102 protein-coding genes, 1 tRNA gene, 3 rRNA genes and 3 pseudogenes (2 of these 109 cut by a window edge) are annotated in these 113576 nt (G+C 66.3%); 28 read left to right on the forward strand and 81 right to left on the reverse strand.

The annotated features are described in order from the left end of the window. Positions 1-590, reverse strand: partial view of a pyruvate carboxylase gene (locus tag OVA06_RS10635; RefSeq protein ID WP_268158161.1) — the start only. It extends 2809 nt beyond the left edge of the window; only the first 590 of its 3399 coding nucleotides appear in the window; its start codon is at positions 588-590; the stop codon falls past the left edge of the window. A 301-nt stretch (positions 591-891) separates the two neighbouring features. On the opposite strand from OVA06_RS10635, the gene OVA06_RS10640 reads away from it, so the two are divergent. After that, on the forward strand, positions 892-1710 hold the full coding sequence (locus tag OVA06_RS10640; RefSeq protein ID WP_056077613.1) for a ParA family protein: 819 nt from the start codon (positions 892-894) through the stop codon (positions 1708-1710). Between the two features lie 73 nt (positions 1711-1783). Here OVA06_RS10640 and OVA06_RS10645 read toward each other — a convergent pair whose 3' ends face one another. The 5 genes from OVA06_RS10645 to gcvH all read right to left on the reverse strand — a co-directional run bounded on the left by OVA06_RS10645 (position 1784) and on the right by gcvH (position 4870). Beyond that, entirely contained in the window at positions 1784-2377 is a 594-nt protein-coding gene (locus OVA06_RS10645; RefSeq protein WP_045732426.1) for a MerR family transcriptional regulator, read from the reverse strand. A 229-nt stretch (positions 2378-2606) separates the two neighbouring features. Then, positions 2607-3110 (reverse strand): bifunctional nuclease family protein, encoded by a 504-nt coding sequence (locus OVA06_RS10650; protein ID WP_261620821.1) that lies wholly within the window; start codon positions 3108-3110, stop codon positions 2607-2609. Then, positions 3110-3826, reverse strand: coding sequence for a transcriptional regulator FtsR (ftsR, locus tag OVA06_RS10655; protein WP_015936752.1), 717 nt, complete (start codon positions 3824-3826; stop codon positions 3110-3112). Before ftsR ends, OVA06_RS10650 begins: the two co-directional genes overlap by 1 nt. A 23-nt stretch (positions 3827-3849) precedes the next feature. Continuing rightward, complete coding sequence (locus OVA06_RS10660) at positions 3850-4326, reverse strand: FHA domain-containing protein (RefSeq protein ID WP_015936751.1); 477 nt, start codon at positions 4324-4326, stop codon at positions 3850-3852. 157 nt (positions 4327-4483) lie between these two features. Continuing rightward, positions 4484-4870, reverse strand: a complete 387-nt coding sequence (gcvH, locus tag OVA06_RS10665; protein ID WP_015936750.1) for a glycine cleavage system protein GcvH — start codon at positions 4868-4870, stop codon at positions 4484-4486. 163 nt (positions 4871-5033) lie between these two features. On the opposite strand from gcvH, the gene OVA06_RS10670 reads away from it, so the two are divergent. Then, the gene (locus OVA06_RS10670; RefSeq protein ID WP_268158168.1) at positions 5034-5903 is read left to right on the forward strand and encodes an Fpg/Nei family DNA glycosylase; all 870 of its coding nucleotides are present in this window, start codon (positions 5034-5036) and stop codon (positions 5901-5903) included. Between the two features lie 568 nt (positions 5904-6471). Further along, entirely contained in the window at positions 6472-6783 is a 312-nt protein-coding gene (locus OVA06_RS10675) for a hypothetical protein (RefSeq protein ID WP_056077622.1), read from the forward strand. 75 nt (positions 6784-6858) lie between these two features. Here the strand turns inward: OVA06_RS10675 and OVA06_RS10680 are convergent. From OVA06_RS10680 to OVA06_RS10725, 10 genes are all read right to left on the reverse strand, one after another. Beyond that, a tRNA-Pro gene (locus OVA06_RS10680) sits at positions 6859-6935 on the reverse strand. Positions 6936-7093: 158 nt separating this feature from the next. Continuing rightward, positions 7094-8644, reverse strand: a complete 1551-nt coding sequence (gene der / locus OVA06_RS10685; RefSeq protein ID WP_015936747.1) for a ribosome biogenesis GTPase Der — start codon at positions 8642-8644, stop codon at positions 7094-7096. 10 nt (positions 8645-8654) lie between these two features. Beyond that, a complete protein-coding gene (locus OVA06_RS10690; RefSeq protein WP_268160750.1) occupies positions 8655-9335 on the reverse strand; it encodes a lysophospholipid acyltransferase family protein in 681 nt (226 codons plus the stop codon). Between the two features lie 31 nt (positions 9336-9366). Next, positions 9367-10080 (reverse strand): (d)CMP kinase, encoded by a 714-nt coding sequence (cmk, locus tag OVA06_RS10695; protein WP_056077629.1) that lies wholly within the window; start codon positions 10078-10080, stop codon positions 9367-9369. Next, complete coding sequence (locus tag OVA06_RS10700) at positions 10080-11189, reverse strand: prephenate dehydrogenase (protein WP_056077632.1); 1110 nt, start codon at positions 11187-11189, stop codon at positions 10080-10082. Before OVA06_RS10700 ends, cmk begins: the two co-directional genes overlap by 1 nt. Positions 11190-11192: 3 nt before the next feature. Continuing rightward, positions 11193-12404 (reverse strand): pseudouridine synthase, encoded by a 1212-nt coding sequence (locus OVA06_RS10705; RefSeq protein ID WP_268158172.1) that lies wholly within the window; start codon positions 12402-12404, stop codon positions 11193-11195. A gap of 112 nt (positions 12405-12516) precedes the next feature. Next, positions 12517-13182 carry an SMC-Scp complex subunit ScpB gene (gene scpB / locus OVA06_RS10710; protein WP_268158174.1) on the reverse strand — a complete coding sequence of 222 codons (666 nt, stop codon included), beginning with the start codon at positions 13180-13182 and terminating at the stop codon, positions 12517-12519. Next, a complete protein-coding gene (locus OVA06_RS10715; RefSeq protein WP_268158176.1) occupies positions 13179-13991 on the reverse strand; it encodes a segregation and condensation protein A in 813 nt (270 codons plus the stop codon). The genes scpB and OVA06_RS10715 overlap by 4 nt, the downstream gene beginning before the upstream one ends. A gap of 7 nt (positions 13992-13998) precedes the next feature. Beyond that, on the reverse strand, positions 13999-14898 hold the full coding sequence (locus OVA06_RS10720) for a ParA family protein (protein ID WP_056077645.1): 900 nt from the start codon (positions 14896-14898) through the stop codon (positions 13999-14001). 222 nt (positions 14899-15120) lie between these two features. Next, the gene (locus tag OVA06_RS10725; RefSeq protein WP_268158178.1) at positions 15121-16464 is read right to left on the reverse strand and encodes a cation:dicarboxylate symporter family transporter; all 1344 of its coding nucleotides are present in this window, start codon (positions 16462-16464) and stop codon (positions 15121-15123) included. Between the two features lie 179 nt (positions 16465-16643). Between OVA06_RS10725 and OVA06_RS10730 the strand changes: the two genes are divergently transcribed. Next, on the forward strand, positions 16644-18347 hold the full coding sequence (locus tag OVA06_RS10730; protein ID WP_268158180.1) for a sensor histidine kinase: 1704 nt from the start codon (positions 16644-16646) through the stop codon (positions 18345-18347). A 3-nt stretch (positions 18348-18350) separates the two neighbouring features. Next, positions 18351-19064, forward strand: coding sequence for a response regulator (locus OVA06_RS10735; protein ID WP_056077651.1), 714 nt, complete (start codon positions 18351-18353; stop codon positions 19062-19064). An 11-nt stretch (positions 19065-19075) separates the two neighbouring features. On the opposite strand, the gene OVA06_RS10740 is transcribed toward OVA06_RS10735, so the two are convergent. Continuing rightward, on the reverse strand, positions 19076-20986 hold the full coding sequence (locus tag OVA06_RS10740) for an AMP-binding protein (RefSeq protein ID WP_268158183.1): 1911 nt from the start codon (positions 20984-20986) through the stop codon (positions 19076-19078). Between the two features lie 174 nt (positions 20987-21160). On the opposite strand from OVA06_RS10740, the gene OVA06_RS10745 reads away from it, so the two are divergent. Genes OVA06_RS10745 through OVA06_RS10760 form a run of 4 tightly spaced genes read left to right on the forward strand, consistent with a single transcriptional unit; the run spans position 21161 to position 25413 of the window. Beyond that, on the forward strand, positions 21161-21820 hold the full coding sequence (locus OVA06_RS10745) for a GntR family transcriptional regulator (RefSeq protein ID WP_268158185.1): 660 nt from the start codon (positions 21161-21163) through the stop codon (positions 21818-21820). Further along, positions 21813-23333, forward strand: a complete 1521-nt coding sequence (locus tag OVA06_RS10750; protein WP_268158187.1) for an MmgE/PrpD family protein — start codon at positions 21813-21815, stop codon at positions 23331-23333. Before OVA06_RS10745 ends, OVA06_RS10750 begins: the two co-directional genes overlap by 8 nt. Beyond that, a complete protein-coding gene (gene prpB, locus OVA06_RS10755; RefSeq protein ID WP_268158189.1) occupies positions 23333-24238 on the forward strand; it encodes a methylisocitrate lyase in 906 nt (301 codons plus the stop codon). Before OVA06_RS10750 ends, prpB begins: the two co-directional genes overlap by 1 nt. A 35-nt stretch (positions 24239-24273) precedes the next feature. Then, a complete protein-coding gene (locus OVA06_RS10760; RefSeq protein WP_268158191.1) occupies positions 24274-25413 on the forward strand; it encodes a bifunctional 2-methylcitrate synthase/citrate synthase in 1140 nt (379 codons plus the stop codon). A 93-nt stretch (positions 25414-25506) separates the two neighbouring features. On the opposite strand, the gene OVA06_RS10765 is transcribed toward OVA06_RS10760, so the two are convergent. Continuing rightward, on the reverse strand, positions 25507-25989 hold the full coding sequence (locus OVA06_RS10765) for an 8-oxo-dGTP diphosphatase (protein WP_056077670.1): 483 nt from the start codon (positions 25987-25989) through the stop codon (positions 25507-25509). Between the two features lie 91 nt (positions 25990-26080). Between OVA06_RS10765 and OVA06_RS10770 the strand changes: the two genes are divergently transcribed. Next, complete coding sequence (locus tag OVA06_RS10770) at positions 26081-26782, forward strand: hypothetical protein (protein ID WP_268158193.1); 702 nt, start codon at positions 26081-26083, stop codon at positions 26780-26782. A 73-nt stretch (positions 26783-26855) separates the two neighbouring features. Here the strand turns inward: OVA06_RS10770 and xerD are convergent, their stop codons facing one another. The 9 genes from xerD to OVA06_RS10815 all read right to left on the reverse strand — a co-directional run bounded on the left by xerD (position 26856) and on the right by OVA06_RS10815 (position 36409). After that, positions 26856-27956, reverse strand: a complete 1101-nt coding sequence (gene xerD / locus OVA06_RS10775) for a site-specific tyrosine recombinase XerD (protein WP_268158195.1) — start codon at positions 27954-27956, stop codon at positions 26856-26858. Further along, positions 27956-28618, reverse strand: coding sequence for an NUDIX domain-containing protein (locus tag OVA06_RS10780; protein ID WP_056077677.1), 663 nt, complete (start codon positions 28616-28618; stop codon positions 27956-27958). The genes xerD and OVA06_RS10780 overlap by 1 nt, the downstream gene beginning before the upstream one ends. 25 nt (positions 28619-28643) lie before the next feature. After that, the gene (locus tag OVA06_RS10785) at positions 28644-30407 is read right to left on the reverse strand and encodes a CTP synthase (RefSeq protein WP_268158198.1); all 1764 of its coding nucleotides are present in this window, start codon (positions 30405-30407) and stop codon (positions 28644-28646) included. Positions 30408-30532: 125 nt separating this feature from the next. Beyond that, a complete protein-coding gene (gene recN, locus OVA06_RS10790) occupies positions 30533-32272 on the reverse strand; it encodes a DNA repair protein RecN (RefSeq protein ID WP_268158200.1) in 1740 nt (579 codons plus the stop codon). Positions 32273-32276: 4 nt separating this feature from the next. Beyond that, entirely contained in the window at positions 32277-33302 is a 1026-nt protein-coding gene (locus OVA06_RS10795) for an NAD kinase (RefSeq protein WP_268158202.1), read from the reverse strand. Between the two features lie 13 nt (positions 33303-33315). Further along, positions 33316-34131 (reverse strand): TlyA family RNA methyltransferase, encoded by an 816-nt coding sequence (locus tag OVA06_RS10800; RefSeq protein WP_268158205.1) that lies wholly within the window; start codon positions 34129-34131, stop codon positions 33316-33318. After that, on the reverse strand, positions 34131-34442 hold the full coding sequence (locus OVA06_RS10805) for a hypothetical protein (RefSeq protein WP_268158207.1): 312 nt from the start codon (positions 34440-34442) through the stop codon (positions 34131-34133). The genes OVA06_RS10800 and OVA06_RS10805 overlap by 1 nt, the downstream gene beginning before the upstream one ends. A gap of 9 nt (positions 34443-34451) precedes the next feature. Beyond that, positions 34452-35441, reverse strand: a complete 990-nt coding sequence (locus tag OVA06_RS10810; protein ID WP_268158209.1) for an HAD-IIA family hydrolase — start codon at positions 35439-35441, stop codon at positions 34452-34454. A gap of 5 nt (positions 35442-35446) precedes the next feature. Beyond that, entirely contained in the window at positions 35447-36409 is a 963-nt protein-coding gene (locus OVA06_RS10815) for a hypothetical protein (RefSeq protein WP_268158211.1), read from the reverse strand. An 81-nt stretch (positions 36410-36490) separates the two neighbouring features. Here OVA06_RS10815 and OVA06_RS10820 point away from each other — a divergent pair, with 81 nt between their 5' ends. Further along, complete coding sequence (locus tag OVA06_RS10820) at positions 36491-37342, forward strand: hypothetical protein (protein ID WP_268158213.1); 852 nt, start codon at positions 36491-36493, stop codon at positions 37340-37342. A 563-nt stretch (positions 37343-37905) separates the two neighbouring features. On the opposite strand, the gene OVA06_RS10825 is transcribed toward OVA06_RS10820, so the two are convergent. Then, complete coding sequence (locus OVA06_RS10825; RefSeq protein WP_268158215.1) at positions 37906-38172, reverse strand: hypothetical protein; 267 nt, start codon at positions 38170-38172, stop codon at positions 37906-37908. A gap of 95 nt (positions 38173-38267) precedes the next feature. On the opposite strand from OVA06_RS10825, the gene OVA06_RS10830 reads away from it, so the two are divergent. Next, the gene (locus OVA06_RS10830; RefSeq protein ID WP_056077706.1) at positions 38268-38486 is read left to right on the forward strand and encodes a hypothetical protein; all 219 of its coding nucleotides are present in this window, start codon (positions 38268-38270) and stop codon (positions 38484-38486) included. A 102-nt stretch (positions 38487-38588) separates the two neighbouring features. Then, a complete protein-coding gene (locus tag OVA06_RS10835) occupies positions 38589-39326 on the forward strand; it encodes a hypothetical protein (RefSeq protein WP_268158217.1) in 738 nt (245 codons plus the stop codon). Between the two features lie 351 nt (positions 39327-39677). Here the strand turns inward: OVA06_RS10835 and rrf are convergent. The 6 genes from rrf to OVA06_RS10865 all read right to left on the reverse strand — a co-directional run bounded on the left by rrf (position 39678) and on the right by OVA06_RS10865 (position 49938). Then, positions 39678-39794, reverse strand: a 5S ribosomal RNA gene (gene rrf, locus OVA06_RS10840). Between the two features lie 163 nt (positions 39795-39957). Then, positions 39958-43086, reverse strand: a 23S ribosomal RNA gene (locus OVA06_RS10845). A 504-nt stretch (positions 43087-43590) separates the two neighbouring features. Continuing rightward, a 16S ribosomal RNA gene (locus tag OVA06_RS10850) occupies positions 43591-45111 on the reverse strand. The 16S, 23S and 5S rRNA genes sit together here, the layout of an rRNA operon. Positions 45112-45617: 506 nt before the next feature. Then, on the reverse strand, positions 45618-46931 hold the full coding sequence (gene tyrS / locus OVA06_RS10855; protein ID WP_056083193.1) for a tyrosine--tRNA ligase: 1314 nt from the start codon (positions 46929-46931) through the stop codon (positions 45618-45620). 33 nt (positions 46932-46964) lie between these two features. Next, the gene (locus tag OVA06_RS10860; protein ID WP_268158222.1) at positions 46965-49193 is read right to left on the reverse strand and encodes a HelD family protein; all 2229 of its coding nucleotides are present in this window, start codon (positions 49191-49193) and stop codon (positions 46965-46967) included. A 52-nt stretch (positions 49194-49245) separates the two neighbouring features. Next, a complete protein-coding gene (locus OVA06_RS10865) occupies positions 49246-49938 on the reverse strand; it encodes a DNA-3-methyladenine glycosylase (protein WP_268158224.1) in 693 nt (230 codons plus the stop codon). 115 nt (positions 49939-50053) lie between these two features. On the opposite strand from OVA06_RS10865, the gene OVA06_RS10870 reads away from it, so the two are divergent. Both OVA06_RS10870 and OVA06_RS10875 read left to right on the forward strand, forming a co-directional pair. After that, positions 50054-51559 carry an AlkA N-terminal domain-containing protein gene (locus OVA06_RS10870; protein WP_261620777.1) on the forward strand — a complete coding sequence of 502 codons (1506 nt, stop codon included), beginning with the start codon at positions 50054-50056 and terminating at the stop codon, positions 51557-51559. Then, positions 51556-52050, forward strand: coding sequence for a methylated-DNA--[protein]-cysteine S-methyltransferase (locus tag OVA06_RS10875; protein WP_261620778.1), 495 nt, complete (start codon positions 51556-51558; stop codon positions 52048-52050). The genes OVA06_RS10870 and OVA06_RS10875 overlap by 4 nt, the downstream gene beginning before the upstream one ends. Before the next feature lie 31 nt (positions 52051-52081). Here OVA06_RS10875 and OVA06_RS10880 read toward each other — a convergent pair whose 3' ends face one another. The 10 genes from OVA06_RS10880 to argC all read right to left on the reverse strand — a co-directional run bounded on the left by OVA06_RS10880 (position 52082) and on the right by argC (position 62227). Beyond that, the gene (locus OVA06_RS10880) at positions 52082-52843 is read right to left on the reverse strand and encodes a maleylpyruvate isomerase family mycothiol-dependent enzyme (RefSeq protein ID WP_261620779.1); all 762 of its coding nucleotides are present in this window, start codon (positions 52841-52843) and stop codon (positions 52082-52084) included. 10 nt (positions 52844-52853) lie between these two features. Further along, entirely contained in the window at positions 52854-53402 is a 549-nt protein-coding gene (locus OVA06_RS10885) for a pyridoxine/pyridoxamine 5'-phosphate oxidase (RefSeq protein WP_268158228.1), read from the reverse strand. 145 nt (positions 53403-53547) lie between these two features. Further along, positions 53548-54975 (reverse strand): argininosuccinate lyase, encoded by a 1428-nt coding sequence (gene argH / locus OVA06_RS10890; protein WP_268158230.1) that lies wholly within the window; start codon positions 54973-54975, stop codon positions 53548-53550. 5 nt (positions 54976-54980) lie between these two features. Beyond that, the gene (locus tag OVA06_RS10895; protein ID WP_056083213.1) at positions 54981-56186 is read right to left on the reverse strand and encodes an argininosuccinate synthase; all 1206 of its coding nucleotides are present in this window, start codon (positions 56184-56186) and stop codon (positions 54981-54983) included. Positions 56187-56231: 45 nt separating this feature from the next. Beyond that, complete coding sequence (locus tag OVA06_RS10900) at positions 56232-56762, reverse strand: arginine repressor (protein WP_268158233.1); 531 nt, start codon at positions 56760-56762, stop codon at positions 56232-56234. Then, positions 56762-57766 carry an ornithine carbamoyltransferase gene (gene argF, locus OVA06_RS10905; RefSeq protein ID WP_268158237.1) on the reverse strand — a complete coding sequence of 335 codons (1005 nt, stop codon included), beginning with the start codon at positions 57764-57766 and terminating at the stop codon, positions 56762-56764. The genes OVA06_RS10900 and argF overlap by 1 nt, the downstream gene beginning before the upstream one ends. Next, positions 57763-59016, reverse strand: a complete 1254-nt coding sequence (locus tag OVA06_RS10910) for an acetylornithine transaminase (RefSeq protein WP_268158239.1) — start codon at positions 59014-59016, stop codon at positions 57763-57765. The genes argF and OVA06_RS10910 overlap by 4 nt, the downstream gene beginning before the upstream one ends. Then, positions 59013-59972 (reverse strand): acetylglutamate kinase, encoded by a 960-nt coding sequence (gene argB, locus OVA06_RS10915; protein WP_268158241.1) that lies wholly within the window; start codon positions 59970-59972, stop codon positions 59013-59015. The genes OVA06_RS10910 and argB overlap by 4 nt, the downstream gene beginning before the upstream one ends. A 48-nt stretch (positions 59973-60020) precedes the next feature. Continuing rightward, on the reverse strand, positions 60021-61187 hold the full coding sequence (gene argJ, locus OVA06_RS10920; protein ID WP_091719379.1) for a bifunctional glutamate N-acetyltransferase/amino-acid acetyltransferase ArgJ: 1167 nt from the start codon (positions 61185-61187) through the stop codon (positions 60021-60023). Next, positions 61184-62227, reverse strand: a complete 1044-nt coding sequence (gene argC, locus OVA06_RS10925; RefSeq protein WP_268158244.1) for an N-acetyl-gamma-glutamyl-phosphate reductase — start codon at positions 62225-62227, stop codon at positions 61184-61186. Before argC ends, argJ begins: the two co-directional genes overlap by 4 nt. Positions 62228-62376: 149 nt before the next feature. On the opposite strand from argC, the gene OVA06_RS10930 reads away from it, so the two are divergent. From OVA06_RS10930 to OVA06_RS10940, 3 genes are all read left to right on the forward strand, one after another. After that, positions 62377-63342: a quinone oxidoreductase family protein gene (locus OVA06_RS10930; RefSeq protein WP_268158246.1), complete on the forward strand. Its 966-nt coding sequence runs from the start codon at positions 62377-62379 to the stop codon at positions 63340-63342. A gap of 208 nt (positions 63343-63550) precedes the next feature. After that, entirely contained in the window at positions 63551-67501 is a 3951-nt protein-coding gene (locus OVA06_RS10935; RefSeq protein WP_268160752.1) for a Pls/PosA family non-ribosomal peptide synthetase, read from the forward strand. Between the two features lie 15 nt (positions 67502-67516). Beyond that, positions 67517-68878: a M1 family metallopeptidase gene (locus OVA06_RS10940; protein WP_268158248.1), complete on the forward strand. Its 1362-nt coding sequence runs from the start codon at positions 67517-67519 to the stop codon at positions 68876-68878. A 19-nt stretch (positions 68879-68897) separates the two neighbouring features. Here the strand turns inward: OVA06_RS10940 and OVA06_RS10945 are convergent, their stop codons facing one another. Genes OVA06_RS10945 through pheS form a run of 3 tightly spaced genes read right to left on the reverse strand, consistent with a single transcriptional unit; the run spans position 68898 to position 73227 of the window. Further along, positions 68898-69581 (reverse strand): 4'-phosphopantetheinyl transferase family protein, encoded by a 684-nt coding sequence (locus OVA06_RS10945; RefSeq protein ID WP_268158250.1) that lies wholly within the window; start codon positions 69579-69581, stop codon positions 68898-68900. Positions 69582-69619: 38 nt separating this feature from the next. After that, a complete protein-coding gene (pheT, locus tag OVA06_RS10950) occupies positions 69620-72163 on the reverse strand; it encodes a phenylalanine--tRNA ligase subunit beta (RefSeq protein WP_268158252.1) in 2544 nt (847 codons plus the stop codon). Between the two features lie 2 nt (positions 72164-72165). Beyond that, entirely contained in the window at positions 72166-73227 is a 1062-nt protein-coding gene (gene pheS / locus OVA06_RS10955; protein WP_056083242.1) for a phenylalanine--tRNA ligase subunit alpha, read from the reverse strand. A gap of 212 nt (positions 73228-73439) precedes the next feature. Between pheS and OVA06_RS10960 the strand changes: the two genes are divergently transcribed. The 3 genes from OVA06_RS10960 to OVA06_RS10970 are packed head-to-tail and all read left to right on the forward strand — an operon-like array spanning position 73440 to position 75772. Beyond that, positions 73440-73955: a hypothetical protein gene (locus tag OVA06_RS10960; RefSeq protein WP_442793541.1), complete on the forward strand. Its 516-nt coding sequence runs from the start codon at positions 73440-73442 to the stop codon at positions 73953-73955. Further along, the gene (locus OVA06_RS10965; protein ID WP_268158255.1) at positions 73952-74617 is read left to right on the forward strand and encodes an SIMPL domain-containing protein; all 666 of its coding nucleotides are present in this window, start codon (positions 73952-73954) and stop codon (positions 74615-74617) included. Before OVA06_RS10960 ends, OVA06_RS10965 begins: the two co-directional genes overlap by 4 nt. Positions 74618-74665: 48 nt before the next feature. Further along, complete coding sequence (locus tag OVA06_RS10970; protein ID WP_268158257.1) at positions 74666-75772, forward strand: Rv2578c family radical SAM protein; 1107 nt, start codon at positions 74666-74668, stop codon at positions 75770-75772. Between the two features lie 73 nt (positions 75773-75845). On the opposite strand, the pseudogene OVA06_RS10975 reads toward OVA06_RS10970, so the two are convergent. Continuing rightward, positions 75846-76217: pseudogene (locus tag OVA06_RS10975) on the reverse strand (NUDIX domain-containing protein); the annotation flags it as partial. A gap of 168 nt (positions 76218-76385) precedes the next feature. Between OVA06_RS10975 and OVA06_RS10980 the strand changes: the two are divergent. Next, positions 76386-77594 (forward strand): MFS transporter, encoded by a 1209-nt coding sequence (locus OVA06_RS10980; RefSeq protein ID WP_268158260.1) that lies wholly within the window; start codon positions 76386-76388, stop codon positions 77592-77594. A gap of 42 nt (positions 77595-77636) precedes the next feature. Here OVA06_RS10980 and OVA06_RS10985 read toward each other — a convergent pair whose 3' ends face one another. Further along, entirely contained in the window at positions 77637-78566 is a 930-nt protein-coding gene (locus tag OVA06_RS10985; RefSeq protein ID WP_056083253.1) for a cation diffusion facilitator family transporter, read from the reverse strand. Positions 78567-78759: 193 nt separating this feature from the next. On the opposite strand from OVA06_RS10985, the gene OVA06_RS10990 reads away from it, so the two are divergent. Next, complete coding sequence (locus OVA06_RS10990; protein ID WP_015936694.1) at positions 78760-79035, forward strand: GlsB/YeaQ/YmgE family stress response membrane protein; 276 nt, start codon at positions 78760-78762, stop codon at positions 79033-79035. A gap of 102 nt (positions 79036-79137) precedes the next feature. Here OVA06_RS10990 and OVA06_RS10995 read toward each other — a convergent pair whose 3' ends face one another. The 4 genes from OVA06_RS10995 to infC form a co-directional block, all read right to left on the reverse strand. Further along, the gene (locus tag OVA06_RS10995; RefSeq protein WP_268158263.1) at positions 79138-80031 is read right to left on the reverse strand and encodes a TrmH family RNA methyltransferase; all 894 of its coding nucleotides are present in this window, start codon (positions 80029-80031) and stop codon (positions 79138-79140) included. A gap of 53 nt (positions 80032-80084) precedes the next feature. Next, positions 80085-80561, reverse strand: coding sequence for a 50S ribosomal protein L20 (gene rplT, locus OVA06_RS11000; protein ID WP_056083259.1), 477 nt, complete (start codon positions 80559-80561; stop codon positions 80085-80087). 119 nt (positions 80562-80680) lie between these two features. Further along, positions 80681-80875, reverse strand: a complete 195-nt coding sequence (rpmI, locus tag OVA06_RS11005) for a 50S ribosomal protein L35 (RefSeq protein WP_009358635.1) — start codon at positions 80873-80875, stop codon at positions 80681-80683. A gap of 116 nt (positions 80876-80991) precedes the next feature. Beyond that, positions 80992-82128: a translation initiation factor IF-3 gene (gene infC / locus OVA06_RS11010; RefSeq protein WP_268158265.1), complete on the reverse strand. Its 1137-nt coding sequence runs from the start codon at positions 82126-82128 to the stop codon at positions 80992-80994. A 275-nt stretch (positions 82129-82403) separates the two neighbouring features. Between infC and OVA06_RS11015 the strand changes: the two genes are divergently transcribed. Next, positions 82404-82802, forward strand: a complete 399-nt coding sequence (locus OVA06_RS11015) for a DUF1844 domain-containing protein (RefSeq protein ID WP_268158267.1) — start codon at positions 82404-82406, stop codon at positions 82800-82802. A 164-nt stretch (positions 82803-82966) separates the two neighbouring features. On the opposite strand, the pseudogene OVA06_RS11020 reads toward OVA06_RS11015, so the two are convergent. From OVA06_RS11020 to OVA06_RS11055, 8 genes and pseudogenes are all read right to left on the reverse strand, one after another. Further along, a pseudogene (locus OVA06_RS11020) lies at positions 82967-84260 on the reverse strand (MFS transporter). Between the two features lie 55 nt (positions 84261-84315). Beyond that, positions 84316-85197: an SseB family protein gene (locus OVA06_RS11025; RefSeq protein WP_268158269.1), complete on the reverse strand. Its 882-nt coding sequence runs from the start codon at positions 85195-85197 to the stop codon at positions 84316-84318. A 19-nt stretch (positions 85198-85216) separates the two neighbouring features. Next, on the reverse strand, positions 85217-85963 hold the full coding sequence (gene priA / locus OVA06_RS11030) for a bifunctional 1-(5-phosphoribosyl)-5-((5-phosphoribosylamino)methylideneamino)imidazole-4-carboxamide isomerase/phosphoribosylanthranilate isomerase PriA (protein WP_268158272.1): 747 nt from the start codon (positions 85961-85963) through the stop codon (positions 85217-85219). A 90-nt stretch (positions 85964-86053) separates the two neighbouring features. Continuing rightward, positions 86054-86212, reverse strand: coding sequence for a hypothetical protein (locus OVA06_RS11035; protein WP_200937892.1), 159 nt, complete (start codon positions 86210-86212; stop codon positions 86054-86056). Further along, the gene (gene hisH / locus OVA06_RS11040) at positions 86213-86962 is read right to left on the reverse strand and encodes an imidazole glycerol phosphate synthase subunit HisH (protein ID WP_056083274.1); all 750 of its coding nucleotides are present in this window, start codon (positions 86960-86962) and stop codon (positions 86213-86215) included. Beyond that, on the reverse strand, positions 86959-87585 hold the full coding sequence (gene hisB, locus OVA06_RS11045; RefSeq protein WP_015936684.1) for an imidazoleglycerol-phosphate dehydratase HisB: 627 nt from the start codon (positions 87583-87585) through the stop codon (positions 86959-86961). The genes hisH and hisB overlap by 4 nt, the downstream gene beginning before the upstream one ends. A 60-nt stretch (positions 87586-87645) precedes the next feature. Continuing rightward, positions 87646-88765, reverse strand: a pseudogene (locus OVA06_RS11050) (histidinol-phosphate transaminase). 136 nt (positions 88766-88901) lie between these two features. After that, complete coding sequence (locus tag OVA06_RS11055; RefSeq protein WP_235501567.1) at positions 88902-89351, reverse strand: LysM peptidoglycan-binding domain-containing protein; 450 nt, start codon at positions 89349-89351, stop codon at positions 88902-88904. 327 nt (positions 89352-89678) lie between these two features. Between OVA06_RS11055 and lexA the strand changes: the two genes are divergently transcribed. After that, positions 89679-90425, forward strand: a complete 747-nt coding sequence (lexA, locus tag OVA06_RS11060) for a transcriptional repressor LexA (RefSeq protein ID WP_268158278.1) — start codon at positions 89679-89681, stop codon at positions 90423-90425. Between the two features lie 96 nt (positions 90426-90521). Here lexA and OVA06_RS11065 read toward each other — a convergent pair whose 3' ends face one another. Both OVA06_RS11065 and hflX read right to left on the reverse strand, forming a co-directional pair. Continuing rightward, positions 90522-92579: an ATP-dependent DNA helicase gene (locus OVA06_RS11065; RefSeq protein ID WP_268158281.1), complete on the reverse strand. Its 2058-nt coding sequence runs from the start codon at positions 92577-92579 to the stop codon at positions 90522-90524. Next, positions 92572-94143 carry a GTPase HflX gene (gene hflX / locus OVA06_RS11070; RefSeq protein WP_268158283.1) on the reverse strand — a complete coding sequence of 524 codons (1572 nt, stop codon included), beginning with the start codon at positions 94141-94143 and terminating at the stop codon, positions 92572-92574. The genes OVA06_RS11065 and hflX overlap by 8 nt, the downstream gene beginning before the upstream one ends. A 451-nt stretch (positions 94144-94594) precedes the next feature. Here hflX and OVA06_RS11075 point away from each other — a divergent pair, with 451 nt between their 5' ends. Then, positions 94595-95218, forward strand: coding sequence for a class I SAM-dependent methyltransferase (locus tag OVA06_RS11075; protein ID WP_261619645.1), 624 nt, complete (start codon positions 94595-94597; stop codon positions 95216-95218). On the opposite strand, the gene dapF is transcribed toward OVA06_RS11075, so the two are convergent. From dapF to OVA06_RS11105, 6 genes are all read right to left on the reverse strand, one after another. Then, on the reverse strand, positions 95190-96134 hold the full coding sequence (gene dapF / locus OVA06_RS11080) for a diaminopimelate epimerase (RefSeq protein ID WP_056083293.1): 945 nt from the start codon (positions 96132-96134) through the stop codon (positions 95190-95192). The two genes, OVA06_RS11075 and dapF, sit on opposite strands and share 29 nt — an antisense overlap. Positions 96135-96187: 53 nt before the next feature. After that, entirely contained in the window at positions 96188-97087 is a 900-nt protein-coding gene (miaA, locus tag OVA06_RS11085; RefSeq protein ID WP_261619644.1) for a tRNA (adenosine(37)-N6)-dimethylallyltransferase MiaA, read from the reverse strand. Positions 97088-97090: 3 nt separating this feature from the next. Then, the gene (gene miaB, locus OVA06_RS11090) at positions 97091-98644 is read right to left on the reverse strand and encodes a tRNA (N6-isopentenyl adenosine(37)-C2)-methylthiotransferase MiaB (RefSeq protein WP_082497463.1); all 1554 of its coding nucleotides are present in this window, start codon (positions 98642-98644) and stop codon (positions 97091-97093) included. Between the two features lie 104 nt (positions 98645-98748). Continuing rightward, positions 98749-99384 (reverse strand): regulatory protein RecX, encoded by a 636-nt coding sequence (locus OVA06_RS11095; RefSeq protein WP_442793542.1) that lies wholly within the window; start codon positions 99382-99384, stop codon positions 98749-98751. A gap of 3 nt (positions 99385-99387) precedes the next feature. Next, positions 99388-100446, reverse strand: coding sequence for a recombinase RecA (recA, locus tag OVA06_RS11100; RefSeq protein WP_056083303.1), 1059 nt, complete (start codon positions 100444-100446; stop codon positions 99388-99390). Positions 100447-100643: 197 nt separating this feature from the next. Further along, positions 100644-100868 (reverse strand): DUF3046 domain-containing protein, encoded by a 225-nt coding sequence (locus OVA06_RS11105; protein ID WP_015936672.1) that lies wholly within the window; start codon positions 100866-100868, stop codon positions 100644-100646. A gap of 40 nt (positions 100869-100908) precedes the next feature. On the opposite strand from OVA06_RS11105, the gene OVA06_RS11110 reads away from it, so the two are divergent. Beyond that, complete coding sequence (locus OVA06_RS11110) at positions 100909-101433, forward strand: MarR family winged helix-turn-helix transcriptional regulator (RefSeq protein ID WP_056083304.1); 525 nt, start codon at positions 100909-100911, stop codon at positions 101431-101433. Positions 101434-101522: 89 nt separating this feature from the next. Here OVA06_RS11110 and OVA06_RS11115 read toward each other — a convergent pair whose 3' ends face one another. From OVA06_RS11115 to OVA06_RS11145, 7 genes are all read right to left on the reverse strand, one after another. Beyond that, positions 101523-101975: a helix-turn-helix domain-containing protein gene (locus OVA06_RS11115; RefSeq protein ID WP_043793869.1), complete on the reverse strand. Its 453-nt coding sequence runs from the start codon at positions 101973-101975 to the stop codon at positions 101523-101525. 105 nt (positions 101976-102080) lie between these two features. Continuing rightward, positions 102081-102641 (reverse strand): CinA family protein, encoded by a 561-nt coding sequence (locus OVA06_RS11120; RefSeq protein WP_056083306.1) that lies wholly within the window; start codon positions 102639-102641, stop codon positions 102081-102083. Continuing rightward, positions 102638-103282: a CDP-diacylglycerol--glycerol-3-phosphate 3-phosphatidyltransferase gene (pgsA, locus tag OVA06_RS11125; RefSeq protein ID WP_268158290.1), complete on the reverse strand. Its 645-nt coding sequence runs from the start codon at positions 103280-103282 to the stop codon at positions 102638-102640. Before pgsA ends, OVA06_RS11120 begins: the two co-directional genes overlap by 4 nt. A gap of 23 nt (positions 103283-103305) precedes the next feature. Continuing rightward, the gene (locus OVA06_RS11130) at positions 103306-106197 is read right to left on the reverse strand and encodes an FtsK/SpoIIIE family DNA translocase (RefSeq protein WP_268158292.1); all 2892 of its coding nucleotides are present in this window, start codon (positions 106195-106197) and stop codon (positions 103306-103308) included. A 154-nt stretch (positions 106198-106351) separates the two neighbouring features. After that, positions 106352-108043 carry a ribonuclease J gene (locus OVA06_RS11135; protein ID WP_056083314.1) on the reverse strand — a complete coding sequence of 564 codons (1692 nt, stop codon included), beginning with the start codon at positions 108041-108043 and terminating at the stop codon, positions 106352-106354. A gap of 41 nt (positions 108044-108084) precedes the next feature. Then, positions 108085-108993 (reverse strand): 4-hydroxy-tetrahydrodipicolinate synthase, encoded by a 909-nt coding sequence (gene dapA, locus OVA06_RS11140; RefSeq protein ID WP_056083317.1) that lies wholly within the window; start codon positions 108991-108993, stop codon positions 108085-108087. Positions 108994-109072: 79 nt separating this feature from the next. Next, on the reverse strand, positions 109073-109450 hold the full coding sequence (locus OVA06_RS11145; RefSeq protein WP_235501568.1) for a hypothetical protein: 378 nt from the start codon (positions 109448-109450) through the stop codon (positions 109073-109075). 122 nt (positions 109451-109572) lie between these two features. On the opposite strand from OVA06_RS11145, the gene OVA06_RS11150 reads away from it, so the two are divergent. Further along, entirely contained in the window at positions 109573-110808 is a 1236-nt protein-coding gene (locus OVA06_RS11150) for a heparan-alpha-glucosaminide N-acetyltransferase domain-containing protein (protein WP_268158299.1), read from the forward strand. Between the two features lie 3 nt (positions 110809-110811). On the opposite strand, the gene OVA06_RS11155 is transcribed toward OVA06_RS11150, so the two are convergent. The 5 genes from OVA06_RS11155 to moaC form a co-directional block, all read right to left on the reverse strand. Further along, positions 110812-111291, reverse strand: a complete 480-nt coding sequence (locus tag OVA06_RS11155) for a hypothetical protein (protein WP_056083324.1) — start codon at positions 111289-111291, stop codon at positions 110812-110814. A 3-nt stretch (positions 111292-111294) separates the two neighbouring features. Further along, a complete protein-coding gene (gene dapB, locus OVA06_RS11160; protein ID WP_268158301.1) occupies positions 111295-112065 on the reverse strand; it encodes a 4-hydroxy-tetrahydrodipicolinate reductase in 771 nt (256 codons plus the stop codon). A gap of 95 nt (positions 112066-112160) precedes the next feature. Then, complete coding sequence (locus OVA06_RS11165; RefSeq protein WP_056083330.1) at positions 112161-112631, reverse strand: molybdenum cofactor biosynthesis protein MoaE; 471 nt, start codon at positions 112629-112631, stop codon at positions 112161-112163. Further along, positions 112621-113166 (reverse strand): MogA/MoaB family molybdenum cofactor biosynthesis protein, encoded by a 546-nt coding sequence (locus OVA06_RS11170; protein WP_268158303.1) that lies wholly within the window; start codon positions 113164-113166, stop codon positions 112621-112623. The genes OVA06_RS11165 and OVA06_RS11170 overlap by 11 nt, the downstream gene beginning before the upstream one ends. Next, positions 113163-113576, reverse strand: the 3' portion of a protein-coding gene (gene moaC / locus OVA06_RS11175) for a cyclic pyranopterin monophosphate synthase MoaC (RefSeq protein ID WP_261619639.1). It continues 81 nt past the right edge of the window; only the last 414 of its 495 coding nucleotides appear in the window; the start codon falls outside the window, past its right edge — the gene reads right to left on this strand; the stop codon is at positions 113163-113165. Before moaC ends, OVA06_RS11170 begins: the two co-directional genes overlap by 4 nt.

Genomic DNA, 113576 nt, shown 5'->3' on the forward strand with positions numbered 1-113576 from the left:
ATGGTGGGGTCGCCGAAGGCCGCGTCCGCCTCGCGCATCGCTGATTTCAGGGCCTCGGGAAGGTCTTCCCGGGTGTCCACCCGCCGCATGCCACGGCCTCCGCCGCCGGCCACTGCCTTAGCGAAGATGGGGAAGCCAATCTCATCAGCGGCGGCAAGCAGTTCATCCAGGTCCTTGGACGGCTCGCTGGACTTCAGCACCGGTACGCCGGCCGCGCGGGCCGCCTTCAGTGCTGCCACCTTGTTTCCGGCGAGTTCCAGGACTTCGGCCGGCGGACCCACGAACGTGATGCCGGCTTCCTTGGCAGCGCGGGCAAGGTCCGGGTTTTCCGAGAGGAAGCCATACCCGGGGTAGATGGCGTCGGCGCCGGCCTCTTTGGCAACCCGCACCACCTCGGCGACGTCCAGGTATGCCCGGACGGGATGCCCTTCCTCGCCAATCAGGTACGCCTCGTCCGCTTTCTGCCGGTGGATCGAGTTTCGGTCCTCATTGGGAAAGACGGCAACGGTCTTGGCGCCCAGCTCGTAGCCGGCGCGGAAGGCCCTGATCGCGATTTCGCCGCGGTTGGCCACCAGAACTTTGGAAAACATACTTCTCCTGCATCATTGCGGGTGGATCGGTGAGTGGTCACAGTGTCTAGGACCCACAAGGACAAACACAAATCTTTGTGTCAGCCATCACAGATTTCCCCGTCATGTCCTGATCGGTTTGGGCCGGGCCGTCCTGATCAGCCCCGCTTGCACCGCCAGTGCCATGCCGGGCACCCATAAAGCAGGATTCAGCGCGGCATCCACATATGATGAGTAGGGCGGCAGGACCGTCCGGCTTCGGTTCCGCCGGAGCAAACACTACCCTCAACACGGCATCCGGCGTTAGGTTTTGGTCTCTCAAGTGCAAGTAGTCAGCATCAGCAGCCTTAAGGGTGGAGTCGGCAAGACTTCCGTCACCACAGGATTGGCGTCTGCGGCGCTGGCCGCGGGAATCCGGACCCTTGTGGTGGACCTCGATCCCCACGCGGACGCAACCACTGCCCTGGGCGTGCAGCCCGGCGAGCAGCTTGATATCGGACGGATGCTCAAGAGCCCCCGACGTGCCAAACTCGCCGAGAACGTGGTGCGGAGCAATTGGAGCTCCCGCGCCCACTCAAACGGTTCCGGCCCCGCGGTCCTGGATGTCGCCGTCGGCTCCGCCTATACGGGGATCTACGACCGTCCGGACCTTGGCCGCCGTGACCTTCGCCGGCTCACCGCGGTCCTGGCCGGCGCAGGCAACTACCAACTGGTGCTGATCGACTGCCCGCCGTCGCTGAATGGCCTCACCCGGATGGCGTGGTCCGCCAGCGACAAGGTGGCACTCGTGGCCGAACCCGGGCTTTTCTCGGTGGCCGGAACGGAGCGCACCATGCGTGCCATTCAGCTCTTCAAGCAGGAGTTCGCGCCCAACCTGTCACCGGCCGGAATCGTCGCCAACCGGGTGCGGACCGGCTCCTCCGAGCACACCTACCGGCTGGCCGAGATGGAGTCGATGTTTGGCGAGCTGCTGCTGAGTCCGCGGATCCCGGAGCAGGCCAACTGGCAGCAGATCCAGGGTGCTGCGCATCCGGTGCACCACTGGCCCGGCGACTCCGCCAAGTCCGCTGCCGCCCTGTTCGATGAGCTGCTGGCCAACCTGATGGCTGCGGGCAGCGGCCTCCGAAGCCGCGCACGCTAGAGACGAACCCTTAACGAACAGGGGCCGCACTCCTCCGGGAGGAGTGCGGCCCCTGTTCGTTAAGGGTTGCGGGTCAGCTGATCTTGCGTGCGGCCCGCCGCTTGCTGAGCTCGTCGTCAGGGAACGTCTGTTCGGCGGCATGTTCGCTCGGCAGTGATGCCAGGCTGCCCTCCACCTCGCGCCATACACGGCCCACTGCAATGCCGAAGACGCCCTGGCCGCCCTGGACGAGGTCGATAACTTCGTCGGCCGAGGTGCATTCATAAACACTGGCGCCGTCGCTCATCAGGGTGATCTGGGCGAGATCTTCCACGCCGCGTTCGCGCAGGTGCTCTACAGCGGTGCGGATCTGCTGGAGGGAGACCCCGGTATCAAGGAGACGCTTGACCACCTTGAGGACAAGGATGTCGCGGAAGCCGTAGAGGCGCTGCGAGCCGGACCCTGCCGCGCCGCGTACGGCCGGCTCCACCAGGCCGGTCCGGGCCCAGTAATCGAGCTGCCGGTAAGTGATCCCGGCCGCCTTGCAGGCGGTGGGACCGCGGTAGCCGGCGTCCTCGTCCAGGACAGGGAGGTCTTCGGTAAAGAGGAGGCCCTGGGCACCGCTTACGGGCACGGCGGCACCGGCCGTGGGCTGCTTCAGCCCGCCTGCTTCACCTTTAGGACTCACCTGGATCCTCCTTGTCGTACGCTCCCGGGAACATCTGCAGCAGCGTGGGCATGAAGACCATGCATGTAATTCTCGCGGGGCGCACTTTCCAGTGTGACTTGCGCGGCTGCCGTAAGCAATGGGAACTTGATACTTCGACGTTAGGCCCGGCAGGTCGCAAGGTCAAAGATGTTGGCGCTTTCAAGGGGCGTGTCGAAACTTTCAGCCTCAACTTTAACCTTAACGTGACCTAGCCGTCGAAATCTTCCGGCTCCACGTCATCGAGGAATTCGCGGAACCTGCGCAGCTCGCGCTCCTCGTCCACCGTGGGGTTCGGCTCCGTGTCCTCGCCTTCGTCGTGCTCGGTGATGCGGACTCCGGCTTCGTCCATCACCGAGTCCGCGCACCAGATGCGGCACTTCGCGCGCAGTGCAATTGCGAGGGCGTCGGAAGCCCGCGAACTGACCGTGGTGCCGTTCTCGAACTGCAGCTGCCCGTAGAAAATGTTGTCCTCCACGGCAACAATGTTCACGCTGACCACCGAGTGGCCCAACGTCTCCACGACGTCAACCAGGAGGTCGTGCGTCATGGGCCGCGGCGGAACCACGCCCTGCTGGGCCAGGGCGATGGCGCTGGCCTCCGGCGTTCCGATCCAAATGGGGACATGGCGCTCCCCATGCATCTCGCGGAGCAGCACCAGGGGCTGGTTGGATGGCAGTTCGATCCGAACGCCAACAATCTCGACTTCAATCATCAGATGTCCATGCGTGAGATGTGGTCCTGCACCAAGGCACGGTGCAGGGTGAGGCAAAGGTCGCTGATTTCACGGGCTGCCTCAGCTGCACGCGCCTGGGATGCGGAGTCCTTGCGGGACGCCAATGGTGCCACCGCACGTTCCACAAGGCCGAACTCACGTTCTGCCGCCGCCTGGAACGGACGGAGGTGGCGTGGCTCAAGGCCATGGCCCTCAAGCTGCACGCAGGCGCGCGCAACCTGGAGGGCGTGTTCGTCGAACCGGCCGTTGGTGTGGCTGATGAGGCCGAAGTCGAGGAGGGACTTCAGAAGCGGGACGCTGGCACCGGATTCGGTCCGCAGCTGCTCTTCGGTGAGCTTGCGGCCATGGTTCTGGAGTTCGGCAGCGAGTTCGTCGGAAACTATCCGCGGTGAAACCACGACGCCGGGTGGCAGGTTCTCGGGCCGCTCTCCCCTGTCGATCGCATCAAGGTAGTCCTTGATGACCTTCAGGGGGAGGTACTGGTCCCGCTGCAGGGCAAGGACGAACCGGAGGCGTTCGACGTCGCCGTCGGAGTACTGCCGGTAACCGGCCGGAGTGCGCCGGGGATTAATGAGTCCCTTTTCCTCAAGGAACCGGATCTTCGACGCTGTCATGCCCGGGAAGTCGGCACTGAGCTGGGCGAGTACCTCGCCAATGTTCAGGACCTGGGGTCCCCGGCGTTCGGGTTGTGCCATTGCCACAGGCAGCGGTCCCCGGATCAGCCGCGGCCTGCAGCTGTGGCAGGGCTCAGGTAGAAGGTAAGGCGGAACTTGCCAATCTGGACTTCGCTGCCCGATTTGAGCTCCACAGCGTCCACGCGGTCGTGGTTGACGTACGTGCCGTTCAGGCTGTTCCGGTCCACCACTTCAAAGCTGCGTGCCGTGCGCCGGAACTCGACGTGGCGGCGGGACACTGTGACGTCGTCCAGGAAGATGTCAGCGTCAGGGTGGCGGCCCGCCGTCGTGACGTCCGAATCGAGCAGGAAGCGGGCCCCGGCGTTCGGCCCGCTGTGCGCTACGAGCAGCGCCGAACCCGCCGGCAATGCCTCGACGGAGTTGCGCTCCTCAAGGGAGAGTTTGGGTGCGATGGTGGGCTCATCCCGGATGGGGGTGAGATGGATCGAGGTGGTCTCCGACGCCTTAGCCGCACCCGTGCCGTATTCCCCATCGGCAGGGTTCTGTGTGTGGCCAGCCATGGATTCCTCCTCTTCCCGCTGCCGCCCGTCAGGGCTGCAGCCAACGTTTGCCCGCCGGACCGTCCCGGCAGGTCCGGTTCCGGCTCCGCATCCGGCCGTTGACGTGCGAAGACGTCCGAGCCTTCGAGGCGGGCCGGACCGGATTTACCGGTTAGCTTTAGCCTACCTGTTGTTCGTACTCGGATGCACTGAGCAACGAGTCAACAGCGTCTGCTTCGGCGAGTTTGACCTCGATCAGCCAGCCGTCGCCGTACGGATCCGTGTTGATGAGGGCGGAATCGGAGTCCAGCGACTCGTTGCGGGCCACAATTTCGCCCGAAACCGGCGCGTAGATGTCGCTGACGCTCTTGGTGGATTCGACTTCGCCCACCACTTCGTTGGCCGTAACCTTTGTCCCCACTTCGGGCATCTGCGCGTACACAACATCCCCAAGGGCGTCCTGGGCAAAATCGGTGATGCCCACGCGGACCACGCCGTCAGCGTTGGGGGCAGTGACCCACTCGTGCTCGGCGGTGTAGGACAGGTCTTCGGGAATGTTGCTCATTGGGGGCCTTTCGTAGGGCTGGACACCAAGGTCAGGAGGCGCGGAAACGAGCCGCCGCTGAAAGTATAGGCATATCTGCCGGGGCGTTCACGGGGGTGTCTGCGAAGATGGGACGCATGAGCGCGCTTCGTTGTGCCGGACTGTACGGAGAGGGCAGGTAACCATGCCGGAGCTTCCCGAGGTGGCCGGCCTGGCCACCTTCCTGGACGGACAGCTGCGTGGCGCCGTCCTGACCAAACTGCAGGTGGTCTCCTTCGCGGTGCTCAAGACGGCGGATCCTCCCTTCAACGCGATTGAGGGCCGCACCGTGGCCGGAGTCCGCCGCTTTGGCAAGTTCATCAGCATCGACACCGATGGCATGTCCCTGGTGTTCCACCTGGCCCGCGCCGGCTGGCTCCGCTTCACGGACTCCCCCGCAGAGAGCCAGCTGAAAATGGGCAAAGGGCTGATTGCCGTCCGCTGTGCTTTCTCCGGACCGGACGGCCCGCGCGGATTCGACCTCACGGAGGCCGGCACCAAGAAAAGCCTCGCGGTGTACTTGGTGCGGGATCCGCAGGACGTGCCCGGCATCGCCGCGCTGGGTCCGGATCCGTTCACGGAAGCGTTCGACGCCGGCATGCTGGCCGAGATCCTGGGGGCCAGTTCCCAGCAGATCAAGGGCCTCCTGCGCAGCCAGAGCGTCATCGCCGGCATCGGCAACGCCTACAGCGATGAAATCCTGCATGCGGCCCGCATTTCCCCGTTTGCCACCGCCAAATCGCTGGACCGCGAAACAGTCCAGGTACTGTACGAGGCCATCCACCGCATTCTGGGCGAAGCACTGGCTGAAGCCCAGGGCAAGCCCCCGAAGGATTTGAAGGACGTCAAGCGCAGCCATATGCGCGTCCACGCCCGCACGGGGTTGCCTTGCCCGGTTTGCGGGGACACCGTGCGGGAGGTGTCGTTCGCCGACACGGCGCTCCAGTACTGCCCCACCTGCCAGACCAAGGGCAAGATCCTTGCTGACCGCCGCACATCCAAGTTCCTGAAATAGCCGGCCCAAAAGGGAAGCAGGGACGTTCCGTCCAACGGACGGCGGGGCCGCCACCCGTGACGGGCAGTGGTTTTCTGGCTGCGGTTATGCGGAAGGTGGCCGCACCGGTTTGAGGGGTGGCGCCCCAAATTCCCCATTTCCCCCTATTTGCAGGGAATGGCAGGTAATGGAAGCACGTCTCTTCCCACGCGCAAAACACCTTAGTATCGTTGACGTTACGTCGGTCATAGTGCACATAGCAGGCGGACGGAAAATGGATACATGGGGGTCCAGACCCGGGCGCTCACTTTCCCCAACAAAAATGCCTATCTGGGCCAATTTCAAGTGTTCAGTCATCACTAAGGCGCCTGCCAGCCGTGGACCCGGGGGAACCAAAGGTCCACTTCCTTGGTAGCCGCCAGCACCCTCAAGCTCGGTGCCTACTACTCTTGCACCCGCCGGACTTGAGTGACGACCGCAGACAGGCGAGTCGACAACGACGTGGACGGCCACTAAGTGACGGCCCGTGCCAGCCTATTCTGCCTGCTCCTGCGGGGTATCGATTTTTCGATAGCCGAAGGAAACTGCAATGAACAAAGTTACCCGCCTGCTGGGCTCCGCTGTCCTCGCTACGGGACTCACCCTCGGATCGTCTGTGACGGCCGGCGCTGCATTTGCCGACAACAACAGTCACGACAGGGGCTATGGCGCAACCAAATACGATGACCGCAATGACAACCGTGACCGGAGCGACCGCCACCGGGATGACCGTGACAGGGGCTACGGCCGGGTTGTCTATGTGGAGCACGACCATCGCGGAGACTGCCACGGCAAATACCACCGCGCTTGGTTCGAGGACCGGTACGGACACATTTTCGTGATCGTGATCCTCGTGAGGTGACCACGCCTCCTACGCCGCCTGGCGGCTGACAGCAAAAGGGCCGCTTTCCGGAATATTCCGGAAAGCGGCCCTTCGTGGTCGGGCTGACAGGATTTGAACCTGCGACCCCTTGACCCCCAGTCAAGTGCGCTACCAAGCTGCGCTACAGCCCGCTGGTTCCGCCGTTCTCCGCTGCAGGTTATCCCGGATTCCTCCGAAGATTTCCATCAGCAGTCCGGCCGAACCACCTAGAAGAGCTTACACGATCGAAAGGGGTGCGAATGACACTTTCCGGGAATCAGGCCCGGACGTGTCGGAGTCAACACCGGCCCTAGCGCTTCTTGCCGCGCTTTTCGCGGACGCGCATGCTGACTTCGATGGGCGTGCCCTCAAAGCCGAAGGTCTCCCGGAGCCGGCGCGTGATGAACCGGCGGTACCCGGGATCGAGGAACCCGGTGGTGAAGAGCACGAACTTCGGCGGCCGGCTGGACGCCTGGGTACCAAAGAGGATGCGCGGCTGCTTGCCGCCCCTGACGGGGTGCGGGTGCGCAGCCACCAGTTCACCGAGGAAGGCGTTCAGGCGGCCGGTGGGGATACGCCTGTCCCAGTTCTCCAGGGCAAGGTCCAGGGCCGGGACCAGCCGGTCCTTGTGCCAGCCGGTCTTGGCCGAGATATTCACGCGCGGGGCCCATTCAACGTGGGCCAGGTCCTGTTCGATTTCGCGTTCCAGGTAGCGGCGGCGTTCGTCGTCGAGCAGGTCCCACTTGTTGAAGGCCAGCACCAGGGCGCGGCCCGACTCGATGGCGAGCTGAAGGATACGGACGTCCTGCTCGCTGAGGACCTCATCTACTGCGAGGAGCACGACGGCGACCTCCGCCTTCTCAAGGGCAGCCTGCGTCCGCAGCGAGGCGTAGTAGTCAGCGCCCTGCGCCATGTGCTGGCGGCGGCGGATACCTGCAGTGTCCACAAAGCGCCAGGTGCGGTCGCCAAGTTCAATGAACTCGTCCACGGGGTCCCGCGTAGTGCCGGCGGTGTTGTCCACCACCACGCGTTCGGTTCCCGCAAGCTTGTTCAACAGCGAGGACTTGCCAACGTTGGGGCGGCCAATCAGCGCGATGCGGCGGGGACCGCCGGAACGCTCCACGCCTTCAACAGTGGAAAACTCGGGCAGGACATCCATGACGTGGTCAAGGAGGTCAGCCACGCCGCGGCCGTGCAGGGCGGAGACCGGGTACGGCTCGCCGAAACCAAGGCCCCACAGTGCGGCGCTGTCGGCTTCCTGGGCGAAGTCGTCCACCTTGTTGGCCACCATGATGACCGGCTTCTTGCTGCGGCGGAGCATCTTCATGACGCCTTCATCCGTGGCGGTGGCGCCGACGGCGGAATCGACCACGAAGAGGACGGCGTCGGCGAGTTCCACGGCCATCTCGGCCTGCTCGGCAACGCGGGCGTGGATGCCACGGGCGTCGTGCTCCCACCCGCCGGTGTCCACCAGGGTGAAGTTGCGGCCGTTCCAGCTTGCCGAGTACATGACGCGGTCTCGGGTGACACCGGGGGTATCCTCCACCACCGCTTCCCGGCGGCCGAGGATGCGGTTCACCAGCGTGGACTTGCCCACATTTGGCCGGCCGATGATGGCCAGCACGGGATCCAGTTTGACGGGACCGTCCAGGTCCTCGTCGCCGTACTCGCCGCTCAGCAGGGCGGCATCTTCCTCATCCAGCTCGTAATCCTCCAGGCCTGCCCGGAGGGAGGCAGCGCGGAGCTCGGCTTCGTCGTCGCCGATCGCCGCAAGCCGCTCGGCCACCTGGTCGGTGCCGGAAGGCGTGTACTCGTACTCGGCCGAGCCGGAATGCCCGGATGTCTGCGTGGTGTCGCTCATTGCACTGTCCTTAGTGGTCATCTGCCGGCGTCCCGGCTACTGCTGTTAAGTCTTGGGGAGCATCAGCGAACGGCAACGGCTGCCCACTGAGCTGAATGGCGTCGCGGACGTGCCCGGCCAGCGCTGCGCGGATTTCCTGCGCCGCCCTGTCCATTGAAGCACGGCCTGTTTCCCCTGCCCTGCGGGTCAGGGTCAGGGCGGGGCCGAAGGCCACATGGAACCGGCGGCCCGGCCGGGGCACGGAGTCGAGGTGTTCCCCGCCAACACGCGTGCCAAGAATGGCGACCGGCACCACTGGCGCCCCGGAATTGAGGGCAAGCCAGGCAACGCCGCCGCTGATCCCTGCGGCGTCCCCGCTCCCCCGGGTACCTTCGGGCAGGATCCCTACGCAACGCCCGGCGTCGAGCACGTCCTTGCACCGTTGCAGCGCGGCGCGGTCGCCGCGGCGGTCCACCGGCAACTGCCCGGAGGCGGAAAGGACCCGGCCGAGGAATCCCTTGAACATCTCCTGCTTCACCAGGATGTGCATGGGCCGCGGCGCTGCCCCGAACATGACCGGACCGTCCAGGTAGCTGATGTGGTTGCCGGCAAAGATCACCGGCCCGCCGGTGGGGACGTTGTCCCTGCCGGTCACGGTGGTGCGGTAGACGAGATGGTCAAGAATCCAGCCGACAGGCCGGCTCCAGGCCATAGTCCAGCCCGCGGGTGCCCCGGTGGTGCCCTCAGTCACGGTTAAGGACCTTGGTGACAATCACCAGTGCGGCATCCACTGTCTGCTCAAAGTCCAGGTCCGAAGAGTCCAGCGTCACCACGCCGGACGCAGCCTGGGTGAAGTTCACCACCGCTGAGTCCTTGGCGTCGCGGTGTGTGACCTGGGCTGCCAGTTCCTCGGCGTTCTGCGTACCGCCGAGCTGGAGTCCGCGCCGGCGCAGCCGTGCTTCCTCGCTGGCGGTCAGCAGCATGCGCACCTCAGCACCGGGGGCGACGACGGTGGTGATGTCCCGGCCCTCCACCACCATGCGGCGGTGGTGCTTTTCGATCAGGTCGCGCTGGCGGCGGATCAGTTCGGTCCGCGCACCCAAGGTGGTGGCCACGGCGCTGACGGCTGAAGAAATGGCGGGCTCGCGGATGGCGTCAGTGACGTCCTTGCCGTCCACCCTGACGTATTCCTCGTTGGGGCTGGTGCTGACTTCCAGCACCAGGTCCCGCGAGGCCTGTTCCACGGCTGCGGCGTCCTCCAGGTCTATGCCGGTGGTGACGCAGTGCCAGGTGAGGGCACGGTACATCGCCCCGGTATCCAGGTAGGCAATCCGCAGCCTCCGGGCCACTTCCTTGCTGACGCTGGATTTGCCGGAACCGGAAGGGCCGTCGATGGCAACAACGAGCGGCCGGCCAATGCGCAGGGCGCGCACGGACTCGAGGAGTTCTTGTGTCATTACTGAAGTACCCGCCATCCGCGGTCGTTGAGGGCTTCGATCAGGTGGTCATGCTTATTGGGCAGCACGGATATTTCCACCATACCGACGTTCTGTCCGGATGAATGGTCAAGCCGCAGGTCTTCCAGGTTCACGCCGATCTCGCCGATCTCGGTGAGCAGCCGCGCAATCTGGCCGGGCCGGTCGTCCACCAGCACGGTAAGCCAGGAATACGCCTGCGGCGGGCCGCCGTGCTTGCCGGGGATCCGGGCCTGGCCGGCATTGCCCTCGCTCATCAGCTGGGCAAGGTCCAGTCTCGCCCCCGGCGCGGCGGGGTTTTCCAGCGTTCCGATCAGGCGATTCAGGTCTTCCCGGACACCGTAGAGGATATCCACTACCTTGCCGGCGTTACCGCCCAAAATCTGCACCCACAGGGTGGGGTCGCTGGCGGCGATCCTGGTGACGTCCCGCAGCCCGTTCCCTGCGAGGGACAACGCATGCAGCGGTGTCCCCTGCAGCCGGCTCGCCAGCAGGGAGGACATCACCTGGGGCAGGTGCGAAACGAGCGCTACGGCTTCATCGTGCTCGTCAGGGGTGAACTGCGAGACGACGGCGCCCAGGTCCGTCGCCAGCGAACGGGCAATCTGCAGGGCAGCTGCGGACGTTTCCTCCGAGGGGCACACCACCCACGGCATGGACGTGAACAGCTCACCGCGGGCCGCAACCGGTCCGGACTTTTCGCGTCCGGCCATTGGATGCGTTCCCACATAGCGGGCCAGGTCCGTGCCGCTGCTCCGAAGGCTCGACAGGATGCCTGCCTTGACGCTGGCGATGTCCACCACCACGGCGTCCGGGTAATCGGACAGCGCGGTGGTGACCACGTCGGCCGTGACGTCCGGCGGCGCGGCCACCACTACCAGCTGCGGTGCGGCACCGGCCAGCTCCGCGAGGGGCCGGCCAGCGCCGATGTCAACAGCCACCGCCTGGTTGGTGGGCGAAGGGTCGGACAGGAAGACGGGCACGCCGCGGCCCCGCAAGCCCAGGCCGATACTCGTCCCCAGCAATCCGGTGCCGATCACGACGACTGGCCCGTCCAGGTGCCCGCGGCCGTGGCTCTTGAACGCGGACATGCCTCAGAGTCCTACGGACGCCAGCAGGTGGCCGACTTCCTGCTTGCCGAGGTTGCGGATGCTGCCCTGGCGCTGGTCGCCCAAACCGATGGGCCCCACCTTGACGCGGACCAGCCGCTGCACTGGGAAGCCAACGGCATCGAACATGCGGCGGACGATGCGGTTCTTGCCCGAGTGCAGCACCACTTCGATCAGCACGTGCCCGGGAGTGGAGTCCACCAGGCGGAAGGAGTCAACGGCTGCCGGCCCGTCTTCGAGTTCCACACCGGCCTTCAGCTGCGCGCCGATTCCCTGCGGGAACGGGCCGCGCACCTGGACCAGGTAGGTCTTGGGGACTTCGTAGGAAGGGTGGGTGAGGCGGTTGGCCAGCTCGCCGTCGTTCGTCAGGAGCAGCAGCCCCTCGGTGGCGACGTCAAGGCGGCCCACATGGAACAACCGCTCGCCGGTGTTCTTGTTGTTTTTGAGGAAGTCGCTGATGCACGGCCGGCCATCGGGATCTTCCATGGTGGACACGACACCCTTGGGCTTGTTGAACACCATGTAGACGAGGTTTTCGTCCAGCTGGATGCGCAGCCCGTCCACATGGATGACCGCAGTGGTGGGATCAATGCGGACACCCAGCTCGGTCACTACCTGGCCGTCCACCTCAACCCGGCCCTCGGCGATCATCTCTTCGCAGACGCGCCGGGACGCGACTCCAGCGGAGGCCATCACCTTTTGCAGGCGCACGCCGTCGGCGTCGTGCAGCTCCGACTGGGGAACGTCGGTGCGGGGGCGCTTCTTGCGGCCCGGCTTCCGGACCGGCCCGAGGTTCTGCCCGAAGCGTTCGCTGCCGAAGGCGCGGGAGGCCGCTGCGCCGGGAGCACCCGTGCGGGGCTTGGGTTTCAGGGCACCCGGGGTTCCCGGCGCCTTCTTGGCGCCCGGCTTGCGGGCGGCAGGCTTGCGCGACGACGGCTTGTTGGTCCGCTCCGATGCGCCGCCTGGCTGGGAACCGGCCAAGTCCGGGTCGACGAACCGTTCTTCGCGCGGTTTGGGTGCGCGGTGCGGCCGGTCACTGCCGAAGCCCTGGCCCCGCTGGCCGCCGCCGCTGGAACCTCCGCTGAATCCTCCGCCGGCTGTCCCCCTGCGGGGAGTGTTGCCCTGCGGCTTGTTCCGGTCCGCGCCGCCGCGTCCCGAGCTGTTACGTGGTGAACCCTGGCGTCCCGCCTGTGTCATGACCCGTCCTCTGCTGTTTTGGCCGGCAAAGCTGTCCACGGACAACCCTAGCCAGCCGGGCAGAATTTATCTGCCCTGGTGGATATTCATATGCATGCCGGATTTTCCGGACCTACATTCTGTCGGCGTCGTAGAACTCCGCGATGCCTTCCAGCCCCGGGAGGTGCGGGGAAAGCTGCGGAAGCCCGGCCACGGAACTGATTCCCATCCGTTCAAGGAAGTAGGAGGTGGTCCGGTAAAGGATGGCCCCGGACTCGGGATCCGTTCCCGCGTCCTCGATCAGCCCGCGCTGGGCAAGTGTCCGTACGACAGAGTCAACATTGACCCCGCGAATTGCAGACACCCGAGCCCGGGAAACGGGCTGGCGGTAAGCGATGACCGCCAGGGTTTCCAATGCCGCCTGCGTGAGCCTGGCAGTCTGCCCCTCGAGCACGTACTTCCCGACGATGTCGGCGAAGTCCGGACGGGAGTAGATCCGCCAGCCACCGGCGATGTTCCGCAATTCAAAACCCCGGGGGCTGGAGCCAAAGCCAGCTGGACTGGCCCGCTCCTCATCCGGGGCGTTAACAGTATACCCGTTGTAATCGGCCTGAAGATCCGCCAGTAACTCCCGGACCTCACCCAGCGTCAGTTCCAATCCGGCCGCCAGTTCATCTTCGGTGGCCGGCTGGTCAACCACCATAAGCACGGCTTCAAGCGCGGCCTTGGCGCCACCGGGCAGGTCGCGGAGGCCTGATCCGGCATCGTCATGGCCCTCGGGGCTGTCAGCGGTGTTCACGGTTGTTCCTCATATTCTTCGCTCAGGTTTTCCGCCAACCATTCGCGCTCCCCTGCCGTCCAGTGGATGGCCAGGTCCGCGAGCGGTGACAGCTGGTCGAAGGCCACGGCCCTGTCCCGGTACAGCTCCAGGAGGGCCAGGAACCGTGCCACCACCACCAGCGTCGAGTCGGCGTCTGCGGTCAATGCCCTGAATGTCAGTGGTGATTCCTGCTGCAGGCGGATGCCCAGGATCTCCGCCTGTTCCCTGACGCTGACAGTGCCGCCATGCAGGTGCCCCAGCCCAACCTCGGTTGGCTTCGGCGCCTTGGGACGGAGGGCCGCGGCGGCGAGGGCGGCGAACTGCTCCGGGGTGTGCTTCCACACGAGTTCCGGAAGCATCGCGGCGAAATGCTCCTCGAGGGCCACCTGGCGGGGAAAGCGGCGGCCCTCCTGGTGGAGGGTACCGCCCAAAAGTCCCGCCACCTGCTTGAACGCCTTGTACTGCAGCAGGCGGGCAAACAAAAGGTCCCTGGCCTCCAGCAGGGCGATGTCTTCATCGCTCTCCACCTCGCCGGCGGGCAACAGCCGGGCCGCCTTCAGGTCCAGCAGTGTGGCTGCGATGACCAGGAACTCACTGGCCTCATCCAGCGCCCAGTCCTCGCCAAGTTCCTGCAGCTTGCGGATGTACTTGATGAACTCATCGGTGACTGTTGCAATGGCAACTTCGGTGATGTCCAGCTGGTGCTTGGCAATCAGTCCGAGAAGGAGGTCGAACGGGCCGGTGAAGTTGGCCAGCCGCACCTCGAAGCCGGGCTTGGATTCGGCCACGGCGCGGCTAGGGTGCTCCGCCGCGCGAAATGAGCTCCTTGGCAAGGCGGCGGTAGGCGTCCGCTCCCACGTGGGTGCCGGCGTAGCTGGTGATCGGTTCAGCGGCCACCGTGGCGTCGGCGAACTTGATGGACCGCTTGATGACCGTTTCGAAAACCTTGTCCCCAAAAGCTTCCACCAGGCGGGTGATGACTTCCCGGCTGTGCAGGGTTCGTGCGTCATACATGGTGGCAAGCACGCCATCAACCTGAAGGCGCGGGTTGAGCCGGTCCTGGACTTTGTCGATGGTTTCGACCAGAAGCGCCACCGCACGCAGGGCGAAGAATTCGCAGATCAGCGGGATGATGACGCCGTGGGCGGCGGTGAGGGCGTTGACGGTCAGCAGGCCAAGGGACGGCTGGCAGTCGATGAGGACGACGTCGTAATCGTCTTCGACCTTCTTCAGCGCACGGTCCAGGACCTGTTCGCGGGCTACCTCGTTGACCAGCTGCACTTCGGCGGCGGAGAGGTCGATGTTGGCAGGCAGCAGATCGACGTTCTCCACGCCGGTGTGGTGGATGGCGTCGCGGATGTCCACCTTGCGGTCCATCAGGACGTTGTAGACCGTGAGGTCCAGTTCGTGGGGGTTGACGCCCAGGCCAGCCGACAGCGCACCCTGGGGGTCGAAGTCCACCAGCAGGACCCGCCGCCCGTATTCGGCGAGGGCCGCCGCCAGGTTGATCGTGGACGTGGTCTTACCGACTCCGCCTTTTTGGTTGACCATGGCGATCACGCGCGCGGGCCCGTGGGAGGGCAGCGGTGCGGGTTCGGGGAACTCACGCAATGGGCGACCCGTGGGGCCCATCACCGCGTTGTCGAGGTCGAATTCCGTGCCTTCCAGAGTTGCCGCACCCTGTTCGCTGCTCACGTATCTGTCCACACTTTCGATGACGGTGACTTGCTTGCCGCTGGATGCCCAGCGCCGTTCCTTCCCTCCAAGGCTACAGCCGCCGACACGGCATTCCGGGTAACTTGACTTTCTTCGAATGTTGAGCCTTGACCCTCTAGTTGAGGTCGAAGGTTGAGGATTCTGATACGCGAAACGGCCCCCGGAGCGTGCTCCGGGGGCCGTTTGACTGCAAGGCGGGGGTTAGGCGCTGGCGGCAGCCTTGGCGCCTTCTTCCTTCGGCGCAAGCTCGCCGTGCCCGGCGATCATGGTCTGCTCGTCGAAGGGCAGCTCGCCGGAGAGGACCCGGGTGACCTGTCCGCCATCGATTTCCTTGACCCAGGTACCAATCAGGACCGTGGCAACAGCGTTGCCGGTGAAGTTGGTCAGTGCGCGGGCTTCGGACATGAAGCGGTCGATGCCGACGATCATGCCAACGCCGCCCAGGAGTTCGGGCTTGTGGGCCTGCAGGCCTGCTGCGAGCGTTGCCAGGCCGGCGCCGGTGACGCCGGCTGCACCCTTGGACGCGATGATCATGAAGATCAGCAGGGAGATCTGGGCGCCCAGGTCCAGCGGGGTTCCCATGGCGTTGGCCACGAACAGGGAGGCCATAGTCAGGTAGATGGCCGTGCCGTCGAGGTTGAAGGAGTAGCCGGTGGGAACGGTAACTCCGACAACCGGCTTGGACACACCGAGGTGCTCCATCTTGGCAATCAGGCGGGGAAGCGCTGCTTCGGACGAGGACGTTGAGAAGATCAGCAGGTATTCGCGGCCCAGGTACTTCATCAGCTTGAAGATGTTGACGCCGGAGACCACCTGGAGGATACCGCCGAGGATGACGACGATGAACAGTGCGCAGGTGATGTAGAACGCGATCATCAGCGTGAACATGCTGACGATGGCCTGGAAGCCGGTGGCGCCGACCACTGCTGCGATGGCACCAAAGGCGCCGACGGGAGCCAGCCACATGATCATGATCAGGATCCGGAAGACGAGTGCCTGTCCGTGTCCGATGGCCTTGAGGATGGGAGCTCCCGAGGGGCCCATCTTCTGCAGTGCGAAGCCGACCAGGATGGCTGCGAGCAGGGTGGGCAGCACGGGGATGTCGCCCGGAATGATGCCGAGCAGGAAGTCCACGGTGCTGTCAGTGGCGGCCTTCTTATTGGGATCGTACGGCGTGAGCTTGAGTCCCTCGCCGGGGTGAATCAGGTTGCCCACCACGAGGCCGATGGCCAGGGCGAAGGTGGACATCACGATGAAGTAGCCCAGCGCCAGGCCGCCCACCTTGCCCACCGTTGCGGCTTTGGCGATGGAGCCGATGCCCAGGACGATGGTGCAGAAGATCACCGGGGCGATCATCATCTTGATCAGCTTGATGAACCCGTCACCGAGGGGCTTGAGGGATTTGCCGACTTCCGGGAAGAGCAGGCCCACCAAGGCGCCCAGGATGACGGCGGCAATAACGGCGATGTAGAGGTAATGCGACTTGTCGAGGCCTTTGCGCCGCGGCGCCGCGGTGTCCAGGGACTCTCCCCGTTGAGAAGCCATGATGTGTCTCCTTTGGATAATCTGATAGACGCTGCGGCACAGTCACTGGGCTCACACGTCCTGCGGTGTGATATCCATCATTGGCCACACAGTGATCCAGCTCACCGTTGCGTTCATATTGGTCGCGGCGCAGGTGCCGGGTGGCCCAGCCAGGCGCCCGGAGACGGAGGGAAGTACTGATGATCCACCGCTGGAGTATCGCCCGCCGGCTCTTCGTGGCGAACCTGTTGATTGTGGTGTCCTTCATTGCCGTGGTGGGAACGGCGGCCTACGTCGACGCCCGGGACCGGACGTACAGCGAAGCCGGCCTGCGGATGACCGGCATCGCCACTTCGATTGCGTCCAACCCGCTGGTGCTGCAAGCCGCCGGGACCCGGGACCCGTCGTCGGTCCTGCAGCCCTATGCCCTCGACGTCATGGAGGAGGCCCACGTCGATTTCATCACCATCATGGCCCCGGACCGGACCCGCTGGACCCACCCGAGGAACGAGGAACTGGGCAAGCCGTACATCGGGTCCATCGATGCGGCGCTGCGGGGCGAGACGTTCACCGAGGTCACTTCCGGCACCTTGGGCCCCTCCGTGCGCACCATCGTTCCGGTGAAGGACGACGCCGGCAGGGTCCACGCCCTTGTGGCCGCCGGGGTGACGGTGGGCACCGTCGACGTCGCCTTCGCGGCGCGCCTTCCGGCCCTGGCCGCCATCGGCCTCGCGTTGCTGGTGGGTGGCTCGCTGGCCTCGTGGCTTCTGGGCAGGTACCTCCGGCGGGTCACCCGCGGCTGGGGTCCAGAGCAGCTCTCCCAACTGTTCGCCTACTACGAATCCGTACTGCATTCTGTCCGCGAGGGCCTGATCCTGATCGACACCCGGGGGCGGGTGGTGATGTACAACGACCAGGCCGCAGAGCTGCTCGGCCTTGACCAGACCGGCAGTAGCGACCCCACCCGGCCGCCGAAGCTGTCAGACCTTCCACTCGACGAGGGACTCCGGGGTCTTTTCGAGTCCGGGCGCCCGGCCAAGGACGAGATTGTCCTGACCGGATCACGCGTCCTGGTGGTGAACCAGGGCCCGGCCAAGGGGCCGGAGCCCTTTGGACCCCGGGGCAGGACACCCGTTTACGGTACGGTGGCCACCCTCCGCGACCGGACGGAGATCGAGGCGCTGGGCAATGAGCTGGAAACCATGCGCACCCTGTCCGACGCCCTGCGGGCACAAACCCATGAGCATGCCAACAGGCTGCACACGATGGTGTCGCTGCTGGAGCTGGGACGGACCCAGGAAGCACTGGATTTCGCCACGAAGGACCTGGAGTTGAGCCAGCAACTGACCGATGACATGGTCAGCTCGGTGGACGAACCCGTCCTTGGGGCGTTGGTGATGGGGAAGGCGGCTGAAGCGCACGAACGCGGAGTGCACCTTGAAGTCACCGCGCTCGGTTCGGGCACGTCAGCGGGAATCGCAGTTCAGGACCTGGTCACGGTCCTCGGCAACCTGTTGGACAACGCCATCGACGCCGCCGCCGACGCTCCCCCGCCGCGCCGGGTGGAGCTGACGGTAGAGTCGGACGAGGAGGGGCTGGACATCGCTGTCCACGACTCAGGAGCCGGCATCGACCCGGAGTCTGCAGAGAACATGTTCCGTCACGGCTTCAGCACCAAGCCCGCCGGCCCCGGCGGCCGCGGCATAGGCTTGGCTTTGGTCCGCCAGGCTGTGCAGCGCCTGGGCGGCTCACTGGTCATCAACGGGCGCCGGGGTGCCAAATTCGAGGTGTTCCTGCCGGCGGTGGCGGCGCCGGAGGCGGCGGCGCCGGAGAATTCGCCCGGCTCCCGGAACGGGGACACCGGAACTGCTGCCGGGACAGACCATGCCGGAAAGGGAGCATAAAGCGTGACTAATATTCGCGTCCTCGTCGTTGAGGACGAAGCCATCGCCTCGGCCGCCCACGCGGCCTACGTTGGACGGCTGCCGGGTTTTGAGCTGGCAGGCACCGCGCCCGACGGTCAATCGGCGCTGCGGCTGCTGGGCGATTTCGCTGCCTCCGGCAATCCCGTGGAACTCGTCCTGCTGGACATGAACCTCCCGGACCTGCACGGGCTGGACATTGCACGGCGCATGCGGGCCGCCGGCCTGCTCGCTGACATCATCGCCATCACCGCCGTCCGGGAGCTCGCCGTCGTGCGCAGCGCCGTAGCCATTGGCGTGGTGCAGTACCTCATCAAGCCGTTCACCTTCGCCACGTTCTCGGACAAACTTGAGAGTTACCGCCAGTTCCGGCAGCAACTGGCGGACGGCACGGGCGTGGCGGGAAAGTCCGGAGCCTCCCAGAGCGAAGTGGACCAGGCCTTCGCGAGCCTGCGGGCGCCGTCCGAACTTCCCCTCCCCAAGGGGCTGTCCACCTCCACGCTGGACTCCGTCAAGGACTTCCTCAAGGCGCAGCAGAACGCCGTCTCCGCCACCGAGGTCATGGATGCACTGGGGATGTCCCGCGTCACGGCGCGCCGCTATCTTGAGTACCTGGCGGATGCCGGAACGGTACAGCGGACGGCCAGGTACGGGACGCCTGGGCGTCCGGAGAACGAGTACCGCTGGAGCGGACGCTAAGAAGGTCCAGGTCAGGACTGCAGTGGTCCTGGGCCAGGGGTTTCCGGCCGCAGTGTTCCGATGAGGTGCTCGATCACCCCAACGTCCTCGATGGTGGACGGCACGGTATATTCCACGCCGTCGGCAATCTGCCGCATCGTCTTGCGGAGGATCTTCCCTGACCGCGTCTTGGGCAGCGCGTCCACCACCGTGACGTGCTTGAAGTCCGCAACAGCACCGATGTCGCGCCGGACCATGGCCACCAGTTCGGCGGCCAAGACGTCGTCCTGCACGTCGACGCCGGATTTGAGGACCACATACCCGCTGGGGCGCTGGCCCTTGAGCGGATCAGCAAGGCCGATGACGGCGCATTCAGCCACAGCCGGGTGCTGGCCGATCACTTGCTCCATCGCTCCGGTGGAGAGGCGGTGGCCGGCAACGTTGATGATGTCATCCGTCCGCCCCATGACGAAGACGTACCCGTCACCGTCACGGAAGCCGGAGTCTCCAGTGGCGTAACACCCCTCGAAGGCCTGCAGGTACGACGAGACAAAGCGTTCGTCGTTTCCCCAAAGGGTGGTAAGCGTCCCGGGCGGCAGCGGCAGCCCCAGCACGATGTTCCCTTCAACGTCCGACTCCACTTCTTCGCCCAGTCCATCAACGATGGCCAGCCGGAAGCCGGGCATGGGGACGCTGGGAGAACCTGCTTTGATGGGCAGTTCCTCCAGCCGGCGGGGGTTGGCGCAGATGGCCCACCCTGTCTCCGTTTGCCACCAGTGGTCCACCACCGGAACCCCCAGGGACCGGGAAGCCCAATGAAAGGTATCAGTGTCCAGCCGCTCCCCCGCAGTGAACAGGGTCCGCAGGCTGGATATGTCGTAGTCCCGCAGCAGTGCTGCCTCCGGGTCTGCCTTCCTGATGGCGCGCAACGCCGTAGGGGCGGTGAAGAGGACGTTGACCCGATGGTCGCGGATCACCCGCCAGAAGGCTCCGGCATCAGGGGTTCCCACAGGCTTTCCCTCGTACAGCACGCTGGTGGCCCCTGCCAGCAGCGGTCCGTAGACAATGTAGGAGTGCCCCACCACCCAGCCAACGTCGGACGCGGTCCACATGATGTCGCCCGGGCCGGCGCCGTAGATGTTCCGGAGCGTCCAGTCCAGCGCGACGGCGTGCCCGCCGTTATCGCGCACCACGCCCTTGGGCGTCCCGGTAGTACCCGAGGTGTACAGGATGTAGAGGGGATCGGTGGCTGCCACGTCAACGGGCGCAGCCGGCGAGGCACCGGCTGCCTCAGCGTCCCAGTCCAGCCATCCGTAGTCAGCGGCTGACGCGGCGAAGCCCTCCCTGGCTTTGGTGATCACGGGAAGGCCGGGCACGCCGGCCAGGGCGAGCGCCTCAGCCACGGCGGGCAGGTACTCGATCCTGCGCGTCGGTTCCAGTCCGCCGGAAGCCGTTACCACCAGCACCGGTTGGGCGTCACGGATCCGGGCCGCGAGTTCCTTGGGCGCGAATCCGCCAAAGACCACAGAGTGGACGGCGCCGAGCCGGGCGGAGGCAAGCATGGCAATGACGGCCTCCGGAATCATTGGCATGTAGATCACCACCCGGTCGCCCTTGCCGACGCCCTGGTCCCGCAGGACGCCCGCAAAGTCCGCCACGAGCCCGGTCAGCTCCGCATAGGTGAAGCGGCGTTGGGTGCCGAGCATTGCCGAATCGTAGATCAAGGCGTCCTGGCTCCCCCGGCCGGCCTCCACATGGCGGTCCAGGGCGTTGTACGAGGTGTTCAGGATGCCGTCCGGGAACCAGCCGTACAGCGGTGCCCGGCTTGCGTCCAGTGCAATCCGGGGCGGTGTGGACCAGCCCACCCTTGCCGCGGCACCTAGCCAGAATGTGGCTGGGTCGGCAAGGCTCTTTTCGTATGTTTCCCGATAGCTGTCAACCATGAAAGTGCATCCCGTCCACGACATTGTGTAGCGGCAATGCTAGCCAAGGGACAGTCTTCAGACAAGGGTTATGTATACAGAAATTGCCTCGTTGCACCCCTAATCTCGAAGATTGCTGGAAAATTTGGCAGTTCTGTATACACTGAAGGAGTTCAGTCACCGAAGGAGTTACCGATGCGCGCCAGCGACAGGGCCTACGCCGCCCTCCGGGACGACATCACGGAATGGCGGCTGCTTCCCGGCACGGTCCTGGGCGAAGTCGAGCAGTCCGAACGCCTCGGCGTCTCGCGCACACCGCTGCGGGAAGCGCTGGGCCGGCTTACCGCGGAAGGGCTGACGACGACGGCAGGCGGCCGCGGCGTCGTCGTCACCGACGTTTCGCTCGACGACATCGACGAACTGTTCGAACTCCGCGAAACGCTGGAATGCAAGGCTGCCGCGTTGGCAGCAGAGCGTGGAGATGCTGCCGTCTTCCTCCAACTGCAGAAGGAACTCCTTGAGGCGCCGGGACTCATTGACGGCAGCGACCCGGGGCGGCACGCGTATTACGGCCTGGCAGGGCGCCTCGACGCCGCCATCGATGATGCGGTGGCCAATGCCTACCTCATCCAGGCTATGCGGGCTCTTAGGGTGCATCTGGTCCGGGTCCGCCGGCTTGCTGCCGACGACACGGAGCGGCTCACCGCTGCGGCAGCTGAACATGCTGCCATCGCGGAAGCTATTGCTTCCCACAACCCCCGCCTGGCTGAAGCAGCCACCACACTCCATCTCCACCGCAGCCTGACGCACGTCAAAAATACGCACACACCTCATCACAGGGAGAACCATGGTTAAGCAACACCACGTCCGCGTCTACAAGAGCGAAGAGAACCTGGCCCGGGAAGAGCAACTGGCCCACAAGATCGCCGCTGTGGCCGCCGATCCCGTGGAGGTGGTGCCGGAAGTGACCGAAATGGTCATCAACCGCATCATCGATAACGCTTCCGTGGCCATCGCATCGCTGAACCGGGCGCCGATCGTCGCCGCCCGCGCGCAAGCCCTCACCCATGCGCCAAGCACCGGCGGCAAGGGTGCCAAGGTGTTTGGCATCGGCGAGCGCGTCTCCCCCGAGTGGGCTGCCTGGGCCAATGGCGTGGCCGTCCGCGAACTCGACTACCACGACACGTTCCTGGCCGCGGACTACTCCCACCCCGGTGACAACATACCGCCCATCCTGGCCGTCGCGCAGCACACGGGTTCCAGCGGAGCCGACCTGATCCGCGGCATCGCCACCGGCTACGAGATCCAGGTGAACCTGGTGAAGGCAATCTGCCTGCACAAGCACAAGATCGACCATGTGGCCCACCTCGGCCCCTCGGCAGCGGCCGGAATCGGCACCCTGCTGGGCCTCGACGTCGAAACCATCTTCCAGTCAGTAGGCCAGGCACTGCACACCACCACCGCCACCCGCCAATCCCGCAAGGGCGAGATTTCCACGTGGAAAGCCCATGCACCCGCATTCGCCGGGAAAATGGCAGTCGAGGCGGCAGACCGTGCCATGCGCGGACAGACCTCCCCGGTGCCGATCTACGAAGGCGAAGACGGCGTGATCGCGTGGATGCTGGACGGGCCGGACGCCTCCTACGAAGTTCCCCTCCCCACTCCGGGTGAGGCCAAGCGCGCCATCCTGGATACCTACACCAAGGAGCACTCGGCTGAGTACCAGGCGCAGGCCTGGATCGACCTGGCCCGCAAGCTGCACCGCGAACACCCCGAGGTCACCGATCCCGCCAACGTGGCGTCGGTCCTGATCAGGACCAGCCACCACACGCACTACGTGATCGGCTCCGGCGCCAACGACCCCCAGAAGTACAGCCCCACCGCCAGCCGGGAAACCCTTGACCACTCCATCCCCTACATCTTCACCGTGGCGCTCCAGGACGGTTCCTGGCACCATGTGGACTCCTACGCCCCGGAACGCGCTGCCCGGCCGGACACCGTGGAACTGTGGCAGAAGGTCACCACTGAGGAAGACCCGGAGTGGACCCGCCGCTACCACTCCCTGGACATCAGCGAGAAAGCCTTCGGCGGGTCCGTGGAGATCACGCTCACGGACGGCACCGTCATCACCGACCAGATTGCCGTGGCCGACGCCCACCCGCTGGGTGCACGGCCGTTCGCCCGCGAGCAGTACGTCAACAAGTTCCGCACCCTCGCGGCCGGGCTCGTGGAGCAGGCCGAGATCGAAAGGTTCCTCGCCGCCGTCGAACGCCTCCCGGAACTCGCCCCGGGCGAACTGGACCAGCTGAACATCACTGCCGCCCCCGGCGTCATCGACCTCGGCGCGGCACCGAAGGGACTGTTCTGATGCTGTATTCGAAGACCACCCCGGAACAGAAGCGGGCCGCACTGCGTGGGATGCTCGCCTCCGGCACCATCCAGCAGTTCCCGGGAGCGTTCAACCCCCTGTCGGCACGGCTGATTGAGGAGAAGGGCTTCGCGGGCGTCTACATCTCCGGCGCCGTCCTCGCCAACGACCTTGGCCTGCCCGACATCGGGCTGACCACCCTCACCGAAGTGGCCACCCGCGCGGGGCAGATTGCCCGCATGACCGACCTGCCCGCCATCGTGGACGCTGACACCGGCTTCGGCGAACCCATGAACGTCGCCCGCAGCATCCAGGAACTCGAAAACGCCGGCCTGGCCGGCTGCCACATCGAAGACCAGTTCAACCCCAAAAGGTGCGGCCACCTGGACGGCAAGAACGTGGTGGACCTGGACACCGCCGCGAAACGCATCCGGGCCGCCGCCGACGCCCGGCGCGACCCCAACTTCCTCATCATGGCCCGTACCGACATCCGTGCGGTGGAAGGGCTCGAAGCTGCCCAGGACCGCGCCCGCGCACTGGTGGAGGCCGGTGCCGACGCCATCTTCCCGGAGGCCATGAAGGACCTGTCCGAGTTCCAGGCCATCCGGGACGCGGTGGATGTGCCGATCCTCGCCAACATGACCGAGTTCGGCAAGAGCGACCTGTTTACGGTGGAACAGCTGCAGTCGGTGGGCGTGAACATGGTGATCTACCCGGTCACCCTGCTGCGCATTGCCATGGGAGCTGCAGAGCGTACGCTGGAAACGATCAAGGCAACAGGATCACAGGAAGCACAGGTGGAGAACATGCTCACCCGTGCTCGTCTCTATGACCTCGTGGACTACGAGGCGTATAGCCGCTTCGATACCGGCGTTTTCAACTTCCAGATTCCCGGCGTCCGGTAGGACCCGGGATCCCCGCAAGAACGAAGGAGTTCAACATGGCAGCTGCTGATATCAAAAAGGGCCTTGCCGGCGTCGTGGTGGACTACACCGCGGTCTCCAAGGTCAACCCGGACACGAACTCCCTGCTGTACCGCGGCTACCCCGTCCAGGAACTGGCCGCCAGGTGCAGCTTCGAGGAAGTCGCCTACCTGCTGTGGAACGGTGAACTGCCTGACGAAGGACAGCTGGCGGAGTTCACGGCAAGGGAGCGCGCCGGGCGCGCGCTTGACCCGGTAGTCAAGCAGGTCATCGACGCTTTGCCGGCCACGTCCCACCCGATGGATGTCTGCAGGACAGCGACCTCCGTGATGGGCGCCCGCCACCGGCTGGCCGAGGACTCGTCGCGCGAGGCCAACATGGCCAAAGCCGTGGACCTGTTCGCCGCCATGCCGGCTGTAGTGGCGTACGACCAGCGCCGCCGCCACGGCCTGGACCTCGTGGAACCGCGTGAGGACCTGGGCTATTCGGCGAATTTCCTGTGGATGACCTTCGGCGAGGAACAGGTGCCCGAGGTAGTGGAGGCCTTCAACGTCTCGATGATTCTCTACGCCGAGCACTCCTTCAACGCCTCAACCTTCACTGCACGCGTCATCACCTCTACGCTGTCCGATCTGCACTCCGCGGTCACAGGAGCCATTGGAGCCCTGAAGGGACCGCTGCACGGTGGGGCCAACGAGGCCGTGATGAACACCTTCGACGAGATCGGCATTCGACAGGAGGAATCCCTCGAAGAGGCGGCAGCCCGGGCGAAGGCCTGGATGGAGGATGCCCTGGCGAAAAAGAAGAAAGTCATGGGCTTTGGCCACCGCGTCTACAAACACGGCGACTCCCGGGTGCCCACCATGAAAGCCGCCCTGGACAAGATGATTGCCCACTACGGGCGCCCCGAACTGCTGGGACTGTACAACGGCCTGGAAACGGCAATGGATGAGGCCAAGTCCATCAAGCCGAACCTCGACTATCCGGCCGGGCCCACCTACCACCTGATGGGCTTCGATACCGCCACCTTCACGCCACTCTTCGTGGCCAGCCGCATCACCGGCTGGACAGCACACATCATGGAGCAGCTGGACTCCAACTCGCTGATCCGTCCGCTGAGTGAGTACAACGGCGCCGAGGAGCGGCACCTGCCCTAGCCCTTCGGCAGGACGTACGACGGCGGTGCGGCACCCGGGTGCCGCACCGCCGTCGGCCGTTAAGCCTTCGGAAGGTTTGGTAGGGCCTGCAGATTAGGGAAGGACACTGCGGGAGGACGCGACGGATTCGTTGTCGGCGTCCATGGTGACCACGACATTGACCGTACCGCCTTCCAGCACCACGGGAAGCCAGTGGTCAGCGTCCTGCCACATCCGGTCCACCGGCAGGGTATCCACCCGGAACCACTCGGGCAGGATCTCGTCGCTGGGCTGCGGGTCACCGGTCCAGGTGCGTGCCGTGAAAAGGGTGGTCTTCATGTCCCACTCCGGCCTGGCGGGAAACACGAAGTGCACGGCTCCCGCATCCGCGAGGTCCCGCTGCTGCAGCACCACCCCCGTTTCCTCCCGGACTTCCCGGATAACGGCCTGGACGCTGGTCTCCCCCGCCTCGACGTGCCCGCCGATGCCCACGATCTTGCCCCTGCCGAAGCCGGTCTGTTTCAGGCCCAGGAGCACTTGCGGGCCGTCGGCACCGTCGCGGAGCAGGAAGCAGAGGGTCACATCGGCTGCGGTCATTTTCCCAGCCTAGCGGGGCCCTCCTGGCGGCCAGCCCGCGGCACGTGGACTGCCGCCGCATGGCGGCCGGGGCGTTGCTACAGTGAGGCCCATGAGCATGGCCGGAGAGGAACATCCCGCCCCCGCCCGCAAGGCCCCCGCCCTGCACGGCGGCGGTGCCCGGTTGCCCGATTGGCTGGTCCGGAATCCGCTGCACGCCGGATGGCTGTGGACCGGTTCGTGGGTGCTGCTGATCGTTGCCGACGAACTCGTGGACCTTGCAGGCTGGACCTGGTACGTCTTCGTGGGGACGGCGGCCCTTCCCACCCTGGGCTGCACGGTGGCGGTACTGAACGCAACCCCGCGCCGTTACCTCCGTCCGGCCAAGGAGTCCGTGCTCTCGCACTTCTTTGTCCGGTTCCTGGCACTGACGGCCGCGTTCCTGGTGTGGGGCGTCTCGGTGGTGGCCAGCGCATCGATTTCCACCACCGTGCAGGCGCTGGCCGGGGACTCGGAGCGCGCCGTCACGTCCCTGGGCCTCAACCTCCTGGTAGCTGCTGTCCCGCTGGTGGTCACCATCCTGTGGATGGCCCTGATCATCCGGTGCGCCTGGTTCCTACGCCGCCTCCGGGGCTGGCGCCAGGCGCCCGAAGGCATGCGGCTTCCCAAGAAGTTCCTGCGGGGATCCCCCCGTGCCAGGCGGGTGGTGGTGGGCCTCGCCCACCCGGGCCTGCTCCTGGTAGCCGGCCTGGGCACCTCCATCCTGGCCCTGTTCCTGGGCGCCGTGGAGCTCACGCTCAACGTGATGGAATGAACCTGTTCCCGCCGGAGAGTTTCCGCCGGGCTCGGGCCCGCTCCGCACCGGGTCAGTCAGTGCGGCGGGTCCATCAGCCCAGGGCCCTGGGATGCGCGGCTGCGTAAACCTCGCGGAGCGTATCGGCCGTCACCAGCGTGTACACCTGGGTGGTGGTCACCGAGGCGTGGCCAAGGAGCTCCTGGACCACCCGCACGTCCGCGCCGCCTTCGAGGAGGTGGGTGGCGAAGGAGTGCCTGAGCGTGTGCGGGGAAACGTCGCGGGTGATGTTGGCCTTTTCGGCTGCCACCTTCAGGATGGTCCAGGCGCTCTGGCGGCTGATCCTGCCGCCGCGGGCGTTGAGGAACAGCGCCGGCGTCCCCTTGCCCTTGGCGGCCAGCAGCGGCCGGCCGCGCACGAGGTACGCTTCCAATGCCCTGGCGCCGTACGATCCCAGGGGCACCAGCCGCTCCTTGGAGCCCTTTCCGAAAAGGCGGACGATGGCCGGTCCCTGTTCCTTGTTTCCGGCTGCCAGTGAAATATCGTCAACGTCCAGCCCCACGGCTTCGCTGATCCTTGCACCCGTGGAGTAGAGGAATTCCAGCAGTGCCCGGTCCCGCAGGCCCGTGGCCGTGTCGGTTCCTGCCGCCTCCAGGATCCTGGTGACCTCGTCCACGGTGATGGCCTTGGGCAGCCGCTTGCCGGCCATGGGCGGGTGGACTTCGCTGGCCGGGTCCGACGCCGTATGCCCTTCCAGGGCCCAGAACTTATGCAGGCCCCGGACAGCCACCACGGTCCTGGCGGCGGACCGCACTCCGAGCGCCGAACCGCCGTCGGACCCGTCAGAGAGGGCGCGCACGAAACCCGTCACGTGCTGCCGGGTGATGTCCGTGGGCTGCTGGCACCCGGCGCCGGCCAGGTATCGGGAGTAGCGGGCAAGGTCCCTGCGGTAGGCAGCGAGGGTGTTGGCAGCCAGGCCACGTTCAACGCCCATGTGCTGCAGGTAGTCCGTGACCCCACGGTCGATCCTCGTGGGTTCGGCGGCAGCTTTCCCAGGTTCCGCTGCAGGAGCCGCTTCGACGGCTGGTGCTGTTTGGAACTGAGGTGCTTCGGGTCCTGGTGCTTTGGACTCCGGCGTTGTGGTCACCGTGGTTTCCGCCGGCGGTGCCATCCCGGCGGACGGACCCGGCCCCATCAGCGCTGGCTGGGGTGGGCGGGCCAGGGTGCGTCGGCGGGGCGGAGCCCGGCATACCCGTCGGCCCGGGCGGCCGCTGCTGCGAGGATCCCGACGACGGCCGATGGGTTGTGCAGCCGGCCGGCCAGGACGGACGCCACGGCCTCGTCCAGGCTGATCCAATGGAATTCGATCTCGGCTTCCTCGTCCGTCCGCTCGTGCCGATCGGCATGCGGTACTTCGGTGAGGTCCCGGGCCAGGTAGATGCGAATGGCTTCGCTGGAAGATCCGGGTGAGTTGAATACGTCTGCCAGGACGTTCCAGGTAGCAGCGGCGAGGTCCGCTTCCTCGGCGAGCTCACGGGCGGCGCCCACCACAAAGTCTTCGCCTTCAACGTCCAGCAGGCCTGCCGGGACTTCCCACAGGTCCATTCCCACGGGGTGCCGGTACTGCTTCAGCAGCAGGATTTCGCCCTGTGCGTTCATGGGCAGGACAGCGACGGCACCGGGGTGGTCGATGTAGTCGCGGGTGAGGGCGTCACCGGTGTCCTGGAGCTGGAAGGTGTCGCTGACGACGTCCCAGATCCGGCCCTCGTAAACCTTCTCAGACGACAAAAGACGGCGTGGGCTCGGTGCATCCGAAACCTGCCTGGCTGCAGGGGTGGTTTCAGGTGTACCGGGCATCACGCCGTCCTTTGTTCTGTTGGCTCTACTTAGCCGCTACCGTACCGGACTCCGGAGCACCGGCAGTCACGGCAGCGGCCGTGTCGGCGTTGCCGCCCTGGTGGTCCAGGGCCGCCCTGACCAGTCCGGAGAACAGCGGATGCGGGCGGGTGGGGCGCGAACTCAGTTCCGGGTGCGCCTGGGTGGCCACGTAGTACGGGTGGACCTCGGCCGGAAGTTCGACGAACTCCACGAGCTTGCCGTCCGGGGACGTACCGGAGAAGACGAGTCCCTCGGCGGCGATCTGGTCGCGGTATTTGTTGTTGACCTCGTAGCGGTGGCGGTGCCGTTCGCTGACGGTGGTCGTGCCGTAGGTTTCGGCAATGACCGAGCCTTCATCGAGCTTGGCCTCATACAGGCCCAGGCGCATGGTGCCGCCCAGGTCACCGCCGCCCTCGACGAACTCCAGCTGCTCTTCCATGGTGGCGATGACCGGGTACTTGGAGTCCGGCTCAAACTCGCTGGAGGATGCACCTTCCAGGCCGACGACGTTGCGGGCGTACTCGATGACCATGCACTGCAGGCCGAGGCACAGGCCGAGCACCGGGAGCTTGGTCTCGCGGGCGAACTTCAGGGCGCCCAGCTTGCCTTCGAGGCCGCGGATCCCGAAGCCGCCCGGGACGCAGATGGCGTCGACGCCGTCGAGTGCCTTGACCGCGCCCTCACGGGTTTCGCACTCGTCCGAGGGGACCCAACGGATCTTGACCTTGGTTTCGTTGGCAAAGCCGCCGGCGCGCAGGGCTTCGGTGACTGACAGGTAGGCGTCCGGCAGGTCGATGTACTTGCCCACGAGGGCGATCTCGACGTGGTGCCGCGGGTTGTGCACGGCTTCGAGCAGACGGTCCCAGCTGGTCCAGTCCACATCCTTGAACGGCAGGTCCAGGGCACGGACGATGTAGGAGTCCAGGCCTTGGGTGTGCAGGGTCTTGGGGATGTCGTAGATGCTGGGGGCATCCGGGCAGCCGATGACGGCTTCGAGGTCAACGTCGCACATCCTGCCGATCTTGGCGCGCATGGCTTCGGGAATTTCGCGGTCCGACCGGATCACGATGGCTTCGGGCTGGATACCGATGGAACGCAGTGCCGCCACGGAGTGCTGCGTGGGCTTGGTCTTCAGTTCCTGGGACGGTCCGATGTACGGGACCAGGGACACGTGGACGAAGAAGACATTGCCGCGGCCCACGTCCTGGCGGACCTGGCGGGCCGATTCGAGGAACGGCTGGGATTCGATATCGCCAACGGTGCCGCCGATTTCGGTGATGATGACGTCCGGAGCGTTCTTGCCCTCGGCAGGCAGGCGCATCCGCCGCTTGATTTCGTCAGTGATGTGCGGAATGACCTGGACGGTGTCGCCGAGGTACTCGCCGCGGCGTTCCTTGGCGATGACCGTTGAGTACACCTGTCCGGTGGTGACGTTCGCCGAACCCTCGAGGTTCTCGTCGAGGAACCGCTCGTAGTGCCCGATGTCCAGGTCCGTCTCGGCGCCGTCGTCGGTGACGAAGACCTCGCCGTGCTGGAAGGGGTTCATCGTGCCCGGATCCACATTCAGATAGGGATCGAGCTTCTGCATTGTCACAGACAGGCCGCGCGCCCGCAGCAGGTGGCCGAGGCTCGATGCCGTCAGCCCCTTACCCAGCGAGGACGCCACACCACCGGTCACGAAGATGTGCTTGGTCGTCTTGGATGAGCCCGGGAACCGGGAATTTACACGGGAATTTGATCGCTGCACCACGGAATTCGAGCCTATCATCAATTGAGCCTTCCACGGATCGTCCGGACTGTTCCCCAAATGCTCCAGTGTGCAGTCCCGCGACCTTCCGGGCAAGGGCCCAAGGCCCTGGCCCGGCCACAAAGCCAGCAGGCGCGAAAGTCCCCTCAGCCGCGCTGCGGCAGGAGTTTGGCGTCGTCAAGCAGCTCCTGGGCGTGTGCCTGGGCGGATTCGGAGTCCTCCTGGCCGGCCAGCATCCGGGCCAGTTCCCGGACCCGTTCGGTCCCGTCGAGGAGGCGCACATCACTGGACGTGAACCCGGTGGCGGTGCCGCCGTCGGCCCCGCGGACTGAGGTCTTGGTCACGGTGATGTGCTGGTCTGCGAACGCCGCCACCTGCGGCAGGTGGGTTACCACCAGCACCTGGACGTGGCGGGCGAGCATGGCGAGGCGGCGGCCGATCTCAACGGCGGCGCGTCCGCCCACACCGGCGTCCACCTCGTCGAAGACAAACGTGGGAACGGGGTCCACCGCGGCGAGCACCACCTCGATGGCCAGCATCACGCGCGAAAGCTCACCGCCCGATGCGCCCTTGCCCAGGGGCCGGGCGGGGGCACCGGAATGCGGCTGGAGCAGGAACGCAATGTCGTCGGCCCCGTGCGGTCCCAGCTGCCCCGTCGGCTCAAGGTTGATCACCAGTGTGGCATCCGCCATGGCCAGTGCCTTGAGTTCGGCGCTGACCCGCGCTGACAGGTCCTTGGCAGCCTTGGCACGGATCTTGCTGATGGTGGCCGCCTGCTTGGTCAGGTCCGCCTCCGCACGTGCCACCTCGGCGTCCAGGGACTCAATCCGCGAGGAATCGTCCTGCAGTTCGTCGTGGCGGGCCCTGGCCTTCTCCGCCCACTCCAGCACTTCGTCGATGGTGGGCGCGTACTTGCGCACCAGCTTGGCCAGGGCACCGCGCCGGTCCTCGATCTCGGCAAGCCGCTCAGGGCCTTCCGTGTCGAGTCCCGCCTGGTAGCTGGCCAGGTCCGTAGCGATGTCGTTGAGCAGGAAGCCCACTTCCGCCAGCCGGGCCGCGGCCGATCCGAGCTCAGCGTCGTGCTCAGCCACCTGCTCGAGCGTGCGCTTGGCCGCATCCACCAGGGTGGTGGCATCGCCCGCTTCGCCGAAGTCCTCCGCGATCAGGGCCTGGTGCGCGGTGCTGGCGGCGATCCGCAACTCCTCGACGTTGGCCAGTTTCACGGCCTCCGCCTTCAGCTGCCCGTCCTCCCCCGGCTGCGGATCCACCTCATCGATCTCCGCCAGGGCGGTCTGCAGGGACTCGGCTTCGCGGAGCCTGTCCCGGGCGGCGCTGCGCAGGCTGTCCAGCTCCGCCTGGCTGGCCTTCCAGTGGCTGTAAAGCTCCTGGTAGGCGTTGAGCGTCCCGCCCAGCGTTTCACCGGCAAACTTGTCCAGCGCACCACGTTGGGCTGCTGCGCCCTTGAGCCGGATCTGGTCGGTCTGTCCGTGGACCACCACCAGCGTTTCGCCGATTTCGGCCAGGACGCCGACGGGGGCCGCGCGGCCGCCCAGGAAAGCGCGGCTGCGTCCATCGGCACCGAGGCGGCGCGCCAGGATCAGTTCCGCGCCGCCGTCGAACTCTTCAGTTTCGGCGCCCGCCTCAAGCGCGCGGACCACGGCGGGGTGGCCGGCGTCGAGCTTCAGGACCGCTTCCGCGGTGGCACTTTTTGCGCCGCTTCGGACGGCACCGGCGTCCGAGCGTGCCCCGAGCAGCAGGCCGACGGCGGTGACCACCATCGTCTTGCCGGCACCGGTTTCACCGGTCACCACGCTGAGGCCGGGGCCCAGCGGCAGGGTTGCGTCGGTAATGACGCCAAGATCGCGGATTCTCAGTTCTTCAAGCATGCATTCACTCCGCAGTCGACGGATCAGGTTCAGTATCCGGCCGGTCCGCCTGCGGCACCTGCAGCGGCTGCTTGGGCCGGGGCGTGCGGACTACGGGAATCGGCCCCGTATGGACCGCGCTGGCCTTGGGCACGGGCCCCCGCCAGCCGTGGATGGGCAGCTCGAACTTACGGACCAGCCGGGCCGAGAAGGGCGTCTGGTGCGTGCGGGCCAAGCGCACAGGGGTTGCGGATTTGGTGACTTCCACCCGGGCGCCCGGTGGAAGGTCCACGGACCGGCGGCCGTCACACCACAGGACACCCTGGGCCTCCGTGCGGCCCAGGACCTCCACCGCAAGCTTTGACCGGGGCGAAACCACCAGGGGTTTGGCAAACAGGGCATGGGCGCTGATGGGGACGATGACCAGTGCTTCCACCTCCGGCCAGACCACCGGGCCGCCGGCAGAGAACGCATAGGCGGTGGACCCCGTGGGAGTGGCCATCACGATCCCGTCCGAGCCGAACGAGGTCAGCGGGCGTTCGTCCACTTCCGTGACCACCTCAAGCATCCGCTCCCGGTTGGCCTTCTCGATGGCGGCCTCGTTCAGTGCCCAGGTGTGCCAGATTTTCTTGCCCCGGACCCATACCTGGACATCGATGGTCATCCGCTCTTCCACGGTGTAGTCGCGGCTTGCGATCCATTCCACCGTTTGGGCCAGGTCGGCACGCTCACTCTCGGCAAGGAAGCCCACATGGCCGAGATTGACACCCAGCAGCGGAACGTTCACCTCGCGGACCAGCTCGGCCGCGCGCAGGATGGTGCCGTCGCCGCCGAGGACCATCACCAGTTCCACTTCCGGCAGCCGCACATGGTCGTGGAGGACTTCGACGGGCTGGGCCAGGTGCCCGAAGAACCGCTCCATGTCATCCAGTTCGGACTCCTGCATGACGGGGACAATGCCCGAGGCATGCAGGAGCGCACAGGCCTCCCAGGCGGCCTTCAGCGATTCCTCGCGGCCGGTATGGGCAAGGACCAGTACACGCCTGCTCATCAGGTTCCGCTCTCTAGTGGTTCGGCCAGATTTGTCCGAGCAAAGCAGCAGCTGCCGCCTCCCGCTCTTCGATCTTAGGCAAGTCTTGGGTGATCCTGCGTCTTATCCACAGGAAGTATTCGACGTTTCCGTCCTGGCCAGGCAGCGGACTCACCGCCAGCCCGTGCAGGTCCAGTCCGGCGTCGAGCGCTGCCATGGCCACCTTGTGCACCGCGAGCCGCCGTTCCCGTTCCGAGGTGACCACGCCGGTCCGGCCCAGGCGGTCCTTGCCGATTTCGAACTGGGGCTTGACCATGAGCACCAGGTCGCCGCCCGGTTCCGTGCAACCGGCCAGGGCCTGCACCACCAGGGTGAGGGAGATGAAGGAGAGGTCCGCGACGGTCAGGGCGGCCTGGCCGCCGATGTCACCCGGAACCATGTACCTGACATTCATGCCCTCGTGGACGGAGACGCGCGGATCGCTGCGGAGGTGGGGCACCAGTTGGCCGTGCCCGACGTCGACAGCCACCACGTGTGCCGCGCCGCGCCGGAGCAGGACGTCGGTGAAGCCGCCGGTGGACGCGCCGGCGTCCAGGCACCGATTTCCCTGGGCCGTAATGCCCGGGAAGGCGTCGAGGGCGCCGGCCAGTTTGTGGCCGGCGCGGCTGGCGTAGGTGTCCTGATCGTCATGTTCGACGGCCAGATCCCGGTCCTCGTCAACCTGCAGTGACGCTTTGACGAGGACTTTGCCGTCGGAGCTGACCTTGCCTTCGGCGATGAGGGTTGCGGCATGCGTCCGGGACCTGGCGAGGCCCCGGGCCACCAGGGCCTGGTCGAGGCGTACCGGCATCAGGCTCCGCCGTCCGCCGGGCCGGACACCCGGGTTCCCGGCGCCTGCGGCCCGGGAGTCCGGGTTGCGGGGTCCCGGGGATCAAGGTCCCGGGGTTCAAGGTCCTGGGGCTTGGCGTTCAGGGCATCCAGCAACTCATCATGAAGCCTGGCGTAGGCCTCTTCGTGCTCTTCAACGGGAGTGGCCGGCAGGGTTTCCAAGACTGTCAGGGCTTGGGCCACCACGGCGTCAGGGATCGCGGCGGCGTCCAGCCCGGGCCATTCCCGCGACGGCTGGGCTGATGATTCTTCAGGTCCGGTCAGCTCAGTCATTCGTTCAGTCTAGTGACCGAGCCAGGCCAGCTTGGGCGCCTGAGCGGCGGGGGCGTCCGGTGTCGCGGCCCACCACGCGGCACAGGCGGCCCGCCACGCATCAAGGCTGTCCTTGCTGCCAATGACGCCCACTGCACCGTGGGCGACGCGTGCCGTGGCGTCGCCGCAGGCGTACGTGCCGTCGTCGTGCGTCACCTCGGGGTACGGGCGGTACAGGTCGGACAGGGCGCTGATGATGTAATCCGGGCGCTCGGCGGCGCGGGCGGCCAGGATCGATTCCAGCGTGTCGACGCCGGTCAGCACGGCAACGGTGGCAAACCCGGCGTTGTTGCCGCCGAGGATGTCGGTGTCCAGCCGGTCGCCCACTACCAGCGGGCGTTCGGCGCCCAGCCGCTTGGCAGCGGAATGGAACAGCGGTGCCTCCGGCTTGCCTGCCACGAGCGGCGTCCGGCCGGTGGCAGCGGTCACCGCCGCCACCAGCGTTCCGTTCCCGGGTGCAATCCCACGTGCCTGCGGGATGGACATGTCGGTGTTCGTCGCCACCCACAGGGCCCCGGCGGACACCACGTAAGCAGCTTCGGCCAGGTCCTTCCAGCCGATGCCGGGGTTGAAGCCCTGGACCACGGCCACGGGTTCCTCGTCCTGGCCGAAGACAGGGGTGAGGCCCACGAGCTCGATTTCGCGGGCCAGCGCCGGACTTCCCGTGATGAGGACCTTCGAGCCCGGCGCCAGGCGCGAAGCCAGCAGGTCGGCGGCCGCCTGTGAGGAACTGACTACCTGCTCATCCTCTGCCGGCGCCCCCAGTTCCCTCAGGTGGGCTGCCACCTCGGCCGGGGAACGCGAAGCGTTGTTCGTGACGTATCCAAGACCCACGCCCACCCCGGCCAGCTGCTGCAGCGACTCCACGGCACCCGGAATGGCATGCGGGCCGGCGTACACCACCCCGTCCAGGTCGGACAGGAGGGCGTCAAAGCGGGAAATCAGGGAAATGGCAGTCATTCGGTTCAGTCTTCCCGGCGGTCCTGGTTGGCTGCAGCGTCGTCGCCGGGCTCTTCACTGCCGGCTTCTTCGTTGCTGCTGGCTTCGTTGTCGGTGTCCAGTTCATCCGGTTCCACCGAATCCTCGTCCGACTCTGCGTCGTCAGAGGCGAAGTAATCCGCATCCTGGTCGTCCACGTTCTGGTCCACAGCGTCCTGCGCGTTGGCACCTTCTGCGGTGCCGTCGTCGGACGAGGAGCCTTCCTGGCTGCCGGCAGCTGCCGAAGCTGTTTCGGACGCTTTGACGGCGTGTTCGCGAAGTCGCCGGCGTTCGGCCTCTTCGCGGGCCTCTTCCTCTTCATCCCAGCCGAGGTCGATGATGTCAGGCTCTTCGTCAACGCCCTGTCCCAGTGCGTTCTCTGCGACGACGGCCTGCTTGTTCCACTTGTCTGCTTCGGCGGCGCGTCCCACGGCTGAGAGCGCGCCGGCGTAGGCGCGGAACAGCCGGGGGCTGTAGGAGAAGGCACGGTTGATGTCCAGCTGCGGAATCTCCAGCTCAGCGACGGCGGCATCGAGCTGGTCCAGGTCGGTCCTCGCGCCGGCCGCCACGATGGCAAGTTCCACCTTGCCGGGAGCGTCCAGGTCCTGCGCTTCCTCGGAACGGGCAACATCCAGTGCCCGGTCCGGGCGGCCCAGTCCACGCTCGCAGTCAGCCATGACAGGCAGGTGGACGTTGGAGCCGCTGATCCGCCGATACGTGCGGAACTCACGCAGGGCTTCCCCGTAGTGTCCCGCGGCGTAGGCCGTCAGCCCGACGGCTTCGCGGACTGCACCGAGGCGGCCGCCTCGGCGGCTCGCCGCTAGGGCGTGCTGGAAGGCCAGTTCCGGCTCGTCGTCAATCAGGCGGCCGGCCATCACCAGGTGGCGGGCAACCCACTCGGCGCTCTTGGGCTCAAGGGTCTTGATCTGGTGCTGCGTGGCGCGGTCCAACTCCTTGCCCGTGACGTCCTCATCGATCTCGGGTGAGCGTTCGCGGTCGAGCCGGTTGGAGCTGCGGATATCGGCAGCGTTGTGGGTGCGGACGGGGCGCTCTTCCTGGCGGTCCCGGCCGAAGCCGCGGCTGGAGCCGCCACGGAACGAGTCGCCACGGCCTGCTCCACGATCGGCTCCGCCGCGGGCGGGGCCACGGTCAGAACCGCGGTCGAAACTGCGGGAGTCTCTATCCTGCCGGTCGCCGAAGGGCTTGCGGTTCTCGCCGCCGCCAAAGCTGCGGCGATCCTGGTCACCCTCACGGCGCGGACGGTCGCCAAACGGCTTACGATCCCGATCACCGTAGGGACGGTTTTCACGGTCACCATACGGCTTCCGCTCACCACCACCGCTGAAACCACGGCGATCCTGGTCACCCTCACGGCGCGGACGGTCGCCAAACGGCTTACGATCCCGATCACCATAAGGACGGTTCTCACGGTCACCATACGGCTTCCGCTCACCACCACCGCTGAAACCACGGCGATCCTGGTCACCCTCACGGCGCGGACGGTCGCCAAACGGCTTACGATCCCGATCACCATAAGGACGGCTTTCACGATCGCCGGAAGGCTTGCGGTTCTCGCCGCCGCCAAAGCTGCGGCGCTCCTGGTCACCGTCGCGACGGGGACGGTCGCCAAACGGCTTACGATCCCGATCACCATAAGGACGGTTTTCACGATCGCCGGAAGGCTTGCGGTTCTCGCCGCCGCCAAAGCTGCGGCGATCCTGGTCACCCTCACGGCGCGGACGGTCGCCAAACGGCCTACGATCCCGATCACCATAAGGACGGTTCTCACGGTCACCGAAAGGCTTCCGCTCACCGTTACCAGAGGAGCGTTCGTTGTTGTCGCGGTTGCCGCGGCCCCGGAAGCCGCGCGGGTCACCGCCTGAGTTGTTGTTTCCCCGGAACGCTCCGCGGTCGTTTCCGCGGTTTCCTCCGCCGTGTTCGGCCATGATGGATTCCTCCTGTTGTGAGCCGACCACTGGCGCAACTGCAGCCGCTCGTATCCTTGCTTCGTACTTACGCAACCCGAAACAGAGCGCTTCCAAGTCCGTACATCTCCATCAATTCTAGGGGAGCCCGCATAATCGGCGGTCCAGAGTTGGCCCTGGCGGCTCCATCGTGTGAATCTTCACACCGGCCCACGCCCGCAGTGGCCGTTTCGCCGGCAGCCCGCTCCGCACCGCCGTGTTCCCCTCTCCTGACGCGCGCTCACTTGTGGCGGCTATCTTTACGACGCGCGCTCACTTGTGGCGGCTATCCTTACGACGCGCGCTCACTTGTGGCGGTTGCCAGGGGCTTTTGTTGCGCTGCCAGGTGGGGTTTTTAGGAGCGGGTGTTGGGAGCCCGATGTGATGGGGCATCGGAGGTGGTCGTTCCCTGGTTAGAGCCGGGGGGTGCCTCTATGGTTTTCGTCAAGCGGCTATTGCCGCGTTGCTACGGACAGGAGTGGCTACTCCCCCATGCCGGGATGCACCCGGACGAAGTCGACCCTATTTCCGGAGTTCGTCCGGGCCGCCGGCTTCCTGTTGAAACCGCGCGCGTCGAGGCCGTTCTTGGCGCGGAACTCGGCCATCGCGGCATCGTACGCTGCGTTGAGCGTCTTGCCGGAGAATTCGCGTGAGGTGCCGTCGTTGAAGGCGATGGCGATCCGGATGCTGGCCGGGTAGTGGCGGTTCATCCGGACGAAGCCTTCTGCGTCCTGCTGGAGAGTAATCAACGGAGCTTCTTTCGTTGTGCGAACAGCCTCCAGTCTGACGCACCACGCAACGCAGTACGTCCAACGGCACCGGCCGTGACGGTACGCTGGGCGGCATGAGCACCCGAGACATACCAGCGCAGATCGGCGACCTGCCACCACTGAGCCGGCCGGCGAACAGCGCACTCCTGCAGGCGGGCATCACAACGCTGGCCCAGGCCGCGGACCACTCCGCCAGGGATCTGCTGGCCATGCATGGGGTAGGTCCCAAAGCCATCCGCCTGCTCGATGCCGCCCTCGCCGATCGCGGCCTAAGCTTCGCCGGCGGGTCCTAAGCGGTAACTCCGGTCCGGCATGTGCACTGTGCCTCTGCGAAAATTCCGGGCGTAGACTGGCCGCACCACTGCCGGTGGAGGCACGCGTTACGGAGGCACCGCATGAAAAGTATCCGCGAGCAGGCCTCTGATGCCGAGCAGAACGCCGAGCTTGGACCCGGCAACGATGAACGGTTCTCCGGCTACGGCGTGATGGGGCTGCCCTTCAGCTCGGGCCACGTCCTGGCTATGCGCCGGTTTCCTGTGAACAGTGTTGGACCTGGGTACACCTCGGTGTGGCTGCGCCGCCCGTCCGGTGCCTGGAGCATCTACGCCGATGCAACGCCCGAGCAATCCTGCGCCCGCTATTTCGGTTCGGCCCTCGAGTCCGCCGTCCAATGTCCGGTGACCGTGGCTTGGACAGGCGACTCCAGCGTCAGTGTGACCATCGGCCGCGAACTGGAGCTGGCGTGGCATGTGGACCTGGCGTCCACACCCATTACCCGCGCCATGACACTGGTGATGAGCGCGCTGCCAGCTCCCCTTCTGGAGAGCACAGGGTTCCTGAAGTCCATGAGCGTCGCCGCTGGCCCGATGCTCGGAGCCGGCCGTCTGGGCCTCGCCGGCGACGTCCCGAACGGTCAGGGCTTCCGGGCCAAGCCTCGGCAGATGTGGTTCATATCGGGCAGCTCCGCGACGGTGGGCGGCGAAGACCTGGGCACCATGCGTCCGTTGACCAGGCAGACCCGGCTGGGCGACTTCTGGATTCCGCAGCGCGGCATCTTCGTCATCGGCGCCTCGTCCTTTGATACGTACGACGCCGGCAGGCACCTTCCAGCCTCAACCCGCCGCGCCGCCTGACCACCAGTCGACGCGCACTCACTTGTGGCGGTTGCCTGGGCATTTGTTGCGCTATCGGTTAGGGGTCCTGAGAGCGGGTGTTGGGTGCCCGTTGTGATGGGGCATCGGGGGTGGTCGTTCCGTGGTTTGAGTGGGGGTGTGGGTGGGAATCGCCGCGGGTGGGAGCGGGCTCGGGTGGGTGCCGCCGCGGGTGAGCGCGGGTTCGGGTGGGAACCGCCACGAGTGAGCGGGCGTCCGGGTGGGAACCGCCATGAGTGAGCGGGGATCCGGGGCTTCGGGTGGGCTTCGGGTGTGGGTGGTGGTTAAAGTGGTAGGGCCCTGACAGTTGTGTCAGGGCCCTACTCAATGTTTGTCCGGCGGTGTCCTACTCTCCCACACCCTCCCGGGTGCAGTACCATCGGCGCTGTGGGTCTTAGCTTCCGGGTTCGGAATGGGACCGGGCGTTTCCCCCACGCTATGACCGCCGTAACCCTTCTACCCGTCACCAACCCCTTTTAGGGGGTGGTGTGGGAAATCTGGTGGTTACAACATGTGGTGTTGTATTCAGTTGTTTTGGTTCCGGCCAGCAACGTGTTGGGTTGTTGGTTGGGAACCACATAGTGGACGCAAGCAGAGTTATGTATTTTTCTGTGTGGTGTAAGTTGTTGGCCTATTAGTACCGGTCAGCTTCACGAGTCGTTAGTCCTCGCTTCCACATCCGGCCTATCAACCCAGTGGTCTGGCTGGGGGCCTCTCACACAATAAAGTGTATGGAAATCTCATCTCGAAGCGAGCTTCCCGCTTAGATGCTTTCAGCGGTTATCCCATCCGAACGTAGCTAATCAGCGGTGCACTTGGCAGTACAACTGACACACCAGAGGTTCGTCCGTCCCGGTCCTCTCGTACTAAGGACAGCCCTTCTCAAATTTCCTGCGCGCGCAGCGGATAGGGACCGAACTGTCTCACGACGTTCTAAACCCAGCTCGCGTACCGCTTTAATGGGCGAACAGCCCAACCCTTGGGACCTACTCCAGCCCCAGGATGCGACGAGCCGACATCGAGGTGCCAAACCATGCCGTCGATATGGACTCTTGGGCAAGATCAGCCTGTTATCCCCGAGGTACCTTTTATCCGTTGAGCGACGGCCATTCCACAATGTACCGCCGGATCACTAGTCCCGACTTTCGTCCCTGCTCGAGATGTCTCTCTCACAGTCAAGCTCCCTTGTGCACTTACACTCGACACCTGATTGCCAACCAGGCTGAGGGAACCTTTGGGCGCCTCCGTTACTTTTTAGGAGGCAACCGCCCCAGTTAAACTACCCATCAGGCACTGTCCCTGACCCGGATTACGGGCCGAAGTTAGATGTCCAAAGTGACCAGAGTGGTATTTCAACGATGACTCCACCCGAACTGGCGTCCGGGCTTCAACGTCTCCCACCTATCCTACACAAGCCACTCCGAACACCAATACCAAACTATAGTAAAGGTCTCGGGGTCTTTCCGTCCTGCTGCGCGTAACGAGCATCTTTACTCGTACTGCAATTTCGCCGAGTTTATGGTTGAGACAGCGGGGAAGTCGTTACTCCATTCGTGCAGGTCGGAACTTACCCGACAAGGAATTTCGCTACCTTAGGATGGTTATAGTTACCACCGCCGTTTACTGGGGCTTAAATTCTCAGCTTCGCCCTTACAGGCTAACCGGTCCTCTTAACCTTCCAGCACCGGGCAGGAGTCAGTCCGTATACATCGTCTTGCGACTTCGCACGGACCTGTGTTTTTAGTAAACAGTCGCTTCCCCCTGGTCTCTGCGGCCCCGATCCCCTCCGGACAGCAAGTGTCCATCAAGGTTGGGGCCCCCCTTCTCCCGAAGTTACGGGGGCATTTTGCCGAGTTCCTTAACCATAATTCTCTCGATCGCCTTAGTATTCTCTACCTGATCACCTGTGTCGGTTTGGGGTACGGGCGGCTAAAACCTCGCGTCGATGCTTTTCTCGGCAGCATAGGATCACCAAATCCCCCCAAACGGGGGTCCCATCAGATCTCAGGCATCATGAGTGGCGGATTTGCCTACCACTCGCCCTACATCCTTAGACCGGGACAACCATCGCCCGGCTCGGCTACCTTCCTGCGTCACACCTGTTAATACGCTTGCCTCCCAGGATCAGGTCCTGCGCTCCACCAAAACCCTCACACCACAAGGGTGATCGGGCAGGTCTCGGGCAGTTAGTATCCCCTGTTCAACATGGGCGGTTTTTCGCCGGTACGGGAATATCAACCCGTTGTCCATCGACTACGCCTGTCGGCCTCGCCTTAGGTCCCGACTTACCCAGGGCAGATTAGCTTGACCCTGGAACCCTTGATCATTCGGCGGACGGGTTTCTCACCCGTCTTTCGCTACTCATGCCTGCATTCTCACTCGTGTAGGCTCCACCGCTGGTTTCCACCGCGACTTCACTGCCCACACGACGCTCCCCTACCCATCCAAACGCCTGAACCACAAGGGCTTAGCTAATATTTGAATGCCACAACTTCGGCGGTGTACTTGAGCCCCGCTACATTGTCGGCGCGGAATCACTTGACCAGTGAGCTATTACGCACTCTTTTAAGGATGGCTGCTTCTAAGCCAACCTCCTGGTTGTCTTCGCAACTCCACATCCTTTCCCACTTAGCACACGCTTAGGGGCCTTAGTTGGTGGTCTGGGCTGTTTCCCTCTCGACTATGAAGCTTATCCCCCACAGTCTCACTGCTACGCTCTCACTTACCGGCATTCGGAGTTTGGCTGACGTCAGTAACCTTGTAGGGCCCATTAGCCATCCAGTAGCTCTACCTCCGATAAGAAACACGCAACGCTGCACCTAAATGCATTTCGGGGAGAACCAGCTATCACGAAGTTTGATTGGCCTTTCACCCCTACCCACAGCTCATCCCCTCCATTTTCAACTGAAGTGGGTTCGGTCCTCCACGACGTCTTACCGTCGCTTCAACCTGGCCATGGGTAGATCACTTCGCTTCGGGTCTAGATCACGCCACTCAAACGCCCTATTCAGACTCGCTTTCGCTACGGCTGCCCCACACGGGTTAACCTCGCGACGTAACACTAACTCGCAGGCTCATTCTTCAAAAGGCACGCCGTCACAACTACAAGGTTGCTCCGACGGATTGTAAGCACACGGTTTCAGGTACTGTTTCACTCCCCTCCCGGGGTACTTTTCACCTTTCCCTCACGGTACTGGTCCGCTATCGGTCATTAGGGAGTATTTAGGCTTATCAGGTGGTCCTGACAGATTCGCACGGGATTTCTCGGGCCCCGTACTACTTGGGATACATCAACAAGGCGGTGCAACGCATTACAGTTACGGGACTAACACCCTCTCTGGCCGGCCTTTCAAGACCGTTCACCTATACGCACACCCACACCCCGTCAGCCCGGCAGAACTGACACGTAATGTCCCACAACCCCGACCATGCAACGCCCGCCGGCTATCACACATGGAACGGTTTAGCCTGATCCGCGTTCGCTCGCCACTACTAACGGAATCACTATTGTTTTCTCTTCCTGCGGGTACTGAGATGTTTCACTTCCCCGCGTTCCCTCCACGCACCCTATGTGTTCAGATGCGGGTCACCAGGTAACTCGCGCTCCTGGCGGGGTTTCCCCATTCGGACACCCTGGGATCACAGTCCGGTTATCGACTCCCCCAGGCTTATCGCAGATTCCTACGTCCTTCTTCGGCTCCTAATGCCAAGGCATCCACCGTGTGCTCTTAAAAACTTGACCACAAAGATCAAAAACATTTTCGAGAGAACCACAGAAACCGACCCGCACACCCAAAGGCGCACGAACCAGATCCAGGTTCATATTCTTGGAAATTGCTTCTTATACAAGATGCTCGCGTCCACTATGTAGTTCTCAAACAACAACCCCACACCACACACCCCACACACAACCCCCCAAAAGGGATCACCATGCATGATCGGTGCAGCAGGGAAACCAGAAACAAAGTACCGACAAGAACCCCAAGGGCCCTCCCCGGTCCTGTTGCCTCAGGACCCAACAGTGTGCCAAACACTACCCAGCAGACCAGACCACCGAACGTTCCAGGACCAACTCCGAAGAGATCAGTCCGTACTAGCAAACGGTCCGTGCCACCAGGCACCTATTTGTTGATATTCCACCCTTGAGCACCCGCCACGAAACATTCGTCCGTGCAACGGGCATTACTCCTGACAACCCCCACCACCGGACATACATCCAGGACAGAAAGCTGTAGGTGCTCCTTAGAAAGGAGGTGATCCAGCCGCACCTTCCGGTACGGCTACCTTGTTACGACTTAGTCCCAATCGCCAGTCCCACCTTCGACGGCTCCCCCCACAAGGGGTTAGGCCACCGGCTTCGGGTGTTACCAACTTTCGTGACTTGACGGGCGGTGTGTACAAGGCCCGGGAACGTATTCACCGCAGCGTTGCTGATCTGCGATTACTAGCGACTCCGACTTCATGGGGTCGAGTTGCAGACCCCAATCCGAACTGAGACCGGCTTTTTGGGATTAGCTCCACCTCACAGTATCGCAACCCTTTGTACCGGCCATTGTAGCATGCGTGAAGCCCAAGACATAAGGGGCATGATGATTTGACGTCGTCCCCACCTTCCTCCGAGTTGACCCCGGCAGTCTCCTATGAGTCCCCACCATCACGTGCTGGCAACATAGAACGAGGGTTGCGCTCGTTGCGGGACTTAACCCAACATCTCACGACACGAGCTGACGACAACCATGCACCACCTGTAAACCGACCACAAGTGGGGCACCTGTTTCCAGGCGTTTCCGGTTCATGTCAAGCCTTGGTAAGGTTCTTCGCGTTGCATCGAATTAATCCGCATGCTCCGCCGCTTGTGCGGGCCCCCGTCAATTCCTTTGAGTTTTAGCCTTGCGGCCGTACTCCCCAGGCGGGGCACTTAATGCGTTAGCTACGGCGCGGAAAACGTGGAATGTCCCCCACACCTAGTGCCCAACGTTTACGGCATGGACTACCAGGGTATCTAATCCTGTTCGCTCCCCATGCTTTCGCTCCTCAGCGTCAGTTAATGCCCAGAGACCTGCCTTCGCCATCGGTGTTCCTCCTGATATCTGCGCATTTCACCGCTACACCAGGAATTCCAGTCTCCCCTACATCACTCTAGTCTGCCCGTACCCACCGCAGATCCGGAGTTGAGCCCCGGACTTTCACGGCAGACGCGACAAACCGCCTACGAGCTCTTTACGCCCAATAATTCCGGATAACGCTTGCGCCCTACGTATTACCGCGGCTGCTGGCACGTAGTTAGCCGGCGCTTCTTCTGCAGGTACCGTCACTTACGCTTCTTCCCTACTGAAAGAGGTTTACAACCCGAAGGCCGTCATCCCTCACGCGGCGTCGCTGCATCAGGCTTCCGCCCATTGTGCAATATTCCCCACTGCTGCCTCCCGTAGGAGTCTGGGCCGTGTCTCAGTCCCAGTGTGGCCGGTCACCCTCTCAGGCCGGCTACCCGTCGTCGCCTTGGTAGGCCATTACCCCACCAACAAGCTGATAGGCCGCGAGTCCATCCAAAACCGCAAAAGCTTTCCACCAACCACCATGCGATGATCAGTCATATCCGGTATTAGACCCAGTTTCCCAGGCTTATCCCAGAGTCAAGGGCAGGTTACTCACGTGTTACTCACCCGTTCGCCACTAATCCCCCCACAAGTGAGGTTCATCGTTCGACTTGCATGTGTTAAGCACGCCGCCAGCGTTCATCCTGAGCCAGGATCAAACTCTCCGTTGAAAACAAACAGACACACCCACCAACCCCGGAAATAACGGGACAAAATGGATGCACAAAATTTGAAACCAGCCAAAAACACCATGCCAACCACGGGGTGGCGGCACAGCAAATTCAACCAATTCAATACAATAAATTGGTATCAACAAACTTGGCACACTATTGAGTTCTCAAACAACAGACACATTCGAATATTCCCGAAACAATTCATTTAGCAATGAATATCTATTCCGTATTTCTTCGCTGCGATGCTTCAATCTTATTTCATTCAGTTTCACTTTTGCAAATCCGGTTGTTTTCCCGGCATTCACCCTGCGGAACTGAATCCGCCCAGCCAAAAGTGAAGCATTTCTTCATTCCATGCACCGCATGGCCAAGAATTGCTTCTCAATATCGGTTGGGGGTTTGTCACCACTCAGCGGCGGCGACTCAGAAAACAATACACGCCCCTCCGTGGCCGCGCAAATCGGCCACAGAGAGGCGTGCAGGTGGTAGGTTTCCCTCCCCCGCTACGGGACCAGCACTTCCACCGTTGCCAGGTTCTTCTTGCCCCGGCGGAGCAGGAGGTACTGCCCGTGGAGGAGTTCTGATTCAGCAATGACCGTTTCCGGGTCCAGCACCTTTTCGTTGTTGACGTAGGCGCCGCCCTCACCCACAGTGCGCCGGGCTGCCGATTTGCTTTCCGAAAGGCCGGACGCCACCAACAGGTCCACAATTCCCAGCGCGTCCACCTGCACCGTGGCGGTGGGGAGCTCGGAAGTGGCCGCCTGGAGGGTCTGCTTGTCCAGGGCGGCAAGGTCACCGTTACCAAAAAGGGCAGCTGATGCGGCAATGACCTTCTCAGTGGCATCAACGCCGTGTACCAGCGAGGTCACTTCGAAGGCGAGCTTCCGCTGGCCCTCACGGGCGAAGGGACGCTCGGCGACGGCCGTGGCAATGTCCTCGATCTCCGAACGGGTGAGGAAGGTGAACACCTTGAGCCGGTCCACAACGTCGGCATCTGCCGTGTTGAGCCAGAACTGGTAGAAGGCGTAGGGGCTGCACATGCCGGCATCAAGCCAGATGGCGTTCCCTTCACTCTTGCCGAATTTGGTTCCGTCCGAATTGGTGATCAGCGGCGTTCCCATGGCGTGGACGCTCTTGCCCTCCACCTTGCGGATAAGCTCGGTGCCGCTCGTCAGGTTGCCCCACTGGTCCGAACCGCCGGTCTGCAGCATGCAGGCGTAATCACGGTAGAGCTGCAAGTAGTCCATGCCCTGGAGGATCTGGTAGCTGAACTCCGTGTAGCTGATGCCCTCGTCCGAGCTGAGGCGGGACGCAACGGCGTCCTTGCGCAGCATGGTGCCTACGCGGAAGTGCTTGCCTACTTCGCGCAGGAAGTCGATGGCGCTCAGCGGCGCAGTCCAGTCCAGGTTGTTCACCATCCGGGCGGCGTTGTCGCCCTCGAAGCTGAGGAAACGCCGGACCTGGGCCTGGAGGTACCCGACCCATTCCGCCACGGTGTCCTTGGTGTTCAGCGTCCGCTCCGCCGTCGGACGGGGATCGCCGATCATGCCCGTGGAGCCTCCCACAAGGCCAAGCGGCTTGTGCCCGGCGAGCTGCAGCCGCCGCATGACCAGCAGCTGGACCAGGTTGCCCAGGTGCAGGCTGGGCGCGGTGGGGTCGAAGCCGCAATAGTACGTGACCGGTCCGCCGGCGAGGAGCTTCTCAAGTTCGGCTTCGTCGGTGGAGACGTGGACCAGGCCACGCCACTTCAGCTCCTGCCAAATGTTGGCGAAGGTGGGGTCGTTCTGTTGCGTTTCGAGGCTGTTGATGTCTGGCACGCCTTCTAAGTTAGCAGTATCGCAGCGCCCGGATCAGCGGACGATGCCGGCCGGGACGGGCTGCGCCGCGATCAGCCGCAGGCGCTGCGTGGCGCGGGTCATGGCCACGTACAGGTCCCCCACCTTGCCGTGCTCGTGGTTCAGCATGGTGGACGGTTCCAGAACCACCACCCCGTCGAACTCCAGGCCTTTCGCTTCGCGGGGGCTGATGACCACAATGTCCTGCTCGTAACTGCCTGCACCGGTGCCGATGCGGCGCCCGTAGGCCGAACGCAGCGCGGACGTCGCGGCAGGCAGCAGCTCACCGTCGGCAATCACGGCGAGCAGGCCGCCGTCGAGCGCTTCCAGCTCCTCCGGAAGGACCTCGACGAGGCGGCTGACCACCGCTCCCGCCTCCACTTCGTCAACGATGGGCGACCAGCGGCCCTCGCGGACGGCCTTGGGAGCGGACACCACCAGGCCGGCGGCGTTTGCCATCCGGACCGCGGCCTCGGCGATCTGGGACGGGGTGCGGTAGTTGACGGTCAGCTCCTCGAGCTGCCACCGTTCACCGAACATCGGGGCCAGGGCGCCCTGCCAGGAGTTGGCGCCGGCCACGGAACTGGTCTGGGCAATGTCCCCCACGATGGTGAAGGACTTCAGCGGGCACCGCCGGACGAGGAGCCGCCACTGCATGGGCGACAGTTCCTGCGCTTCGTCAACCACGATGTGTCCGAACGCCCAGGTGCGGTCGCTGGTGGCACGCTCCGCGGCCGTCTGCCGGGTTTCCTGTTCACGGTTTTGCTCTGCCAGTTCCTCAGCCGACATCAGCGGGTCCACGCCCGCCATCTGCATGTTTTCGAGGGTCTGCTTGGCGTTGGCGACGTCCCGGGCACGGTCGTGTTCCTGCTGGGCAAGGCCCCGCCCGGCGGCGGGGTCGAGCTCGCCGAGCAGCTCGGCTGCCTCGTCCAGCAGCGGCACGTCCGCTTCGGTCCACTGGGCGTCCGCCGGCCGCCGCAGCAGTTCCCGCTCCGCCGGGGTAAGGAGCGGGGTGCAGAACTCAAGGATGGCGGGCTTGCTGAACAGCTCGGAGATCAGCTTCTCCGGCGTCATGGGCATCCAGCACAGGTTCAGGGCGATCCGCACATCCCGGGCGGTGCGGACGTCTTCGGCCAAGTACGAGCGGTCGGCATTGTTGCCGATGTTGTCCGCCTCGATCATGTCGGTGAGCTGTTCCGTGAGTTCGCGCAGCAGGATCTTGACGAACGTCACGCGGGCCTCGTTGTGCGGCTTCCCGGTGGAACGCGCCCGCTCGCGTGCGCGGCGGACCTGCCGCGGCGTCAGGGTCAGTTTGCGGCCGTCCACTTCAAGGATGCGGTTGGCTGCAGGAGTCCGCTGGCGGTTGGAGACGGCGTTGGCCACGATCTTCGCCATGTCCAGGCGGCCCTTAATGGCGGCAACGTCCGGGTCGGCTTCGGGGACCGCATGGATTCCAGGCATCAGGCGGCCCACGCTGGCCATCACGACGCCGGTCTCGCCCAGCGAGGGCAGCACGCGTTCGATGTACTTCATGAACGACGACGACGGGCCCACCAGCAGCACGCCTGCACTCTTGAGCCGGTCCCGGTGGGTGTACAGCAGGTAGGCGGCACGGTGCAGCGCCACGGCGGTCTTGCCCGTACCGGGGCCACCCTGCACCACCAGGGCGCCCGAGATGGAGGAACGGATGATCCGGTCCTGCTCGGACTGGATGGTGCTCACGATGTCCGACATCCGGCCGGTCCGCTTGGAGTTCAGCGCGGCCAGCAGGGCGCCCTCGCCCTGCAGGGATTCGTCGTCCGAGAGCATCGAGGCATCCAGCACGTCGTCTTCAATGGCTTTGACCTCGCGGCCCTGCAGGATCAGGTGGCGGCGCCGGCGGACACCCTGCCGGTCGAAGGCGGTGGCCTGGTAGAAATGCCCGGCTTCGGGGGCACGCCAGTCCACCATGAGCCGCTGCAGGTCCTCGGTGGTGAGGCCGATCCGGCCGATGTACTGCTCTTCGCCGGAGTCCAGGTCCAGGCGGCCGAAGACCAGGCGGTCGTCGACGGCGTCCAGCTGCGCCAGGCGGTCTTCGTACAGTGCCGCGAACGCGTCGCGCTCGGAGACGTTCTGCATGGTGCCCACGGCACCGGACCGGCGCACCTGTGACAGCTGCCGGCGCTTCTCCTCACGGAGCTCTTCCAGCCGGGCATACAGGCCGGCTACATACTCACGTTCGTGGGCCAAATCGGCGTCGAGCATTTAACGTTCCCCTATCGCGCAAGACAGACCGTCCATTCTACAACCATTTCCGTTAACGCTTGTGAAACCCGGCGCTCCCGGACACGGGAGGCTTTCGCGCCCTGGACCGCGGCTGGGCCGCCTTGTATGCGGAGACCGTGGGGTCGCCCGTTAGCCAGAAACGCCAGGCATACTCGTCGGAACCGCCGGCACCGGATACGCCCACACGGGGACCGGAACTGAGCTCCGTCGCCGGCCCGGACGGAAGCACCAGCCGGAACGGCGCGGCCAGGGCATCCCGGCCGCTGTCCGCCGTCGTCAGTCCCAGCGCCTTGGCGAGCCGGGCCGGGCCCCGGGCAAGGTCCGCGGGCGTCTTCGACGTGGGCCGCCGGAGCTGCGCAAGGCCAACGCCCTCCACGATTTCGCCGGCCCGCAGCAACAGGGCGGAGGCAACGCCTTCGGGCCCGCAGACGATATTGGTGCAATGGTGCATTCCGTAGGTGAAGTAGACGTACAGGTGCCCGGCCGGCCCGAACATGGGGGCGTTCCGCGGGGTTTGGCCGTGGAAGGTGTGCGACCCCGGATCCGGGTGCAGCGAGTCCTCGGGTCCCAGGTAGGCCTCCACCTCGGTGAGCCGGACGGACACTGGCCCCTCGCGGGACTCGTGGGTGAGCACGGCCCCCAGCAGGAGCGGGGCCAGCTCCCGCGCGTCTCCCGTGAGGATTTCCCGCAGCGGCCGCCCCGCCGTCGACGGATATTCATTCATGGCCCGACCCTACCCATATCCCGCGAAACTTACCGGAACACCGCGGCGGGCCGGGCTCCACGGAGGTGTCCGATTTCCGCTAGTGAAGGCCGCCTGCGGCTGGCAGGATGGAGGAATGGACTTTTGGCAGCGCTACCGTGCAATCGATGCGCGGGACACCCGCTTCGACGGGCAGTTCTTCACGGCTGTCCGGTCCACCGGCATCTACTGCCGCCCGTCCTGCCCGGCGCGGACACCCAAAGCCTCGAACGTGACGTTCTACGAAACGTCCGCTGCGGCGCACGACGCCGGCTACCGGGCCTGCAAGCGCTGCCTCCCGGAGGCTGTGCCCGGCACGCCGGCGTGGAATATCCGCCAGGACGTCGCCGGCCGGGCCATGCGCCTGATCAACGACGGCGTGATCAACCGCGACGGCGTGGAGGGCCTCGCCGCCCGGTTGGGGTACTCCTCGCGGCAGCTGAACAGGATCCTGACCCACGAACTGGGCGCCGGTCCCCTGTCCCTGGCCCGGGCGGGACGCGCACAGACCGCCCGGACGCTTTTGGTCTCGACGGGCATGAAGCTGGCCGACATTGCGTTTGCCGCGGGCTTCAGCAGCGTGCGGCAGTTCAACGAAACGGTGGCGGAGGTCTTCGCCATGACGCCATCCGCCCTCCGGGCCACCGCACGGCCAGGCACTCCTGCCGGCGGAACCACGGCCCTGAGCCTCAGCCTTCCGTACCGGCGGCCCTTTGATCCGGGCATCTTCTCCTTCCTGGCCGTGCGCGCCATTCCCGGCATCGAGGTGGGAACACCTACCTCCTACGCCCGGACGCTGCGCCTTCCCCACGGCGATGCCCGGTTTACTGTGGCGTACGACGACGGCGCCCGGGGGCGGCCGCTGACACTCACCGTCGGTGCGGTGGACCTGCGCGACCTCCCCGCACTGCTGAGCCGGGTCCGGCGGCTGTTCGACCTGGACGCCGACCCGGAGGCGATCGACAGCACCCTCGGCGTGGACCGGAGGCTCGCGGCGGCGGTAGCCGAAACACCGGGAATCCGGATGCCCGGCGCCCTCGATCCGCAGGAACTGCTGGTCCGCGCAATGGTGGGCCAGCAGATCACGGTGGCCGCGGCCCGCACGGCGCTGACCCAACTGTCCGCCGCAGGCAGCCCCAGCAGTTCTCCCGCAGAAGGACTGGACCGGCTGTTTCCCTCGCCCGCGGAAACCGCGGCAGCGGGACACCTGCTGCGCGGCCCCCGCCGGCGGACCGAATCCCTCCTGCACGCTGCCTCAGCCATGGCTGACGGCCAGCTCCAGTTCGGCTACGGCGACGACCTCGCAAGCCTCACCGCGGCACTGCTGCCGCTGCCCGGCGTCGGGCCCTGGACGGTGGGCTATGTGGCCATGCGCGTCCTGGGCGCTCCCGACATCTTCCTGGCCAACGATGCAGCCGTCCGCAACGGAATACGGGCCCTTGCCCCCGGCGGAGATGCCGGTGGAGATGCCGCCGCGCCAGACTTCCGCGAGGTCAGCCCGTGGCGCTCCTACGCGACGATGCACCTCTGGCGCGCCGCGGCCAAACCCCGACAGCCCATCGACCGACGCGGCACCCCCGCACCCGTGAAAGTGATGCCATGAAAGCCCAACTGCTGGAAATGTCCACCCCGGACGGCCCGTTCACCATCCTCGCCAGCGACGGCGTGGTGCTGGCATCCGGATGGACCTCCGGGCCCGCCGGCCTGACCGGGCAGATCCACCCCGCCCTGCTCCCCGCATCGTTCGAAGAGGTGACCGGCCTCGGTGCGATTTCGGCCGCCGTCGATGCCTTCTACAGCGGCGACCCCGCACCGGCCATGGCCGTCCCCGTCCTGCAGCGTTCAGGGCCTTTCCGCTCCCATGCCTGGGATGTCCTGCGGGAGGTCAAACCCGGTTTCCCGGTGACGTACACCGAGTACGCGGCGCTGGCGGGCAACGCCAAAGCCGTCCGGGCGGCGGCCAGTGCCTGTGCCTTCAACGCCGCGGCCCTGTTCGTTCCGTGCCACCGGGTGATCCGCACGGATGGCAGCCTGGGCGGGTTCCGCTGGGGCCTGCAGGTCAAGGAAAGCCTGCTCGCGCGCGAAGCCGCCTGACCCCGGCGGACGCCACCTGGCGTCCCGGCTTCTACTTGGTGGCCGGGGTGGCGGCTGGCCAGGGCAGCAGCTCCGGAAGGTCCGTGCCGTCAGCGTTGGCCGACGCGCGGAGGCTGCCGAGGGTGGGTTCCCGGCCGGCCAGCCAGGCGGCGAGGTCGGTGAGCATGCCGTTGACCACGGTGGACCGGTTGCCGCTGCCCAGGGAGACCGGCGGCAGTCCGAGGGGTTGCAGGAGCAGTTTGTCTCCGGGCTGCACCCTCGGTTCGAGGAATTCGAAGAGGTGGCCGCAGAAGTCCCTGCCCCAGGTTTCGGGTCCCCTGCCGGTGAGCAGGTCCGCGTTGTGGATGGTGAGTTCGCGCCACAGGGCAAGCCCGCCGTCGAGTACCACTCCCCCGCGGTAGGCAATGGGAGCCCACCATCCGTTGCGGTTGGCGGACGAATCCTTGACCCCCGGGAGGGCATCGAATGCCCGCAGCGCCCGGTCAATGGCGGTGGACAGGTCAGCCTGGTGGATGGCGGCGTCGTGGCCGGCCGCCATGTCGATGGCCCGGTTCCGGCCGTCCATGCCGCCGTCGTACAGTTCCACCGTCTCTCCGCGGGCTGCGTACTCCAGCTGCCGGGCCATCGCGTTGGAGATTCCGGTGAGGTGCGCCAGGACGTGGCCGCGGCTCCACCCGGGAAGCGCGGACGGAGCCTTCACGTCCCCGTCCGTGAGTTTGGCGACGTCGGTGGTGAGGTCGCCGGCGGCCTTGTGGAGCGCGGGAAGCAGGGTATCCGGTGCGGGAGCTGTCATGGGGCTCATCCTAGTCCGCGGGTGTGCCGTTCCGGCCCAGCCTGTGCCGCACATGCTGGCGGTCGTTGCTGGCCTGCCAGAACTCGTACTCCGTCGGCTGGACGGCGTACAGCTGCCAGCCCGGGTTGCTGCTGCCGTCGCTGCGCGGGCGGTCCGCCCAGTCACGGGCGGACGCCTCAGCCGACAGTTCGGCCACCGGACCGGCCACCCGGACCTGGCGGCCCTGGGACGGCCAGTAGAAGTTCATCGCCGCCTGCGGTGCAGCGGCCAATTCCCTGCCTTTGCGGGACGCGCGGGACGTGGCGAAGTGCCAGCCGTCGTCGTCGATGTTCTTCAGGATCAGCATGCGCGACGACGGCTGCTGCCTGCCGCCGGAATCCTCGCCGACCGTCGCGAGGCTGAAGGCGTGTGGCTGCGGTTCGCCCGCTGCCAGGGCCTCGTCCAGCCACTGCCTGAAGAGTTCGGCGGGGTCCTGCGGTGCCGTGGCGGGGTCGAACTCCGGAAGGCTGGCCGGGAAGTCCGGGAGGGCGCGGAGGAAAGTGCGGAAGGTTTCGCTCATGGCGCCATGCTAACGGGGCGGTCCCGCTGAAAGTCCAACGCCTGCTCATTTGTTGGCCCTTAAACGGCAACGCCCGCTCACTTTCGCGAAGAAAGTGAGCGGGCGTCGGCGTGAGAGCCGCCAGAAGGGAGCGGGCGTTGAAGCCTTATCCGGCGTACTCTCGCACGCCGGCAAGCTCGCGTTCGAGGGCGGCCAACTGGCGTTCGACGGCGGCCGGTGCCGTTCCGCCCTGCGAGTTGCGGCTGTTGAGCGACCCCTCGGTGGACAGGACGGTGCGGACCTCAGGGGTGAGGTGCTCCGAGATGGCCGCGTACTCTTCGTCGGTCAGGTCCCACAGCTCAACGCCGCGGGATTCTGCCTGCTTGACCGCTGCGCCGGACAGTTCGTGCGCCTCGCGGAAGGGCACGCCCTGACGGACCAGCCATTCGGCGATGTCCGTGGCCAGCGCGAAGCCCTGCGGGGCCAGTGACTCCATCCGCTCCCGGTTGAACTTAAGGGTGGCGATCATGCCGGACACTGCCGGGAGCAGCAGCTCCAGGGTGTCTGCGGCGTCGAACACCGGTTCCTTGTCCTCCTGCAGGTCGCGGTTGTACGCGAGCGGCAGGCCCTTGAGCGTTGCCAGCAGGCCGGTCAGGTTGCCGATCAGGCGCCCTGCCTTGCCGCGCGCCAGCTCGGCCACGTCCGGGTTCTTCTTCTGCGGCATGATCGAGGACCCCGTGGAGTAGGAATCATGCAGCGTGACGAAGGAGAACTCCTTGGTGGCCCAGAAGATGACTTCCTCGGAGATCCGGGACAGGTCCACGCCGATCATGGAGCAGACCCAGGCAAACTCGGCGAAGACATCGCGGGCGGCGGTGCCGTCAATCGAGTTGTGCGCGGCCGAGAAGAAGCCGAGGTCCGCTGCCACGGCCTCCGGATCGAGCCCGAGGGAAGATCCGGCCAGTGCGCCGGAACCGTACGGCGAGACACCGGCACGCTTGTCCCAGTCCAGGAGCCGCTGGACATCGCGCAGCAGCGGCCAGGCGTGGGCCAGCAGGTGGTGGCTGAGCAGGACCGGCTGGGCGTGCTGCAGGTGGGTGCGGCCGGGCATGGCCACGCCCTGGTGGGCCTTTGCCTGTTCCACCAACGCATCAATGGTGGCCAGGACACCCCGGGCAATGATGCGTGCGTGGTCGCGCAGGAACATCCGGCCCAGGGTTGCCACCTGGTCGTTGCGTGACCGGCCGGCGCGGAGCTTGCCGCCCAGCTGGGCGCCGGCGCGTTCGATCAGTCCGCGTTCCAGCGAGCCGTGGACGTCCTCGTCGGATTCCGCGGGCAGGTAGGCGCCCGAGGCAACGTCCTCGTCCAGCTGCGTGAGCGCGGCGAGCATGCCGTCGAGCTCGGCAGCATCCAGCAGCCCGGCCTTGTGCAGCACGCGGGCGTGCGCCTTGGACCCGGCGATGTCGTAGCGGGCCAGCCGCCAGTCAAAGTGCGTGGACTTGCTCAGCGCGGCCAGTGCATCCGCGGGGCCGCCGGCGAACCGGCCGCCCCACAGTGCACCGGTGTTGGTTGCTTCTGCTTTTGGCTCAGCCACGGAAGCTACTCGCCTGCGACCCGCAGGTCGCGGCCCGAGGCGACCTTGGAGGACATGCCAAACAGTTCGATGAAGCCGCGCGCCATGGACTGGTCGAAGGTGTCGCCGGTGTCGTAGGTGGCGAGGTCGAAGTCGTAGAGCGAGGTGTCTGAGCGGCGGCCGTTGACGATGGCCTGGCCGCCGTGGAGCACCATGCGGATGTCGCCGGAGACGTACTTCTGGGTGTCTTCGATAAACGCGTCGAGGGAGCGCTTGAGCGGGGAGAACCACTGTCCGTCGTACACCAGCTCGGCCCAGCGCTGGCCAACGGTTGCCTTGAAGCGGGCCTGCTCGCGCTCAACAGTGATGTCTTCGAGGTGCTTGTGAGCGGTGATCAGGGCCATGGCACCGGGGGCCTCGTAGATCTCGCGGGACTTGATGCCGACGAGCCGGTCTTCCACGACGTCGATCCGGCCAACGCCCTGGGCACCTGCACGGCGGTTCAGTTCCTGGATGGCCTGCAGCGGGGTGACCTTGACGCCGTCGATCGCTACCGGGACACCGGCCTGGAAGGAGATGGTGACCTCATCCGGTGCCGGCGGGAATTCCGGGGTGGCGGTGTAGTCGTAGATGTCCTTGGTGGGGGCGTTCCAGATGTCCTCGAGGTAGCCGGTTTCGACGGCGCGTCCCCAGACGTTCTGGTCGATCGAGTACGGGTTCTTCTTCGTGGTCTCGATCGGCAGGCCCTTTTCCTCGGCGAAGGCAATGGCCTTGTCGCGGGTCAGCGCGAGGTCGCGGACGGGGGCGATGCATTTCAGGTCCGGTCCGAGGGTCTGGATACCCACTTCGAAGCGGACCTGGTCGTTGCCCTTGCCGGTGCAGCCGTGGGCCACGGTGGTGGCGCCGAATTCGCGCGCAGCCTTGACCAGGTGCTTGACGATGACGGGGCGGGAGATGGCGGAGACCAGCGGGTAGTGGCCCTGGTAGAGGGCGTTGGCCTTCAGCGTGGGCATGGCGTATTCGTTGGCGAATTCGTCACGGGCGTCGGCGACGTAGGCTTCCACGGCGCCGCAGCCGAGGGCACGCTGGCGGATGGTCTCGAGGGACTCGCCGCCCTGTCCGACGTCGACGGCCACGGCGATGACCTCTGCACCGGTGGCTTCACCGATCCAGCCGATGGCTACGGACGTGTCCAGGCCGCCGGAGTAGGCAAGCACAATGCGTTCAGTCACTTCAGATGCTCCTTGTTGGGGTTGGTTGGTTGATTGTCTTCAAGCTTATTGCCCGGCGTCCTCGGCCAGCTGCAGGAAGCGCGCTGCGAGGTCCGGTCCGCCCAGCGGGTCGCGGGAGACCAGCAGGACGGTATCGTCGCCGGCGATGGTGCCCAGGATGGACGGCATCACCGAGTGGTCAATCGCCAGGGCCAGGAAATTCGCGGCCCCGGGCGGGGTCCGCAGGACCACCAGGTTGGCGGACGCTTCGGCCGTGACCAGCAGTTCGCTGCACAGCCTGGCGAGCCTGGCGTCCAGGATCTCCTGGCTCACGCCGCTGCGCGCCGACCGTTCCCCGCCCTCGGCCGGTACGGCGTAGACCAGGGCGCCTTCCTTGCCGCGGACGCGGACGGCGCCGAGTTCCACAAGGTCCCGGGACAGGGTTGCCTGGGTGACCTGCACGCCGTCGTCCGCCAGCAGGGCCGCAAGCTCGGCCTGCGACCGCACCGACTGGCCCGTGAGGATGGCAGTGATGCGCGCCAGCCGGGCAGTTTTGGTGGCCGGGCTGGAGCCCGGTGCCGCCGGGTTGGTGGACACTAGAACGTGCTCTCCCCGGTACCTTCAACGGGAGCCAGCCCGTCCACGAAGGCCAGGCCGGACCGGTGCATCAGCCACGCCATGAGTGCCTTCTGGGCGTGGAGCCGGTTCTCGGCCTCGTCCCAGACGATCGACTGCGGGCCGTCAATGACGCCGGCGGAGATTTCGTAGCCGCGGTAGGCGGGGAGGCAGTGGAGTACGACGGCGTCTTCCGCGGCGAGTGCCATGGCGTCCCCGTCCACGGAGTAGTCGCGGAACAGCTGGAGCCTGGCTTCCTTCTCGGCTTCCTGGCCCATCGAGACCCAGGTATCGGTGGCTACGACGTCAGCACCCTGCAGGGCTTCCTTTGCATCGGTGGTGATGAGCACCGAGCCTCCCGTTTCGGCCGCGCGTTCTTCCGCGGCGGCCACGATCTCCGCGGCCGGCAGGTACCCTTCGGGGCCGGCGATCCGGACGTGCATGCCTGCGGTGACGCCGGCCAGCAGGTAGGAGTTGGCCATGTTGTTGGCGGCGTCCCCCAGGTAGCTCATGGTGAGGCCCTTCAGGTCGCCCTTGCGTTCCTTGACGGCCAGCAGGTCTGCGAGGAGCTGGCAGGGGTGGTAGTCGTCGCACAGGGCGTTGATGACCGGAACCCTGGAGTTTTCGGCCATCGCCACGAGGCCGGAGTGGGCGCCGGTGCGCCAGACGATGGTGGAGACCATCCGTTCCAGGACCTTGGCCGTGTCCTCCACGGATTCCTTGTGGCCGATCTGTGCCTCGCCCGGGTTGATGATCAAGGCGTTGCCGCCCATGTCGGCGATGCCGGTGGCGAAGGAAACCCGGGTGCGGGTGGAGGTCTTGTCGAAGATGACGGCAACAGTTTTGCGTCCGCTGCCCTCGGCGGCGAACGGCTGGACACTGTACGGCGCGGCCTTCATGCGGGCAGCGAGCTCCAGCACTTCCGCCTGCTCGGCGGGGCTGAGGTCGGTGTCCTTGAGGAAGTGCCGGGTGGTTGCAACGGTCACTGGGCGTCCTTAGCTGCTTGGAGGATTGCCGGGAAGGCGGCGAGGAAGGTGTCGGCCTGGGCCGTGGTGAGGATCAGCGGCGGCGCCAGGCGGATGGTGCGCGGGCCGGGGCTGTTGACGATGAATCCGGCGTCAAGTCCTGCCTGCACGACCGCAGGTGCGACGTCGGCGTCAAGGTCGAAGCCGATCAGCAGGCCTTCGCCCCGGACCTCCGTGACGCCGGGAATGGCTGCCAGCGCGGAGCGCAGGTGCTCCCCCACCGCGGCGACGTTCGCCAGCACGTGCTGGCTTTCCAGGGCGTGCAGGGTGGCGAGGGCCGCCGCCGTCGCTACCGGATTGCCGCCGAAGGTGGTGCCATGCTGGCCGGCGGCCAACAGCGACGACGTCTGCTCACCGAACGTGAGCAGGGCGCCGATGGGGAATCCACCGCCCAGTCCCTTGGCCAGGGTGATGGCATCGGGGACGATGCCGGCGTCGGAGCTGGCGAACCACTTGCCCGTGCGGCCGATGCCGGTCTGGACCTCGTCGAGGATCAGCAGCGCCCCGGCCTTGGTGGTGGCTTCACGCGCGGCCTTCAGGTAGCCGGGTGGCAGGGGCCGCACACCGGCCTCGCCCTGGATGGGTTCCAGGAACACTGCGGCGACGGTCCCGTCCACGGCGGCTTCGAGGGCGGCGATGTCCCCGAAGGGGATGTGCACCACGCCGCCGGGCAGCGGCTCGAAGGGTGCCCGGTAGGCCTCCTTGGCCGTCAGGGCGAGGGCGCCCATGGTCCGGCCGTGGAAGGCCCCCTCGAGGGCGATGATTTTGGTGCGCTTGGTGTCGCCGCTGCCGGTGTTGCGGCGGGCCAGCTTGAAGGCTGCCTCGTTGGCTTCGGTGCCGGAGTTGCTGAAGAACACCTTGGACCCGGCAGGTGCTGCGGCCAGGTCCAGCAGCTTTTCGGCCAGCGCAACCTGCGTGGGGCTGGTGAAGAAGTTGGACACGTGGCCCAGGGTGGCCAGCTGGCTGGAAATCACGGAGGTGACGAACGGGTGGGCATGGCCGAGGGCGTTGACGGCGATACCGCCGAGCAGGTCCAGGTATTCCTTGCCGTCGGCGTCCCACACGAGGCAGCCGGAACCACGGACCAGGACGCGTTGCGGGGCGCCGAACACGCCCATGAGCGACGTGGAGTAGCGGGACAGCCATTCCGAGCCGGCGTGGCCCTGGGTTTCGACCAGCTCAGTTACTGAGGGCTTCTCAACGGTATTCATGCGTTTGTCTCCTCGTCCGGGACTACCTGGGTGCCGATGCCCGCGGTGGTGAAAGTTTCCAGAAGCATTGAGTGGGGCAGCCGCCCGTCCACGATGTGTGCCCGCTCCACGCCCTCGTCGATGGCCTTGAGGCAGGCGGCCATCTTGGGGATCATGCCCGACTCGAGGCTGGGCAGCATGTCCCGCAGTTCCGTCGCCGTGAGCGAGGAGATCAGCGAGGACTTGTCCGGCCAGTTGGCGTAGAGGCCTTCGACGTCGGTCAGGATCACCAGTTTCGAAGCGCCGAGGGCGGACGCCACAGCCGCGGCTGCGGTGTCCGCGTTGACGTTCAGGACCTGGCCGGTGGGCTGGAAGCGCGCAGCGCCGGGAACGCCGTCGCCGCCGTCGACGATTTCGGGAGCAACGGTGGAGATGACCGGGATGCGTCCGGCGCCGAGGATGTCCACGATGCCTGCGGGGTCGACGCCGACCACCTCGCCTACCAGCCCGAGGTCCACATCTTCGCCGTCCACCACGGTCCCGGTGCGGACGGCGCGCAGCAGGCCGCCGTCTTCGCCGGACATGCCCACTGCGTAGGGGCCGTGGGAGTTGATGAGGCCCACCAGTTCCCTGCCCACCTGGCCGGTGAGGACCATGCGGACCACATCCATCGCTTCCGGGGTGGTGACGCGGAGGCCGCCCTTGAATTCGGATTCGATGCCCAGCCGGCCCAGCATGGCGTTGATCTGTGGGCCGCCGCCATGGACCACCACGGGATGGATGCCTACATGGTGCAGGAAGACGATGTCCTCGGCGAAGGCCCGGCGGAGTTCGTCGTTGACCATCGCGTTGCCGCCGTACTTGATCACCATGGTGGTGCCGGCGAACCGCTGGATCCAGGGAAGGGCTTCGATCAGGGTCGCAGCCTTGTCCTGGGCGTCGGACATGCTGGTGGTCTCACGCGTCTGGGTGTTCATGCTGTCTCTTCCGCAAAAGTAGGCAAACGTGCTGGCAACGTTCAGCGCCTAGCTTGAGTAGGCGCTGTTTTCGTGCACGTAGTCGTGGGTGAGGTCGTTGGTCCAGATGGTTGCCTCGGCGTCTCCGGCCTGCAGATCGATTTCCACCAGGACTTCACGCGGTTCCAGGTCCACGAGGCCCCGGTCGTCACCGATGCTGCCGTTGCGGCAGATCTGGATGCCGTTCATGGCCACGTTGAGCTTGTCTGCTTCGAAGACGGCGTCTGTGGTGCCAACCGCGGACAGCACGCGGCCCCAGTTCGGATCCTTGCCGAAAATGGCAGCCTTGAACAGGTTGGACCGGGCCACGGAGCGGCTGACGGTTTCAGCGTCCGCTTCGCTGGCGGCGTTGAACGTCCGGATGGCGATGTCGTGGCTGGCGCCTTCGGCGTCGCCGATCAGCTTGCGGGCGAGCTCGGCGCAGACCTGCGTCAGGCCGGCACCAAACGCCTCCGCTGCCGGCACCGCACCGGAGGCGCCCGAGGCGAGCAGGACCACGGTGTCGTTCGTGGACATGCAGCCGTCGGAGTCGGCGCGGTCAAAGGTGACGCGGGTGGCGTCGCGGAGGACGACGTCGAGCATTTCGGGTTCGACGGCGGCATCCGTGGTGAGGACCACCAGCATAGTGGCCAGCCCCGGCGCCAGCATGCCGGCGCCCTTGGCGATCCCGCCGATGGTGAATTCCTGGCCGTCCGCGTCGGTGCCGATGAACAGCGCGGACTTGGGGACGCTGTCCGTGGTCATGATGGCGGTGCCGGCGTCCGGGCCGCCGTCGGCGCTGAGGGCAGCAGCCGCGGCCTCGACACCGGGAAGGATCTTGTCCATGGGAAGCTGCTCGCCAATCAGGCCGGTGGAGCAGACGAAGACGTCGGTGGCCGAGATGCCCAGCACGTCGGCCACTTTCTCGGCGGTGCTGTGGGTGTTCTGGAACCCGGTGGGTCCGGTGCAGGCGTTGGCGCCACCGGAGTTCAGGATGACGGCGTCCACGCGGCCGTCGGATACGACCTGGCGGGACCAGTGCACGGGGGCCGCTGCCACGCGGTTGCTGGTGAAGACTGCGGCTGCGGCCTTGGAGGGTCCGTCATTGACCACCAGGGCGAGGTCCGGGTTTCCGGAGGCCTTCAGCCCGGCGGTGACGCCGGCGGCCCGGAATCCCTGGGGTGCGGTAATGGTCACGGGGCTACTCCCTGCAGGTTGAGGCCGGCGGTTTCCGGCAGGCCGAGTGCGATGTTCATGGACTGCACGGCACCGCCGGCAGTGCCCTTGGTGAGGTTGTCGATCACGCAGGTGACAATGACCCGGCCGGTGTGGGGGTCAAAGGCCAGTTGCATGGCGGCGTGGTTGGAGCCCTGGACCGACTTCGTGCCGGGCCACTGGCCTTCAGGCAGCAGGTGGACGAACGGTTCGTCGTCGTAGGCATCAGCCCAGGCCTGCCGCAGCCGCTCTGCGGTGGCGCTGTTCAGCGCCTGCGGCTTCACCTTGGCGGTGGCAGTGGTCAGGATGCCGCGGCTCATCGGAGCCAGGGTGGGCGTGAAGGAAACAGTGACCTGCTCGCCCGCCGCGTTGGACAGGCCCTGCTCGATCTCCGGTGTGTGCCGGTGGCCGCCGCCCACGCCGTAGGGGCTCATGGAGCCCATGACTTCGGCGCCGATCAGATTAACCTTGGCGGCCTTGCCCGCGCCGGAGGTGCCGGACGCGGAAACGATGACGACGTCGTCGGGCTCCAGGAGGTTTGCGGCGAACCCCGGGGTCAGGGCGAGCAGCGCGGACGTCGGGTAGCAGCCCGGCACGGCGATGCGGGTGGCGCCTTTGAGTGCCTCGCGCTGGCCCGGCAGCTCCGGGAGGCCGTAGGGCCAGGTGCCGGCGTGGGCCGAGCCGTAGAACTTCTCCCACGCTGCGGGGTCTTCGAGACGGTGGTCTGCGCCGGCGTCGATCACCACGGTGCCCTTGGGCAGCTGCGCGGCAATTTCGGAGGACGCGCCGTGAGGCAGGGCAAGGAAGACGACGTCGTGGCCGGAGAGGTTCTCCACGGTGGTGTCCTCCAGGATGCGGCTGGCTAGCCCGTGCAGGTGCGGCTGCAGCTCGCCGAGCCGCGAGCCGGCGTTGCTGTGGGCGGTGATGGCACCGATCGTGACGTCCGGGTGCCCGGCAAGGATGCGGAGCACTTCCCCGCCCGCGTAGCCGCTGGCGCCCGACACTGCAACAGAAATAGTCATGATCCGACTATACAGCAATAGTTATGCATAGACGCCGATACTTATGCATGCGGTGGTTGTGGAGCATTCGAAGGCCCGGGATCCAAGGGAATCCTTAGGATGGTTGGAGCAGCCGGAGGCCGGAGACGCCGGCCCGGGAAAGGGAAGCAATGACGCACGCAATCGTCGCACGCCAGGCAGGCGGACCGGAAGTCCTCGAGTACACGGAGATTGACCGGCCGGTCCCGGGCCCCGGACAGTTGCTGGTCAAGGTCGGAGCGGCCGGGGTCAACTTCATAGATACCTACAAGCGGGGCGGTGTCTACAAGGTCCAGTACCCCTTCATCCCCGGTTCCGAAGCCGCGGGCACAGTGGAGGCCGTGGGTGACGGGGTGACCTCGTTTACCGCCGGGGACCGCGTTGCCACGGCCGAGGGCGTCAACTGTTACGCGGAGTATGCGCTGGTGGATGAAGACGCCGCGCTCCCGGTGCCCGCCGGGCTGGATGACTTCACCGCAGCAGCCCTCCCCCTGCAGGGCATGACGGCCCATTACCTGATGAACTCCACCTTCAAGGTGGAACCCGGCCACACCGTCCTGCTGCATGCCGGCGCCGGCGGCGTGGGGCTTCTCCTCATCCAACTGCTGAAGGCCCGCGGCGCCCAGGTCATCACCACCGTGTCCACCGACGAAAAGGAACAGCTGGCCCGTGAAGCGGGCGCTGACCACGTGCTGCGGTACGAGGGCTTTGCGGCGCGGGTCCGCGGGATTACCGGCGGCACCGGCGCGGAAGTGGTCTACGACGGCGTTGGCAAGGACACGTTCGACGGCTCGCTGGAGGCCCTTCGGATCCGCGGAACCCTGGTGCTCTTCGGCGCTGCGTCCGGCCCCGTCCCGCCGGTGGATCCGCAGCGCCTCAATGCCGGCGGCTCGCTGTTCCTGACCCGGCCCACCATGGGGCACTACCTCCAGGATGCCGCCGAGCGGCGGTGGCGCTCGGGCGAAATATTCGCAGCCGCGGCCGACGGCACCCTCAAGGTCCGCGTCGGCGCGCGCTACCCGCTGTCCCAGGCAGAGCAGGCACACCGGGACCTCGAAGGCCGCCGCACCACTGGCAAGGTGGTGCTGGTTCCCTGAGGCCGGGCCACCCTGTCTGAACGTGCGGTGAACTGCCGGTCCCCCGGCTGGCGGAACCCGGCGCGCCGGACACCTGTTGTTCACTTTGCCGGGGCAAAATGCCCGGGTGACTCAGCAGCAGGTCCCCCTTGGGGATATCCATTCCGGCGCCACGCCGGCCGTTCCCCATGCATCCGGCGGTTTGCAGGCCGATGGCTCGCCCGGATCGCTGCCGGAAGGGGCTTCAACCCCGGGTTCGGCCCAGTCTCAGGGCACGCACGCGCCGCAGTTCCCGGGGTCTCCGGCCGCCCCGCCCGTCCGGACGCTGATTGATATCCTCCAGGACTCCGCTGCCCGGTTCCCCGATGCCTCGGCGCTCGACGACGGCCGTGTGTCCCTTAGTTACGCCCAGCTCATCGACGAAGTACGGTCTGCCGGGCGCCGCCTCCACCGGGCGGGCCTCGGTGCCGGCGACCGGATCGGCGTGCGGATTCCTTCGGGCACCAACGAGCTGTATGTGTCGATCCTGGCCGTCCTGCTGGTGGGCGCCGCCTACGTCCCGGTTGACGCGGACGATCCCGACGAACGGGCACGGCTGGTTTTTGACGAGGCCAAGGTCGCCGCCGTCCTGGAAGGCGGGCAGGTGATCAGGCCCGGCACGGCGGGAGGCCGCCGCCCAGGGCCCTTTGCGGGCGCACGCCCACCTGTGCCGGATGACGATGCCTGGATCATTTTCACTTCCGGCTCCACCGGAACACCCAAGGGCGTTGCGGTCCGGCACCGTTCGGCCGCCGCGTTCGTGGACGCGGAGGCAAGGATCTTCCTGCACGGCGATCCCCTGGGACCCCAGGACCGGGTATTGGCGGGGCTCTCCGTGGCCTTCGACGCCTCCTGCGAAGAGATGTGGCTTGCCTGGCGGCACGGCGCCTGCCTGGTCCCCGCACCACGCGCCCTGGTGCGGACAGGCATGGACCTTGGCCCCTGGCTGATCAACCACGGCATCACCGCCGTTTCCACCGTGCCCACCCTCGCGGCACTCTGGCCCGCCGAATCCCTGGAAAACGTCCGCCTGCTCATCTTCGGCGGGGAGGCCTGCCCGCCCGAACTGGCGGAGCGCCTTGCCGTGGAAGGCCGCGAGGTCTGGAATACCTATGGCCCCACCGAAGCGACAGTAGTGGCCTGCGCAGCCCCCCTGGCAGGTTCCGGCCCCGTGCGGATTGGCCTGCCCCTGGACGGCTGGGACCTCGCCGTCGTCGACGCCCGCGGCATTCCGGTGGCCGAAGGCGGGACGGGTGAGCTGATCATCGGCGGCGTCGGGCTGGCCCGGTACCTTGACCCCGCCAAGGACGCCGAAAAGTACGCTCCCATGCCCAGCCTGGGCTGGGACCGCGCCTACCGCTCCGGCGACCTTGTCCGCTTCGAGCAGGCGGGCCTCATATTCCAGGGCCGGGCCGACGAGCAGGTCAAACTGGGCGGCCGCCGGATCGAACTGGGCGAAATCGACTCCGCCATGCAGTCGCTGCCCGGGGTTGCCGGCGCGGCCGCCGCGGTGCAGACGACGGCGGCGGGGAACCAGATCCTGGTGGGCTACCTGGCACCTGTTGCCGGTGAAGACCTGGACCTGGCTGAGGCACGCGGGCGCCTGGCAGAAAGCCTGCCGGCTGCGTTGGTGCCCCTCCTCACGGTGGTGGATTCGCTGCCCACCAAGACCAGCGGGAAGGTGGACAGGCATGCGCTGCCGTGGCCGCTCGCCGGTGCCGGTGCTGCGGAGGCGGACGCTGCTCCCCTGAACCTCCCCGGGGACGCCACCTGGATCGTGGAGCAATGGAGCAGCATCCTGGGCAGTCCGGTGACATCCCTCGACGCGGACTTCTTCGCGTACGGCGGCGGATCCCTGTCCGCGGCGCAGCTGGTCTCCGCCCTCCGGGTCCGCTACCCCACCATCACCGTCGCCGACATCTACGCCACACCCCGGGTGGGGGCGCTGGTGGAGCTGGCACGGCAGTCACGGCCCGATGGGTCCTTTGGCCCGGCAAAGGACCGCACCGTGCGGCCCACCGCCCGCAAATCCCAGGTGTTCCAGACACTGATGGGCGTTCCACTGCACATCCTGGTGGGCATGCGCTGGCTGACCTACCTCATGGCAGCCAACAACCTGCTGGCAGGCGCTGCCGGGTTCGCCGCAGCTCCCACCGTGTCATGGTGGTGGGTGGCGGCCTCGTGGCTGGTGTTCGTCAGCCCGGCAGGACGGATGCTGCTGGCGGTGGCCGCCGCGCGGATCCTGCTCCGAGGTGTCAGGCCCGGCACGTATCCGCGTTCCGGCCGTGTCCACCTCCGGCTCTGGCTGGCAGAGCAGATCCAGGACCTGGCCGGCGCCATCAGCCTGGGAAGCGCAGCGTGGGTGCCCTACTACGCCCGGGCTCTCGGCGCGAAGATCGGCCGGGACGTCCAGCTGCACTCGCTGCCGCCGGTGACAGGGCTGCTCACGCTGGGCCGGGGCGCCAACGTGGAGCCGGAGGTGGATTTGTCCGGGTGGTGGATCGACGGCGATCACGTGCACATCGGCGCGGTCCGGATCGGTGCCGGCGCCTCGGTGGGCGCCCGCAGCACGCTGATGCCCGGAACGTCCATCGGCGCAGGGGCGCAAGTGGACGCGGGCTCAGCGGTCTCCGGGAAGGTCAAGGCCGGGCAGCTGGTGGCCGGCTCGCCCGCCCGCCGGCAGGGCAAAGCCAAGCATTCCGCTCCTGCAGCGCCGGTCCTGGGCCCCGTGGCAGCCAAAGCCTGGTTCGGCGGATTCGCGCTTGCCTCGGCAGTACTGTCCCTGCTGCCCTTCGTGTCCGCGGCGGCGGCCGCCTGGGTGGCATACCTGTTCATCCAGGGCGGCACCTCCCTCAGCGGCGCGCTGCCGAGGCTCCTGCTCGCGCTCGCGCCGGCTGCGCTCACCTGGTTCGCGGCCAATGCCCTCCTCATCCTTGCCGCAACCCGGCTTCTCAGCGTTGGCATCACCGAGGGCTACCACCGGGTCCGCAGCAGGGTGGGCTGGCAGATCTGGGCCACCGAACGCGTCCTCGACCTTGCCAGGGACCTGCTGTTCCCCATCTATGCCAGCCTCTTCACGCCGGTGTGGCTGCGCCTGCTGGGAGCAAAAATCGGCAAGAACGTGGAGGCCTCCACGGTGCTGCTGATCCCCAAGATGACCACCGTGGGCGAAGGTGCCTTCCTGGCGGACGACACCATGGTAGCCTCCTACGAGCTGGATGGCGGGTGGCTGCGCGTGGCCCCGGCCAAGATCGGCAAACGGTCCTTCCTGGGCAACTCCGGCATGACCGCAGCGGGCCGGAACGTCCCCAAGAACTCGCTGGTCGCGGTCCTCTCCGCAACGCCGGCCAAGGCCAAATCCGGCACGTCCTGGCTGGGCAGTCCGCCGGTCCGCCTCCGCCGCACAGCGATCGCCTCCGACGACACCCGCACCTTCCAGCCCCCGCTGAAGCTCAGGGTCGCCAGGACGCTGTGGGAGCTGTGCAGGTTCCTGCCCGTCATGCTCACCGTGGGTATTGCCGGCGGCGCCATGCTGGTCTTCGACTGGTTGGCCGCCACCTTCAACTATGGGGTGGCAGCCCTGCTCAGCGGCGTCGTCATGCTGCTGGCCGGTTTCGTGGCCGCGTTCTCCGCCGTTGCCGCCAAATGGATCCTGGTGGGACGGATCCGGGCCGGCGAGCACCCCCTCTGGAGCTCGTTCATCTGGCGCAACGAAGTGGTGGACAGCTTCATCGAACTGGTCAGTGCACCATGGTTCGCCCGCGCCGCGTCCGGCACCCCGGCACTGGTCTGGTGGCTGCGTGCCCTCGGGGCGAAGATCGGGACGGGCACGTGGTGCGAAAGCTACTGGCTGCCCGAGGCGGACCTGGTGACCCTCGGCCGGAACGCCACCGTCAACCGGGGCTGCGTGGTGCAGACGCACCTGTTCCACGACAGGGTGATGAGCATTGACGCTGTTACCCTCGAAGACGGGGCCACCATGGGCCCGCACGGGGTCATCCTGCCCCAGGCCAGCGTGGGTGCCGGTGGAACGGTGGGTCCCGCGTCCCTGGTGATGCGCGGCGAGACCGTCCCGGCCGCCACGTACTGGATGGGCAACCCGGTCAGCCCGTGGAACGGCCCCGCAACACCGTCTGCCTAGCAACCGAAGGTCGCCATGAGTTCTCCAGCATCAGCCGCCCGCGGCAACGTGGCCGCGTCCAGCGGTGCGGCTCCCGATCCCTACATGCCGGGCGCGGGCACCAACGCCTACCGGGTGGAACGCTACGAACTGGACCTGGACTACCGCGTGGCCAGCAACCGCCTGAGCGGCAGGGCGGTGCTGCACGGCGTCGCCTGCGTGGCGACGTCGGCCATTGTTCTTGACCTGGTGGGGCTCCGCGCCACCAAGGTCCAGCTCAATGGCGGCAGGGCACTGCGGTTCAACCAGCGCGCCGGGCAGCTGGTGGCCTCAACCCCGGCTCCCCTCCAGGCGGACGAGCCCTTCACCATCGAAGTCCGCTACGGGGGCAACCCGTCGCCGCGGCGGGGCCTATGGGGCGAAGTGGGCTGGGAAGAACTGACCGACGGCGTGCTGGTGGCCGGGCAGCCCAACGGCGCACCATCCTGGTTTCCCTGCAACGACCATCCCCGCGACAAGGCCAGCTACAGGTTCACGGTGACTACCGACGCGAACTACCGCGCCGTCTGCAACGGAGTGCTGCAGTCGCGCACCACCCGGTCCAGCCGGGAAACCTGGGTGTACGAGCAGGCTGAGCCCATGCCCGCGTACCTTGCCACCGTACAGATCGGCCGGTACGGCCTGCTGGAACTGGACACCGGGCGCTCCGGACCACAGGTGCCGCAGTCCGTCGCCGTCTCCCCCGCACTCGCCGACCAGGCACGCGCCGGGCTGGCCCTGCAGCCGGCCATGATGCGGACGTTCAGCAGCTGCTTTGGGCCCTACCCGTTCGCCGGGCACACGGTGGTGGTCACCGAGGACGAGCTGGAGATCCCGCTTGAAGCCCAGGGGCTGTCCATCCTCGGCCCCAACCATTTGACGGCGGACTGGGAGTCGCAGCGGCTGATCGCCCACGAGCTCTCGCATCAGTGGTTCGGAAACTCCGTGACAGCCGCCAGCTGGCAGGACATCTGGCTCCACGAGGGCTTCGCCTGCTATGCCGAATGGATCTGGTCCGAGGAAGCCGGCGTGATGTCAGTCGCCGCCCGGGCTGGCGCCGCGTGGCGCGGGCTGAAGGCCGATGCGCAGGACCTTCTGGTGGGCGATCCGGGGCCGCAGCATATGTTCGATGACCGGGTTTACAAGCGGGGCGCCCTGGCCGTGCACGCCGTCCGCGTGGCAGTAGGTGATCTCGCCTTCTTTGCGCTGCTGCAGGAGTGGACCGCCACCCACCGGCACGGCTCGGTCAGCACCCATGACTTCATCATGGCCGTGGACCGTGCCACCGCCATCGACACCGAGGCGCTGCTGCACCCGTGGCTGTATGAGGAACTCCTGCCGCCGCTGCCGGCAGGCTGACGCCCCGTTCCGGTGCTGCCTAAGGGCGTCCGGGCGTCAGGGAAAGCGCGACGGCGGCCGCCAACTGCGCGGGCAGCCCGGTTTCCGCGGGGGCAAGGTCCCTCAGGCCCGGCAGTTCGCGCACGTCCAGGGACGAGGGCGATGTACGGAGCCCGTCGCCGGTCATTTTCAGCCACGCCTCTTTCCGGGCCCACAGTTTCGCCTGGGCGGCCGGCCGGCCTTCCGGCGGCACGGTCCGGATGTCCCGGTGTTCAGCGGTGGTCAGTGCCAGCCCGGCAAATCCGCTGAAGTCGGTGTGGGCCGGGTCCTCGATGTCCACGCCGAGGCGCACGTCCGGCCCAGCGTCCTGAACGGCGGCAAGGAGGGTCCAGCCGGCGGCCCTGGAGAGGCTCAGTGCCAGCGGCAGCCGGGTGCCCCGGTAGGAGTAGCCGGGCCTGCCGTGGCTGAGGTCCGCGCCGGCGCCGCACTGCGGGCAGCTATAGCAGGCGTCCAGGCTGGTTTCGGCCAGGCCCAGCAGGTCAGCGGCGAACCGGCGCTGGGCCAGTCGGGAGGCCAGGAACCGGTGGCCGGCCGCGGGCTCCATGGCGCGGGCCCGGCGCAGCTCGGTGCCGTCCAGGAGCCGTTCCGAGTCCTGCACCAGCCCGGCGGCGTCACCGGCAAGCGAAAAAGGCGGGACGGCGTGAACCACAAACTGTGGAGTCATGCCGTCCCGCCCTTTTGTATTGCCAGCCGGACCAGCGGCTAGCGCTGGACTGCCCCGAATCGCTCCGCAGCCAGTGCCACGGCGCCCTCGCGTGCGGCGGACGCTTCGTCAGCCGTCAGGGTGCGGTCCGCGGCGCGGAACCGCAGGCCGAACGCCAGTGACTTCTTGCCGTCTTCGATGCCCTTGCCGGCGTACACGTCGAACAGGGCGACGTCCTCCAGCAGTTCGCCGGCGCCTTCGCGGAGTACGGCGAGGACGTCGTCCGCGGGCACATCGGCGGGTACCACCAGCGCCACGTCCTGGGTTGCCAGCGGGAACGTGGAAATGTGACGGGCCACAATCACGTCCGGGGCCGCGTCGAACAGGGCGTCGGCGTTGATTTCCAGCGCCACCGAGCGGGCCGGCATGTCAGTGGCTGCCAGCAGCTTGGGGTGAAGCTCGCCGGCGTAACCCACGGTCTCGCCCGTCCGCAGCGACAAGCGTGCGGCGCGGCCCGGGTGGAATGCCTGGTGGCTGCCTTGGCTGGCCACGAGGTCCACCCCCAGGACGTCCCCGGCGAGGCGGGCAATGTCCAGGGCGTCCGCCCAGTCCCACAGCCGGGGGGCGTGCGCTGCGGCGGCCGGGGAATCATGCCCGGTCAGGACCGCGGCGACGTGGAAGGGCTGGTCCGGGACGCCGTCGTACAGCGCATCCAGCACCTCGTCGGCGGGTTTGGCGCCCAGCGGCGGAATCGATTCGGTTCCCGCGGTATCACCGGGCAGGAACACCTGCCCGGATTCGAAGATGGCGAGGTCGCGGAAACCGCGGGAGTGGTTCCGCTTGGCCACCTCGATCAGGCCCGGCAGGACGGAGGTGCGCAGGAAGCCCTGCTCCTCGCTGATGGGGTTGGCCAGCTTGAGCGCGGGCCGGGCGGCACCCTGTTCCGCAACCCCGAACGTGTCATTGGCCGCCTTGGAGACGAACGGGTAGGACAGCACCTCGGTGAGCCCGGCGTCCGCCAGTGCCTGGATGAGCCGACGGCGCTGCTGCTGCAGGCGCGTCAGGCCACGCCCCGGAGGAGCGACCGGCAGCGTGGCGGGAATCTTGTCGTAGCCCACCAGCCGCGCGATTTCCTCGGACAGGTCTTCCTTGGTCTCGAGGTCATGCCGCCAGCTCGGCGCTGTGACAGTCCAGCCGGCGTCGTGCTTTTCCACGGCGGCGCCGAGGTCCTCCAGGGCGGTAACGATCTGCTCTTCCGTGAAGTCGATGCCGATCCGGGCGGCCGCGAACGCTGCGGGAAGCTCGATGGTGACCGTTTCCGGTGCGGTCCCGACGTCGGTTCCGGCTTCGTCCGCTGTGCCACCGGCCAGTTCCACCAGGAGGTCCACGACGCGCTGGGCGGCGATGCCGGCCACGTGCCAGTCGACGCCACGCTCGAAGCGCTTGGACGCTTCGGACGGCAGCTTGTGCCGGCGGCGGGAACGGCTGATGGACACCTCATCGAAGTGGGCCGCCTCAACCAGGATGTTCGACGTCGTATCGCCCACCTCGGTTGCCGCGCCGCCCATGACGCCGGCGATGCCGATGGCCCCGGAGTTGTCGGTGATGAGCAGGTCCTCCGCGTCGAGGGTGCGTTCCTTGTCATCGAGCGTGGTGATCTTCTCACCCGCGGCAGCGCGCCGCACCACGATGTCCCCGGACAGCCTGTCCAGGTCGTAGCAGTGCGTGGGCTGGCCCAGTTCGAGCATGACGTAGTTGGAAATGTCCACGGGCAGGGAGATGGAGCGGATGCCGGCGAGGCGCAGGCGGGACGCCATCCAGGGCGGGGTGGGGCGGCTGGGGTCCACGCCACGGACGGTGCGCGCCACGAAGCGGTCGCAGCCGGGCTTGCCATAGATGGGGGCGTCGTCGTTGAGCTTGACGCCATAGCCGCCGGACAGCACCTCAGGCGCCTGTACCTTGCTGGCGGGGTCCGTGAAAGTGGTTCCCGTGGCGTGCGCGTACTCGCGGGCCGCGCCGCGGATGGAGAAGGCGTAGCCGCGGTCCGGGGTGACGTTGATTTCGGCTGCCTGGTCGTAGAGGCCCAGCAGTTCCATCGCGTCGGTGCCGATTTCCGGATCAAGGCCGATGCGGGAGAGGACCAGGATGCCGTCGTGGTCCTCGCCGATGCCCAGCTCACGGACGGAGGCGATCATGCCGGCGGAGAGGTGTCCGTACGTCTTGCGGGCGGAGATGCGGAAGTCACCCGGCAGGACGGCGCCCGGGAGCGTGACCACGACCTTGTCGCCTTCCACGAAGTTGTGGGCGCCGCAGATGATGCCCTGGACTCCGGAAGGGTCGATGCCCTCTCCGGTCAGGGTCTGCTCCGCGCCTTCGGGAACCACGCGGACCTGGCACCAGTTGATGGTCTTGCCGTTGGTCTGCGGTTCCTTGACCAGGCTCAGGACCTGGCCCACCACCACCGGCCCCTGCAGGGCATCGGTGGGACGGTGGACGTCTTCTTCCTCGAAGCCGACCTTGACCAGTTCTTCCATGACGTCTTCGGCCGTGGCGCCGGCCGGTACCTCTGCGAATTCACGCAGCCAGGAAAGTGGGATACGCACTGTTAGATCTCCATCCCGAAGTGCTCGCTGAAACGTACATCGCCTTCGATCATGTCGCGCATGTCGCTGACCTCGTTGCGGAACATGAGGGCACGCTCGATGCCCATGCCGAAGGCAAAACCTGAATAGACATCGGGGTCGATGCCGGCAGCGCGGAGGACGTTGGGGTTGACCATGCCGCAGCCGCCCCACTCGATCCAGCGCGGACCGCCCTTGGCGCCCGGGTGGAAGATGTCCAGCTCCGCGGACGGCTCGGTGAACGGGAAGTAGTTGGGCCGCAGCCTGACCTTCGCTTCGTCGCCGAACATCTGCCGGGTGAAGTGCTCCAGGGTGCCGAGCAGGTCTGCCATGGACAGTCCCTTGTCGATGGCCAGGCCCTCGAACTGGTGGAACACCGGGGTGTGCGTGGCGTCGAGTTCATCGGTGCGGAACACCTTGCCCGGGCACAGGACGTAGATGGGCAGATCGCGTTCCAGCATGGAACGGACCTGGACCGGGGACGTGTGCGTGCGCATGAGGAGGTGCGCCTCGGGCGGCTCCACGAAGAACGTGTCCTGCATTTCCCGTGCCGGGTGGTCCGGCTTGAAGTTCAGGGCGTCGAAGTTGAACCATTCCGATTCCACCTCCGGGCCTTCTGCGATTTCCCAGCCCATGCCCACGAAAATGTCCGAAACGCGGTCCTGCAGGGTGGACAGCGGGTGCCGGGCGCCGGCACGACGACGGCGGGGCGCGGCGGTGACGTCCACGGTCTCTTCGAGGAGGATCCGGGCGTCGTTCTCGGCTTCCAGCACCGCGGTACGGTCGGCGAGCGCCTTGTTGACCCGGCCGCGGGACGCGCCCATCAGCTTCCCGGCGAGCGCCTTCTGGTCCTTGGGGAGCCTGCCGATTTCACGGTTGGCCAGGCTGAGCGGGGACTTCTCCCCCGTATGCGCAAGCCTCACCGCCTTCAGCTCGTCAAGGGTGGCCGCACCAGCGATGGCGGTGACGGCCTGGTCTACAGCGGCGTTGATGGCGGCTTCATCCGTGGGGTTCGGGATGGCATCGCCCGGCAAAGTTTCAGTCATCTACTGTTCTTAGCTACGAGTTCGTTGGCTGCCGGCGAACAGGGTAGCCTGCACGGTTTCCCGGCGGCGCGTCCGTCACTGGCAGGTCATGGATGAATGCCCGCGGATTCAGTTCAGCAATCCGGTGCATTCAATGACCAGGGCAGGGCCAGCCGGAAAACCGGCAGCCACTGCCCTCCAGTCTAGTAGAACGCTCCGGCTACCATGTCCTCATGACATTGCGGCAGCGCCCCGGACGCGTGCGGTACCTGCGCCTGCAAAACTTGCGGCGCCGGTTCCTGCGCGGCCACCCCTTGCACCGGCACTCCCTGACAGCCGGCCAGCGGGCCAGGCAGGCGGCCAACCTGGCTAACGGCAGCACGCTGTTGGGCCTGGCCGTGGCCGGGGCTGCCCGTACCCGCCTGCAGCGCGGTCCGCGCGGCCTGGTCCTGGCCGCCGGTTATGGGTGGCCGTTGCCGGTTGCCGGGGCCTTCACCCTCGGCAACGTGGTGCTGTGCCGCTGCCCGGCCGAAGCCATGCTGGACCGGCCCGAGCTGCTGGGGCACGAGGAGAAGCACTGCTCCCAATACGCCTGCTGCCTGGGCCTTCCCTTCATCCCGCTATACCTGCTGGCCGCGGGGTGGTCGATGCTGCGGACCGGCAACCCGGGGACGGGCAACATCTTTGAGCGGCGGGCAGGCCTGCTGGCCGGCGGCTATCCGGCGCACGGAAAGCGGGCCTGGTCGTGACGCCGGCAGAGACCCCCGCACCCATGCGTGATGGCAGCGTGACCGTCACCGGGTCAGGCTGGGCGGACGCTGCCCCGGATGTGGCAGTTGTTTCCATCGGCGTGGAATGCCGCCGCGACTCCGTCGAGGCTGCCTACTCTGCTGCAGGGAGCGCACTGGCGGCCGTCACAGCAGCCTTCCGTGGGCATCGCGTTGCCGCAGCGGACCTGCGGACGGCCGGGCTGAACGTCAGGGCAGATCTCGTGTGGCGGGAGGGCGAAGGCCAGCGGGTCGCGGGGTACGTCGCTGCCAGCACCCTTGCTGTGCAACTGCGGGACGTGGCGGCCGCTTCGCGGATGATCGCCGACGCCACTGCTGCCGGTGGCAATGATGTCCGGCTCAACGGCCTGACCTTCTCACTCTCCGATCCGTCCGCGGTGAAAGAGCGTGCCCGCGCGGCCGCATGGGAGGACGCCAGGGCCGCTGCCGCACAGTACGCCGCCCTTGCCTCTGCCACGCTGGGCAGCGTCCTGTCCGTGTCCGAGCTCCCCGCGGGGCAGGGCCCCGTTCCCGTGGCGGGGATCCAGCGCATGGCCGCGGCCGAAAGCGTGTCCGTGGAGCCCGGGGAAAGCCGGGTGGAAGCGGCCGTCACCGTGGTGTGGGAGCTCAGAGCCGGGCAGTAACAGGCCGGCCACCTTGACATTCATTCGAACATGTTTTCGAATGAAGGCATGAGATGGGACGCGCAGGCACTGCTGCAGGCACCCGGGGACGGTTCTGCTGCCACCCCCGCACTACTTCCGCTTGCCGGCTTGGTCCGTTCCGTCACCACGCCGGAGTTCGCGGGCATCACCTTCCACGAGGTCACCGCAAAATCCGTGCTGAACAGGGTGCCGGCCGGTTCAAAGATGCCGTTTGAGTGGACCGTGAATCCCTACCGCGGCTGCAGCCATGCCTGTGTCTACTGCTTTGCCCGCAAGAGCCACACCTACCTCGATTTTGACGCCGGCCTGGACTTCGACAGCCAGGTGGTGGTCAAGGTCAACGCGGCCGAAGTCCTGCGCAAGGAGTTGGCCAAGCCTTCCTGGACTCGGCCGCAGGTGGCACTGGGAACCAACACCGACCCCTACCAGCGTGCGGAAGGCAGGTACCGGCTGATGCCCGGCATCATTGCCGCGCTGGCTGACTCCGGCACTCCCCTGTCCATCCTGACCAAGGGAACGCTGCTGGCGCGGGACATACCGTTGCTGAAGAGCGCGGCAGCACAGGTCCCTGTAGGCCTGGGCATTTCACTGGCCATGACGGACGAGGCCCTTTCCGAGGCCATAGAACCGGGAACGCCGGGGCCGCGGGCACGGCTCAAGCTCGTGTCCAGGCTCCGGGAAGCGGGTCTTCCGTGCGGCGTCATGGCGATGCCCATCCTGCCGTGGCTCTCTGACAGCGACGAAGCCCTGGACGCCCTTTTCGCTTCCCTGGCCGCAGCCGGCGCAACCGGCGTCAGCGCGGGCGCCCTGTACCTCAAACCCGGCACCCGGGAATGGTTCATGAAGTGGATCGCCGCCAACCATCCGGAGCTGGCTGGCCGCTACCGCCGCCTGTACGGGTCAGGCTCGTACGCGTCCCAGGAGTACAGAACCTGGCTGGCGGGCAAGGTGCGCTACTTCAAGGCACGACACGGCTTTGCCTTCTCGTCCGGGTTCAGCCACCGGGACCTTGATCCCCGCGATGAGGAAGCCGAATATCCCACAGGCATCATCCCCGAAGCACGGCAGGGGCACGGTGCAGGCCCTTCCGCCCCGCACGGTGGAGCTGAGGGCGCTCAGCAGGCCCTCTTCTAGTTCAGCGCCCGTCGGCCGGAACTGCCAGGGAAGCGAGCAATGCACGGACAATCGGGAAGTCCGCCGGTATTCACGGCAACGCCAGGACGGCATCCGGGTCGTCGAGGGGAAGCCAGCGCAACTGGTCATGGTCCTCCAGCGGACGGGGCTCACCGGCGGTAACCTCTGCAGACCAGACGCGCATGGCGGCACGGTCACTTAGCGGCCAGCCGCCGGGTCCGTCAGCAGGAAGCTCCGCCCCCAGGCGGACAACGACGCCGAGCTCCTCCAGCAACTCCCGCCGGAGAGCGGCCTGGGGTTCCTCCCCGGGCTCCACCTTGCCACCGGGGAACTCCCACAGGCCGGCCAATTTTTCGGGCGCATTGCGCCTGGCCACCAGCAGCATGGACGGCCGGGCCAGCCGGTCCACCACCGCACCGCCCACCACCTGTATCAGTTCAGTCACCGCTCCAGTCTATGGGGGACAATGGGAACACCGGCCGTGCTTCCCGGGGAATATCCGTCCCCGGGAAGCAGTTGACCAAATCCGGGCCCGTGGTTCATCCGGGCCGTGCAGCCCCACCGTCGTGGCATGTGTTTCTTCCATCAGCAATCCACTTCGGAAAGCAGGCTTATGAGCAGCGCCACCCAAACGTCCACGGCGGGCCCACTGACGTCCCGCAACCTGGCGCTGGCGATTCTTTCGCTGGCCATGGGCGGCGTCGGCATCGGTGTTACCGAGTTCACCATGATGGGACTGCTGAAAGAGGTGGAGCAGGGCCTGGGCATCAGCACGCCGGAGGCCGGCCATCTGATTTCCGCCTACGCCCTGGGTGTGGTGGTGGGAGCACCGCTGCTGGCTGCTGTTGGTGCGCGGCTGCCTCGCAAACAGCTCGCCCTGGGCCTGCTGCTGTTCTTTACGGTGGCAAACCTGGCATCGTTCGTGGCTCCCGACTACGGCACCATGCTGGTGTCGCGCTTCGCCGCCGGCCTTCCGCACGGCGCGTTCTTCGGTGTTGCGGCGGTCATCGCCGCGTCCCTCGTTCCGCCCACCCGCCGGGGCTGGGCGATTTCGATGGTGATGGCCGGACTGAGCATCTCCAACGTGGTGGGCGTGCCGTTCGCCACCTGGCTCGGGCAGACTTACGGCTGGCGGCTGCTTTTCGTCCTGGTCGGTTTCATCGGGCTGCTGACCCTGGCAATGGTCTGGCGCTTTGTACCCTTCCAGGCTGCCCACCCTGATGCGAGCATCAGGCGTGAGCTCGGCGCTTTGAAGCGGCTTCAGGTGTGGCTGGCCATCCTCATCGGCGTGGTGGGGTTTGGCGGCTTCTTCGCTACCTACACCTACATCGCCCACACCATGACCACGGTGGCGGGGATCCCGTCGTCGCTGATTCCCCTGGTGGTGGCCCTGTACGGCCTGGGCATGGTGGCAGGCAACTTGGTGGGCGGAAGGCTCGCCGACAAGTCGGTGATGGGAACCCTGTACAAGGTTCTGCCCGTCATCGCAGTTGCCCTCGTGGTCTACGCCGTGGCGGTGCACTGGCCGTGGTCGGCACTGCTCATGGTTTTTGTGGTGGGCGCCTCCGGGTCCATGCTGATCCCCGCACTGCAGACCCGGCTGCTGGATGCCTCCCCCGATGCCCCGTCGCTGGCATCGTCGCTGAACCACGCGGCGCTGAATGTCGCCAATGCCCTGGGCGCCTTCCTCGGCGGCCTCGTCATCGCCCTCGGGTGGGGCTATGTGGCGCCCGCGCTGGTAGGTGCTGTCCTGGCGGTCCTGGGCTTCGGCGTCGCCGTCCTCAGTGGTGTGTTGGAACGCCGGAAGCCGCTGACGGCCTGAACCCAGGTTCCGGCAGGCGCAGCAGCCGGTAAGCCCGCGGAGCTAGCGGTCTTCCAGCGCGGACGTCCGCTGCAGGTCAGGCTCCAGGTAGATCACGCGCGCTATGGGAACAGCGGTCCGGATCCTTTCCTCCGTGGCGTCGATCGCCGTGGCGATCTGCTCCCCCGTGGAGGACCTGCTGACGGCTATCTTGGCCGCCACCAGAAGTTCTTCCGGTCCAAGATGCAGCGTCTTGAGGTGGATCAGCCGGCCGCCGTCGGACTCGATGGCAGCCGTGATCCTTTCGACGTCCTGCCGCGTGGCGGACTCCCCCACGAGCAGTGACTTGGTTTCCAGCGCAAGCACAACAGCGATGGCAACCAGCAGCAGGCCGATCATGGCCGTTCCCGCGGCATCCCACAGTCCGTTGCCGGTCAGGATCGTCATTCCGACGCCGATCAGTGCGAACGCCAGTCCCAGCAGTGCGCCGAAATCCTCGAGGAGGATCACCGGCAACTCCGGCTGCTTGGCGCTGCGGACGAACTTCACCCAGGACTGCGAGCCGCGGGAACGGTTGGATTCGCGGATCGCCGTCCGGAAGGAAAAGCCCTCGGCAAGGATGGCACCCACCAGGACGGCCAGCGGAACCCACCAGAAGTCCCCTTCGATCGCGTGCGGATCGCGGAACTTTTCCCAGGCCTCAAAGAGGGCGAAGAGTCCCCCGACGCTGAACAGCACTATGGAGACGATGAAGGCGTAGATATAGCGCTCACGTCCGTACCCGAAGGGGTGCTGGGGACTGGCGGCACGCTGCGACTTCTTGCCGCCCACCAGCAGGAGGAGCTGGTTTCCGGAATCGGCGACGGAGTGGATCGCCTCGGCAAGCATTGATGATGACCTGGTCAGGAAGTAGGCGACGAACTTCAAAGCCGCGATGGACAGGTTGGCGGCCAGTGCCGCAATGATCGCCTTGTTTCCGCCATGTGCAGCCACGGTAGTCCCCTCCAGGGTTCGGGATAGTCGCATCACCGGTCCGGCTTCGTTTTCCGGCCATGCATACCGTACCCACGGTGCTCCCCCGCATGCAGCAGGCACAAGGCCTGCACCTGCTGACTTTACGGGCCCGTTATGTTAGCTTGAGCCTCATCGGGACCATCACGTGCCCGTGAATATATGAGGAGGAAACATGGGTTTTCTTGCTTGGATTATTCTCGGCCTCATCGTTGGGGCCATTGTTAAAGCCGTCATGCCCGGCAGGGTCGGCGGCGGTTGGGTCACCAGCCTGGTTCTGGGTGTGGTGGGCGCCATCGTAGGCGGCTGGATTGGCAGCCTCCTGTTCAACCGGGGCGATCTTGGCTTCTTCGACCTCGGCACCTGGATTCTCGCTATTGTTGGCGGCTTGGTGGTCGCCGGCATCTACGGAGCAATCACTGGCCGGGGCAAGGCAACCCGCGCACCCTAGAAGGCACCGTTAGCGGAATCTGCCGCTGTCCAGGGCCCCGGATCTTCCGGGGCCTTTACTTTTGTCCGGAGGCTTTACGACCTTGTTCCGAGGCAACTGGCGTCAGTTGCGCTGGGACCTGGCACTCGCGTACAGGCAGACGGTGGCAGCCGTTCCCAGGTTCAGGCTCTCGGCGGCTCCGTAGACGGGCACGGCCACGCGGTGGTCAGCCAGTTCAAGCTCTGCCGCGGAGAGCCCCTGCGCCTCGTTGCCGAACAGCCAGGCGGTGGGACTCTCAAGAGGGTACTCCGAACCCGTCGAGGCAGCCCCAAGACGGCGGGCAGTGCTCTGGTCCTGCAGCTGATCGAGGTTCAGCTGGCCCTGGCCGTCCGCGGCAAGGACCCCAAGACCACGTTCCTTGCACCGCGCCACCAGTTCCTCGATCTCTGCGCCCAGCACCACGGGCAGGTGGAAGAGGGATCCCACAGTCGAGCGGACGGCCTTGGGGTTGTAGATATCGACGCTGGATGCAGTCAGGATGACGGCGTCGGCGCCGGCCGCGTCGGCGGCCCGGAGCACGGTGCCGGCGTTGCCGGGGTCGCGGACCTGGCAGAGCACTGCAACGAGCTGCGGGCCGGCGTCGAGCACCTGGTCGAGGGTCACGTCGAGGAATCCGCAGACCGCGAGAATGCCCTGCGGGGTCACCGTGTCCGCCATCGCGGCGAGAACCTCATCAGTGGCCAGGTAGGCGGTGGTGCCCTCAGCGAGAGCTTCCAAGTCGGGGTGCCGGTCCAGGCAGGACTCGCTCGCGTAAACCTCATAGACAATGCCGGGCTCCCCCGCGGCAAGCCTCTCTTGGTGGAGCACCAGGGCTTCGCGGACGGCCTGCGGCCCCTCCGCCAGGAACTCCCGGCGTTTTAAACGGGCCGGGCGCCCGGCAAGCTGTGCCACCTTCCTCACCCGATCAGCTCGAGGATTGGAAAGTGGAAAGTCTTGCGGGCGCCCGGTTTCGTTCATATAAGAACCTTAGTAGCTCTCGCTGCCGGTTCTTGAACGCGTCGTTCGGGGTACTACTCGGCAGCCTCGTCAGCGGCGGCCTTCTTGGCAGCAGGCTTCTTGGCCGCGGCCTTCTTGGCAGCAGGCTTCTTGGCCGGTGCAGCCTCGGCCTGGACAGCGGGAGCGGAGGTGTCGGCAGGCAGCGAGTCCTTGGCAACCTTGACCAGCGCAGCGAAGGCGTTGGCGTCGGAGACGGCCAGTTCAGCCAGCATGCGGCGGTCAACCTCGACCTCAGCGGCCTTCAGTCCCTGGATCAGGCGGTTGTAGGTCAGGCCGTTGGCGCGGGAAGCCGCGTTGATGCGCTGGATCCACAGGCGGCGGAAGTCGCCCTTCTTCTTCTTGCGGTCGCCGTAGCTGTACACAAACGAGTGCAGCAGCTGCTCTTTGGCCTTGCGGTACAGGCGTGAACGCTGTCCACGGTAGCCCTTTGCGCGTTCAAGGATAACCCGGCGCTTCTTGTGGGCGTTGACCGCCCTCTTCACACGTGCCACGTGCGTACTCCTTCGAAAATCTGATCCCAAGCATCTGTCACCGGATGTTCCGGTGGCCTGAGAAGGCTTTTTGGCAATTGACCGACTACCGGACGGCAGTCAGCCAGGAAACTTGGAAATTAGATGCCGAGCATCTTCCGGATGACCTTGGCGTCGCCCTTAAAGACGATCTTGTCGCCGGCGAGGCGGCGGGTCAGCCTGGAGGACTTGTGCTCGAGGTAGTGGCGGCGGTTGGCCTGCTGGCGGCGCAGCTTGCCGCTGCCGGTCAGCTTGAAGCGCTTCTTAGCACCGCTGTGGGTCTTCATCTTCGGCATGGGAACCGATCTCCTTACGTATCCGCAGGCTATGCCTGCAGCTCTATCGCGCAGCCGCCCGGGGGCGGCCTGCTGGTTGCTGTCTGCCGATGGCCGGAGCCGTCGGCAGCTGTGGACTAAGTGGTCTTCTTACCCGACGGCTTAGGTGCTGCCTTTGGGGCAGGACGTGCGGCCGGCTTCGGTGCAGCGGGCCTGGCCACCGGCTTCGGCGGAGCCGGGACAGCTGCAGGCTTGGGAGCCGCCACCGGCTTGGGCGCCGGGGCCGCAGCCTTGGGGGCTTCCTGCTTGGGAGCCTCCTGCTTGGGAGCCTCCTGCTTGGGAGCCTCCTGCTTGGGAGCCTCCTGCTTCGGCGCTTCCCGCTTGGGACCCTCCTGCTTCGGCGCTTCCCGCTTCGGAGCCTCCTGCTTGGGCGCTGCTTCGGCAGCCTTGGCCGGAGCCTCGGCAACAACCTCTTCGGGTGCTTCCGCAGTTGCCTGCTCAGCCTCGACCGGAGCTTCCGCCTCGGTGGAAAGAGTGAAGCCTTCGGGCAGCAGATCTGCCAGTGACTGGGTCAAGGGAGCATCGTCCTTGCCGGACGTGTCTACCCGGCCCGCGGCCTTGGCTTCATTCTCGGCCTTGGCTTCGGCGCGCTGGGTGGCGCGGCGGGCCTCCGCCTTCGCTTCTGCCTTGTTCTTCAGCGGACCAACCACCATGACCATGTTGCGGCCGTCAATGCGGGGGCTGGACTCAACCACGCCAACTTCAGCGACGTCATCTGCGAAGCGCTGGAGCAGGCGGATGCCCATCTCCGGACGCTGCTGCTCACGGCCGCGGAACTGGATCATGGCCTTGACCTTGTCCCCGGCACCGAGGAAGCGCAGTGCGTGCCCGCGCTTGGTCTCGTAGTCGTGGGTGTCGATCTTCAGGCGGAAGCGGATTTCCTTCAGAACGGTGTTCGTCTGGTTCTTCCGGGCTTCGCGTGCCTTGACCGCGGCTTCGTACTTGTACTTGCCGAAGTCCATCAGCTTGCACACCGGAGGCTTCGCCTGAGGTGCAACTTCAACGAGATCAAGGTCGGACTCGGCAGCCAGACGCAGGGCATCCTCAATACGGACGATTCCTACCTGTTCACCTGCAGGGCCGACCAGCCGCACCTCGGGGACGCGGATACGCTCATTGATTCTTGGCTCGCTAATGTTAAAGCTCCTGTTTTTGTTGTTGTATCCCGGCAAATAGAGAAGGCCCCCAATTGCCGGAGCAATCGAAGGCCTCATGTCAGGTTGGTACTGCCGGGCCCGGGACGGGCCTGCATGCATTGGGTCGGCGAACTGCCGAACCAATGCCCAACCGTGTACCCGGCAACCTTGCGTTCCACAGAATCCTGACGGAACAACGGCTGACGCGGGTGGGAGAGAACTCCGCTTGCAAACTGCATGCCATTCTACAGAGAAAATTCCCGTCAGCGCCGAATAGCACTGGTGGGAACCTGGCCTGTGAGGGCGATCTCTGAAATAACGACATTCAGTCGGTCTGTGTCAAGCTTACCAGTATGAGCACCCCAGACAGTAATTCATACGTTTTCGAGCCTGCCCAGGACAGCGCCGGCGACTCCGCCGATGTGTCCCAGCAGGTCCGGGACATCTCTGAAGTTCCGGCCGTCGAGGTCATCACCACCGCTGCCGTCCACTTGATGTCCGCCGCCGCCGTCAAGCTCGGCCTGGCCGCGGAAGAGAACGCCGCCGACCTGAAGGACCTGGACGAAGCCCGCAAACTCATCACCGCCCTGGCCGGGTTGGTGACGGCCGCCGCCCCGGAAATCGGATCGCAGCACGCAGGTCCCTTGCGCGACGGCCTCCGCTCCCTGCAGCTGGCGTTCCGTGAAGAGTCGCTGATCCAGGATGCTCCAGGCAAGGGTCCGGGCGAAAAGTTCACGGGCGCAGTCAACTAGCCCAGCACTCCCCCACGCAGCGCGCGACGGCGGGGCGACCTTCAAGGGGTCGTCCCGCCGTCGCACTTTAAGAAGCTGCGCCGCAGGACGTTGGGCAGGTATGCGGGCCTTCGATGTGGTGGGGCCGGGCCTGCACGCCCCAGGGCTTCAGCCGGGTTGTCCGGTCAGGCCTTGACCTGGCGCCGCCGGCGCTGCTGCAGGAGCAGTCCCGCGAGGCAGAGGATGACACCGGCAACCCCCACGGACACGAAGCCGCCGGAGGGTCCCGTTCCGTCAATGAAGACACCCGCCAGCGGTGAACCCAGCGCCACCCCCGCGGTCAGCGCTTGAACCGTACCAACCCATCGCTTCGCCGCGGCGCTCTTCGGACACAAGGTCGGCCACCTTCTCCGAAGCAGCAGACAGCACCGGGGCGCACAGGAGCCCGGGCATGATGGACAACAGGGCGAGTGTCCAGGTTCCGGACGCGAAACCCATGGGAATGGTGAACGCGGCCATGCCCAGCAGCAGCAGAATGGGCGGGACAGGCCGGCGCATGGCGCCGTAGACCAGGCCGCCCACCACGGATGCCGCACACCAGAACAGGAACACGATTCCGATCTCGCCTTGATGCCCGCCGATCTCCAGGGCCGCCACGATGCCCACGTCACTGCCGCTGAGAACCATGCCGGCACCCGCGGCGACGGCAAAGACCGCCCCCACCGCAGGTGTAAACCAGGCGAAGCTGTGCGCCGCCCTGCCCCTGACACCGGCAGCACGCTCCGCCCCGGCTGGCAGCAGGTCCGCCGCGGCTTCCTGCAGGTGGGCGGGTGCAGCCGAGACCACGGCGATTTCTGCTGCGTGCTGCTCGTCCTCAACGCATTCAGCGGTTTGTTCCGGGCTGCGGGTGGGCGGGTTGAACCAGATCAGGAACAGCCCGGCCAGGGACGTGGACAGGCCCACGACCGTGAGACCCTCCGTCGTGTGCCCGCTCGTTGCCACCACGGCGCCGGCCGCGGGCCCGATCATGAACACCATCTCGGTGCTGATGGCATCCAGGGCAAAAGCGGTGCGCCTCTGCTTGCCGTCGGCCAGGACACCCAGGGACTGGCGCACCACGCTGAAGATGGGCAGGGTCAACAGGCCGCCGACGAACACCAGCGGCAGGAGCCACTGGTAGGACACGTGCGGAACGATGGACCAGATGACCGCTTCGGAGATGACGGACGGGACCAGTGCACGCCGGAGGCCGACGGTGTCCACCCGGCGCCCGCGCCACGGTGCCCCGACAGCAATACCGATCGTCATCACGGCGGCTGCAGCACCGGCAGCGGCGTATCCTTGGCCCAGGGTGAGGACGATGTGCAGGGTCAGCAGCACGCCCGCCGCAGAATGTGGAATGCGGGCAACCATGCCCACCAGCAAAAGCCTCCGGATAGGCCGGACGGCCAGCAGCTCCCGGTACAGCGCGAAGTTCACGAAAAAGGTTCCTTACGTATGCCTCAGGAACCCGGGGCAGCCCCGCTCCTGACAACTAGCCTGTGGCGCGCCGCAGCTTGACCTCGAGCGAATCGACCCGCTCCCCAAACAATACATTCCGGGACCACTCGGCCTGCAGCGCAGCCACCAGGCGCTGCACGCCTGAGGCGTCCAACCCGTCTTCAAGGTAGAGCACCACTTGCAGTTCCGGCCCCGCGCCGCCACCCGGCAACACGGTCCCGTCGGCTGCCCGGGCAGCCACTCCCCTGCCCGGCAGGAGCTCGATCCGGCGGACAGTTGGGAACGCAGCGGCGGCAGCACCCATCTCGGCCGCCAGTTCCTCGTCGGCGTAGGAGGGCAGCCAGGGCTGCTGCTGGGCCAGCGCCCACACGGCCGGCCGGCGAACCACGAAAGTGACATCTGCGCCCGGGTCCAGGACCACGAGTTCGGCACCCTCCGCCACGGCGGACAGCGCAGCGCGTGCCGCGTAGACAGCCACCGGGCGGGCATCGGGGTGCCAAGCGCTCAGGGCCTCCGTTGACGTGAAGGCCGGCAGCGCGGTCCTGCCGTCGGCGGCTTTGAGCGTTACCAGCGCCATGTCTGCCTGCTTGTCGGCATGCAGGCCGTGGTCAGACTCCGCTTCTTCCGCCAGCTGGGCCACGATGGGGATGAAGACCCGCGCCGTCGCCAGGGACGCCACGACGGCAGCTTCGTCGCCGGTTCCCCCACGCAAGCCCGCGACGGCGGCGCGGTAGCCTGCGTTGGCCGTACCGTCGTCGTCCTCGAAATTGTGGATCTTCGCGTCGTCGCCGGCGAGGCTGCGGCCCGCCCAGGGCTGGCCCGCGGAGTCGGTCGCGCCGCCGGCTCCTGCCAGCGCCGCGGCGATATGGCCGGGAAGGTGGCGGGGAACGGGGGCGCCTGAATCGTTGCTGGCCATCGCGTCGGGTTCCGGCAGCCTAGCGGCGGCCGGCCACGTCGAGGGCTTCGGGAAGGGTGAAGGCGCCGGCATAGAGGGCCTTGCCCACGATGGCACCTTCGAGGCCCAGCGGGACCAGGGAGCGCAGGACTTTGAGGTCATCGAGGCTGGAGATGCCGCCGGACGCGATGACGGGTTTGCCGGTCTTCTCCACCATCTGGCGCAGCAGTTCAACGTTGGGCCCCTGCAGGGTGCCGTCCTTGGTCACGTCGGTGACCACGTAGCGCGAGCAGCCTGCATCCTCGAGGCGGGCCAGGACGTCCCAGAGGTCCCCGCCTTCTTTGGTCCAGCCACGTCCGGCCAGGGTGGTCCCGCGCACGTCGAGTCCGACGGCGATTTTGTCACCGAAGCGCTCGATGGCCCGGCGGGTCCACTCCGGGTTTTCCAGCGCGGCGGTGCCGAGGTTAACCCGGGCGACGCCGAGGCCAAGGGCGGCTTCGAGGGTTTCGTCGTCCCGCAGTCCGCCGGAGAGTTCCACCTTGATGTCCAGCTGCCCCACCACCTCGCGGAGGAGTTCGGCGTTGGAACCGCGGCCGAAGGCGGCGTCCAGGTCCACGAGGTGCACCCACTCGGCGCCCTGCTGCTGCCAGTTCAGCGCAGCCTCCAGCGGTGTTCCGTAGCTGGTTTCACTGCCGGCCTCGCCCTGGACCAGCCGCACGGCCTGGCCGTTGACGACGTCGACGGCGGGCAGCAGTTCAAGTACCGGCAGATCGTTTGCGGTGGTCATCTTCATCCTTGGTGTTGTTGGGTGGGGTGCCGGGCTGCCGGCACAGTGCCGGGGCGCGTCAGTGGCCGGAGCCGTTTACCAGGTTGCCGGTCAGTTGCCCGGGAGGGTCAGCAGGTAGGCGGCGAGCAGGGACATGGCTGCCAGGACGTAGAACGAAACCTGGGTCCACAGGGGCTTGTGCTGCTGCCGGAAGGACAGGGCACCGCCCACCAGCAGGCCGGCCAGTCCCATCAGCACGATGGACCACATTCAGGCGCCGCCGGCAGGGTCGCCACTGCTGGTTTCTGTAGGCCGGCGCAGCGCGTCCACCCAGTTGCGCAGCAGCCGCGCACCGGCATCGCCTGACTTCTCCGGGTGGAACTGCGTGGCGCACAGCGGCCCGTTCTCGACGGCGGCAATAAAGGGCGCGCCGTGTTCGGACCACGTCACCAGCGGAGGGGCCATCAGCGGCTGGATGACGTCGAAGTTCCATTCCTGCACGCCGTAGGAGTGGACGAAGTAGAACCGCTCGCCTTCCACTCCGGCGAAGAGCTTTGAACCCTCCGGTACCTTGACGGTGTTCCAGCCCATGTGCGGAACGACGTCGGCCGGCAGCAGCTCGACCTTTCCGGGCCATTCGCCGATGCCCTCAGCCTCGGTGCCATGCTCGACGCCGGCCTCGAAAAGTACCTGGAGGCCTACGCAGATCCCCAGGACGGGGCGTCCGCCTGCCACCCGGCGGCCGATGAGCCTGATGCCATCCACGGCCTTGAGCTCGCGCATGACCGTCTCGAAGGCGCCGACGCCGGGAACCACCAGGCCGTCGGCGTTCAGGACATCTTCGGGCTTGGCGCTGAGGATGACCTCCGCGCCGGCCCGCTCGAGGGCGCGCACGGCGGACCGGACGTTGCCGGAACCGTAGTCGAGCACCGTGACGGTGGGCTTCCCTTCCGGGGATGCGGGCTTGCGTGACGCGGACGGGTCGATGATGGCACCGTCCTTCAGGATCTGGCCGCTCACAGGGCACCCTTGGTGGACGGGATGCCCTCAACCCGCGGATCGGGTTCGACGGCTGCACGGAGGGCACGGGCGAACGCCTTGAACTGGGCTTCCACAATGTGGTGGGGGTCCCGTCCGGCAATGACGTTCATGTGCAGGCAGATACCGGCGTGCAGGGTGATGGCTTCAAAGACGTGGCGGGTCAGGGAGCCGGTGAAGTGGCCGCCGATCAGGTGGTATTCCTGGCCGGCGGGCTCGCCGCCGTGCACGAGGTAGGGGCGTCCCGAGACGTCCACCACGGCGTTGGCCAGGGCCTCGTCCAGCGGTACGGTCGCTTCCCCGAACCGGCGGATGCCCGCCTTGTTGCCCAGGGCCGTCCGCAGCACCTCGCCGAAGGTGATGGCGACGTCCTCCACGGTGTGGTGGACGTCGATGTGGGTGTCCCCGGTGGCCTTGACCGTCATGTCGATCAGCGAGTGCTTGCACAGTGCCGTGAGCATGTGGTCGTAGAACGGCACGGAAGTGTCGATGTCCGAGACGCCGGTACCGTCAAGATTGATTTCCACGAGCACGGACGACTCGCTGGTGGCACGCTCCATACGTGCGGTCCGGGCTGCGGCCGCGTTCGATCCGGTGGAAGTCATGGTCAGGTGTCCTTTGTGGCAGGAAGGGTGGTCAGGGCGTCCAGCGCCGGTTCTTCAAGTCTAGGCGGGAAGGGCCGGCTGGCTGGCAAGGATGCTTTCCAGGGAGGTGAGGAAGGCTGTGGTTTCCGTCTCAGTGCCGGCAGTGACCCGCAGGTGCCCCGGGATGCCGACGTCGCGGATCAGCACACCCGCGTCCAGCAGTTCCTGCCAGACCCGGTGCGGGTTCTCCAGTCCGCCGAAGAACACGTAGTTGGAGTCGGACGCCGCCGGCTTGAGGCCCATGCGGGTCAGTTCGGACACGATGCGGTCGCGCTGCCTTTTGATGTCCTCGACGTCCGCCATGAGGGCTTCGCGGTGCTGCAGGGCCGCGAGGGCGATTGCCTGGGTGATGGCCGACAGGTGGTACGGGAGCCGGACCAGGCGCAGCGCGTCGGTCACTTCCGGGGCGGCTGCCATGTATCCCAGCCGGGCGCCGGCCAGCGCGAACGCCTTGCTCATGGTGCGGGAAACGATCAGCCGCTCCCGCCCGGGCAGCAGCGTCAGGGCGCTGGGCGTGCCGTCGTGGGCAAACTCGTGGTAGGCCTCGTCCACGATCACGATGGCCTGGCTTTCGGCGCCGGCTTCGTAGACCGCTTCCACCACGTCCAGCCCGAGGCCGGTGCCGGTGGGGTTGTTCGGCGAGCACAGGAAGACGATGTTGGGCTTCAGTTCCCGGACCTGGCGGGCGGCCGATTCGGCGCTGAGGCCGTACCCGTCCTCACGCTGGCCCTTAATGTATCCGGTGTCCGTGCCGCTGGCCAGCAGCGGGTACATGGAGTACGTGGGCGGGAAGCCCAGCGCCGTGCGGCCCGGACCGCCAAATGCCTGAAGGATCTGCTGGAGCACCTCGTTGGAGCCGTTAGCTGCCCACACGTTGGCCTCGTCCAGGCCGTGGCCCAGATACTCGGCAAGGGCCTTGCGGAGCTCGGTGAACTCCCGGTCCGGGTAGCGGTTAAGGCCGGCGGCAGCCTCCGCGACAGCCGCCGTGATGGCGGCAGTGACGTCCGGCCGGGACACCATGGGTGTTCTCATTGACGTTGAGGAGGATGGGGACATCCAGCTGCGGGGCACCGTAGGGCGTGAGGCCCCGGAGGTTACTGCGGAGGGGAAGCCGGTTCAGGCGTTCAAGCTGGTCATTCACCTGAACAGTTTAGTGGGAGGTGCGGTCGCCCGAAAATGTGACGGTTTGCGCCGGTCCGGGCGGGGTGCGCGCTCCGGGCGACGCACCTGCTGTTTGCGGACCTTCATTCATCCGGGAAATCTTGCCGGCACCTTTCCTAGCGCGTGGGAATGTACAGCTGCTGTCCCGGGAGAATCTTCCCGGCGGACAGGTTGTTGAGCTGCACAATATCTGCCACAACGTCCCTGGCGTCCCGCTCCGGCGCGAGGTCGGCTGCGATCCCCCACAGCGACTCACCCGGCTGCACGGTCACTGTGACGGTGGGGGTCACGGTGAGGTCCGCCGCGGAGTCGGAGGCCTTGGCGGGGGAATTGAAGAATCCGGCCAGGGACAGCAGGAGCGCCGCCAGCAGCACCAGTGGAATCCCGATCAGGACCACCTTGCCCCGCCGCGTGAGGCGCAGGGGCGGCAGCGGCGCCTGGCCGCGGCGTCCGCCGGCCGGCGTCCGCTGGACCGGCACCCGGCCTTCCTGCGCCGCCTGCTGATCCCGGGCACCGTTGCCGTGAACATCGAAACCGTGTGACCTGAAAGCGGATGTAGCTGACATGACCTTAGCCCTCCTGGACCGTGCTGCGTCTGTTGGTGTCGCCTGCTGGTGCCGCCCGATGGTGCTGCCTGACCGGCTCCGTGTTCGAACGGCTGCTTGCCTTGTTAGAACACATATTCGAATACTGCTTGGTTCAGTTTTAGCACCTATGGACGAATAATGTCGAGACTCGCTAGAACAAATGTTTGAAAAAGCAATGTGGCTGACCTACGTTTGAGGCAGGAACATCCACACCTGAAGTTGATCAGCAGGGTCTGACATTGACGGTGTGAACACTCAGTCCGGTGCAGTTGAAAGCCCGGTGGCTACCGAAAGGCAACGGCGAACATGGCAGCAGCAGCCACCGGGGGCAGGGCGACCTCGCAGCCGAAAAGGACAGCCAAGGGTTTGACGCCGCGGCAGAAGAAAATCCTCGAGACCATCCAGCGTTCGGTCAATGTCAACGGTTACCCGCCGTCCATGCGCGAAATTGGGGACACCGTAGGGCTGGCCAGCCTTTCCAGCGTCACCCACCAGCTCTCCCAGCTGGAAAAGCTGGGCTACCTCCGGCGTGATCCGAAGCGGCCCCGTGCCATGGAAGTCCTGATGCCGCTGACCCTCGACGGCGGTACAACCGGCAGGACGGCCAGGCAGGCAGCGGAACCAGAGGCGGCGGCCTCACCGGGGATCGCGGCTGTCACGGAGTTGCCCACGGCGCTGGACACGGCCATGGTGCCCCTCGTCGGCCGCATCGCCGCCGGCGGCCCCATCCTTGCGGACCAGGTGGTGGAAGACGTTATGCCGCTCCCCCGCCAACTGGTGGGCCAGGGCGAACTCTTCATGCTCAGGGTGGCCGGTGATTCCATGGTTGACGCCGCCATCTGTGACGGCGACTGGGTGGTGGTCCGGCGCCAGGCCGACGCCGCGAACGGCGATATTGTTGCAGCGCTCCTGGACGACGAAGCCACGGTCAAGACATTCCGCCAGCGGGACGGTCACACGTGGCTGCTGCCCCAGAACACGCAGTACGAACCGATCCTTGGCGACCATGCCACCATCATGGGCAAAGTGGTTTCGGTCCTCCGGTCGCTCTAGCGGGACCGCACGTCAGCAACAAGCCGCAGCAGTCCAGCCGATAAGGAAGGCGCCGTTCCCCGGAACGGCGCCTTCCTTATGCATTTCAGGTGCTGCCTAGGGCGTTTCCCCGGCCAGCCTCGCCAAGGCCGCGATCGCCGTCGTGCGGTCCGTCGTCGCCCAGAAGGGCGGCAGGGCGCCGCGCAGGAACCCGGCATAGCGTTCCGTGGCCAGGCGGGAATCGAGGACGGCCACCACGCCTTTGTCGCCGGTGGAGCGGATCAGCCTGCCGGCGCCCTGGGCCAGCCGGATGGCGGCATGCGTGGCCGAGACGGACATGAATCCGTTGCCGCCTGCCTGTGCCACGGCCCGGGAGCGGGCCGTCATGAGGGGGTCGTCCGGGCGGGGGAAGGGAATCCGGTCGATGACGACCAGCCGGCAGGAAACCCCTGGGACGTCAACGCCCTGCCAGAGCGACATGGTGCCGAACAGGCACGTGTCCGGTTCGTCGGCGAACTGTTTGACGAGGGCCGTCATGGTGGAGTCGCCCTGGCACAGGACCGTCATGCCCAGCTTGGGCCGGAGCGCTTCGGCCGCCTCCTCGGCTGCCCGCCGCGAGGAGAACAGGCACAGCGCCCCGCCGTTCGAGGCGCTGATCAGTGCCTCCAGCTCTGCCAGCGATTCCGGTGACGCGCCACGGCCCGGCTTGGGCAGGTGCCCGGCCACGTACAGGATGCCCTGCTTGGGATAGTCGAACGGCGAGCCGACGTCGATCCCGGTCCACGCCGGCGCCCCTTCGCCCACCAGGCCCAATCCCCCGGCGGCGGGCTCGAAGGCAGAACCGATGGCCAGGGTTGCGGACGTCAGGACCACTGTGTGCCCGGCGAAGAGCCCCTCACGCAGCCTCCCGGCCACAGACAACGGCGCGATATTGACCAGCGCAGGAGCGTTGTCGTCAGGTTGGGAATAGCCCTGGCCGGGATCGAAGGTTCCGGCGCGCGAGATCCACACGACCTCGCGGTTTTCCCTTGCCGCCAAAAGCCGTTCGGACAGTTCAAGGATGAGCATCAGCCGTGAACGCGCAAGCTGCCTGCCGCCGTCGGCCGTGTTGCTGCTGTCTCCCTTGGAGTCGGACAGCGCCGCCCTGCAGGCCTCGCGCAGCTGGTCCACGCAGTCGAGCTGTTCGTCGTTCAGTCCGCTGGGGAGCAGCCCACTTGGGACGCCGGCAAGGGCCAGCTCCAGGTTCGCCGCGGCGGCGTTGAGCGCGTCCACGGTGATCGCTGTGTGTTTGCGGGCACCCGAGGCAGCAGCGTGGACCATGGCGACGGAGAGCTGGCCGGACACTGCACCGGTGACCCGGTCCTGCAGCTCGTGGGCCTCATCCACCACCACAACGTCGTACTCCGGCAGCACCGCGAGTCCCTCGAACGCGCTGACCGCGAGCATGGCATGGTTGGTCACCACGACGTCGGCCTCGGCAGCGTCCTGGCGGGCCAGCTCGCTGAAGCACTCCTCGGCCAGGGGGCATTTCTGGGAGCCCAGGCACTCCATGGACGTCACGGACACCTGCTTCCAGGCACGGTCCGTCACGCCGGGCAGGAGCTCGTCCCGGTCTCCTGTGGACGTCTTTTCCGCCCATTCCCGGAGCCGGACCACTTCCTTTCCGAGCTGGGACTGCGGCCCGCCTGCGGCTGCGGCGAAGTGCGGCACGCTGGTGTCCTCACCGAGGGAGAAGAGCTGCCCCTCGGAGGGTTCCTCGGAGGGAAACCCGCCTTCCAGCTTGTGCCGGCACACGTAATTGGACCGGCCTTTGACCAGCGCCACCTTGACTGGCCGGTCGAGGGCCGGGGTGATGGCTTTGAGGAGCCGGGGCAGGTCCCTGCCCACAATCTGTGTCTGCAGGGCAAGGGTGGCCGTGGACACCAGCGCCGGCTTGTTGCTTTCAAGTGCGTGGGCGATCAGCGGGATCAGGTACGCCAGCGACTTTCCGGTACCGGTCCCGGCCTGCACCAGCAGGTGGTTGCCGGTCTCGATAGCCTGCGCCACCTGCCGCGCCATCTCATGCTGCCCGGAGCGGCTTTGGCCGCCCATGGCGGAAACGGCCCGGTCGAGCAGCTCGATGACGAGCTGCCCGCCGGCCGTTTCCTTGGATTCCGTTGCCACAACCTCAGGCATTGACGGCAAAGGTTTCCAGTTCGGCGGCCAGGCCCTCACGGACCTTCACCACCGCCCGGGTTCCGGCCTCGACATGGGACATGCTGATGATCTCCGCGTCCGAGTCGTGGAGCTTGCTGATCAGGTCGCCGCGGTTGTACGGGATGAGGAGCTCCAGTTTGACCCCGGGGCGCGGAATCGAGTCGCTGATGGTCTTCAGCAGTTCCGCGATGCCTTCGCCGGTGCGCGCCGAAACCACTACATGGCGCGGTTCGCGCTGCTTCAGCCGTTCCACCACGAAGGGATCTGCGGCGTCGGCTTTGTTCAGGACGATGATCTCCGGGATCTTGCGGGCGTCAACCTCGCCGAAGACCTTCCGCACAGCGGCGATCTGGCCTTCAGGATCCGGGTGGGACACATCCACCACATGCAGGATGAGGTCCGAGTCGGCCACTTCCTCCAGGGTGGAGCGGAAGGCCTCCACCAGCTGGGTGGGGAGGGACCGGACGAAGCCCACGGTGTCGGCCAGGGTGTAGCCCAGGCCGTCGGAGGTCTCGGCCTTGCGGATGGTGGGGTCCAGCGTGGCGAACAGGGCGTTCTCCACCAGCACCCCGGCATCGGTCAACCGGTTGAGCAGGGATGACTTTCCGGCGTTCGTGTAGCCTGCAATCGCTACGGACGGCACTTCATTACGACGGCGGTTGGCGCGCTTCGTTTCCCGGGCAGGCTTCATCGCGGCGATTTCGCGCCGCAGCTTGGCCATCCGGGTGCGGATCCGGCGGCGGTCCAGTTCGATTTTCGTTTCACCGGGACCACGCGAGCCCATGCCGGCGGCGGCACCGCCCACCTGGCCGCCTGCCTGGCGGGACATAGAGTCGCCCCAGCCACGCAGGCGCGGAAGCAGGTACTCGAGCTGCGCCAGCTCAACCTGGGCCTTGCCTTCGCGGCTCTTCGCATGCTGCGCGAAGATGTCCAGGATGAGCCCGGTGCGGTCGATGACCTTGACCTTGACGATGTCTTCCAGCCCACGTCGCTGGGAAGGGGCCAGCTCAGCGTCGACCACCACGGTGTCCGCTCCCGTGGACATGACAATGTCTTTGAGCTCCAGGGCCTTGCCCGAGCCCAGGAACGTGCCGGGGTCCGGCTTGGCACGGCGCTGCACGAGGCCGTCCAGCACTTCGGAGCCGGCGGTCTCGGCCAGGGCTGCGAGTTCCCGCAGGGAGTTCTCGGCGTCGGCCAGGGTGCCTTCGGACCAAAGTCCGGCAAGGACTACGCGCTCGAGCCGCAGCTGGCGGTATTCGACTTCGGTGACGTCTTCGAGCTCGGTGGAAAGCCCTGCCGTGCGGCGCAGGGCGCGCCGCTCTTCGAGGTCTTGCTGGTCGCCGTCGTATTCAGAGTGCTCATCGTCCAGGTGGGAGATGGCCTGGGCCTTGCCGAGGACCGCCTTCGCGTCGCCGGCACCGCCGGACGTCCTGGAGTTGGCCGGTACGTCCTTGGCGAGGATCCGGTCGATGACAGCTTGGATTTCCGCAGGGCTCATATCCTGGGCTGCTGGATCGGATCCGGTGTTGGGCTGGCTGGTCATGGTCTCCTTTGAAGTTTCGGCATTTCCAGAATAGTGCCGTTCGGTGGAATGTGGTGAAGTATTCGCGCTGGGCTGAGGGGCTGCGGTCATGCAGTGTCTCCTGTACTGGCCGCCGGGCAACGATGCCGCGGCAATGTGGGCGCCGCGAAGGAAAGGCGGCGGAGGGGGTTGGGACCGGCATCACGGCAGGAAGCACAGACGAATCAAGCTTCGAGTGTTGTCCGGCGTCCGGAGCAAACGGTGGAGTTTGGTCCGGTGCACAAGCGGAAGGCGGAAAGCCTGCGTCGCTGTGGGCAGAATCGCTGGCGGGAGTGGACACCGCGGACAAGGGAGCGGGACGGGCAAACGCCCGTGCCGGCTACTCGAAGATCAAGAACATGCCCTCAAGACTAACAGAGGCGCCGTGGCGCGGTTTCCCATTACGCTGCGAGGGGAACTACTCTGGCCAGTTATGGAGTCCGCACACTATTTCAGCGCATCGCCCGCCGGCCCCTTCACCCGGAAACCGCTGACGGTGGAACTCGCCGGAGAAACGCGGACGCTGCAGACCTCGAACGGCATCTTCAGCCCGGACGGAATCGATAAGGGAACCGCCGTTCTGCTGGCCGAGGTTCCCGCACCCGCAGCTACCGGCAACCTCCTGGATATCGGCTGCGGCTGGGGACCCATCGCCCTGACCATGGCGCTGAAGGCACCTCATGCGCAGGTCTACGCCGTGGACGTGAACGAGCGCTGCATTGCCCTGACCAACGGGAACGCCGCAGCGCTGGGCCTGTCTAATGTTGCAGCCAGCACGCCGGAGGCCGTGGATCCCGGGGTGCGGTTCGACACCATCTGGTCGAACCCGCCCATCCGGATCGGCAAGGATGAGCTGCATTCCCTGCTGAAGCTGTGGCTGCCCCGGCTGGCCCCGGGAGGGACTGCCTACCTGGTGGTCCAGAAGAACCTGGGCTCGGACTCGCTTCAGCGCTGGCTGATGGCAGAACTCGGCGGGTCCTTCACGGTGACGCGGGAGTCGACATCAAAATCGTTCCGCGTATTGAAAGTCAGGAAAGCGTCCCCGACGCCACAATGACGGCAGGGCCGCTGAGCTCCACATGTTCGTGGCCGCCGGCGCCTGCAAAGAACTTAACGCCGACGACTCCGCCTGGAACGTTCACGCGCCAGGCGTCCGGGGCTCCAGCACCGGCCCAGTGGCGGATTGCGACGGCGGCGGCACAGGCTCCCGTGCCGCAGGACTGCGTCTCCCCCACGCCGCGTTCGTGGACCCGCATGGTGACGGATCCGATGCCATCGAGGACCAGCGGCTCGGACGGAACTACGAATTCGACGTTGGTTCCGTTGGCCGGGACCGGTTCCACGGCCGGGGCGGTGTAGAGGCGGGTTGCTTCAAGCTCCGCGAGTTCGGCGAGGGCAACCACGGTATGCGGGTTGCCCATGCTGACTGACAGGGCCGGGCGCGGGACCTCCAGGCCTTCGGCGGTCACCAGTGAGTCCATGGCTTTCGCTGTGGCCTCACCGGGAAAAATGAACTCCCACGGTCCCATGTCCACGGCATAGCCGTCGGCGGTGCGCACCACAGTCTTCAGGCCGCCGCGGGTGCCAATGGCAAGGGCGCCGCCCACCGGAAGATCGATCAGCCCTTCAGCACGGAGGAAGTGGACAAAGACACGGACGCCGTTGCCGCACATTTCGGACAGCGAGCCGTCGCCGTTCCGGTAGTCCATGAACCACTCGGCCTCGGGGTTGGCGGCGAGGATCTCGCGGCCCTCCGGAAGGAACCGTGACGGCACGGCCCGGATCAGGCCATCTCCGCCGATGCCAAGGTGCCGGTTGCACAGGGCAGCCACGTGGCCGGCCTCAATGGTGTGTGCACCCTCCGGATCGGCCACCAGGACGAAGTCGTTACCGGTTCCGTGCCCCTTGGAGAAGCGCAGCCCGGCCAGCGTTTGAAAGGCGGTTCCGGTGGTCTCTGTCAGGGTTGCGTCCATGCCGTCAAGCCTACCGGCAGGCCCAATGGCACTGGAAACCGGACGCGTTCAGGCTACCGGCGGCAAAGGCCTGCGGCCTTGGCCAGCAAATCCGGGTCCTGCCAGTCGATCCACGTAATCCGGGGGTCGGCGCGGAACCAGGTCAGCTGGCGGCGGGCGAACTGCCTGGTGGCGATGATGGTGCTTTCAACAGCCTCAGCTTCGGTGGCGGAGCCGTCGAGGACCTGCAGGAACTGCAAGTAGCCCAAGGCACGGCACGCGGTCTTTCCGGTGCGCAGGCCCAGTCCATCAAGCCGGCGGACTTCAGCCAGCAATCCGGTGTCCACCATGGCATGCACCCGGGCGGCCAACCGTTCATGCAGTGCCGCGCGGTCAACGGACAAGCCAATCTGGACGGCAGGCTGGAAGTACTCCCGCCGGGGCATGAAGGAACTGAAGGGCCGGCCGGTGAGCTGATGGACTTCCAGGGCGCGGATGATGCGCCGGTCATCGTTCAGCCGTTCGGCCGAGGCCGGGTCCACGTCCTGGAGGCGGGCCCGCAGGTTCGCCGTGCCGTGCGCGGCCAGCTCAGCTTCGAGGGAGCGGCGCAGATCCGGGTCCGTCCCGGGAAATTCGAGGACGTCGAGGGCGGCGCGGACGTAAAGGCCGGAGCCGCCCACCAGGATGGCCCGCTTCCCCCGGGCATGGATGTCCCCGATCAGCTGCCGCGCCTGCCGCTGGAAGTCCGAGACGCTGGCTTCCTGGGTGACATCCAGGATGTCCAGGAGGTGGTGCGGTATGCCCCGGCGCTCGGCCGGGGTGATCTTGGCGGTTCCGATGTCCATGCCGCGGTAGAACTGCATGGCATCGGCGTTAATGATTTCGCCATCAAGTTCAAGGGCCAGGTTGACGGCAAGATCGGATTTTCCGGACCCGGTGGGACCGACGACGGCGATGACGGGCGGGGTGCCCATGGATCAGGAAGTGCGCACGGGCAGCGATGGCATGCCGAGCGAAACGCCCTTGCGCCCGTCACCGGTACCCGGTGCGGGGACACCGCAGGACTCGGCCTGGGACCTGTCCCAGGCATCACCCGCGCGGGAGCGGCGCAGGCTGTACTCCCCGGGTACGGGATCCGCGATGAGGTGGAAGGCGCCGGCGTCCGTGATGGTGACCGTGACGAGGTCGCCAGGCCGGGGTGCCGGGGCGTCGTCGGGGACGGAGAAGTGCACCAGCCGCTGGTCCCGTGAACGTCCGGACAGGCGGTGGGTTTCTTCTGCCTTCCGCCCGGACTGCGCGGTGACCATGACCTCCACGCGGCGGCCCAGCTGCTTTTTGTTTTCTTCCGCGGCGATCCTGTCCTGGAGGGCCGTCAGCCTCTCGAAGCGTTCCTGGACCACGGCCTTGGGCAGCTGGTCCGGAAGGTCAGCGGCCGGGGTGCCGGGGCGCTTGGAGTACTGGAAAGTGAAGGCAGTGGCGAACCGCGACTTCTCCACAACGTCCAGCGTGGCTTGGAAGTCCTCCTCGGTCTCGCCCGGGAAGCCGACGATGATGTCGGTGGAGATGGCTGCGTGCGGGATCTTCTCGCGGACCTTGTCCAGGATGCCCAGGAACTTCGTGGACCGGTATGACCGCTTCATGGCCTTCAGGATGCTGTCGGAGCCGGACTGCAGCGGCATGTGCAGCTGCGGCATGACGTTGGGAGTCTCCGCCATGGCGTCGATGACGTCGTCCGTGAAGGCTGCGGGGTGCGGGCTGGTGAAGCGGACGCGCTCCAGTCCCTCGATATCGCCACAGGCGCGCAGGAGCTTGGAGAACGCCTGGCGGTCCCCGAATTCCACTCCGTAGGAGTTCACGTTCTGCCCCAGGAGGGTGACCTCAATGGCGCCGTCGTCCACGAGGGCCTGGATTTCGGCGAGGATGTCGCCGGGCCTGCGGTCCTTTTCCTTGCCGCGCAGCGCCGGCACGATGCAGAACGTGCAGGTGTTGTTGCAGCCGACGGAGATGGAGACCCAGCCTGCGTAGACGGAGTCACGCTTGGTGGGAAGCGTGGAGGGGAACACATCCAGCGATTCCAGGATTTCCAACTGGGCTTCGTCATTGTGCCGGGCCCGTTCCAGCAGCGCCGGGAGTGCACCGACGTTGTGCGTACCAAAAACGGCATCCACCCACGGGGCCTTCTTCAGGATGGTTTCGCGGTCCTTTTGGGCCAGGCAGCCGCCGACTGCGATCTGCATACCCGGGTTCGCGGCCTTGACGGGCGCCAGGATTCCAAGGTTTCCATAAAGTTTGTTGTCCGCGTTCTCACGCACGGCGCACGTGTTGAAGACAACGACGTCGGCCCGGTCACCGTCCGCGGGGACGTAACCGGCGTCCTCAAGCATCCCGGCCATCCGCTCGGAGTCGTGGACGTTCATCTGGCAGCCGAAGGTGCGCACCTGGTAGGTACGTGGTGTGGCTTCATGTGGCAGGCCTGACACCGGTTCTTCGGTGGGGGCGCCGGAAAAAGGGGAAGGAATGGTCAAACTCACCTGTTAAGGGTACCGGCTGTGCAAGGTTGGGGCTGGCTCTCGGAGTCCCGGGCCAGGAAGGGGCCGACTATCCGGGCCTACGCAGTTGGTTGCGGCGCGGCCCGTCAGTCTTCGCCGCACTGGCCGGACCGGGAGTCCAGGACCTCGCCGACGATGCGGAAGGCCTGGGACGGCTGGTATCCCTTGCGGGCCAGCATCGACGCCAGCCGCCTGGTGGCCTTGTCCCGCTCTGCACGGTCCTCGAGGTCCGTGCCGGGACGTAGCTTGCGTTCGACGAGGGCCCGGGCAGCTTCCTCCTCATCCTGGTCGGAGAGCTGCTCCAGTGCCGCAGCAGCGGATTCCTCGTCGATGCCCTTATCTGCCAGTTCCCGGCGCAGTGCACCCTTCGCCAGCTTGCGTGATTGCGAGCGGCTGCGGACCCACATGTTGGCGAACTCGGCATCATCGATCAGCCGGGCATCCTCGAATTTGTCCAGCACCGATTCAGCAACGTCTTCAGGAATATTCCGTTCGGCGAGCTTCCGGGCCAGCTGGAGCCGGCTCTTGGCCGACACAGTGAGCTGCCGGTAGACGATGGTCTGCGCCACGGTAACCGGGTCGGGCTCGCGGTCGCCGAATCCCGGCGAACCGGAATCGGAATCGGCGGCGGGTTCCGTTTCCTCCGGGCATGCCGAAGGGCTGCCGGTCCGCCGGCGGCGGGTCCCTGCGGACCCACCCCGGCGTTTTTCGAAGCCAGTCAACTGCTAGAACCCGTCGACGGCCTTCAGCTTCGGGGAATCCTCTTTGGACTCCGCGTCAGCGGGCTTGACTCCGACGCCCAGCTTTTCCTTGATGAGCCGTTCCAATTCGGCCGCAAGTTCGGGGTTGTCGCGCAGGAACCGGCGGGAATTCTCCATGCCCTGGCCCAGCTGGTCACCGTCATAGGTGAACCAGGAGCCGGACTTCTTGATGATGCCGTGCTCCACGCCCATGTCGATGATTCCGCCTTCGCGGGAGATGCCCTGGCCGTAGATGATGTCGAACTCGGCAATCTTGAAGGGCGGTGCCATCTTGTTCTTGACGATCTTCGCCTTGGTCCGGTTACCCACCGAATCGGCACCCTCTTTGAGGGTCTGGATCCGGCGGACGTCGATGCGGACCGACGCGTAGAACTTCAAGGCCTTACCACCGGTGGTGGTTTCGGGAGAACCGAAGAAGACACCGATCTTTTCACGCAGCTGGTTGATGAAGATGGCGGTGGTTTTGGTCTGGCTCAGGCGTCCGGTGATTTTACGCAGCGCCTGGCTCATCAGGCGGGCCTGCAGGCCGACGTGGCTGTCTCCCATGTCGCCTTCGATTTCGGCGCGGGGCACCAGGGCTGCTACGGAGTCGATGACCACGATGTCCAGCGAGCCTGAGCCGACCAGCATGTCCATGATCTCCAACGCCTGCTCACCGGTGTCCGGCTGCGATACGAGGAGGGCGTCCGTGTCCACGCCCAGCTTGGCTGCGTAGTCCGGGTCCAGGGCGTGCTCAGCGTCGATGAAGGCTGCGATGCCGCCGGCACGCTGGGCGCTGGCTACAGCGTGCAGCGCGACGGTGGTCTTACCGGACGATTCCGGCCCGTAGATTTCGATGACCCGGCCGCGGGGAAGGCCGCCAATTCCCAGGGCGACGTCCAGGGCGATGGAGCCCGTGGGAATGACTTCGATAGGGGCACGGACTTCGTCGCCCAGGCGCATGACAGAGCCCTTGCCGAACTGCTTGTCAATCTGGGCCAGTGCTGCTTCCAGCGCTTTTGCACGATCCGGGGCTGCCGCCATGGTTGACACCTCTAATGCTTTCTCGATGGTGGCCTTCGCGGCCGTTTATTGGTCATCTCTGACGCTAAGGGGACCCACTGACATTCCGGCCGGATGACAACGGCTATGTGGATAACCCGCTGTAAAAATCATAGTCATATCCGAACAGGTATTCGAACAACTTCCCGGCGTGTCAGCCGAAAAACCGGGTGTGGCTGCTAGTCGCGGCGCGGTTTAATGTCCCTGCCGAGCCGTCGCTCCGCGGGCACATCCTGGACGTCGCACAGGGCGAGCCACACCCTGCGGGGCTCCACGCCGGCGGCCAGGGCCTGGTCTGCGGTCCTGCCGCCAACGCCGGACAGGACCAAGGTGCTGCTCAGGACGCGGGAATAGCCCGCACCGAACTCGTCGTCCATCAGCCGCCAATAGTCGCTCAATCGCATCGGAAGATTCTCTCATGCGCCGGACCCTAGAATTGTTGCCATGAGCAACTCCCCCGACGCCCTGCCGGGCAGCACTCCGACCGAGGACACCGTGGACTCCGCGCTGCAGAACGTGGAACACCAGATCAGCCTGTTCTGGCGGCGGGCCCGGGCAATCTCCAACCAGTTGTCCCGCGAGGTCCACCCGGATATGGAACCGGCCGCCTACGGACTGCTTTCCGTCATCCGGAAAGAGGGCACCATCCGGCTCACGGATCTTGCCATCAACATCGGCGTGGGCAAGCCGTCGGTCAGCCGCCAGATCGCCTTCCTGGAAGGCCTCGGCCTGGTGTCGAAGGAGGCCGATCCGCTGGACGGCCGGGCGCAGGCCATCAGGCTGACTCCGAAGGGCGAGGAGAAGATGCACGAAGTGCAGGACGCCCGCCGGCAGGTGTTCCGGGAACGGCTCGGGGAATGGCCACTCGGTGACCTCCAGGAATTGGCCCGCTATATGGCGAAGCTCAATGCCACCTACGAACGCGATGGGTTTCCCCAGGACAACGATTCCGAAGACCCTCGGGCCTAAGGAGCCGGTTCAGGGCCGAAACGGCGAAACCCCCGGCCGGTGGCCGGGGGTTTCGTGGGCTCCAGGACCCGTTACCGGGCGGGCAACCCTCAGCGGGCGCCGGAGAGGAGGCCGGTAGACAGTTCGTCGTTGAGTTCCGTGTTCAGGTCGCGCTCAAGGTCGCGGCCGTAACGCTGGGAGAATTCCTGCGGAACGGTGTCCGGTACGGCAACGCCTTCTGCGACTGCCACCCGGTCGCTGACCTCGCGGAGCATGCTGGACAACGGAACATCCAGGGCCGAGCAAATCGAGGACAGCAGTTCGGACGATGCTTCCTTCTGTCCGCGCTCAACTTCGCTGAGGTAGCCAAGGGAGACCCGGGCGCTGTGCGAGACTTCACGGAGCGTGCGCCCCTGACGCTGGCGGACATCGCGCAGGACATCACCAATTTCGTGACGAAGTACAACCATCTTGCGCTCCTTTTGTTCGCTCTTAGCCTGATCGGCGAGGCCCACATCCTTCCAGCGGACAACGCCGTTTACGGATACGGGCTGCTTTACCATCTGTATCGCCTTGCTCCCTCATAAGTCAGGTCCGCCGCCAAGCGAACCGTCGTGGTCATTTCATCCTAGGCGCCTCCGCTCTTCGGAAGCGACACAATGTAATAACTAATCGGTACCGGCTTTTGTTCCCGGCAACTTTACTCCCGGTAACAAGGGGCGCTGCCAGCCCGGCGCCTGCCGGGTCTGATCAGGTGAAAGTGCTTCGAGGAGCCGTTCCAGGGCCGCTCCGCAGGCCTGGCCCCGGATTTCGGGACGCGTCCCCTCGAAGTGGTACTCGTAGGCCGCCGCTCCCCCGGCGGTGGCAATGCCGATGTAGACAGTGCCAACGGGCTTGCCGTCATGCGGTTCGGGGCCGGCGACGCCGGTGGTGCTGACGCCGATGTCGGCGCCCAGGGCAGTCCTGGCTCCGGCGGCCATGGCGCCGGCCACACCGCCGTCCACGGATCCCACCCGGGCGAGGAGATCACCGGCGACGTTCAACACGGCTTCTTTGACCGAATTCCGGTAGGCCACCACACCGCCCTGAAGCATGCCCGACGCTCCCGGGGTATCAGCCAGGACGGCTGAAACCATGCCCGCGGTCAGCGACTCTGCGGTGGCCACCGTCCGCCCGGCCTCCAGCGCCTGCCGGACTGCCTCGCCGGCCAAATGGTGAAGGTTTGTCACGGCTGTTCCCGGCCCTGGTTGGCGCGCGCCTGCAGCTTGCCCCTGGCCCGGAGCCGCAGAGCCTCGACGACGTACTCCACCCCGGTCCAAACGGTGATCAGCACCGCGGCGAGCATCACCGCGAACGCCACCCACGTGAGCCAGGGCGCCACAGCCCCCAGCGGCAGGAGATAGAGGAAGATCGCGGCGGTCTGGACCACGGTCTTGAGCTTTCCGCCCCGGGAAGCCGGGATCACGCCGTAGCGTATGACGAAGAACCGCAGGCCGGTAATTCCCCATTCACGGACCAGGATCACCAGCGTTATCCACCAGGGCAGTTCGCCCAGCACGGACAGCATCACCAGGGCGGAGCCGATGAGCAGCTTGTCCGCAATGGGATCGGCGATCTTGCCGAAGTCCGTGACGAGGTTCCGGCTCCTGGCGATGTCGCCGTCGAGCTTGTCCGTGTAGATCGCCACGGCGAAGGCCACCACCGCGGCCCAGCGCCAGATCCCCGATTCGCTGTGCAGCCCGGGGGCGTCGGCGATCAGGAACCAGACGAAGAAGGGCACCAGCGCGATGCGGATCATGGTCAGGACGTTGGGTAGGTTCCAGACCCCGGCACGGCCCTTGCCGGCGGCGGTTGCATCAGTGCTAGTCACGTTTCTAGGCTACAGTCCCCGGGCTATCGACCGGTCAGTGACCAGGCGTCCTCGGACCCCTCGTCGTCGTCCCCGTAGCCGCCTGGCGCGGAATCGGAGCCGTCGTAATATTCGACGTTTTGCTTCCGCTGGTCCAGGTCGGCCGCCACCAGGTCCTCGGCGTATCCTCCCTGGGCGATGTTGGCGTTGGCGTTGTCGCTCAGGGCGGCAGTCTGGGCATCCGGCGCCGCGGGTGCTTCCTGGCCCTTCATGGCTGCCAGAACGGGCGCGAGGTCGTCCGGCTTGACCAGGACGTCACGGGCCTTTGAGCCTTCGGACGGTCCCACCACGCCCCTGGACTCGAGGAGGTCCATCAGGCGGCCGGCCTTGGCGAAGCCCACCCGCAGCTTGCGTTGCAGCATGGAGGTGGAGCCGAACTGGGTAGTGACCACCAGCTCGGTGGCCTGCAGCAGCACCTCGAGGTCGTCCCCGATGTCGTCGTCGATCTGCTTCTTTTCCGCTTCGGGGGCGACGTCGTCGCGGTAGACGGCCTGCAGCTGTCCCTTGACGTGTTCCACCACCTTGTGGATTTCGGACTCGGTGACCCAGGCGCCCTGGACGCGCATGGCCTTTGAGGCGCCCATGGGCAGGAAGAGCGCGTCGCCCTGGCCGATCAGCTTCTCGGCGCCGGGCTGGTCCAGGACAACGCGGGAGTCCGTCACGGAGGACGTGGCAAAGGCCATCCGCGAGGGCACGTTGGCTTTGATCAGGCCGGTCACCACGTCCACGGAGGGCCGCTGGGTGGCCAGCACCAGGTGGATGCCGGCCGCACGGGCCAGCTGGGTGATGCGGACGATCGAGTCTTCGACGTCGCGCGGAGCCACCATCATGAGGTCGGCGAGTTCGTCCACGATCACCAGCAGGTACGGGTAGGGGCGGATCACCCGTTTGGAGTCGGGCGGCGGCTGCACCTTGCCTGCGCGGACGGCCTTGTTGAAGTCGTCGATGTGCTTGAAGCCGTAGTTGGCGAGGTCGTCGTAGCGGGCGTCCATCTCGCGGACCACCCATTGGAGGGCCTCGGCGGCCTTCTTCGGGTTGGTGATGATGGGCGTGATGAGGTGCGGAACGCCTTCGTAGGCGGTCAGTTCCACGCGTTTGGGGTCAACCATCACCATGCGCACCTCATCGGGGGTGGAGCGCATCAGGATGGAGGTGATCATCGAGTTCACGAACGACGACTTGCCGGCACCGGTGGCACCGGCCACCAGGAGGTGGGGCATCTTGGCGAGGTTGGCCACCACGTAGCCGCCTTCGACGTCCTTGCCAACGCCCATGACCATCGGGTGGTCCGTCCTGCGGGCGTTCTGGCTGCGCAGCACGTCACCCAGGGACACGGTCTCACGGTCGGTGTTGGGGATCTCGATGCCGATGGCGGACTTGCCCGGGATGGGGCTGAGGATGCGGACGTCGCTGGAGGCCACTGCGTAGGAGATGTTCTTGGACAGCGCCGTAACGCGCTCCACCTTGGTCCCCGGCGAGAGTTCGATCTCGTACCGGGTCACAGTGGGGCCGCGGCTGAAGCCCGTCACGGTGGCATCGACGTTGAACTGCGTCAGGGTGTCCGTCAAGGCGGCGACGACGGCGTCGTTGGCCTCGGTGCGCTCCTTCGGGATGGAGCCCGGCGTGAGGAAGTCCGAGGCAGGGAGCGTGTAGGTCACGTCCCCGGCGAGGGAGAGCTGCTCGGTCCGCTGAGGGATGGGCACGGGCGGCGGCGCGGGCGCCACCGGGTTTGCGGGCACCGTGGGTGCCGTGGCCGGTTTCCCGGGCGCGGCGGCGCCGGGGATGACCAGCGGAATAGCCTCAGTGGCGTTCTCCGGCGGCGCCGCCTGCGAAGCGGTGCCCAGGCCCTGGGCCGCTTTGATCTTTTCGACGGCGATCTCCGCCTGGGTGGGCCGGCGGACGCCGGGAGCGGGCCGCGGCGGCTGTGGCTCGTCGTCGTCGATGACCGCGTGCTCAAAGGCTTCGTCGCCCACATAGCCCTCAAGGCCGGCGTCGGGATCTTCGTCCTTGCCGAAGAGGCGCCGCTTCTTCTTCTTGGGCGCGGCAGGCGCGGGCCGGTCCAGGTAGCTGCGGTCATGGGTGTCCCCGGCCTGCTCCTGTTCCATCAGGTCGATGCCCATGAGGTGTTCGTAGGCTCCGCGCAGGCGGCGCGGGATGGCCGTGAACGGCGTGGCGGTGATGATGAGCAGGGAGATGAACGCCAGGACTCCGTAGAGGACCGTCGGCACGGCGGGGTGGATGGCTGCCAGGGGCGTCGCCACGAGGAAACCCAGCATGCCGCCCGCCTGGCGGAGGCCGTCGAAGCCGTCTGCGACAGTGGGCTGGCCGCCCAGGATATGCGCCAGGCCGGAGCCGGCGAACGTCATGACCAGGAATCCGATGCCTACCCGGTTGTTGCCGCGGCCGTCCGATGGCACCCGGAAAAGCCGGAAGGCACAGACAAAGAGCATGAGGGGCAGCAGCAGGGAGATCCACCCGAAGGTGCCGTTCACCACCGCGTAGACGGCGTCCGGGAACCACCCGGTCAGGCCCCACCAGGCAAACGTGGCGATGAAGACGCCCAGGGCGAGGTTGAACAGGGCGGCGCCGTCGCGGCGTTCCTCGGCGGGGATGTCGCTGACGTCGTGGCCGATCCGCCGGACTCCGCCGCCCACCATGTGCCCCAGCCCCAGCCAGGCGCCGCCAACCACCCTCGCCAGCCACGGCTGGTGGTGTTCGACGGCGGGGAGCTGGCGGGTGCGCGCGGTGCTGGACGAGCCGCCGCGCGGGGTCTTGCCTGCTGGTGAGCCGGTTCCGCGGCCTGTGGAGCTGCCGGCTTTGCTGCCGGAGCCGCCCCTGCCGGTACCTTTGGGCGCGGAAGTAGTACGTGTGGCCATGCTGTTCACGCTACCGGAACCAAGCCCTGAATCCGGGGATATCCGGCCGCCCGGCCCCCGCAATATAGGTGGGCACGGGATAGGCAAAGGGCCCGGTTCCACCGGAACCGGGCCCTTTGCCTCCCACCCGCTGGGGTTGGAACCGCTGCGGGGGTCAGGCCTCCAGCACCACGGGGATGATCATGGGCTTGCGGCGCAGCTTGCGGTTGACCCAGGTGCCCACTACCCGGCGGACCACCTGCTGGAGCTGGTGGCTGGTGTGGTCCTTGTTGTTCAGGACCGCTTCCTCAAGCGCAGCGTTGATCTTGGGGATGATGTCGTCAAAGACGGAATCATCCTCGGCTACGCCGCGGGCGTGGATCTCAGGCCCGGATACCACCTTGCCGGTGGCACGGTGGATGACGGTGATGATCGAGATGAAGCCTTCATCACCCAGGATGCGCCGGTCCTTGAGGTCGGCGTCGGTGATCTCGCCGACGCTGGAGCCGTCCACGTAGACGAAGCCAACCTCCACCTGGCCCACCACGTCGGCGCGGTGATCGCGCAGGTCGATGACGGTTCCGTTATCCGCGAGGATCACGCTTGCCTCGGGGACGCCCGACTCGATGGCGATCTTTCCGTTGGCCAGCAGGTGGCGGGTCTCGCCGTGCACGGGCATCGCGTTGAGCGGCTCGAGGATGTTGTAGCAGTACAGCAGTTCACCGGCAGCGGCGTGGCCGGAGACGTGGACCTTGGCGTTGCCCTTGTGGATCACGTCTGCGCCCAGCTTGAGCAGGCCGTTGATGATCCGGAACACCGCGTTCTCGTTGCCGGGGATGAGGCTTGAGGCCAGGATGACGGTATCGCCGTCACCCACCACCACGCGGTGGTCACCGTTGGCCATGCGCGAGAGCGCTGCCATCGGTTCACCCTGGGAACCGGTGGACATCAGGACCACGCGGTTATCCGGAAGGTTGTCGATGTTCTTGATGTCCACGATGAGCCCGGCCGGCACGTCGAGGTAGCCCAGCTTTTCGGCGATGGCCATGTTGCGGACCATGGAGCGGCCAACGAACGCCACCTTGCGGTTGTGCTTGGCGGCGGCATCCAGGACCTGCTGCACGCGGTGGACGTGGGAGGAGAAGGACGCCACGATGATGCGCTTGGTGGCCTGGCCGAACAGGCGTTCCAGCGTGGGGCCGATCTCTTTTTCAGCGGTGGTGAAGCCGGGGACGTCAGCGTTGGTGGAGTCGGACATGAACAGGTCCACGCCCTCTTCGCCGAGCTTGGCGAAGTGCCGCAGGTCCGTGATGCGTCCGTCCAGGGGCAGCTGGTCCATCTTGAAGTCGCCCGTGTGCAGCACGGTTCCGCCGGCGGTGCGCAGGAACACGGCCAGGGCGTCCGGGATGGAGTGGTTCACGGCAACGAATTCGCACTCGAACGGGCCGAACTTCTCCACCTGTCCCTCTTCGACCGTCAGCGTGTACGGCCGGATGCGGTGTTCCTGCAGCTTGGCTTCGATCAGCGCGAGGGTCAGCTGTGAACCCACCAGCGGAATGTCGTTCCGGAGCCGCAGCAGGTACGGAACAGCCCCGATGTGGTCCTCGTGGCCGTGCGTCAGGACAACGGCCACGATGTCTGCCAGCCGGTCCTCGATGTACGAGAAATCAGGCAGGATCAGGTCAACGCCGGGCTGTGTTTCCTCCGGGAAGAGGACGCCGCAGTCGACAATCAGCAGCTTGCCGCCGATTTCGAACACGGTCATGTTCCGGCCGATCTCCCCCAGCCCGCCAAGCGGGACGATGCGGAGCGTGTCCTGCGGCAGGCGCGGAGGTGTGACAAGGCCGGTAAGGGCGGTTTGGGTCATATTGCACTACTTTCCAGGCGGAAGGGTGCCGGTCGTCGTCCTCAGGAGTAGACCAGCCCCGCTTCCGCCAAATCCCCGCGGATGGTTTCGATCTCGGCTTCGTCCGGCTCCACGAGGGGCAAACGGACGATCGAGTTGGGCAGGACTCCCTGCCATTTAAGAATCTGCTTGGCGGCCACGGCGCCCTGGACCCTGCTCATGGTGGCGCGCACCACGGGCAGGAGTTCGAAGTTGATCTTCCGGGCGGTGCCGAGGTCGTTGGCGTTGACCGCGTCAATGAGCTCACGGAACCGGCGGGTGGCCACATGGGTGGTGACGCCCACGAGGCCGACGGCACCCAGCGCCATCCAGGGCAGGGTCAGTCCGTCGTCGCCGGAGTAGAAGAGGAGGTCCGTCTCGGCCATGACCCGGGCGGCAGCAACCATGTCCGCCTTGGCGTCCTTGACCGCAACAATGTTGGGGTGCTGCGCCAGCCGGATCATGGTGTCCGGTTCGATGGCAATGGAGGACCGGCCGGGAATGTCGTAGAGCATGACGGGGACGTCCACTGCGGAGGCGACGGTTTCGAAGTGGGCCTGGACTCCCGCCTGGCTGGGCTTGTTGTAGTACGGCGTCACCAGCAGGAGGCCGTCGACGCCGAGGGCTGCAGCCTGCTGGGAAAGGTGGACCGAGTGCGCGGTGTCGTTGGTTCCGGTGCCGGCGATGATGGCGGCGCGGCCGCCCACGGCGTCCTTGACCGCGCGGAACATGCCGAGGTTCTCTTCGTCCGTCAAAGTGGACGTCTCGCCGGTGGTGCCGGTGACTACCAGGCCGTCGCAGCCGTCGTCCACGAGCTTGCTGGCCAGGGCCGCTGCCTGGTCGTAATCCACGGCGCCGTCCTTGGTGAACGGCGTGACCATAGCGGTCAGGAGCGTACCGAGGGCAGGGATATGCGCGGAAGAGTCAGCCATGGGAAAAACGTTACCCTGTCCCCCGCTGGTTAGGACAATGCCGGGGGCGTGATGAACGTCAAATAGGGGGTTCCCGGAGTCATGGGGTGCTGCAGTACCGGCCGACTGCTGCCCGGCGGAGTTCCTCGGCCCAGTCCGAAAGGCGCTGGGCGGCCCGGACATAGTGGAACAGTTCCAGCGGCGTCAGGGCGTCCAGGTCCGTTTCTGCCAGGCGGCGGGCAAGCTCGGCGCCTTCGGGCTGGGCCGCGAGGCTGACGCCCTCCCGCTCCCACTGGACATCCTCCGCGGGCTTTCCGGCCACGAGCTGGCGGAAGAGGAAGTCGACTACCCCGGGGCTCATGGCTTTCAGGAGGCCCGTACCCGGCTCGGGGTTTGCCGACCCACGGCCGGCGGTACGGCCAGTGGACTCGTGGCGGCCCGGCCCGTAGGCGGGAATCTCCGGCGTTGGCGTCTGCATGCGCTCCATCGTATTCGAACATATATTCGAATACAAGGGTTGCCGCTCCATCCGCGCGGCTTCCCGGGTGGACTCCCCGGCGTGACAGCGGGCCCCGCCGCGCGTATGAGACGATTCGGTTCATGACTTCCCGCAACCCGGCCAGGGCACCCCGGAAAACGGCAGCCGGCCAGGCACCGGGACGCCTCTACGGCATCGATGCTGCGCGCGGGATTGCCCTGCTGGGCATGATGGCCACCCACCTGCTCCCCACCTTTGAATCCAACGCCAGCCTTACCCCCACCTGGATCGGACTGGCCTTCTCCGGGCGGGCCGCTGCCCTGTTCGCCGTGCTGGCCGGCGTCGGACTGGCCCTGTCCACCGGAAAGCACAGGCAGCTCGCGGCTGGTGAACTCGCGGCCGCGCGCCGCGGAGTCGCCCTCCGGGCCTTGGTGATCGCCGCCGTCGGGCTCAGCCTGGGCGGCCTCGAAGTCAACCTGGCCGTCATCCTTGTCCACTACGCAGTCCTGTTCCTGTGCATCCTGCCGTTCCTGGGCATGGGCGTGAAGCAGCTCTGCGCCTGGGCAGCCGGATGGATCGTCGGTTCCCCGGTCCTGGCGTACCTCCTGCGTCCCTGGCTGCTGGCCGCGGAGCCGCCCCTGCAGCTTGGCCACAATCCCGGCTGGGAGGACCTGGGAACGCCCGCGCGGCTGGTCGCCGACGTGTTCCTCACCGGCTACTACCCGGTGTTCCAGTGGATGTCGTACCTGCTGGTAGGGCTCGCCATCGGCCGGCTGGTGCTCAGCAAGGCCCTGGTTCCGGTGGCGCTGCTGGCCGGCGGGACTGTTGTTGCGATCGCCGCGAAGGTGCTGGGCGTGACGGCCATGGAGGACTGGGGCGGGCGTGCCGCACTGGAGAAGGTCCTCAATGCGCCGGGGTACCCGCTGGACAGCGTCCTGCAGGTGAACCTGACCGGAATCAGGCAGGAGGGGTCATGGTGGTGGCTGGCGTCCGCCGCCCCGCATTCCGGCTCCTCCCTCGACCTGCTGCACACGTCCGGCGTGGCAGCGGCGGTCATTGGTGCCTGCCTGCTCCTGGGCCGGTTGGCGGAGTGGGTGGACCTGGACCTCCTGCTTCCGCTGCGCGGTGCCGGCGCCATGACACTTACCCTGTACACGGTCCATGTGTGGGTGGTGTCGTGTTTCTACCTCAAGCCGCTGCCTGCCGGCTGGACCGAGGACGGCATGTACTTTGCCCAGGCAGCCACAGCGGTGGTGGTGGGCATGGTCTTCGTACTGCTGAAGTGGCGGGGTCCGCTGGAGTGGGTGGGCCACGCGGCCAGCCAGCTGGGCCGCGGGCAGCTGAAACTCCCGCGGTAGGAGCTAGGCCGGAACCTTGCCGCGGAAGAGCCTGACGGCGTCGCGCATGGACGCACGGGCCCTTTTCCTGTCGCCGGCGGCGTCGTAGGCGCAGCTGAGCCGGAACCAGGACCGCCAGTCGTCGGGTGCCGCCTCCGCTTCCGCCTTGTACTTTTCGAACTCTGCGTCGGCCGCTTCCCGGATGATCCGCCCGGCCGGTGTCCGTGGCAGTTCATCCACGGGGAGGCCGCCTTCGGCTTCAAGGACCTTGGCCATCTGCTCCGTCCGGGCACCGAACATCAACTCGCGGATCAACGCCCATGCACCGACGACCGGCAGGACCAGGTAAGCGGCCCCGATGGCCTGCGCCGTGAGGTTGCTGTCCGTCAGGAGCAGGATGGAGCGCTGGAGGGAAACCACCAGGTAGAACACCAGGAGCAGCGTGACAAGCCCAACCCAGATCTTGGTGCGGTTCTTGCGGAACCCTGCCAGGAAGCCGTCCATCGCCTAGAAACCCAGGTCCAGGTAGCCATCCAGCCCCACGGTAAGCCCGGGGTGGGCGGCCACATTGCGGACGCCGAGGAGGACGCCGGGCATGAAGGACGCGCGGTCGAACGAGTCGTGGCGCAGCGTCAGCTGCTCACCGGCGCTGCCGAGGAGGACTTCCTGGTGGGCCACCAGCCCGCGGAGCCTCACGCTGTGGACGCGGACGCCCTCAACGTCGCAGCCGCGGGCGCCGGCCAGTTCACTGGTGGTGGCGTCCGGGCTTGCCGGCACCTGGGCGGCCTCGCGTTCCGCGGCAATGAGCTGGGCGGTGCGGACAGCGGTTCCGGAAGGGGCGTCCACCTTGTCCGGGTGGTGCAGTTCAATGATCTCTACCGAGTCAAAGTACTTGGAAGCCTTGGCGGCGAAGGCCGAAGCCAGCACCGATCCCACGGCAAAGTTGGGTGCGATCAGCACGCCGGTTTCCGGGTGCTCTGCCAGCAGGGCCTCGAGCGCGGACAGGCGGCCGGCATCCCAGCCGGTGGTCCCCACAACGGCGTGGATGTTGTTTTCGACGGCGAAGCGGACGTTGGCTTCGGTGCTTTCGGGAACTGTCAGGTCCACAAGGTACTGCGCTCCGGCGGCGGTGACCTGGTCCAGGGAGTCGCCCCGTCCCAGCGCCGCGACGAGTTCCATGTCGGGTGCGGCTTCAACGGCTTTGACGGCTTCGGCGCCCATGCGTCCGTTGGCGCCCAGGATGGCGACGCGCTTGGCTTCGGAGTGTTGTTCGGTCATGCAGTCAACCCTACCGTCGGGCCCGGGGCGCGCCGGAACCGGACGGTGTGCGTTACCTCGCAGGACGCCGCGGCACCGCCCGAAACGGCCGGCGGTCAGCCGCCGGCGCCCACCCATTCAACAGTGCCGTCGGAGAAGAACTGTTCCTTCCAGATGGGCACCTGCTCCTTGATCCGGTCCACCAGTTCGGAGCACACGGCGAAGGCCTGCCCCCGGTGTGCTGCGGACACGGCGCATACCAGTGCGGGGTCGCCGATCTGCAGCATGCCGATCCGGTGGGCCGCCCAGATGCGGACCGGCTTTCCGCCGTCCTCCCCTGCACCCCCGCCGGCGTCTTGTTCGGCAACCAGCCGGGCCACGACGTCGGCCATCACCTGGTGCGCCGTGGGGTGCGCGCTGTAGCTGAGGCGGTCAACTGCCTTGCCGCCGTCGTGGTTGCGCACCACGCCGCTGAAGCTGACCACCGCACCTGCGGTATCCCCTTCCACGGCCGCGATGGCCTGGCCTACGGAGATTGGCTCCGCGCTGAGGACCGCGGATACCACCTCGAATGCTTCAGTGCCCATGGTTGCCTTCCAACTGGTCGCAGAGGTGCCCGATCAGCGGATCCAGGACGGTGAGTCCGTCCATGACGCCTTTCGGTGAGCCGGGCAGATTAACAATGAAGGACTTCCCTGCCGCGCCCGCGTAGCCGCGGCTGAGCGCAGCCAGCGGCGTTTTGGCGGCGCCGGCACGCCGGATCGCTTCCATGATGCCGGGGATTTCGCGGTCCAGCAGGGGCCGGGTGACGTCGGGAGTCTGGTCGTCCGGGCTCAGCCCGGTGCCGCCGCTGGTGATCACGACGGCGGGACGCTGGGTCAGGAGGGCCCTGATCGCGGCGCCGACGGGCTCGCCGTCGGGGACCACCATCGCCGGGAAGACCTCGAAGCCGTGTTCGGTGAGCCAGTCCGTGATCACCGGGCCGGTCTCGTCGTCGTAAATACCTGCTGCTGCCCGCGTGGAGGCGATCACCACGCCGGCCTTCCGGCCCTGGACGTCGCCGTGCCGGTGCGGCTCGGCTGCATGGGACGGGGCTGCGCCGGAGGTGCCTTCGCGAGTCATAGTGTCCAGTCCCCGCTCTTGCCGCCGCTCTTGGCCAGCACCTTGATATCGGTCAGGACGGCGTGTTTGTCCACGGCCTTGATCATGTCGTAAACGCTCAGGGCGGCCACGGACGCCGCGGTGAGGGCTTCCATTTCCACCCCGGTCACGCCGCGGGTCTTGACGGTGGCCACCACCTCGACGGACTCCGCGTCGAGCCCGAAGTCAACGGTGACCTTGGACAGCGGCAGGGGGTGGCACAGCGGAATCAGTTCGGGCGTCTTCTTGGCGGCCATGATGCCCGCCACCCGGGCAACTGCCAGCGCGTCCCCCTTGGGAAGGCCGCCGGAACCGAGCAGGCCCATCACCTCCGCGGTGGTGCGGACCGTGGCTGTTGCTGTGGCTTCACGGGTGGTTTCGGCTTTGGCGGA

The sequence above is a fragment of the Pseudarthrobacter sp. SL88 genome (assembly GCF_026672455.1).
Taxonomy (GTDB): Bacteria; Actinomycetota; Actinomycetes; order Actinomycetales; family Micrococcaceae; genus Arthrobacter.

Excerpts from the sequence above, each read along its gene's own strand:
- OVA06_RS10760 (WP_268158191.1), top strand. The coding sequence starts at position 24,274 with ATGGCAGCTGCTGATATCAAAAAGGGCCTTGCCGGCGTCGTGGTGGAC.
- dapF (WP_056083293.1), bottom strand. The coding sequence starts at position 96,134 with ATGGACGCAACCCTGACAGAGACCACCGGAACCGCCTTTCAAACGCTG.
- OVA06_RS10940 (WP_268158248.1), top strand. The coding sequence starts at position 67,517 with ATGAGTTCTCCAGCATCAGCCGCCCGCGGCAACGTGGCCGCGTCCAGC.
- OVA06_RS10830 (WP_056077706.1), top strand. The coding sequence starts at position 38,268 with ATGAGCACCCGAGACATACCAGCGCAGATCGGCGACCTGCCACCACTG.
- OVA06_RS11055 (WP_235501567.1), bottom strand. The coding sequence starts at position 89,351 with ATGTCAGCTACATCCGCTTTCAGGTCACACGGTTTCGATGTTCACGGC.
- OVA06_RS10875 (WP_261620778.1), top strand. The coding sequence starts at position 51,556 with ATGAAAGCCCAACTGCTGGAAATGTCCACCCCGGACGGCCCGTTCACC.
- OVA06_RS10885 (WP_268158228.1), bottom strand. The coding sequence starts at position 53,402 with ATGAGCGAAACCTTCCGCACTTTCCTCCGCGCCCTCCCGGACTTCCCG.
- OVA06_RS11035 (WP_200937892.1), bottom strand. The coding sequence starts at position 86,212 with ATGTGGTCCATCGTGCTGATGGGACTGGCCGGCCTGCTGGTGGGCGGT.
- OVA06_RS11145 (WP_235501568.1), bottom strand. The coding sequence starts at position 109,450 with ATGCAGACGCCAACGCCGGAGATTCCCGCCTACGGGCCGGGCCGCCAC.
- OVA06_RS10795 (WP_268158202.1), bottom strand. The coding sequence starts at position 33,302 with ATGAGCAGGCGTGTACTGGTCCTTGCCCATACCGGCCGCGAGGAATCG.
- priA (WP_268158272.1), bottom strand. The coding sequence starts at position 85,963 with ATGACCACCGCAAACGATCTGCCGGTACTTGAACTGCTGCCCGCCGTC.
- rpmI (WP_009358635.1), bottom strand. The coding sequence starts at position 80,875 with ATGCCGAAGATGAAGACCCACAGCGGTGCTAAGAAGCGCTTCAAGCTG.
- OVA06_RS10805 (WP_268158207.1), bottom strand. The coding sequence starts at position 34,442 with ATGACTGAGCTGACCGGACCTGAAGAATCATCAGCCCAGCCGTCGCGG.
- OVA06_RS11110 (WP_056083304.1), top strand. The coding sequence starts at position 100,909 with ATGAGCAACTCCCCCGACGCCCTGCCGGGCAGCACTCCGACCGAGGAC.
- OVA06_RS10725 (WP_268158178.1), bottom strand. The coding sequence starts at position 16,464 with ATGGCTTCTCAACGGGGAGAGTCCCTGGACACCGCGGCGCCGCGGCGC.
- dapA (WP_056083317.1), bottom strand. The coding sequence starts at position 108,993 with ATGGCTGACTCTTCCGCGCATATCCCTGCCCTCGGTACGCTCCTGACC.
- OVA06_RS11150 (WP_268158299.1), top strand. The coding sequence starts at position 109,573 with ATGACTTCCCGCAACCCGGCCAGGGCACCCCGGAAAACGGCAGCCGGC.
- OVA06_RS10990 (WP_015936694.1), top strand. The coding sequence starts at position 78,760 with ATGGGTTTTCTTGCTTGGATTATTCTCGGCCTCATCGTTGGGGCCATT.
- OVA06_RS10930 (WP_268158246.1), top strand. The coding sequence starts at position 62,377 with ATGACGCACGCAATCGTCGCACGCCAGGCAGGCGGACCGGAAGTCCTC.
- OVA06_RS10870 (WP_261620777.1), top strand. The coding sequence starts at position 50,054 with ATGGACTTTTGGCAGCGCTACCGTGCAATCGATGCGCGGGACACCCGC.
- OVA06_RS10690 (WP_268160750.1), bottom strand. The coding sequence starts at position 9,335 with ATGGCCTGGAGCCGGCCTGTCGGCTGGATTCTTGACCATCTCGTCTAC.
- OVA06_RS10960 (WP_442793541.1), top strand. The coding sequence starts at position 73,440 with ATGACATTGCGGCAGCGCCCCGGACGCGTGCGGTACCTGCGCCTGCAA.
- OVA06_RS10650 (WP_261620821.1), bottom strand. The coding sequence starts at position 3,110 with ATGATTGAAGTCGAGATTGTTGGCGTTCGGATCGAACTGCCATCCAAC.
- OVA06_RS10765 (WP_056077670.1), bottom strand. The coding sequence starts at position 25,989 with ATGACCGCAGCCGATGTGACCCTCTGCTTCCTGCTCCGCGACGGTGCC.
- OVA06_RS11170 (WP_268158303.1), bottom strand. The coding sequence starts at position 113,166 with ATGACTCGCGAAGGCACCTCCGGCGCAGCCCCGTCCCATGCAGCCGAG.
- OVA06_RS10740 (WP_268158183.1), bottom strand. The coding sequence starts at position 20,986 with ATGGTTGACAGCTATCGGGAAACATACGAAAAGAGCCTTGCCGACCCA.
- OVA06_RS11075 (WP_261619645.1), top strand. The coding sequence starts at position 94,595 with ATGGAGTCCGCACACTATTTCAGCGCATCGCCCGCCGGCCCCTTCACC.
- OVA06_RS11130 (WP_268158292.1), bottom strand. The coding sequence starts at position 106,197 with ATGGCCACACGTACTACTTCCGCGCCCAAAGGTACCGGCAGGGGCGGC.
- OVA06_RS10730 (WP_268158180.1), top strand. The coding sequence starts at position 16,644 with ATGATCCACCGCTGGAGTATCGCCCGCCGGCTCTTCGTGGCGAACCTG.
- OVA06_RS10705 (WP_268158172.1), bottom strand. The coding sequence starts at position 12,404 with ATGACACAGGCGGGACGCCAGGGTTCACCACGTAACAGCTCGGGACGC.
- OVA06_RS10945 (WP_268158250.1), bottom strand. The coding sequence starts at position 69,581 with ATGACTCCACAGTTTGTGGTTCACGCCGTCCCGCCTTTTTCGCTTGCC.
- argB (WP_268158241.1), bottom strand. The coding sequence starts at position 59,972 with ATGAACACCCAGACGCGTGAGACCACCAGCATGTCCGACGCCCAGGAC.
- dapB (WP_268158301.1), bottom strand. The coding sequence starts at position 112,065 with ATGACCGAACAACACTCCGAAGCCAAGCGCGTCGCCATCCTGGGCGCC.
- OVA06_RS10970 (WP_268158257.1), top strand. The coding sequence starts at position 74,666 with ATGAGATGGGACGCGCAGGCACTGCTGCAGGCACCCGGGGACGGTTCT.
- OVA06_RS10770 (WP_268158193.1), top strand. The coding sequence starts at position 26,081 with ATGAGCATGGCCGGAGAGGAACATCCCGCCCCCGCCCGCAAGGCCCCC.
- OVA06_RS10810 (WP_268158209.1), bottom strand. The coding sequence starts at position 35,441 with ATGACTGCCATTTCCCTGATTTCCCGCTTTGACGCCCTCCTGTCCGAC.
- recA (WP_056083303.1), bottom strand. The coding sequence starts at position 100,446 with ATGGCGGCAGCCCCGGATCGTGCAAAAGCGCTGGAAGCAGCACTGGCC.
- prpB (WP_268158189.1), top strand. The coding sequence starts at position 23,333 with ATGCTGTATTCGAAGACCACCCCGGAACAGAAGCGGGCCGCACTGCGT.
- OVA06_RS11115 (WP_043793869.1), bottom strand. The coding sequence starts at position 101,975 with ATGGTAAAGCAGCCCGTATCCGTAAACGGCGTTGTCCGCTGGAAGGAT.
- recN (WP_268158200.1), bottom strand. The coding sequence starts at position 32,272 with ATGCTTGAAGAACTGAGAATCCGCGATCTTGGCGTCATTACCGACGCA.
- OVA06_RS10980 (WP_268158260.1), top strand. The coding sequence starts at position 76,386 with ATGAGCAGCGCCACCCAAACGTCCACGGCGGGCCCACTGACGTCCCGC.
- OVA06_RS10910 (WP_268158239.1), bottom strand. The coding sequence starts at position 59,016 with ATGAATACCGTTGAGAAGCCCTCAGTAACTGAGCTGGTCGAAACCCAG.
- OVA06_RS10745 (WP_268158185.1), top strand. The coding sequence starts at position 21,161 with ATGCGCGCCAGCGACAGGGCCTACGCCGCCCTCCGGGACGACATCACG.
- OVA06_RS10700 (WP_056077632.1), bottom strand. The coding sequence starts at position 11,189 with ATGTCCGCGTTCAAGAGCCACGGCCGCGGGCACCTGGACGGGCCAGTC.
- OVA06_RS11025 (WP_268158269.1), bottom strand. The coding sequence starts at position 85,197 with ATGGCCAGCAACGATTCAGGCGCCCCCGTTCCCCGCCACCTTCCCGGC.
- OVA06_RS10675 (WP_056077622.1), top strand. The coding sequence starts at position 6,472 with ATGAACAAAGTTACCCGCCTGCTGGGCTCCGCTGTCCTCGCTACGGGA.
- OVA06_RS10670 (WP_268158168.1), top strand. The coding sequence starts at position 5,034 with ATGCCGGAGCTTCCCGAGGTGGCCGGCCTGGCCACCTTCCTGGACGGA.
- OVA06_RS10880 (WP_261620779.1), bottom strand. The coding sequence starts at position 52,843 with ATGACAGCTCCCGCACCGGATACCCTGCTTCCCGCGCTCCACAAGGCC.
- OVA06_RS10780 (WP_056077677.1), bottom strand. The coding sequence starts at position 28,618 with ATGCCCGGTACACCTGAAACCACCCCTGCAGCCAGGCAGGTTTCGGAT.
- OVA06_RS11015 (WP_268158267.1), top strand. The coding sequence starts at position 82,404 with ATGAGCACCCCAGACAGTAATTCATACGTTTTCGAGCCTGCCCAGGAC.
- OVA06_RS10785 (WP_268158198.1), bottom strand. The coding sequence starts at position 30,407 with ATGATAGGCTCGAATTCCGTGGTGCAGCGATCAAATTCCCGTGTAAAT.
- OVA06_RS11065 (WP_268158281.1), bottom strand. The coding sequence starts at position 92,579 with ATGCCTGAGGTTGTGGCAACGGAATCCAAGGAAACGGCCGGCGGGCAG.
- OVA06_RS10660 (WP_015936751.1), bottom strand. The coding sequence starts at position 4,326 with ATGGCTGGCCACACACAGAACCCTGCCGATGGGGAATACGGCACGGGT.
- OVA06_RS10750 (WP_268158187.1), top strand. The coding sequence starts at position 21,813 with ATGGTTAAGCAACACCACGTCCGCGTCTACAAGAGCGAAGAGAACCTG.
- OVA06_RS10800 (WP_268158205.1), bottom strand. The coding sequence starts at position 34,131 with ATGCCGGTACGCCTCGACCAGGCCCTGGTGGCCCGGGGCCTCGCCAGG.
- hflX (WP_268158283.1), bottom strand. The coding sequence starts at position 94,143 with ATGACCAGCCAGCCCAACACCGGATCCGATCCAGCAGCCCAGGATATG.
- ftsR (WP_015936752.1), bottom strand. The coding sequence starts at position 3,826 with ATGGCACAACCCGAACGCCGGGGACCCCAGGTCCTGAACATTGGCGAG.
- OVA06_RS10860 (WP_268158222.1), bottom strand. The coding sequence starts at position 49,193 with ATGCTCGACGCCGATTTGGCCCACGAACGTGAGTATGTAGCCGGCCTG.
- der (WP_015936747.1), bottom strand. The coding sequence starts at position 8,644 with ATGAGCGACACCACGCAGACATCCGGGCATTCCGGCTCGGCCGAGTAC.
- OVA06_RS11165 (WP_056083330.1), bottom strand. The coding sequence starts at position 112,631 with ATGGGCACTGAAGCATTCGAGGTGGTATCCGCGGTCCTCAGCGCGGAG.
- miaA (WP_261619644.1), bottom strand. The coding sequence starts at position 97,087 with ATGGGCACCCCGCCCGTCATCGCCGTCGTCGGTCCCACCGGGTCCGGA.
- argC (WP_268158244.1), bottom strand. The coding sequence starts at position 62,227 with ATGACTATTTCTGTTGCAGTGTCGGGCGCCAGCGGCTACGCGGGCGGG.
- OVA06_RS11155 (WP_056083324.1), bottom strand. The coding sequence starts at position 111,291 with ATGGACGGCTTCCTGGCAGGGTTCCGCAAGAACCGCACCAAGATCTGG.
- xerD (WP_268158195.1), bottom strand. The coding sequence starts at position 27,956 with ATGGGGCCGGGTCCGTCCGCCGGGATGGCACCGCCGGCGGAAACCACG.
- hisB (WP_015936684.1), bottom strand. The coding sequence starts at position 87,585 with ATGACTTCCACCGGATCGAACGCGGCCGCAGCCCGGACCGCACGTATG.
- infC (WP_268158265.1), bottom strand. The coding sequence starts at position 82,128 with ATGAGGCCTTCGATTGCTCCGGCAATTGGGGGCCTTCTCTATTTGCCG.
- OVA06_RS10865 (WP_268158224.1), bottom strand. The coding sequence starts at position 49,938 with ATGAATGAATATCCGTCGACGGCGGGGCGGCCGCTGCGGGAAATCCTC.
- gcvH (WP_015936750.1), bottom strand. The coding sequence starts at position 4,870 with ATGAGCAACATTCCCGAAGACCTGTCCTACACCGCCGAGCACGAGTGG.
- pheS (WP_056083242.1), bottom strand. The coding sequence starts at position 73,227 with ATGACTGAAACTTTGCCGGGCGATGCCATCCCGAACCCCACGGATGAA.
- lexA (WP_268158278.1), top strand. The coding sequence starts at position 89,679 with ATGGCAGCAGCAGCCACCGGGGGCAGGGCGACCTCGCAGCCGAAAAGG.
- OVA06_RS11135 (WP_056083314.1), bottom strand. The coding sequence starts at position 108,043 with ATGACCCAAACCGCCCTTACCGGCCTTGTCACACCTCCGCGCCTGCCG.
- OVA06_RS10995 (WP_268158263.1), bottom strand. The coding sequence starts at position 80,031 with ATGAACGAAACCGGGCGCCCGCAAGACTTTCCACTTTCCAATCCTCGA.
- OVA06_RS11105 (WP_015936672.1), bottom strand. The coding sequence starts at position 100,868 with ATGCGATTGAGCGACTATTGGCGGCTGATGGACGACGAGTTCGGTGCG.
- cmk (WP_056077629.1), bottom strand. The coding sequence starts at position 10,080 with ATGACACAAGAACTCCTCGAGTCCGTGCGCGCCCTGCGCATTGGCCGG.
- OVA06_RS10835 (WP_268158217.1), top strand. The coding sequence starts at position 38,589 with ATGAAAAGTATCCGCGAGCAGGCCTCTGATGCCGAGCAGAACGCCGAG.